We start from the raw sequence: 115,343 nt of genomic DNA, 5'->3' as shown, positions 1-115,343 counted from the left end.
AATTTACCTGACTGAAGATCGTGTTGAGCTGAGTTTTGATATGCCTTTGGCAGAAATTGTTTTCGATTTTTATGATCGTTTAAAAACAGTTTCAAAAGGTTATGCTTCTTTTGATTATTCGCCAATCGGGATGCGAACTTCTAAACTTGTCAAGGTTGATGTTCTGCTTAATGGAAACAAAGTTGATGCTTTATCAGCTTTACTTCACGCCGATAATGCTTATGATATCGGTAAGAAAATGTGTATTAAATTGAAAGAATTAATTCCGCGTCAACAATTTGATATCCCGATTCAGGCTGCAATTGGTGCTAAAATTATTTCGAGAGAAACTGTGAAAGCTTTACGTAAAGATGTAACTGCAAAATGTTATGGTGGTGATATTTCTCGTAAAAGAAAACTTTTAGAAAAACAGAAAAAAGGTAAGAAGAAAATGCGTGCTGTTGGTAATGTTGAAATTCCACAAGAAGCATTTATGGCTGTCCTGAAATTAAATGATTAATAAGAAAAATGTCATTTTGAGTTCATTTCAGAGTCTCAAGAAACTTTTAGAGAAAATATAAATTTAAAAAACGCTTTTATCAGGTGCGATAAAAGCGTTTTTTTATGAAGACATCAATCCTAAATCTTTTTGAATCTGTTGGTTGATGCTTTTCCAAAAATGATAAAGTGACTCTAATTCTTCTTCAGGGAAGTCAGCTTCAACATCATATAATTTTATTCTGATCAACTCCATGTCAACTTCTTCTTTGACTTCAACTTGTCCAAATCTAGAAGTTAATCGATGAATAGCGTCACGGCAAATTTCAGAATCCTTTTCAGTAATTCCTTTTTTGAGTTTGTTGAGGTCAGTTTCGTTTTCATCAATCAACGATTCTGTGAGTTCTATAAGTGCTGACATTTCATCACCAGCATAGGCTTTTAAAGTTTCTAAACTGTATTCTCTCTCAGAAATTTCAACGGAATTCTTCTCGGTTTGCGTTTGATGAGTTTGCTTAATATTCAGTAAATCACAAACGGTGTCAATAAGTTTTTTGGTTTTAAGAGGTTTAAAAATCTTATCATCAAAAGCTGAAATATGAGATTTTTCATCATCGCTCAGCATTGTGTTTGCTGTCGAAATAATGGCAGGAGGTAAATCAGGGTATTTTGCCTTTAACTTCTGTAAAAGTTCGTAGCCTGTCATTTCTGGCATTTTATAATCAAAAATAAATAAGTCGATATGATCAATATTTTCTAATGCGTTCAATGCTTCTTGCGGATTTGAGAACGAAGTGATTTTGGCCCCGTAAGAATTCAGCACTTTTGTCAATAATTTTAGAATCAACTCATCATCTTCAACAAGACAAATATGTTTGTTTTGAAGTAAACTCTTGTTAGGTTGTAACGCATTCGTTTGTTCTTCTTTAATATTTTCTAAACGTTTTAAATGAAACTCTAATCTGAAATATGTGCCTTTATCAATGTCACTTTTAATGTACATTTTGCCTTCCAGATTTTGGACAATTTTTTTGACAATGCCTAAACCTAAACCAGTTCCTTTCAATTTGTTTTTATGAGTTCCTGCTTGTTGGTAATCTTTAAAAATGCTGTCAATCTCAACATCAGTCATGCCAACACCAGTATCTTTAATTTCAAGAATAAAATAATCAGGATTATCAACATCTGCAAAAGCATGAAAACTGATTTTTCCTTTTTCAGTAAACTTCATTGCGTTATGCAATAAATTATAAAGAATATGTTGTAATAATTGAAGATCAGTTTCAACATAAATATTCTCTTCTGGTATTTTATATTCAAAAGCTAAACCTTTTGTTTTTATAGGTCTCGAGAAGCTTTGCACAATCGCATCAAGCCCTTTTGTGAAGTTGACGGGTTTTTTATTGACATCGATAATTCCGGCTTTGATTTTAGCGATATCCAGTATTTCGTTTGTCATTTCATAAAGATAATCTGAAGCAGATTTTAAAGCCAAAACATTTTCATTATCGTGATCCAAAAGATCGATATAACCAATAATTGAAGTCAGCGGCGTTCTTAATTCGTGACTCATTGTTGAGAGAAATTTCTGTTCTTCTTCAGCTTCTCTTCTTGCTTTAGCTTCGTTTTCTTTTAGTTTCTTTTGGTAAAAAATATTCTTGTTAATATCCTTAAATATAATCAGCATGCTGATGAGAATAATCAGAATAAGCAAGCCAACAATAAAAGCGATAATGTAAAGTTTCTTCTGAGCATTTTCCTGAAGCTTAACAATTGAGTTTTGTTGATTTTGGTATTCAGTAAAAATGATATCGTTCAATATTTTCTCAACATCATTATAAATCTCCATATTACTTTTGAATATATCACGCTCTCTTTGATTAAGCTGTCGCAAAAGTCTCATGCGTCTCGTTTGGAACATCTGCATGGATGGTTCGATATCAAAAAGTAGACTATCCGAGCTTTTTGAGGCTAAGGTGTCAATTTTTTGGTTGATCAATGTATCCATCACTTTGATGTCTTTTTTCTTGGGTTTTGGTTTCTCACCGCCAAATAATCTTTGAAAAAAGTTACGAGAATCCTCTTCGCTTACTTCTGTTGAGTCAATGCCTTCTAGTGAGCGCTCATAAATTTCTGAGTTAATATGCTTTACAATCATCACAGAATCTGATGATTGTGTGGCTTGCGTGAGCAATTCATCTTCTAAAAAAACTTTAAATTCTTTATAGAGCTTTTCTTGTTGAAGATCACTGTTTTTTTCTAAAGCTGCATAATCATCTCTAATTTGTTCCAGCAGAAAAGGGATGGTGTCAAGCTTGTCAATTTTGTGTTTTTGACTGTTTAAATTAAGCTGAATCGAATCAATTCTTGACGTAATTTTATCAATCAAACTGTCTGACATTTGCTTGTTTGAATTATTTTCTCTGACAAGATACAGACTGTTGAATTTGTTGAGGTCAAGCATAATTTGCTTGATGTGAGCTGAGTTTTTATCTGGTGCCAAAGCACTTTCAACATCTTTATTGATACTTCCCAAACTTTGATAGAAATAAACACTTAATCCCATCAAGCCGATAAGAATCAGTGTGAAAATCCAAAGCATTTTACCTTTTAGCTTAAACATCGCTTTTATTTATAGAGACTTTTAAAGGCACAAGATGTACCAAATTTACTTTTTTTAAAAATAGAGGAATTCTTTTGCCTAAATGCTGCTTTTTCACAAAAAATATGAAGTTAAAAAGTGTTGATTTACGTTTTGTTTTTCTACAAAGTGTAGAATCATTTCTACAGATTTTTAAATCTATTTAAAACTTCATTATTTTAAAATTCTGATTTTCAGCTATTTAATCATTTATTTTATTCTGGTCTCAATATTGAATATTAGCTAAATGAATTTGAAACAATAATCAAATTAAAATGATTGCTATGAAAAAGATGATTTTTACAGTTGCATTTGCAGCAGCTACAATAGGAATGAAAGCGACAGTTAGTCAAAGTCAATTTGAAGTTTTAGAAATTCAAACAGAAGTGAATTATGAAAAAAATATTCAATTTAAAGATTTACCAGCTGCGGTTCGGGATGCTTTTAAAGCTGACGGACATGAAGAGAAAGATGTTTTGAAAATTGTCAAAACTAAAATTGATAAAAGATTTACAGAGTTTAAGTTTTTAGTCAAAGAAGAAGGTCAAGAAACCGAAATCTCTTATAAGGCTAAACTCAAGGAATAAAAAAATGCTAAAGAATTTAGCATCAGAAATACACAACACACATTAAAAAAATTGTTATGAAAAAGTTAGTTTTTACTGCTGTTTTAGCAGCCGCTTCGATCGGCTTGTCTCAAGCGAATACTATTGTAGATCACGCTGAAACGACTCAAGAAGCAACACTTCAAAACGAGAAAGAAATTAAGTTTAGCGAAGTTCCAGAAGCCGTCCAAAATGCTTTTATGCAAGATGGGTACAAAGAAGAAGACGTTCTCAAGGTTTGGGAAATTGATTCTGGCGAAGGCTTAACGGAGTACAAATTTTTATTAGAAGTTGACGGACAGAAATCAGAGATTTCTTACAAAGCTCAAACAAAGTAATGTTAATGAGCTGTTAGTATAGCTCATTTTCAACAACTTACTCACAACACACATTAAAAATTATTAATTATGAAAAAGATCATTTTAACTGCAGTTTTTGCAGCCGCAACAATAGGAGTCGCCAATGCAAATACATTAACTCAACCAGTTGATGTTACAATTGAATCGACTTTTCAAAATGAGAAAAAAGTAGAATTTAAAGATGTTCCTCAAAATGTCAAAGATGCTTTTAAAGCTGATGGCTTGAAGGAGGATCAAATCAAAGAAATCACTGCCGTAAAAACAGGTAGAGGTTTAACAGAGTACAAGTTCCTTTTAGAAATTGAAGGAAAAGAAGTTGAGAAGTCTTATGATGCCTTGACGAAAGATTAAAAAAGCTGATTGATTTCAGCGCACAACAAAAGAAACCACAACAACCTATTTAACCTATAAATCCTATTATTATGAAAAAATTAGTCCTTACTGCATTTTTTGCAGCCATTACTATCGGAATTAGCCATGCAAACACTGCAACAGAAGTGCCGACCAACTCTTATGAAAACTTTATCCAAAATCAAAGAGTTATTGAGTTAAACGAAGTTCCGCAAATTGTACAAGATGCCTTCAAGGCTGACGGTTATACTGAGGAAAGCATTGTTGAAATCCATGAAATTACAACAGGCGAAGCTCAGATAGAGTATAAGTTTATTCTTGAAGTTGAAGATCAACAAGCAGAAGTAACTTATAACGCTAAAGGCGAAAAACAATAAGCTTAATTTAGTTTTGGTTCCCTAGGGGCTGTCACTTGTGACAGTCCCTTTTTTTGTTAACGAAGTTTTGTGTGTCTTAATTCATCACTTTGTTTAAATTTGTCTAAAATCCTGTTTGTGAAACATATTCTCCTCATTGATGATGATGCTTTTTTTATCAAAACATTAAGCAACTACTTAAAGCGTTTTAATTATGAAGTTTCAACAGAAACCAATGCTGAATCGGCATTGAAATTAATTGATCAAACAACTTTTGATCTCGTGATCACTGATTATAAATTACCAAACTCTGATGGGTTAACCGTTATTGAAAATCTTAAAAAAAACCATCCTGAAGTTCCTGTTATTCTTATCACAAACTACTCAGACATTCGTACGGCTGTAAAGTCTATTAAACTTGGCGCTTTTGAGTTTATTTCGAAACCGATTATCCCTGACGAATTTAAAATTGTGATTCAAAAAGCTTTGGAGAATAAAGAAAAAGAGTCGCAATCAAATTTTAAAAAAGAAAACACACAGAAAGAAAAAGAGCAGACGCAGCAATCAGCTGATGAAACTTCTTTGATTAAAGGTGTCAATGCGAAAGCGATTCAATTATGGCAATTTGCAAAACAAGTCGCGCCAACAACAATGTCTGTTCTTATTACGGGTGAAAGCGGAACTGGTAAAGAATATGTTGCACAATATATTCACGATCATTCTGAGCGCGCCAATAAAAAGTTTGTTGCCGTCGATTGTGGTGCTTTACCAGAAAATATCGCTTCAAGTGAATTGTTTGGTCATGTGAAGGGTGCTTTTACAGGCGCAACGCATGATAAAGTTGGTCAGTTTGAATATGCAAATGGAGGAACTTTGTTTCTAGATGAAATCGGAAACTTAGCCTACGAAACACAAGTGAAACTTTTAAGAGTTTTACAAGAACAAAGCATCAGACGAGTTGGTGATACTAAAGACATCAAGATTGATGTGCGTGTTATTGCAGCAACCAACGAAATGCTTCAATCCGCGATAGATGATAATATTTTTCGATTAGATTTATATCACCGCCTTAATGAATTTGAACTCACAACACCATCTTTGAGAAATCGACCTGAAGATTTCGAAGAATTTGTTAAGTTCTTTATCAAAATTGCAAGTCAAGAATTAAACAAAGCTATTCCTCGAATTTCTATTAAACTCATAGAAAGATTGTCTTATTACGATTGGCCAGGAAATTTACGTGAACTCAAAAACTTAATGAAGCGTGCAGTTCTTTTAGCACAAGATGGTGAAATTCTTGAAGCGCATCTACCACAAGCTATTTTGGAAAAAGAACAGCCAAAAGTCAACCTCAAAGATGCAAAGGAGCATCAAGAGAAACAGCTGATTTTAGAAGAGCTAGAAAAACAACGCTACAACAAATCTAAAGTTGCCAAAGCACTGGATATCGATAGATCAACGCTTTACAATAAATTAAAACAATACGATATTAAGTTGTGATTAATAACGCCATTTGTTGGCTAACCATACTAGCGATAGCATCACCGGAACTTCAATTAAGATGCCGACAACCGTGGCTAAAGAAGCGCCCGAATTAAGCCCAAATAATGAAATAGCCACAGCTACAGCAAGTTCAAAAAAGTTGCTCGCACCAATTAAAGCAGAGGGTGCACAAATCTGATGTTTTAACTTCATAAAGCGACCTGCAAACCAAGCCAAGAAAAAGATAAAATAAGTCTGAAGCGTCAGCGGAACTGCAATCAGTAAAATATGGAATGGTTTTGCGATAATTCTTTCTCCTTGAAAAGCAAAAAGTAAAATTAATGTTGTGAGAAGTGCCAGAATTGAAACTGGTTTTAGCTTTGGTAAAAACCTTTTCTCAAACCATTCTTTTCCATATTTCTGAATCAATAATTTATTTGATAAATAACCAGATAAAAGCGGAATAACTACAAAAATAAAGACCGAGTACAACAAAGTATCATAAGGAATTTCTACATCAGTAACACCAAGCAAAAACTTAACAATTGGTATAAAAGCCACCACTAAAATTAAGTCGTTGAGCGAAACTTGAACTAAAGTATAATTGGCGTCACCTTTGGTTAAATACGACCACACAAAAACCATTGCGGTACATGGCGCAGCTCCAAGTATAATGGCTCCTGCAATGTATTCAGAAGCTTCAGTTGGCGAGAGAAAAGCTTGAAAGATTTGATCTAAAAATAACCATGCAAAGAAAGCCATGCTAAAAGGCTTAATCAGCCAATTCACAACCAAGGTTAAGCCTATACCTTTTGCATTTTTGGTCACATTTTTAAGTGAGGAAAAATCAATTTGAACCATCATTGGGTAAATCATCATCCAAACCAAAATCGCAACAGGCAAATTAACCTTTGCAACTTCTAGATCACTCAAAAAGGCAATAGAATCACCTGCTAAATAGCCTAAAAAAATCCCAATCGCAATGCAAGCTAAAACCCAAAGGCTTAAATATTTTTCAAACTTTCCCATAAAATAAATTTAGCAGCAACCAGAATTTGGATCACATGCATTTTCAGGTTGAAGTTCAGGAATGCCGCATTTGTCTTTTGCTAAACAGTCAGTTAAAGTTGATTTTAAATGAAAAAATTCTCCATCAAACTCAAGACTGTAGATTCCAATCGTGTCACCTTGGTACTCAACCTTGACTTCTAAAGTATCATCGATGCTCAATTGGCGTTTGGCAAGCTTGATAATGTTTCTCAGTTTTTTGGGTTGCAAGCGATGCTCAACATCCTCAGCGCTCCATAATTGGAAATTCACATGTTTTTCATCTCTTAAAGTGCCACCACAATCGATAAATTTTCTATTGATTTCTCCTATTTCAGTGACATGAAAATGTTCAGGAACAATTTTCCCGTCAGGACGTTTAAAAATAAGTTGATCTATTTTTTCTAAATTCTGTTTAACTTCTGATAATGTCATCTTTCTATATTTTTGTTTTTAACAGCAATTTTTCTCTGCAGTTGAAGGATATTTATCAAATAAGGCGATAAATAAATTCTTGGTTTCTTCCCATTTTTTTGGTTCGATGCAATAGCAAACCGATGTGCCTTCAATTGTGCCTTGTATAATGCCAGTTTTTTTTAACTCGCGTAAATGTTGACTGATTGTTGCTTGTGCTAGGCCAAGTTCTTCAACCAAATCGCCACAAATACAAGTTTTGGTTTCTAATAAATATTCAATAATTGCCAAACGCGCTGGATGTCCAAAAACTTTGGCAATTTGCGCAAACTCATTTTGATGTTTTGTAAATAAATCTTTCTTGGTAATTCCCATCATTAAATTATATATTGCAATATTACGATGAATAAATAAAATGACAATTTGATTCTTTTAATTTTTATAAAAAATTTCTTTATCTCATTTGAACTGAAGTCATAAAAGTGCTGTATTCGGTTAAATTAAAGTATTTTCGTGCAAAAATAAATCGAGCTGTGGAAACAAGTGCTGCTTTACTTTCAGTAGAAAATATTGATAAATCATACGGAACATTGGTTTTGTTTGAGAATTTATCTTTTGGAATTAATCAAGGTCAGAAAATGGCTTTAATTGCTAAAAATGGAACTGGTAAAACCTCCCTTTTAGAAATTATAGCAGGAGCTGATCAACCCGATGCTGGTCAGGTTGTTAAAAGAAATGATGTTAAAGTAGGTTACTTACCTCAAGAACCAAATTTAGATCCTCAGCTAACAGTTGAAGAAAGTATTTTTGCTGCTGATAACGAGACTTTACAAGTGATTAACCGTTATGAAAAAGCATTAAATAACCCTGAAGATACTGAAGTTTATCAAAAAGCTTTTGACCAAATGGAGGCTTTGCAAGCTTGGGATTTTGAAACGACTTACAAGCAAATTTTAAGCAAATTAAAACTTGATGATCTTTCTCAAAAAGTCAGTGATTTATCTGGAGGCCAACGTAAAAGATTGGCTTTAACAAATTTGATTCTGGATAGGCCAGATTTGTTAATTCTTGATGAGCCAACTAACCACCTGGATTTGGAGATGATTGAGTGGTTAGAAGATTATTTAAAATCAGAAAACCTGACGCTTTTTATGGTGACTCACGACCGTTATTTCCTTGATCGTGTTTGTAATCATATTATTGAATTGGACGATCAAAAACTCTACTCTTATAAAGGAAATTACGCTTATTACGTGGAGCATCGCGCTAATCGTATGGAAACTGAAGCGACGAACTTAGCAAAAGCAAAGCAACTTTATAAATCTGAACTTGACTGGATGCGTCGTCAGCCAAAAGCGAGAACGACCAAATCAAAATCACGAATAGAAAATTTTGATGATATCAAGGAACGTGCAACTAACCGTCGCAAAGAACACAAAGTCAGTCTCGAAATTAATATGGAACGTCTTGGCTCAAAAGTGATTGAACTTCACAAAATTTCAAAAGCTTATGGCGAAAAAGAGCTCTTTTCAAATTTTGAATATGTTTTTAAGCGCCAAGAACGCATCGGTATTATTGGTAAAAATGGAACTGGAAAATCAACTTTTCTAAACATCTTGACGGGTCAGGAAGAGCCAGATTCAGGGAAAGTTATCATTGGCGAAACCATCAAAATTGGTTATTACACACAAGGCGGCATCAAGATCAAGCCAGAGCAAAAAGTAATTGATGTTATCCGTGAATTCGGTGATTATATTCCGCTCAAGAAAGGACAAAAAATTTCTGCTCAACAACTTTTAGAACGTTTTCTTTTTGATCGTAAAAAGCAATATGATTTTGTTGAGAAGTTAAGTGGAGGTGAACGTAAACGTCTTTATTTATGTACGGTTTTAATTCAGAATCCGAATTTTTTAATTCTCGATGAGCCAACCAATGATTTAGATATTATTACACTTAATGTTCTTGAACAATTCTTGCTCGATTTCCCAGGTTGTTTGATCGTTGTGTCTCACGACCGTTACTTTATGGACAAGATTGTGGATCACCTTTTTGTTTTTGAAAATGAAGATATTTCTGATTTTCCAGGGAATTATTCTGATTATCGTGCTTATAAAAAACTTGAACAAGAAGAAGCTTATGCAAAGCCAAAAGCTGAAAAGAAAGTTCAAGAAAAACCAAAAACCACTGAAGTCACTTTAACTTATCAGGAACAAAAACAATACAAGCGATTAGAAAGTGATATCAAAAAACTGGAAAGTCAAAAAGCTAAGCTTGAAGCTAAATTCCTAGAAGATCTCAATCCAGAAAAAATCAAAGAATTATCAATCGATTTACAGAAAATTGAATCAGACATTGAAGAAAAAACCGAAAAATGGTTTGAGCTGTCAATGAAGTCTGAGAGTTAAAACAAAAAGCACCAACTCTCTACTAAAAGTTGGTGCTAAAAAAAATCCTATTATCATGAAATATAATGCGAACTACACATTATGCGTTAAGCGAATTGCTTTCTTCTTTTTCTTGTAATTCTTTTTCGCGTTGTTCTTTTTTAATGCTATTATTAATAAAAATTAAAACAGCTGCAACAAGTCCGATGATGACAAGTCCAAAAACGACTGTCATTATAAAAGCACCATTGCTCCAATTCACGAATAAAGTTAATAAGTTAGGTATCATAGCTTTTGAATTACAAGACAAAAATAAGACCCAAGTTCGCATTATAAAATGACCAATGTCAGTTTTCGAGTTTTATTTTAATTTATCTTTGATGAATGATAAAAATAACAAATTTTAATAGTTTTCCTAATTCAAACTCTTGATTAATGATTCATCAGGCCAAAGCTTATTTAAAATTCATTCGATGTTCCAAGAATCAACATGGCATACATTCGCCATTTGTATATCAGTTGATCACGAAATGTTTTTATCATAAAAAAAAACGCAAAGCTTATCAACTCTGGAAGCAAGCTAAAAAATCACTTTTAAATGATAAATCTTTTATTGAAGTTGAAGATTTTGGTGCTGGCTCAAAGGTTTTTAAGTCAAGCAAACGTCAAGTCAAAAAAGTTGCTGCCAGAGTAGGTGCTTCTTATAAAAGAGCCAGATTATTAAATCGTTTTGTCTATTATTTAAATTCCAAAACAGCGCTTGAATTAGGCACATCTTTAGGTTTAGGAAGTTTAGCAATAAGTTTAGAAAACAATCTTCAATTAACCACACTTGAAGCTTGTCCAAACACACTAAATAGGGCAAAACAACTATTTAAAAAAATGGATTGTCAAGATAAAATAAAATCCGTGAATGCAGATTTTCAATCTTATATCAATGAACTTTCTGGCGAACAAAAATTTGATTTAATTTTCATTGATGGTCATCATAATTATGAAGCAACTATCAGCTATTTCAACCAGCTTTTAAAGCATAAGCACAACGATTCTGTTTTTATTTTTGACGATATCCATTGGTCAAAAGGCATGGAAAAAGCTTGGGATGAAATTTGTCAATCAAAGGAAGTGACAGTTAGCATAGATACTTTTCAGTGGGGTTTTGTTTTTTTTAGAAAAGAACAAGCAAAAGAACATTTTACAATAAGAGTCTGAGCATTTTTTGTATTTTAGAGCAAAAATTATCTTGAAATGTTAGAGGATTTTTCACCGACAATGCAATTCGTTATTGTCATTATTATTTTAGCTGTTTTATTTCTTTTGGTTATTTTGAATAACAAGAGAAATAAAAGCAAACGTGATCGCAGGTCAAAACGAAATTTTAGAGAAAACATTTCTGAAAAACGCAAAGAAAAAGAATCATGAAAATTTATACAAAAACTGGTGATAAAGGAACAACAGCTCTTTTTGGCGGCTCGCGTGTTCCAAAACATCATATCAGAATAGAAAGTTACGGTACCGTAGATGAGCTGAATGCCAACTTAGGCATGTTGCGTGATTGTGAAGTGAATGCGCAGATTAAAAAAGATATTGAGCTAATCCAAGATAAGCTTTTTACCTTAGGCGCAATCTTGGCAACCGATCCTAAAAAAGCAAAATTTAAAAGCGGAAAAGATCGCTTGAATATTCCGCGCATCACTGCAAAGGATATTGAATATCTTGAAAAACGCATTGATGAAATGAATGAAACTTTGCCACCAATGACGCATTTTGTATTGCCAGGCGGTCACAAAGCCGTTTCTCAAAGTCATATTGCGCGATGTGTTTGTCGTCGTGCTGAGCGAAATGCAGCAGCTTTGCATGAGATTGAAGCTTTTGATGAAGAGGTTTTACAGTATCTCAACCGTTTGTCAGATTATATTTTTGTGGTTTCACGAAAAACAGCAGACGATCTTAACGTCGAAGAGACACAATGGATTCCTGAAAAACTGGATTCCTAAAAAAGAGATAACAAGTTAAGCTTTGTTATTTAGTACTTTTTTGAAGTTAAAGCATCAACTCTAATTTACTGATAATCAAAGAAGAAATAAAGAGTAAAATGTTTGCTTGTTACAATAAAAAAATTACATTTGCAAAAATTTAAAACGACTTAAAAGATGTATTGGACATTAGAATTAGCATCGTACTTGAGTGACGCGCCTTGGCCAGCAACCAAAGATGAATTGATTGATTACGCTATCAGAACTGGCGCACCTTTGGAGGTTGTAGAAAATCTTCAATCAATCGAAGATGAAGGTGATACTTACGACTCAATCGAAGAAATATGGCCTGATTATCCCACAGACGAAGATTACCTGTGGAATGAAGATGAATATTAACAGTATTTTTCATATAAAAGCACTAAAAGTCTCCTAAAGGGACTTTTTTTTTTCACTACCTTTGAATTATTAATTTTTTAAACAAGTTATGGGTGTATTAGACTCTGTATTAAAAATATTTGTTGGTGATAAGACGAAAAAAGATCTGAAAAGCATCACGCCTATCGTCAACAAAATTAAATCCCTCGAAAAAGAATATGAAGCGCTGACTTTAGATGAGCTGAGAGGAAAAACAATTGAATTTAAAGGGAAAATAAAAGAAGCTTTAGCTGAAAATACTGCCAGGCAAGATGAGCTGAAAAAGCAGGCTGAAGCTGAAGAAGATATCGATGATAAAGAAAGCTTTTTTAGTCAAATTGATCAACTGAAAGATGAGGCTTATAAAATTTCTGAAGAGATTTTAAATGAAATTCTACCTGAAGCTTTTGCGACTGTCAAAGAAACTGCAAAAAGATTTTGTGATAACGAAACTTTAAAAGTCACTGCTTCTGAATTCGATAGAGCATTATCTGCTCAAAAAGATTATATCACTTTAGATGGAGATGATGCGATGTGGAGCAACTCTTGGGATGCTGCTGGTAAAGCGGTAACCTGGGATATGGTTCATTACGATGTACAGCTCATCGGTGGTATTGCGATGCACCAAGGTAAAATTGCAGAGATGCAAACGGGTGAAGGTAAAACTTTAGTGGCAACATTACCGATGTATCTGAATGCTTTAACCGGAAATGGCGTTCACCTTGTCACAGTCAACGATTATTTGGCGAAACGTGATAGCGCATGGATGGCACCAATTTTCGAATTTCATGGCTTAAGTGTCGCTTGTATTGATTATTACAGACCAAACTCTGAAGAGCGTCGTCAGGCTTATAATGCAGATATCGCTTACGGAACAAATAACGAATTTGGTTTTGATTATTTACGTGACAACATGAGTCACTCGCCAGATGATTTGGTTCAGCGTCCGCACAACTTTGCGATTGTCGATGAGGTCGACTCCGTTTTAGTCGATGAAGCAAGAACACCTTTAATTATTTCTGGACCTGTGCCAAAAGGTGATGTTCACGAATTTGATAATTTAAAACCTCCAGTTGCTAAAATTGTTGAAGCGCAACGCCAACATTTGATTAAAGTCTTAGCTGATGCTAAAAAATTAATCAAAGCTGGTGAAACTAAAGAAGGCGGATTTTTGTTACTCCGTGTATTCAGAGGTTTACCGAAAAATAAAGCACTGATTAAGTTTTTGAGTGAAGAAGGTGTAAAGCAACTTCTTCAGAAAACTGAAAATCATTATATGCAAGATAATAATCGTGAGATGCATAAAGTTGATGCAGATTTATATTTCACGATTGAAGAAAAGTCAAATCAAATTGACTTAACAGATAAAGGAATCGATTACCTATCTGGCGGAGATGATGATAACTTCTTTGTGATGCCAGAAATAGGAATGGAAATCGCAAAAATTGAAAGCGAAGGCCTTTCTAAAGAAGAAGAAGCCGAAAAGAAAGAAGAACTCTACCGCGATTTCAGTATTAAAAGTGAGCGTATTCACACGATGAATCAGCTTTTAAAAGCCTACACTTTATTTGAAAAAGATACAGAATACGTTGTCATGGACAATAAAGTTAAAATTGTCGATGAGCAAACAGGTCGTATCATGGATGGCCGTCGTTACTCTGATGGTTTGCACCAGGCAATTGAGGCAAAAGAAAATGTCAAAATTGAAGATGCAACACAAACTTTTGCAACAGTTACACTTCAGAATTACTTCAGAATGTACAACAAACTTTCTGGTATGACGGGTACTGCTGTGACTGAAGCTGGTGAATTCTGGGAAATTTATGAGTTAGATGTTGTTGAGATTCCAACAAATAGACCTATCGCTCGTGACGACAGACAAGACAAAGTTTATAAAACAATAAGGGAAAAATATAACGCAATCATTGAAGAGGTTGTTAACTTATCAGAGCAAGGGAGACCTGTTTTGATCGGGACAACATCAGTTGAAATTTCTGAATTACTCAGCCGAATGCTGAAAATCAGAAATGTGAAACACAATGTCCTGAATGCGAAATTACATAAAAGAGAAGCTGATGTTGTTGCTGAAGCTGGTAACAGTGGTGTTGTCACAATTGCAACAAACATGGCTGGTCGTGGTACCGATATTAAACTTTCTAAAGAAGTTAAAGATGCAGGCGGTTTAGCAATTATTGGTACTGAACGTCACGATTCTCGTCGTGTTGACAGGCAGTTGAGAGGTCGTGCTGGTCGTCAAGGTGATCCAGGAAGTTCACAGTTTTACGTTTCTCTTGAAGATAGTCTTATGCGTAAATTTGGTAGTGAACGTATTGCCAAATTGATGGATAGAATGGGCTTAGAAGAAGGCGAGGTGATTCAGCATTCAATGATTTCAAAATCTATTGAGCGTGCTCAACGTAAAGTTGAAGAAAATAACTTCGGTATTCGTAAGCGTTTGCTAGAATATGATGATGTTATGAACGCGCAACGTGAAGTGATTTACAAGCGTCGTTACAATGCATTGTTTGGTGATCGTCTAAGAATTGATGTTGCAAACATGATTTACGACACCACTGAAGCGATTGTGAATTCAAACAAAATGCAAAATGACTTTAATAATTTTGAGTTTGAATTAATCAGATTCTTCTCTTTAAGTTCTTCAATTACAGAAAAAGAATTTGAAAAAGAGTCGACTCAAAAGTTAATTGCTAAAATATACAAAGAAGCTTACGCTCATTACCAAGATAAAATGTCGCGTAATGCAGAAGAAGCTTTCCCTGTGATCAAGCAAGTTCATGAAAATGAAGGTCAGAAGTTTGAGCGTATAGCTGTGCCATTTACCGATGGTCAGAAAACACTTCAAGTTGTCACAAACCTTGAAAAATCTTATGAAACAGAAGGAAAAGAACTGATTAAAGATTTTGAGAAAAATATCAGTTTAGCGATTATTGATGAAGCTTGGAAAAACCATTTGCGTAAAATGGATGAGCTGAAACAAAGTGTACAATTGGCTGTTCACGAGCAAAAAGATCCACTTCTCATTTACAAGTTTGAAGCTTTAGAGCTTTTTAAAATGATGATCGAAGATGTCAACAAGGAAGTGATAAGCTTCTTATTTAAAGGAGAAATTCCGCAAGGAAATCCAGAAGAGAACATTCAGGAAGCTAAAGAGCAAAAGCCAAAACAAAAGCTAAAAACACAAAAAGATGATGTTCAGAACCTGAATCAGCAGGCGTCACAAAACAGACAAGCTGGCGAGCAAGCAAGTCAGCGTCAACCTGTGACTGAAACGATTACGCGTGATCAACCTAAGATAGGAAGAAATGAAAGGGTAACGATCAAGAATGTTGTTAATGGCGAAGAAAAAACAGTTAAATACAAACAAGCAGAACCATTGCTTTCGCGTGGTGAGTGGGTTTTAAAAAACCATTAAAATTTATAAAATTGAAAAATTTTAGAATAGAATTCAAATGGGCAATGTTTTATACATTGCTCAATTTTCTTTGGTTATATGCAGAGAAAGCCTTTGGGTGGCACTCAAGTGGTGCTTCTCGTTATGCGGTTTACAGCATGATCATGGTTATTCCTCAAATAGCTGTCACTTATTTTAATATGAGAGAAAAAAGCGAAAAGTTTTTTGATGGCAATATCGAATGGCGTAAAGCTTTTTTCTCAGGTGTTGTTCTTTCTGTTCTTATCGCAGCTTTATCACCTGTGATTGTTTATGCATTAACGGAATTCGTTTCGCCAGATTTTGTAACAACTGCAATTGAACAAGGTGTCGGCAAAGGCATGAAAGAAGATTCCGCAAAAAGTCTATATAATATGAATTCATTATCAAAGCAAGCCATGTTTGGGAATTTAGCAACAGGCGTGTTTTGGTCAGCAATACTTGCATTATTCTTTAAGAAGAAGTAAACTTTACTTCTTCTTATTTTTCTCTTCTATCCATCTAGACATATATTTTGTGCTTTGATGGCTGTGGTGCATCAGCATTTGTCCAACAAAATTCTCTTGCCTGTTTTGACTAAGCTCTTTCTCAAGCTTGTTTAAACGTTTAAAAAAGATACTTTTAAAAGTGCTTGCTTTAAAACGTTTTTCAAGAATCTGGAATCCGTTTTTTTGGGCCAAAGTCCATCTTTTTTTATTTGTATAAAGTTTGACAGCTTGTTCCGCAATCAGTTGAGGTTCATTCGCTATTTCGCCACACCATGGCAAGTCTCCGCAAATACCTTCTGCACCAATAATTGTCGTGATTGCTGGCGTTCCTGCGCGCATCCCATCAATAAATTTTCCTTTTAAACCAGCACCAAAGCGTAATGGAGCAAGTAAAACGCGTGATTCTTTGATCACATCAACAGCATCCGCAGCGCGTCCCATAATGTAAAAATCATCTTTAGGTTGATGGAGTTGTTCAACTTTTTGTGATGTATAAGCGCCGTAAATAAAGAGTCTTGCTTCTGGTAATTTCTCCTTGATTAATGGCCAGATTTCTTCTTTTAAGAATTTTGTTTTGTCAAAATTAGGCGGATGTAAAAAGTTACCGATACTCACAAAATCTTGACGCTCTTCAAAAGCAGGAAGATTTTCTTTTTGTATCAATTTCTGATCAACCAGAAAAGGAAGATAGAGGAGGAGTTTTTTGTCTATTTTGAAATGCTTGATAAGAAGTTGCATTTCAGCTTGAGAAATAATCAAACTTAAATCTGATCTGTACATCGATGCAATTTCTCTTTTGGCTTCATCTGTTAACAATGAAGATTTGACGAAATTTTGTTTTTGCTCATAAGCGCGTTGACGTGCTTTTCTGAAAAAATGTAAATCTTGTGTGTCTAAAATCCGAATAGCATCTGGGCAATTTTCAGCGATTCGCCAACCGAACTGCTCCCCCATCATAAAACGATCAAAGAGAACATGACTAGGATTGAGTTGTTTTATATAATCATCAAACTCAGAGTTGTTAGCTGAAATCTGTTTTGTTTGAATTTTATAATCCGATAAGTCTTCAGCGTGTACAGAATCTTTAGCGGGAGAAGCATAAATAATTTCAAATTTTTTAGACAAAAAAAGACGAATCAACTGCATCATCCGACTTCCTGCAGCTGAAGAGTTTGGTTCAGGCCAAACAAAACCGATAATTAACAACTTTTTCCCTGTCATATACTTTATTTTAAATGTGAAGAAAAGCTGAGATCAACTCAATTTTCAAAAGTACGGTTAAAAGCTTGTAAGCTTCAAATAAAAGGATGGTTTTAATGAAATTTTACATAAAGAAATTCCAGACGATTCCAAAGCGTATCGCAAAATCACGGTATGGATGTCGAGGTGCAGCAAAGTTGTTATTGCCTTCCAATAATGTTGTGAAGTTTTCTAATTTAAAATACAGTCGCGCAGTTCTCACTTTAGCATTAAAAAAGAAATCAAGTGTGTAAAAACTTTTAAAATCTTGATTCGTAACAAAAAATTCAGCTAAAATGGGATCATATCCATCTGATTTAAAATCAGTGAAATAATTAAAAGTAAAACCAGTTTGTAGGTATAAAGCTTTTTGGAACCAATAATCTTTATAATAGATTGATTGTCTCGTCACGAATTCTGGTACATGAAAAGCACTTTCGCCAGATAAAACATTTTGGTAAATCACATCGTTGGCCAATGCAAACTTGCCAAGCTCAAAATCTTTAGAAGCTTGCAACTTAAAGTAACGCACTTCTTTACCGCTTTGCATTGGTTTTACTAATGAATCAACAGAAGAAGAAGTATCTGGATTATCGATTAAACCAAAATATGTGTAGTTATTAATTTGCGTTAAACTTGCTTTATAATCTCCGAATTTCGCGCTATTAATCGATGCTGAAAGGCTCTGTGTTTCAACATTAGAAAAATCAGGATTATGCCAATTGTAATTTTTATAATCGTTTTGAAATAGTAAAGTATTGAAGTTTGGTCTAGCAGAATTTAATTTAATTCCGGCTTGTACGCTGTTTAGAGAATCGATTTTGTAAGCTGCATTAGCTTTTAAATCGTAACCTTCAAAGGTATCGCTAAGGTTGTAAACAGCTTGAGCTTTAAGCTTAATCCCAGCAATTTCATTTTGATATTTTCCACCAATACCAACAACATCTTCTTTAATTCTGTTTGGGATGATTTCATTGTCTTTTAAAACCACAGATTGATAGCCATAATTATAATCAGTATGCTCAATAAAACCTTCTAAAGTCCCTAAATCTGGCTGAAAGTAGCTGGCGCCAACTTGGTTTTTAATATATTGGTATTCAACTTCGTTGTAGAGATCTTTATTTTCATAAGTTTCACCATAAATATCAGTGGCTTGTTTCTGTTGGAAACGGTATTCTTTATCAGAAAAATTAAGGCGATGATTAATTCTTATCTCGTATCGACTTAAAGAATCTCCTGCTTTTAATTTGTAAAAATGATCAAGATAAAAGCGCTTCCCATCTAATTGATTTTCTGCATTTTGATATTGTACAGCAACTGATGAACGCTCATCATATTCTGGAATTTCTTCAATATAGAGACGTTCACCTTCAGCGGTTAAACCGCCGTTTTCTTGGTTCATCAAATCTTGAGCAACAAAATGCGTTTTGGCATAATAGCGCTCATTTTTTGTGTTGTAATTTAAAGTCATACGTAAATTACCTGTGCTCGTGAGGGAATTCTGGTAATTTCCTAAAGAGCGCAAACCTTTGTAAGCTATGGATAAATTAACATTTGGTTTAATGTTAGTTGTGAAAAAAGCATCAACATTTTGACCTTGTTCGAAAACTGTTTTAAAGTAAAGTTCAGTAAAAGGCGTTGGCACACGATAATAATTAATGTCTTTGGCTTCCATAAAATTGAAATGTCTGGCGCTTGCTCCAAATTTTGGTGAGTTTGATAGGTCATCAAAATCGTAAGTAAGACGATTGAAAGTTTGTCCGATATTCTGAAAAGCTAATAGGCCAAAATCATCACGTCTTAAATAATTGTATTTATAGGCTTTTTGAATTGTTAAGCTTGTATCAACATAAGTTGTATCGTTTTCAATAGAAATGATTTTATAGCTTTCCACTTCAGTTTCTACTTCCTTGGTTTTCTTTTTGTTATCTTCTTCGTTATTATTTTTACCACCAAGTCTCGTATCTGGCAAACTAGTACCAGTAAGCTTGCGTTGTGCAGATGCGCTTAATGCAAAAAGGAATAAAAACGTTATAAGGACTAATCTCATCTTTCTATTTACAAGCGCAAAAGTATCATTTTTTCATGAAAGCCGTTTCTAAAAATAACTTAAAGACAATCAATACTTTTTGAAATGTTTACATTTGTGAGATGCTAAAATTACAATTTCAAAATCAGTTAATAGAATGCGGCACAGATGAAGCAGGCAGAGGTTGTTTATCTGGTCCAGTAACGGCGGCAGCTGTGATTTTGCCAGTCAATTTTAAAAATGATTTACTCAATGATTCTAAACAATTAAATGAGAAAAAAAGATTGATTTTGCGAGAAATTATTCAGAGAGAAGCTGTTGCTTACGCTGTCGCACATGTGATGATGGATGAAATAGATAAAATTAACATTCTGAATGCGTCAATTTTGGCAATGCACAAAGCTGTTGAAAAATTAAAACCACAACCTGAGTTTATTGCTGTTGATGGAAATAAATTTAAACCTTATAAAGATTTAAAACATCAATGCGTCGTTAAAGGAGATGCAAAATACATGAATATTGCTGCGGCTTCAGTTTTAGCTAAAACGGCTAGAGATGATTTTATGCAGAAAATTTCAGAAGAGTTTCCAGTTTATGATTGGCATAAAAACAAAGGTTATCCAACACAAGCTCACAGAAAAGCAATTCTTGAATACGGTTCCACAAAGTATCACAGGCAGAGTTTTAAATTATTACCTGAGCAATTAAAAATGGAATTTTAAAAATTCATTTTATTATCTTTATAAATCTTGAGTTTGTTAACTTTGTCCATCGTAAAGGTGTCTATGCTATGAAGAAAATATTTATTCTATTTCTTGTTCTAATTGTTGCTTCTTGTCAAGATTCTTCACAGTCAACTTCATCGGATTCCTATCATTTATTGCCGCTTAAAAGTATTTTGGTTTTTGATATTCAATCGCTAGAAGATTTGAATGAAAACTTAAACCAGAATGAATTTTTGGCTTCAAATATGAAGTCAAAACTTATTGTTGACCTCAAAGATAAATTCGATTTACTTCAATCTGTCGATTCAAAGTTATCTGGTTTGTTAAGTATTTCTGCCATTGGTACAAAAGATTTTGCTTTTACATTTATTGTTAACACGACTTCTGAATTTTTTAAAGCTGGTGTCATTGAACAAAAATCTTCTGAAACTTATGATGGTATAGCTATTCAAAAAGTTCAAATTGATCAGAAGGATTTTTATTTATCAGAATTATCAGGTCACCAAGTGATCAGTACTTCAAAATTAACGCTTGAAAATATTATTCGAAATTCTAAAAACAATTTAGACCTTGGTTCAGCTTTTTTTAAAGCTAAAAAGGCAAGTCGTTCTCGAGATTTAAGTATTTATGTGAGTCTTGATCATGTTGACTTATTGGGTAAATCTCATTTTCAATCGCTGGATTTCGATTATGAAAATTATGGGAAATGGATGGTTTTAGATACAGATCTTGAAACTCAAAAGATTTGGTCTAGCGGCGTTGTTATTTCACAAGAGAATAAACATTCAAAGTTTGAAACCCTTGAAGGGAATACAACTGAAAATTCAAATTTTGCAGAAATTGTCCCTTTAAACGCAAGCTATTTTGTAAACTTTTCAGTTAAAAGCTTTAAAAATTTACAACAAAAGAGAAGACAGCTAGGTTATACAGACGATATTATTAAGCATCGCATAGGTGAATATCCTGCTGAATTTGGTATCATTAAAATTGATAATTATTACCTGATAGATTTTAAACCTGATGATGTGCTTGGCTTTGAAGAAGAGTTTTTGCAAACAGAAACTCAAGTTGAAGAGTTTAGAGGGGAAAATATTTATCAACTTGATAATTTTGATGGATTTCAGCATTTTTCTCCTTTATTGCCTAAGCTTAAAACCAACTATGTTGTTAATCATCAAGGACATTTTGTTTTTGCTGAAAAGTTAGATCAATTAGAATCACTTTTAGTCAACTTGAAGAATAATTCTATATTATCAAAAACCTCATATTATAAAGAAACAGCCGATGATTTACGTTCTTCATACAGTGTTCAAATTGGTTTTTTAAACGAAAATCTCAAATCTCATTTGTCTAGTAAATCAACTGATGCTTATCAAAAATCTTGGAAGACGTTAAAAACTGAATCTTTTAAGTTTGGTTTGGCTCAATTGACCAATGACAAGGGTTTTACACATGTCAATTTCAGTTTTGGTTCTACTGAAAATGGTTCTTCTTCCAATCTGAAAGTCAATAGAATCAAGTTTGAAAAAGACTTGATCACATCGCCGTCGTATTTTATTAATTGGCGAACAAGACAGCGTGATATCGCGGTTCAGGATGAAGATTATCAATTGCATTTGGTGAGTTCAAAAGGTCAAAAAATATGGACTAAACAATTGGATAGCAAAATTGTTGGTGATATTCAATGGCTTGATATTTACAAAAACACCAGAATTCAAATGGCTTTTGTGACACAAAATAAACTTTACATTTTAGATAAAAACGGAAAGGACGTCGGCCATTTTCCTTTGTCTTTTAATGACATCATCACACAAGGTTTGCAGATTTACGATTATGCCAACAATGGAAAATATCGCTTTGTTGTGACGCAAAACAACAATATGATGATGTATGATAAGGAAGGGAAAAACGTCAAAGGATTTAAATATCACGCGAGTGATGACAAAATTATAAATCCACCCAAACATATACGCATTAGCAATAAAGATTACATTCTTGTACAAACAGAAAGTGATGTTTATATTTTGAATCGCGTTGGTGATATTAGGGTTAAAAAAGATAGATTGATTGAATCTTCACAAAACGAATTTTTCAGATATGATGATCAATTTGCAGGGACGAATACTGAAGGACAATTAGTGACTGTTTCAGAAGAAGGAAAAGTGAATTTCAATGATGAAGATTGGTATGATGGTCACCATTTTGCAGCTAATAATCGTAATTACGTTGTTCTTTCTGAAAATACATTACATATTAATGATAAAAAACTGAAGCTAGATTATGGCTTATATTTAACGCCTCAATTACATCAATTTAATGAACAACTTTTCATTTCTGTGGTTGATGAACAAAGCCAGAAAATTTATTTATTTAATGAAGACGCTGAACTGATCAATGCTTTTCCTGTTTTTGGGAGTTCAGAAATTCAGATTTTAGAAATTGAGCCTGGCCGTTATGAAATTCTCACCAAAGGAGATAACAATTCTGTTTTGGTTTATCAATTATCACTTTAATTTTAAAATAAAGAGTTTTTAAATGAATTTAGCTTCAAAGAGCTTCTCAAAGTTAGCTTTGATTTTGGTTTTAAGTTCATTTTCGTTAACCTTATGACCAAGTTCGACCTGTAACGAAGTCACAGCTTTGTCTTTAATGCCGCAAGGAACGATATGATCAAAGTAGCCTAAATCTGTATTGACATTGAGTGCAAAACCATGCATGGTCACCCAGCGAGAAGCTCTGACGCCCATCGCACAAATTTTTCTAGCAAAAGGAGTGCCGACATCAAGCCAAACGCCAGTTTCACCTTCGCTTCTTTCTGGCTTTAAGCCATAGTCTTTGAGTGTCAAAATAATGACTTCTTCTAAAGTTCTAAGATAACGATGGATATCAGTAAAAAAGTTTTCGAGATCTAAAATAGGATAACCAATAATTTGTCCTGGACCGTGATAAGTAATGTCGCCACCGCGATTGATCGGGTAGAAACTAGCATTTTTTTCTTTAAGCTGATCTTCAGAAAGCAACAAATTTTTGATGTCACCATTTTTACCTAAGGTGTAAACGTGCGGATGCTCAACAAATAAAAAGTGATTTTGTGTATTTATTGAAGTTTCTTCACGTCTGTTTTTAATTTTTGTATCAAGGATTTCTTGGAATAAATCTTCTTGTAAGTCCCAAGTTTCTTTATAATCCTTTAGGCCTAATTCTTGTAAATGCAGCTTTTTATTCATCATTTTATTTGTGGAAACAAATGTAAAAAAAGCCTTTTAATTGAATTGACATAAAGCGCAATAGCTGATCATATTTTATGAAAAAATCAAGCTTTTTTGGATTAAGAATTTAAAAACCTAAAATCAATTTGGCAATTGTAAAATAGATTAAAATCCCACAAATGTCATTACTCGTTGTGATAAATGGACCTGTTGCAAGTGCAGGGTCGATGCCGTATTTATGTAAAGTAATGGGTACAAAAGTCCCGATAATTGAAGCGATAATCATAACAGAAATAAGCGATACAGAAACTGTAACACCAATGCTGTAGGGATGTCCGAGTAAAAAGTGAGTTCCAATTAGCAAAATGAGAGCTAATGCAAGTCCATTTAAGATGCTTAATCCCATTTCTTTAAGAACTCTTTTAAATAGAGAACCTTTTAATGTATTATTAGCAATACCTTGCACCATAATCGCTGAAGATTGCACACCAACGTTCCCAGCCATCGCTGCGATGAGAGGCGTAAAGAAAAATAATACACCAAATTTTGTCATGGCACTTTCAAAAGTTCCAGCAACATGTACGGCTACAAAACCACCTAAAAGCGCCAAGATTAACCATGGCAAACGCGCTTTAATCATGTCGAGCATACTTGCATCTGCTTCAACATCATCAGAAATACCAGCTGCCATTTGGTAATCACGATCGGCTTCTTCACGTATAAAATCAACAATATCATCAATCGTAATCCTACCGACTAATCTGTTGAGTTCATCAACTACAGGAATCGCTTCAAGGTCATACTTCTGCATTATTCTAGCCACTTCTTCTCCTTTTGTGTGGACATTCACATAATCAACTTTTGTGATATAGATGTCAACAATCTGAGCATCTTTTGATGCGGTAATCAAGTCTTTAAGTGATAAACGGCCTTTAAGTCTGTCTTTATTATCTACGACATAAATGGAATGCACACGTGTGACATTTTCGCCTTGAGCTCGCATTTCCTCCATGCAGCCTGTAACACTCCAGTTTTCATTAACACGTATGAGTTCTTTTGCCATTAAACCACCTGCGGAATCTTCAGGATAATTTAAAAGCTCGATAATGTCTTCAGCATGTTCGCGATCAGACATTTTGCCAATAACTTCTTTTCTTAAATCGATACTGAGTTCTCCGATAATATCGGCAGCATCATCGGTATCCATTTCTTCAACTTCGTCTGCAATCTCTTGTGCGTCTAGGTTTTGAAGTATTTTCTCTCTATCGTCTTCAGTGATTTCCATCAAAACTTCAGCAGTTTTATCACTGTCTAATAGTTTGATGATATAGGTTGCTTCGTCGAGTTGTAACTCGTCTAAAATTTCGGCAATATCAGCGTGGTGAAGTTCTTCAAGATGTGTTAATAATTCACGATCATTTTTTTCTTCAATTAATCGTTCTATTTTCTCAATGAAATTCTTACTGATTTTAAACCGCATCGGCATCAATTTTTTGAGTTAATACTATAAATTCTGAAACGCTGAGTTGTTCAGGTCTTTTTGAGAAAATCTCATCAGTTGTGAGTTCTTTTGAAAGATTCAGGCTTTTCAAACTGTTTCGAATTGTTTTTCGGCGTTGATTAAAGGCCGTTTTAACAACTTTGAAAAATAGTTTTTCATCACAATCTAGACTGAAATTCTCACGTCGTGTCAATCTTAAAACACCGCTTTCAACTTTTGGAGGCGGATTGAAAACTTCTGGTTTAACGGTAAAAAGATATTCAGCTTTATAAAATGCTTGTGTTAAAACGGAAGTAATGCCATAAACTTTACTACCAGGATCTGCGCAAATTCGTTTGGCAACCTCTTTCTGAAACATACCTGCAAATTCAGGAACATAAGCTCTGTTTTCAAGTGTTTTAAAAACAATTTGCGTTGAGATATTATAAGGGAAATTTCCGATCACAGCAAATTGTTGTTGATCTACAATTTTGAGCACATCTTCTTTTAAAAAGTCGGCTTCAACCACTTTAAAATTTTTGAGGGTTTCGCTTTTAGTGAATTGTGCACGAAAACTTGTGTTGAGGTATTCGATGGATTCTTTATCGATATCCATCGCGATAAGTTTAGCAGGTTTGTCAAGTAAATATTTCGTTAGCACGCCCATTCCTGGACCAATTTCGATAATTGTATCGCAGTGATCAAGACTCAAAGTATCGGCAATTTTTTTGGCGATATTTTCATCTTTTAAAAAATGTTGTCCTAAATGTTTTTTTGCTCTAACCTGCATAATTATTAATGTTCTGAAACAACTTTTAAAACAGAGCTGAAGAAAACAACTTTGCCTTTAAATTGTTGAAATTTTGATTCAACTTTTGGTTTGTGTACTTCCTGAAAAGCTTCTAAATGACTTTCTGTAGGCGCTGTAAATTGAATAGAATAAGTGATTCCACCCATTTCTTCATTCACCATCACTTGAGTGATAAGGGCTTTTGAGAATTTTTTAGTATTGAGCATACTTGGTATATAACTCTCGTCTAACCACTGCTTCCATTTTAAGTGAATGCTTTCATCTACATTCATTGTCATATTATATATCAGCATCTTCTTTTATTTTGTCTCCTCTTAATTCTCTAAAATAGCGTCTTGCGGCTACAAAGAAAATACTATCTGAATAATTAAAGATGATAGATTCGAAATAAGTTTGTGCTTTTTTGGGTTGATTTAATTTGTTCATATAAATCAGTCCAAGCTCAAAGTTGGCATTATCCGCTAAAATACTTTCAGGGTGATCATCTATTAATTTTTGATAATAAGTTGAGGCTTGTTCTAAATCTTGATTTTCGTTGTGTATTTGCGCTAAGCGATAAAGCGTTTTATCGATAATTTCCTCTGTTTTATAATCTTTTAAAACTTGTTCTAAAATCTGAATTGCCTCAGTATTTTTATTTTGAAATTTCAAAAAATCGGCTTTTGCAACTTTCTTTAAATCGGTTTGTGTGCTATCTTGATATGAATTGTCTTTAATGTGTAAAGCCAGTTCCATTGCGTTGTTAGCGATCAACTCAGAAACAGAATTTTTAAGGACATCAAGTTGAGACAAGGCCCATTTAAAATCTCCTTTAAAATAACTGGCTTGTGCAGTTTTGAATTTTGCTTCACGTGATAAATCAGAGTTTGGGACTAAGCGCTCAACTTGTGCATAAAGCAATAAAGCTTGATTAAATTGCTCATCTTTAAGTAAAATATCAGCTTTTAGAGTTTTAAGCTCAGCTTGTTGTGTTTTCCTGATTTTTGAACCTGCCGCATCATCTAAAAGTTCAAGCGCAGCGGTTTTATTATTGTTTTGAAAAGCTTTGAATTTTGCCCAGTTTAATGAAATAGGTAAAGTGTATTCATTAATGCTTTCATTGTCAAAAAAAGTTTGATAAGCTTCTTCAATTTCTAAGTTTTTAATGTCTTCTCTTTTTTCTAAAATCAACAACAAATGTTCTGCTGAGTCATAAAACAGACTTTGGTAATTTGTTTTGTCTTGGACTTCTAAAAATATTTTTTCAGCTAAAGGATAATCTTCTTCTTCAAAAATAATTTTCGCCAAATCATAAAGGCGTTTTGCATTTTTTTCTTCACTTCTTGCGTAAATGGCTTTCTCTTGAATAAAAGCCATCTTGTAATCTTTTTGTTGCGTAAATAACCAACTTAAAGTTTCGTTATAAATCAACTTAGGCTCTTGTTGATTGCGTTTGAGAAGTGTTTTTTTAAGAGATAAATTGGCTTCATTTTGAGGATCTTCAGTGATAAATTCATTAAAAATCTGGTGAAGCATTTTGAAATAACGCTCATTTTTTTCAATAAGATCAACATACATTTCAAACATTTGATCAAATTTAGATTGCTCACCGTAAATCTGCGCTAGCTGGATCAAGAAGTTAGTACTCGGCCTGAGTTCTTGCGCTTTCTCATAAGTTTGCTGCGCGTAACTAAGTAAACCATACTTCTGAAAAGCTTTACCGATTGCATAAGCGTAAACAGGTCTGATTTCAACTTTGCTGATAGCTGAATTATAAAGGCTTTCAGCTTTCTTTAATTGTTGGTCTTGCTGGTATAAGTAACCTAATTCAACTTCGATGTTAGGATAATCGCCAGGTCTTTTTAAGAAGTTAATAAGCATTTCTTCAGCTTTGTTGATGCTATCAAGATTTTTATAAGTATCAACTAAGTCGATGAGAAGTGTCTGAGAATTTGGATTTTGCTGATAAAGATTTTTATAAATGATTAAAGCTTTTGCATACTCACCTTGTTCAGCATAATTTTCAGCTAAAGTTTTATTTTGAGCTTGTGTGAAACCCATTGCTAAAAAACAGATGATGATCAAGAATTTTTGCATCTCGCTAAGGTAGTGATTTTAAAGAAAAAACATCTTGAATTAAGATAAGCCTAAGCATAAAAAAATCGATTGTCTTTATAAAAACAACCGATTTTCAATTAAAAAATATTTTAGATTTTAATCTCTTCCTAAGTAAATACTCAAGAAATAAAGCAGCGTTGCTAATGAACCAATTGCAGCAACAACATAAGTTCTTGCGGCCCATTTGAGCGCATCTTCAGAGCCTTTATATTCTTCAGCAGTCACAATATTCCTATCTTTTAACCAAGCCAAAGCTCTGTTACTCGCATCGTATTCAACTGGTAAAGTGATGAAACTAAAAAGTGTCCCCATCCCGAACATAATAATGCCGGCTAAAAGAACAGCTTGACCAACGCCAACTGAAACCATTCCCATTAAAATTAAGCCTCCAAAGATGACCCACTGTGAAAATTGTGAAGCCACACTTACGATTGGTACAAGTTGACTTCTCATCTCTAACCATTTATAGGCTTTGGCGTGTTGCACAGCATGTCCAACTTCGTGAGCAGCAACCGCGGCCGCAGCAGCATTTCGTTGGTTATAAACGCTTTCGCTGAGGTTAACCGTTTTTTTGGTTGGGTGGTAATGATCTGTTAATCGACCAGGGGTTGAAATTACTTCAACGTCTGTGATATGATGATCTGCAAGCATTTTTCGTGCAATTTCAGCACCGCTCATGCCGTTTTGTAAATGAACTTTAGAGTATTTCTTAAACTTAGATTTTAGCTTATTACTCACAAGCCAACTCACCAAAAGAATCGCTCCAATTAAAATATAATAACTCATTTTTTATTCTTTTAAAATCTTATTTATTGACTTCAAATTTAGCACCAAAGTTTATTGATCTGACAAAGTTGACTTTAATTTATGAAAACACATAAATCAACCGACAATATTGACAATTTTGCCAGGTACAATAATCACTTTTTTAGGCGTTCTGCCATCGAGTTGTTTTTGTGTTCTTTCGTCAGCCATTACAATTTTTTCAATTTCATCTTTGCTGAGATCTAAAGATAAATCGAGTTTAAAACGCATTTTTCCGTTAAAAGAAATCGGATAAGTTTTGGTGTCTTCTACTAAAAATTTTTCTTCAAAAACTGGAAATTTTGCCTGTGAAACACTTTCAGTGTGTCCGAGTTTTTCCCATAATTCTTCAGCGATATGCGGTGCATAAGGTGAAATTAAAATCGCTAAAGGTTCGAGAATTTCTCTTGAATTACATTTTTCAGAAAGTAAAGTATTGACGCAAATCATAAAGCTGGAAACACTTGTGTTAAAGCTGAAATTCTCGATATCTTCAGTGACCTTTTTAATGGTTTGGTGCAATGCTTTTAAAGCTTCTTTTGAAGCTGGTTTTTCACTCACTTCAAAATTATCGCTATTGTGATAAAGCTTCCAGAGTTTTTTCATAAAACTAGAAACACCTGAAAGTCCTGCTGTATTCCAAGGTTTTGATTGATCAATTGGGCCTAAAAACATCTCGAATAAACGCAAGCTGTCTGCGCCGTATTCATTACAAATATCATCAGGATTGACAACATTAAATTTAGATTTAGACATTTTCTCAACTTCGCGAGAAACCAGAACTTTTCCATCATCATTTTTGATGAATTCTGCATTTTCAAATTCAGGTCTCCACTTTCTAAAGGCTTCAACATCTAATTCATTTGAGGTATTCACAAAAGAAACATCAACGTGAATTTTTTGAACATCTTTTTCAGTTTCAATATCTGCAGAAGTATAAGTGTTGGCGTCAATTCTATGGACAAAAGCACTTTCGCCTAAAATCATGCCTTGATTAATGAGCTTTTTGAAAGGTTCATCAACCTTTAAGAAACCTCTATCTTTCAGAAACTTTGTCCAAAATCTTGAGTATAATAAATGACCAGTTGCATGTTCGCTCCCGCCAATATATAAATCAACATTTTCCCAGTAATCCAAGGCTTCTTGAGAGGCAAAGCATGTGTCACGATTTTCGGTTTCCATGTACCTGAATAAATACCACGAGCTGCCAGCCCAACCAGGCATTGTGTTAAGTTCAAGTGGGAAAATTGTTTTGTTATCGATTTCTGAATTATAGACAACCTCATTAGTTGCTGTATTCCAAGCCCATTTGTTAGCGCGACCTAAAGGAGGTGCGCCATCTTCTGTTGGTAAATATTTTTCAACCTCAGGAAGTTCGAGAGGCAAATGTTTTGTGTCAATGATTTTTGGTAAGCCGTTGACGTAATAAACCGGGAAAGGTTCGCCCCAGTATCTTTGTCTTGAAAAAACAGCATCTCGCAAACGATAATTGATTTTTGCGTAACCTGAATTTTCATTCTCTAAAGCTTCAATTGCTTTTCTGATGGCTTTTTGAGGCTCTAAATCATTCAGAAATTCAGAATTTGCAATCACTGTATTGTCTTGTTCAGCATGCGCATTTTCAGAAATATCAATGTCTTTAAAAACATTTGGAATTGGTAAATCGAAATGTCTTGCAAAATCATGATCGCGTTGATCACCAGATGGAACAGCCATCACAGCACCAGTGCCGTAACCCGCTAAAACATAATCACCTATCCAAATCGGAATTGGCTCTTTTGTGAGTGGATGCTCAGCGTAAGATCCTGTGAAAACACCTGTAATTGTTTTGACGTCAGCCATGCGTTCACGCTCGCTGCGTTTTGCAGTTTGTGAAATATAATTTTCAACAGCTTCTTTCTGCTCAGGAGTTGTGATTTTTTGAACCAAATCATGCTCTGGCGCAAGTGTTAAAAATGAAACACCGAAAATAGTATCAGGTCGGGTTGTGAAAACTTCAATTTTCTTGTCGTGATCTTTTAAATTGAAAAAAACTTGTGCACCAATTGATTTTCCAATCCAATTGCGCTGAGATTCTTTCAGGCTATCTGTCCAGTCAAGTTTATTTAAACCTTGAAGCAAACGTTCAGCATAAGCTGAAATACGCATGCTCCATTGTTTCATTTTTTTACGAACAACTGGGTGAGAACCACGCTCAGAAACGCCGTTGATAATTTCGTCATTTGCTAAAACCGTACCAAGCGCAGGACACCAATTCACTTCAGTTTCTGCAAGATAGGTTAAACGATAGTCAAGTAAAATTTCTTCTTTTCTTTCATCTGAAAAAGCATTCCACTCATCAGCAGTGAAGCTTTGAACGCTTTCATCACAAGCAACATTAATATTTGTATTTCCTTCTTTAGAAAAAATCTTGATGAGATCATCAATTGGTTTCGCTTGATCAGCTTCATGACAATAATATGAATTGAATAATTCGCTAAAAATCCATTGTGTCCATTTATAATATTCAGGAGAACTTGTTCTAACTTCACGACCCCAATCAAAAGAAAAACCGATTCTGTCTAGCTGTTCGCGGTAACGTTTAATATTGTCTTCAGTTGTTTTTGCAGGGTGTTGGCCGGTTTGTATGGCATATTGCTCAGCAGGCAAACCAAAAGAATCATAACCTTGCGGATGCAAAACATTAAAGCCTTGATGGCGTTTGTAACGTGCAAAAATATCACTTGCAATATAACCTAGCGGATGACCAACGTGCAAGCCTGCGCCTGATGGGTAAGGGAACATATCGAGAACGTAGTAAGACGGTTTTGTTTTCTCTTTAAAATCTTGAGGTTGCTGAGCAGCGAAAGTTTTGTTGTCTGCCCATTTTTTCTGCCATTTGGCTTCGATTTCTTTAAAATTATATGCCATGATTTTTTGCTAAAATTCAATTTTGGCAAAAATACTATTTATGTGCTAAAAAGGTGTGAAACTTGAGAGTTAAAAGTTTATTGATTGCTTTTGAGCATAATGTAGGCTTGTTCGTCTTGTTGAAGCTTGGTTCTGATTTTGTGAGAATTGTTTTTATCACGTAAAATTAAACTGACGGTGTTTGGCGCTTTTTGACCGACATTGTTGGCAATAACTGTCACGCTAACATCAGAATTACTAAATGGTATTTTGATAATTTTCTTTTGATTTTTGATTTCAAAATTTTCTAAAACTATTTTTTGGTTGATGAAAAGATCAATTTTATCGCCATCTTCAAGCTCTTCATCCCACAATTCCAAAAAAAACTTCGCTTGAATCGTCAATATATAAAGAGATGACATCTTCGTTTTCTAATAGATTTTTAGCAAGCTTCCTTTTGAAAGTTGACGTTTTTAAATTCGCTTTTGTGACGCTGTCTATTTTTTTAACACGACTAATCTTTCTATTAAGTTTCTCCATGCGTTTGTAGAAAAATTCAGAGCCAACAAGAATAAGTTCACCTTCCGCACAATTTTCTCCATCAGGAAATTTACCTTGAAAATTGCCTTTGATTGAGCTTTTTCTTTTTTTGAGATTAAAATCTGCATTTGTTAAGTGAATGTAACAGAAATTCTCTTCATCATAATTAGATTTTGTTGAGAGGTTTTTCACTTCTGCGTAAGATATTCTGTCATTTTCATAATCTATTCGACCTTTTATTTCTGAGGTTGTTCTATGGTCACCAGAAAAATCTGTGATCGATTTACCCTCAATCATGCCTTTGCCAATATCAGTAAATTTTAGTTTATAAGAAATGGTGCTATTGTCCTCTAATTTAAGAGAACCAATAAACTCAAATTCTTTAATGTTTTGACTATTAGAGATGAAAAAAAGTGAAGAAAAAATTATCGTAAAAAGTATTTTTAACATAAAATTTATATATTGTGAACCTAACTTAAAATTTCAAAATTATGAAAAATTTATTATTACTTGTTTTTATCTTCACCTCATCTTTGATGTTTGCTTCTTTTCCAGTGAATAGAGAGAAAATGAGTAATGATCTCGTTGTTCATGAAAATCTTGACACTAAGAATTACAAAGATTTTTCAGTTGTTGAAGCTCCTTTATCTATTGAAAAAGAAGAAGCTTTAACACCAATAGTTGCTTCTGGCTATGATAAATGGGTTGCTGCTGCACTTTGGTTGGTTTTATGGCCTTTTGCAGCGCACCGCTGGTATGCTGGAAAACCTGTTTGGGTGAATATTCTCTTTATTGTAACTTTAGGAGGTTTAGGTATTTGGGCTATTATTGATATCATCAACATATTGACAGATAATTTTTAATAAAAACTTTATCTTAATTATTTTTAAGATTACCATCTTTTAAGCAGCTTCATAAAGTGAAAATCTCTTTTGAAGCTGTTTTATTTTATGCTATAAGGTATTAAAGAAAATATTTAACAGGAAGAGGCGTTAGATGTAGAGAGTTTTATATTTTTACGAAAATTAAATTTGTGGCATCATCATTTGAAAAATATCAAAAAAGACGCTTAATCACCTCATACTTTTCTGTTGTGATCAGTATTGCGTTGGTTCTTTTTTTAGTAGGTTTATTAGGGATTTTGGTTTTAAACACCAAAAAAGTTGCTGATCATTTTAAAGAGCAAATTGCATTGACTATATATTTAGATGATACGGCAAAAGAAGTGGAGATTGATCAATTACAGAAATCTCTTGCCTTAGCGGAATACACCAAATCCGTGAATTTTGTTTCTAAAGAAGATGCTGCCAAAAAATATAGTGAAGAAATCGGTGAAGATTTTATGGAGTTTTTAGGGTATAATCCGCTTCAGAATTCTATTGATATTTATTTTAATGCAGATTATGTGTCTGAAGTTAAGCTAGCTGAAATTACAAGAGATATCAACGAAAATAAATTTGTTGACGAGATTGTTTACGATAAGCCTTTGATTGCTTTATTGAATGATAACATTAAAAAATTAAGTTTGTGGATTATCATTATCAGTGTTGTCTTTACATTTATCGCGGTTTTACTCATCAATAGTTCGATAAGGTTGTCAGTTTATTCAAAGCGATTTATTATTAAAACTATGCAAATGGTTGGTGCGACTAAATCATTTATTCGCCGTCCATTTATATGGAAAAGCATTAAGCTAGGTTTGATAGGTTCATTCTTGTCACTAGCAGGGATGGCTGCTGTTTTATATTATTTAAATGAAAGTTTTCCTGAACTGAATTTCCTTTCAGACAGACTTATTTTATTAGCTTTGTTCGCAGCAATATTATTGCTTGGTATTTTGATCACTTGGTTGAGTACCTTTTTTGCAACACAGCGTTTTCTTAATTTAAAAACTGACGAACTTTACTACTAATTCAATCTAAATTCAAAAATCTCAATATTATGGGAGAGAAAAAACGTAGACAGGAAAGCGAAATTGATAAAAACTTTGTTTTTGAAAAAAAGAACTACAAGTTTATGTTGATTGGCTTGGCTGTGATCGCTTTAGGTTTTATCCTGATGGCTGGCGGTGGAAGTGATGATCCTGAGGTTTTTAATCCTGAAATTTATAACTGGCGACGTATTCGTTTAGCGCCGACTCTTATTTTAATTGGTTTCGCAATTGAGGTTTACGCCATACTTCTTAAGCCATCAAGTGATTAATGGATATTTTAGATGCTAGTATTTTAGGGGTTATTCAGGGATTAACTGAGTTCCTGCCAGTTTCGTCAAGCGGACATTTAGAGCTAGGGAAAGCACTTTTAGGTGACCATAGTTTACCAAAAGAATCTATGCTTTTTACTGTTGTGCTGCATTTTGCAACAGCATTGAGCACCGTTGTTATTTTCAGAAAAGATATTTTAGAAATCATTAAAGGTTTGTTTCAGTTTCAATGGAATGAAGCTTCTCGTTTTTCTTTAAAAATTATCATCTCAATGATTCCTGCAGCTTTAGTTGGATATTTTTTTGAAAGCCAAATGGAAGCCTTGTTTGGTGATAATATCGTGCTTGTTGGTTTTATGTTGATTGTGACTGCGTTATTGCTATGGTTGACCGATAAAGCAAAAAGCACACCTAAAAAAGTGAGTTATAGCAATGCATTTGTGATTGGAGTTGCACAGGCCATTGCAATTTTGCCAGGGATCTCAAGAAGTGGTTCTACAATAGCGACTTCAGTTTTGCTGGGTAATGATAAAACACAAGCAGCACGTTTTTCTTTTTTAATGGTTGTGCCTTTGATTTTCGGAAAAATAGCCAAGGATTTACTTGACGGAAATGTTTTTCAAAGTCAGATAGATTTTATGAGTTTAAGCGTTGGTTTTATTGCCGCTTTTATAACTGGACTATTTGCCTGTACATGGATGATTAGACTTGTCAAAAAAAGTAAGCTCAAATATTTCTCAATTTACTGTTTTGTTGTTGGTGTGATTGCAATCATTTTAACCCAAGTATAATGCGTGATTTAACTTTAGAAGATTTTAAAGAAGGGCAATTAATCTGTTTTGATAAACCATTAGGATGGACTTCATTTCAGGTAGTTAACAAAGTGAGGTGGTTGATTAAGAAGAAATTTGACATCAAAAAAATTAAAGTGGGTCATGCAGGAACTTTAGATCCTTTAGCGACAGGTTTGGTGATTTTATGCACTGGCAAATACACAAAGCGTATTGAAAGTTTAATGGGGCAAACCAAAATTTATACAGGTGAAATAACGCTTGGGGCAACGCGACCTTCATACGATATGGAAACTGAAATTGATCAGACTTTTGAAACCAGTCACATTACTTTAAAGTTATTAGAAGAAGCTCGACAAGAATTTCTAGGAGAAATTATGCAGCAGCCGCCTATTTTTTCTGCCTTAAAGAAAGATGGAAAAAAACTATACGAATATGCGAGAAAAGGCGAGGAAGTTGAGATTCCGAAACGCCAAGTTCTAATAGATGACTTTCAGCTAACAAAATTTGATTTGCCAAAGGTTGAATTTAAAGTCACTTGTAGTAAAGGAACATACATCAGAAGTTTAGCTCATGATTATGGAAAGGCTGTAAAATCAGGCGCCTACTTAAGTGCTTTAAAAAGAACTCAAATAGGCGACTATAAAATTTCAAACACGTTAAGCATTGAAGGTTTTGAAGATATGATGAAAGCTTAATTAAGCTTTATTATTCTCTTCTAAAAGTTTGATAAGGTCTTCAATTATATTTTGTCCTTTGTCCTTATTATACCATTGTTGTAAAACAGTTTTGGAGTCGGCTGTAAATTTGCCGTCATTTTTAGCCTTTTCTTCTTCAACAAGTTTCGTTGCTGCTGCAGAACGAGGTCCCCATGTGTAAAGAATCTTTTCCTCTGAAGAATCAATAGCAATGAGTTTAGGGATAGATTGCCCGCCGTTAGTCAAGAAAGCATTGATTAAATCTTGGTATTCATCCCTTAAAATAACTTTTAATGTGATCAAAGAGTTAAGGGAGCTTATTTTTTCCATTACAGGAAGTGCTGTCGCTGCATCACCACACCAGCCTTCAGCAATAACTAGCCATGTTTGAGGTTTAGAAATGTTAATGATTCTTTCCTTTTGTTCATCATTAATCTTGACTGTTTTCTCCCAGCGTTTCATTCTTTGAACACCGAGTTTCGAAAATTCCAAATAAGTTTCATCTTGAGTATTTCCTGTAGCTTGACCTTTTTCTAACAATTCGTTTACAAGAGCTTTGTAGTCATTGTAGCTCATTGATTGATCAAGGTGTTTTTTGACGATTTTATATGAATCCATAATTAATTTTGAATATAATTTCGACAAAGTTACAACTTAAAAATCACTAAAAGGCTGATTTAAATCATCTTTAGGAATTTGAAAACCTTCATGAAATTTTTGTTATACGCTAACCACTCAAGTATAAGCCAATTGTCTTATACTGAATCTTATCAATATGTATAATTTAAATTTTTAAATCAATACTATTTAAGGCTATAAATGATTTATGATTTAAAAATTTAACGTTTTTAAGTTTTTATTAGTTGTTTTTTGCTTAGTTTTACAATTCATTAACTTAAAAATCATAATAATATGAAAAAAATTACATTTTTAATGATGTCATTTATGATGTTTGCTTTCGGGTATGCACAAGATGCTATCATTACAGGTTATGTTGACTCTCCTTGCCCTGGTGCAGATGGGAGAACAATAGAAATTTACGTCAACGGAACGGTTGATTTTACTGATTGGAATCTTGCAAGACAATCTAATGGAGGTGGTTTTACAACAAATGTTGATTTAACTTCATTAGGAAGCTTAACAGATGAATTTGCTTATGTTACAAACGATGAAGCAACTTTGGATGTTGAATTTACGATTAACTCCACAACACACAACGTAATTGAGAATTCGGTTATTAGCAGTAATGGAGATGATGCTTTCCAAATTACTGATGCTGGTGATGTTGTCGTGGATAGATTTGGAGAAGAAAACGTAGATGGAACGGGAACTGCTTGGGAGCATGTCGATACTTATTATTATCGTAACGATGGAGCAACAGCTAATGCAGGTGCTTTTGATCCTGCTAACTGGACTTTTGGAACGCAAGATGCGCTTGATAATTTAGGCAACTGTAATTTTGAGCCTGCTCTTAGCAATTATGTTCCTTTCGGATCCTATATGTCGACTGTGGTTGCTCCAGGTGAGTCTTGTGCAAATCCTATAGCGATTACTGGTTTGCCTTACACTACATCTGATGATACAGCTAACTATGGTAACAACTACAATAACGGTGATAGTCCATGTGATTCATTTTATTTAAGCGGGGATGAGGCTATTTATGCATTTACTCCTGCTAATAACATGGCAGTAAATATTAGTCTTTATAATGTTTCAGTCGACTATTCTGCGATTCACGTTTTAGACGCTTGTTTAGATGACAGCCCAAATTGTGTGGCTTTTGAAGGAAATTCTAACTCAATTGATAGAAATTTAGAGGGTGTATATTTGACAGGTGGACAAACCTATTATATTGTTATTTCAACTTGGGCTACGCCACAAAGTGTGCAATATGAATTAAGTATAGAAGAAATTACTTGTCCTGCTCCTACGGATGTTGTGCTTAGTAATATCACACAGACTTCTGCTGATGTTTCATGGACATCTTTTGGATCAGAAACCGAATGGGAGATTCTTTATGACGAAACAGGCTTTGATCCATTAGTTGATGGAACTTCAGTTATAGATAATGATGGAACTTTAGGTGAAACTTTATCAGGTTTAACTACAGGTACTACTTATGATGTCTATGTCAGAGCGATGTGTTCTGCAACTGATATGAGTGATTGGACAGCTGTGGCAACTTTTTCAACAGCTTGTGATGTCATAAATACAGCTTATACTGAAGATTTTGAATCTGTATCAAGTTTACCAGCTTGTTGGTCAGTTATTAATCAAGGTGGAGCGAATGAGTGGGTGTTTGAATCAAGTCCAGATGGTGGCGCTCAAAGCGGAGATAATGTGATGAAAATTAGATATAATTCTTCTGCTCATGATGATTACTTAATTATGCCAGCAACTGAAGTTATTGCAGGAACTACAGATATGGTTTCTTTTTCTTTAAGATCAAGAGCTTCTAGTCTTTTAGAACCTTTTGAAGTTGTTTTATCTACAACTGATAATATGTCGGACACATCTTTTGATGAAGTTCTTCAAGCTGAAATGGATGCTCCAGATACTTGGACACAATACGAGTTCGATCTATCAGCTTATGTAGGTCAAACGGTTTATGTAGCGATTAGAGCGACTGGAACGAATGACTTTGAGCTTTTTGCTGATGATTTTGTCTTTGACAGTCCGCCAAGTTGTATTGAGCCTACTGATGTTGTTTTTTCAAATATCACCCTAGATTCTGCAGATGTTTCATGGACGGCAAATGGTTCAGAAACGGAATGGGAAATTCTTTATGGTGAAACAGGCTTTGATCCTGCTGTAGATGGTACATCTGTCATGGATACTGATGGAACTTTAGGTGAAACATTAACAGGTTTAGTTGATGGAACTTTATATGATGTTTACGTTCGTGCTGATTGTGGCTCTGGAGATTTAAGTACTTGGAATGGACCAACAACTTTTGCTACTGAATGTGCTGTGTATTCTGCCGCTTACACGGAAGACTTTGAATCTGTATCAAGTTTACCGGCTTGTTGGTCAGTAATCAATCAAGGTGGAGCGAATGAATGGGTGTTTGAGTCAAGTCCAAATGGTGGCGCTCAAAGCGGAGATAATGTGATGAAAATTAGATATAATTCTTCTGCTCATGATGATTATTTAATTATGCCAGCTACGGAAGTTATAGCAGGTACAACAGATATGGTTTCTTTTTCTTTAAGATCAAGAGCTTCTAGTCTTTTAGAGCCTTTTGAAGTTGTTTTATCTACAACTGATAATATGTCGGACACATCTTTTGATGAAGTGCTTCAAGCTGAAATGGATGCTCCAGATACTTGGACGCAATACGAGTTCGATTTATCGGCTTATGCAGGTCAAACTGTATATGTAGCGATTAGAGCGACTGGTACTGATGAATTTGAATTATATGCTGACGACTTTGCGTTTGGAACAAATACAGTTTGTGCAGCTCCAACCGATGTTATATTTACAAATATAGATAACACCTCTGCTGATGTTGCTTGGTTAGAAAACGGAACAGCAACTGAGTGGGAAATTCTTTATGGTGAAGCAGGGTTTGATCCAGCTGTAGATGGAATATCTGTGATGGATACTGATGGAACTTTAGGTGAGACGCTTACAGGATTATCAGCTGAAACAGATTATGATGTATACGTGCGTGCAATCTGTGCACCAAGTGATGAAAGTGACTGGTTTGGTCCGTCAACTTTTACAACAACAACCTTAGGTATAGAATCTGTTGGTTTTGATAGTTTTTCTTACTATCCGAATCCTGTTCAAGATGAGTTAGTATTGAATGCTGCTCAAAATATCGATCAGGTTCAGATATATAATGTGAGAGGTCAGTTATTGATACTTAAAGAAATCAAGGACTTAGGTGCAAAGCTTAATCTTCAAGATCTTTCAACAGGTATTTACTTTATGAAAGTAGAAATTAACAATGCAACTAAAACGTTTAAGTTGGTTAGAGAGTAAATAAACGAAAGTTTCGTTTTGTTAAAGCAAGCTATGTAAATAGCTTGCTTTTTTTGTATTTAAGAGTTTTTAGTAAAAAATAATTGGCAATTAAACATAATAGGATGATTCATTCTTTTGTAATAACTTTTTTGTAGCAAATTCATTAATAGCAAATTCATTACGCTTTTTAAAATGTTAGCTCAAGGCTTGTCATGTTACCTTTAAGAGCTTTTCATGTTAACATAATAAATGTTAAAAAGTTAAACAATTAACCTAATACGGGTTTTAGGCTTTGTTTTTAACATATAATTTATATATTAGTTCTATAACTTAAAAAACCTTACTCATGAACAAAGTCAAAAACACAGTCTTGTTATTGTTCACGTTGTTAAGTGCAGGAATGTTTGCACAACAAGTGACAGTGACTGGAGCTGTTAAAGATGCGGACGGAATTCCTTTACCAGGTGTCAATATTTTGGTGAAAGGAACGTCAAATGGTACTCAGACTGATTTTGACGGTCAGTTTACCATTCAGGCTGAGACAGGCAAGATGCTTGTTTTTTCTTACCTAGGAATGAAAACTCAAGAAGTTGAAGTTTCAGGTGATGCCGAAATTGAAGTCGTTTTAGAAAGCGACGCAAACAAACTTGACGAAGTGGTTGTCACTGCTCTCGGTATTAAGCGAGAAAAGAAATCACTTGGTTATGCAACACAAGAAGTTGGTGGCGAATCAGTTTCTGATGTTGCAACACAGAACTTTACGAATGCACTTTCAGGTAAAGTGGCAGGACTGAAGGTTAAATCTTCAGGTACAATGGGTGGTTCTACCAACGTTGTAATTAGAGGTAACGCATCATTAACGGGAAGCAACCAAGCTTTGTTTGTTGTTGATGGTACGCCGATTATTAACCAGAACTCAAACACAGGTGATCAAAAAAGTGGTCGAGGTGGTTATGATTATGGTAATGCTGCTTCTGACATTAACCCTGACAATATTGAATCTATTAACATCTTAAGAGGTGCTGCTGCAACTGCACTTTATGGTGAAAGAGCTGCTAACGGTGCAATTGTTATTGAAACAAAAAAAGGAGCAAGAAATAAAGGAATGGGCGTAAGCATTCGTTCGTCTGTCACTTTTGCTGACGTTAATAAAGAAACACTACCTAAGTACCAAAAGAAATATGGTGCTGGTTATTCAGCAGGCTACGATACAGGAGACGGTTTCTTGTTGACAGATATTAATGGTGATGGTATAGATGAAGAAACGACTCCTTTTACAGCTGATGCTTCTTATGGTGCTAAATTTGACCCAAATAGAATGATTTATCAATGGAATTCTATTTATCCTGAATTAGATACATATTTACAAGCGACGCCTTGGACTGCTGCTAAGCATACACCAAATGATATTTGGGAAACAGGGCATACAACGATTAATTCTGTTGCTTTAGATGGTGGTAATGAAGATGGAAATTTCAGAATTTCTTATACAAATTTAAATCAGAAAGGAACTTTACCGAACAGTAGAATCAAGAGAGATAATATCAAATTCTCAGGATCTCATGATTTAACTGATCGATTGACAGCTGCTGCAAATGTAACTTTTATTAAAACTGATGGTAAAGGTCGTTTCGGTACGGGTTATGATGGCCAAAACTTAATGCAGACTTTCAGACAGTGGCATCAAACAAATGTTGATATTTATGATCAAAGAGATGCATATTTCAGCACTCGCAAAAACATCACTTGGAACCCGAATAGTGCTTTTGATAGAACACCTATTTATACAGACAACCCTTACTGGGTAAGGTATGAGAATTACCAGACGGATACGAGAAACAGATACTATGGTAATGTTAATTTAAGCTATGAAATTAGTGATGTCTTTAGTGTTTTAGGGCGTTTTACTTTTGATACTTATAGTGAGTTGCAAGAAGAGCGAATCAATGTAGGTTCTGCGGCGGTATCTAGTTACTCTAGGTTTGATAACCGTGTTGCGGAGTATAATTACGATTTGATTCTTAACTTTAATAAAGACTTGACTTCTGATTTAAATCTTGACGGTAACGTTGGTTTTAATTTAAGAAGAAATGAGCAAACTTTTATTAGAGCTGCAACCAATGGAGGACTGAATGCTCCTGGTTTTTATGCCTTAAGTAACAGTAAAGATCCATTGAATCCACCTTCTGAATATGAAGCGGATCAAATGGTTGATGGTATTTTTGCAAGAGCAAGTCTTGGATATATGAATACTTATTATTTAGAAGGAACAATCCGTCGTGACCGTTCTTCTACTTTACCAAGTTCTGATAATACTTATTACTACCCTTCAGTTTCTACAAGTATTTTGTTATCAAACATCATCGAAGAAGAGTGGTTAGATTTTGCTAAATTAAGAGCTAACTATGCGCAAGTTGGTAGTGCGACAGATCCTTATAATGTTTACAACACTTATGTTGTCAGTGCTCCGTTTAATGGACAAGGTTCTGCTAGTTTAAGTAGTACTTTAAATAATTTAGATTTAAAATCTGAAACGTCAACTTCTTACGAGATTGGTTTAGAGTCAAGCTTTATTAATGATCGTGTGAATTTTGATATTTCATATTATCGTACAAGAACAGAAGATCAAATTACGCCTGTAGATATCTCTAACGCAACAGGTTATGGGAGAAAATTGTTGAATGCTGGTGAGATAGAGAATAAAGGTCTTGAAGTTTTAGTAGGTTTAGTACCAATAAGAACTGAAGATTTTAGTTGGAATATGAATGTGAACTGGTCTAAAAACGAAAATGAAGTAATTAGTTTAGCAGGTGATCTTGAGAATTTACAGTTAGCAAGTTTCCAAGGTGGTGTATCTATTAATGCAGCACCAGGTGAGCCTTACGGTGCAATTAGAGGTACCGATTATGTTTATGACAACCAAGGAAATAAAGTTGTTGATGCTAATGGTTACTATGAAATTTCATCAAGTAACAACGAGGTGTTAGGTAATATTCAACCAGACTGGAATGCAGGTATTACAAACACATTCAATTACAAAAACTTATCATTTAGTTTCTTAATCGATATTCAAGAAGGTGGAGATATCTTCTCATTAGATACTTGGTATGGTATGGGAACTGGTTTATATGATGTAACTGCTGGAATTAACGATTTAGGTAATGAAATGCGTGCGCCAATTGCTGATGGTGGTGGTGTTATTCTACCAGGTGTTGATGCAAGTGGAAACCAAAATACAGTGAGAATTCCTGTAGGTACAGCATCAGATAGTCCTTACGGATATTCAAATGATGCAAACAAAGGTCACGTTTACGACGCTTCTTTTATCAAGTTAAGAGAGATGAGTTTAACTTATAGATTAGATGATAAGTTAGTAGAAAAGTTACCATTTACTGGAGCTTCATTGTCTTTAATTGGTCGTAATTTATGGATTATTGACAAAAACATGCCTTACTCTGACCCAGAAGCAGGTTTAAGTTCTGGTAACATTCAAGGTTACCAATCAGGTGCTTACCCTTCTGCTAGAGAATATGGAATTAATGTTAAACTTAAATTTTAAAAAATAATAGGATGAAAAAATATATAATAACATTCATAGTTGTCTCGCTATTCATTGGCTGTGCTGATGACGACAAGTATGATAGATTAAACGAAGATCCTAAAAACCCTACATCAGTGAGTGAAGATTTTCTTTTCACGAGTGCTGTAGTGAGTCTAGGAGATCTTTTAGCAAGTCCAAATGTTAATACGAATGTTTACAGATTTATTTCTCAGTACTTAACATCTACGGAATATTTAGATGAGCCAAATTATAAATTGGTTTCTAGAAATGTTCCTCAATCACAATGGTCTGAAACTTACCGTGATGTGTTGTTAGATTTGGATGATGCGAAATCATATATCGAAGAGAAAGAAAGCTTAACACAAGCAGAAAAAGATGCTAGACTTGGGCAAATCGAAGTGATTCAAGTTTATGCATGGCAAATGCTTGTTGATACTTTTGGAGATGTCCCTTACACTGAAGCTTTACAAGCTCAGGAAATTACAAACCCAGCTTATGATGATGCTTCAGGTATTTATGAAGATTTGTTAACTAGAATTCAAGATGCTAGAACTATGCTTCAGGCAGGTCAAGGTTTTTCAGGTCCAGACGTGATTTACATGGGAGACATGGCAAAGTGGGAAAAATTTGCTAATTCTTTACAGTTGAGATTAGCTTTAAGAGTTGCTGACGTTTCTAGCATGCAATCTATGGCTCAAACAGCTGCTGAAGATGCAATTAGTTCTAGTGCAGGCGTAATGGCAAGTAATGCTGATAATGCTGTGATTCAATATCAGAGTTCACCTCCGAACACAAACCCATTGTGGGAAGATTTAGTTCAGTCAGGTCGTTCTGATTATTTATCTGCAAATACAATTGTGGATATCATGAATGATTTAGATGATCCACGTCGTTCTTATTATTTTGATGATAACTTAGGTGCTGGTGTTTATGATGGTGGTATTTATGGTGGAGCAAATACATATGCAAATTACACGCATATTGGAGACGCATTCATAGATCCAACACATCCAGGTATCTATATGGATTATGCTGAGGTTTCATTTTTATTAGCTGAAGCTTCTGCAAGATCATTCTCAACGCCTTCAACTGCTGATGTTCACTATGAAGATGGTATTACTGCTTCTATGAATTATGCAGGAATTACTAATGCTGCTGATATTTCAGCTTATATAGCTCAACCAGATGTTGCTTATGATGCAGCAAACTGGAGAGAAAGCATTGGAGAGCAATTCTGGATTGCAATGTTTGATAATCCTTTCCAAGGATGGGCTGTATGGAGAAAGTTTGATGCGCCAACATTAAACTTGCCAGAAGATACTGGTTCTCCTGTGCCATTGAGATATACATATCCTGTGAATGAGCAAAACTTGAATGAAAGTAATTATGATGCTGCTTCAAGTGCGATCGGGGGAGATGAGCAGCAAACTGCTTTATTCTGGGATACGATGTAAATATTTGAATTAGTTTTAAACTAAATTTTATAAGCGGCTGGACTTAGTGTTCAGCCGCTTTTTTTATAAATTTATACCATGAAAAACAAAAAATGTGATTGGTGTTTAGAAAGTCAACTTTATGAAGATTACCACGATAATGAGTGGGGGAAACCATTGCACGATGATCAGAAATTATTTGAATTTCTTGTGCTAGAAAGCTTTCAAGCAGGTTTAAGTTGGTTGACTATTCTGAAAAAAAGAGAAAATTTCCGACAAGCATTTAACAACTTTGAAATAGATAAAGTCGCTGATTATACCGATGATGAAATTGAAGAACTATCCAAAAATGCTGGTATTATCAGGAATAAATTAAAAATTAATGCTGCGATTAACAACGCAAAGTGCGTCAAAAAAGTTCAAAAGGAACACGGTAGCTTCAATGATTTTTTATGGTCTTATGTTGATCATAAACCTTTACAAACCAATTTTATGACCATTAATGATGTCCCTTCTGAAACAGAATTGAGTCAGAAAATCTGTAAAGATCTCAAGAAAAAGGGTTTCAAGTTTGTCGGTCCAACCATTATTTACGCCTTTATGCAAGCGACTGGCATGACAAACGATCACCTTTTAGAGTGTCCTTCACGTTAAAATACACAAGGTTTTCTCAATGGGAATTTATAGGAAACTAAGAAATAAGCCATAAATAATTTTTTCTGAAGAGTCTATGTTTACGACCTATAACTTCTTACTTTTGCAAATCGATTTACAATAGAAAACAAAATGTACAGAACGCACAATAACAACACGTTAAACTTAAAGAATTTAGGCGAAAAAGTAAAGCTCTCAGGTTGGGCGCAAACAATTAGAGATAAGGGTTTTATCATCTGGATTGATATCCGTGATCGTTACGGGATGACGCAACTTGTCTTTGATGCTGAGCGAACGCCAGAAGCTGTTGTTAAAAAAGCGAGAGAAATCGGTCGTGAGTTTGTTATTCAAATAGAAGGAGAGGTTATTGAAAGAGAATCGAAAAATAAAAATATTCCGACGGGTGAAATAGAAATCTTAGTTGAAGATTTACAGATTTTAAATTCTTCTAAAACACCGCCATTTACGATTGAAGATGAAACGGATGGAGGCGAAGATTTACGAATGAAATACAGGTATCTCGATTTAAGGCGTTCTCCTGTTAAAAATAAATTGCTTTTCAGAAGTAAAGTCTCAATGGCAATCAGAAACTATTTGAGCCAAAAAGATTTTGTTGATGTAGAAACACCTTATTTGATTAAATCGACTCCAGAAGGTGCGCGCGATTTTGTTGTGCCAAGCCGCATGAACGAAGGTCAGTTTTACGCATTGCCACAGTCGCCTCAAACATTTAAGCAGTTGTTGATGGTTGGCGGTCTTGATAAGTATTTTCAAATTGTCAAATGTTTTAGAGATGAAGATTTAAGAGCAGATAGACAACCAGAATTTACACAAATTGACTGCGAAATGTCTTTTGTTGATCAGGAAGAAATCTTAGATACTTTTGAAGGTTTAACCAAGCATCTATTGAAAGAAATTAACGGAGTTGAAATAGAAAAATTCCCAAGAATGACTTATGCTGATGCAATGTGTAAGTATGGAAATGACAAACCAGATATCCGTTTTGGGATGGAGTTTGGCGAACTCAATGAAGTGACTCAACATAAAGAATTTAAAGTCTTTAATGAAGCTGAACTTGTCGTTGGTATTGCAATCCCTGGAGGAGCAAGCTATTCAAGAAAAGAGATCGATAAACTTATCGATTGGATCAGAAGACCTCAAGTGGGAGCTAAAGGTATGGTTTACGTTAAATGTAATGATGATGGTAGCTTTAAATCTTCTGTTGATAAGTTTTACGATCAAGATGATTTAAAAGCTTGGGCAGAAAAAACTGGCGCTAAACCTGGTGATTTAATCGCTGTTTTATCTGGAAATAAAAATGAAACAAGAGCACAATTGAGTGCTTTAAGAATGGAAATGGCAACACGATTAGGTCTAAGAAAAGCTGATGAATTTGCACCATTATGGATCGTCGATTTTCCATTGTTAGAATGGGATGAAGATTCAAAACGTTTTCATGCGATGCATCATCCGTTCACGTCACCAAAAACAGAAGATATTGATAAACTTAAATCAAACCCAGGTGAGGTAAGAGCAAACGCTTATGATTTGGTTTTAAACGGAAACGAAATCGGTGGCGGTTCTATACGAATTCATGACAAAGAAACACAATCAAAAATGTTTGATTATCTTGGTTTTTCTGAAGAAGAGGCAAGAGCTCAATTTGGCTTTTTGATGGATGCTTTCGAATATGGAGCACCTCCACACGGCGGAATCGCTTTTGGTCTAGATAGATTAGTAGCTATTTTAGGTGGCCAAGAGAGCATTCGTGATTTTATTGCTTTTCCAAAAAATAACTCTGGACGTGATATCATGATAGATGCGCCAGCTCAATTAAGCACTGATCAACTCAAAGAACTCAATATCGAGGTGAAGCTCTCTCTTGATTAAGTTTTTGCTGAGTTTAAAAGGAATTTAAAACAAAGCTTTTAAAATGAAATCTTTTAAACAAGTATCGGTTTTGCAGAAGTTTTTGCTTTGGAAGACTAAACATCTCTCCGAACAGCAATTCACGCTTATACTCAGCGCGATTATAGGTTTTACTGCTGGTCTTGGAGCAGTCGCGATTAAGAACTTGACGCACTTTATGCAAGAGTTGCTTGAAGGTGAGTTTATTGTTAATTATCACCATGCGTTTTATTTTATTTTCCCAGTGATAGGTTTAGCGATTGTCTATTTTATTATAAAATATTTAATCAGAAAACCTTTGGGTCACGGAATTCCTTCAACTTTATATGCTATTTCAAAGAAGAAAGGCATTATGGAGCGCTTTCAGATGTACGCTTCCTTAATTACTGCACCTATTACTGTTGGTTTTGGTGGTTCTGTTGGTTTAGAGGGACCGACAGTAGCGACAGGTGCATCATTGGGTTCTAATATTTCGAGAATGTTCCGCATGAACCAAAGTATGCGTACACTTTTGATTGGTTGTGCAGCTGCAGGAGCAATGTCTTCAATTTTTAAAGCGCCCATCGCAGCGATTATTTTTGCTATAGAAGTCTTCAGTCTCGACTTAACCTTGGTGAGTATGCTGCCGCTCTTGACGGCATCGGTTTCAGCTATTTTAACTTCTTATTTCTTTTTTGGCTCAGATACAATTATTCCTTTTGTTTTAGAGGATGATTTCACCATTTCACAAGTGCCATTTTATGTTGTTTTAGGATGCATTTCAGCCTTGGGTTCTATTTATTTTACAAGTGTTTATTTCAAGGTACAGAAGCTTTTTCTGTCTATTAAGAATTCTTTTTTAAGATTAATTTTGGCGGGTTTAGGCTTGGGAATTATCCTGTATTTTATACCTCCACTTTATGGTGAGGGCTATGGAGTCATCAATAGTTTGCTCGCTGAAAATTATCAAGAAGCCTTACAGACAAATTTTTTCGATGCTTTTCTTGATAATATTTGGGTCGTTATTATTTTGCTAGCAGGCTTGGTTGTCTTTAAAATTTTTGCAACCTCCTTAACTTTTGCCGCAGGTGGAGTTGGAGGTATTTTCGCTCCTGTTCTTTTTATGGGCAGTGCTTTAGGGCACTGTTTTGCTTTGTTAGTAAATCATTTGGGCTTTCTTAATAAACCGATATCAGTTGGGAGTTTTACAATGGTTGGTATGGCAGGTTTAATGGCTGGCGTGCTTCATGCGCCTTTAACAGCAATCTTCTTAATTGCTGAATTAACTGGAGGCTATGCTCTTTTTGTACCTCTGATGATTACAGCCTTAATTTCATATTTGATCACACATGCATTTCAGCCACATTCGGTTTATACAATGGAATTGGCGCAAAGAGGAGAATTGTTGACGCATGATAAAGATAAAACAATATTAACTTTACTTGAGATTAAAAAAGTCATTGAAAAAAACTTTCAAGTGCTTACAGAGAATATGACTTTAGGTGATATTGTAAAAGAAGGTGTTGTTAAATCATCCAGAAATATTTTTCCAGTTGTTGATGAAGATTATAACTTTAAGGGAATAATTTTATTAGATAATATCAGGACGATCATGTTTGATCAGAAGATGTATGAGAAAGTCAAAGTCTATGATTTAATGCAAAATGCACCTGATGTTATTGATTTGAAGGATTCTAGAATGCAGACAATTATGAATAAATTTCAAAAAACAGATGCTTGGAATTTACCAGTTGTCAAGGACGGAAAATATATCGGATTTATTTCTAAATCGAAATTATTAACAGCTTATCGACAAAAGTTGATTGAAGTGACAGTATAAATTAAATTATGAGAACACTTATTATAATCGTATTTATCATTATTGCTCTTAGTTTTGGTGTGGGTTTCTACTTCAAGCTATATGATGATGCAAAAATGGGCGAAGTTATTATCGGTTTGTCTGTGCTGGCAAGCTCGTTCATTTTAATGCCATTATTTCTATATCATAGATGGAAAGGTAAGAGGTTAGAAGATTACACGCTAACTAAAGAGAAAATGGATAAGATGAAAGACAAGAATTGATAAGCTATTCTATTTGAATTCTTTATAAAAAAAAATTTAATAAATTGTGTTTTATTTAATTCTCTATCATTTTTATTACGTAGTTTTGTGCAATTATTAATTATTATTATATTATGCAAGGTAAAGTAAAATTTTTCAATGAGTCAAAAGGTTACGGATTCATTACAAACGACGAAACAGGAGAAGACATCTTTGTACACGTCACAAGTTTAGACGGCGAATCTTTAAATGAAGGTGACGCTGTAGAGTACACAGAAGAAGAAGGCAGAAAAGGAATGAACGCAGCAAATGTGCGTTTGATCTAATCAAATAAAACATTTTTTTTCAATTTCCTAAAAGGCTACTTTCGAGTAGCCTTTTTTATGCTTTATACTTTTTTGATTTTGACAAAAAAGCCAGACTAATAATCTGACTTCAATTATTGTCTTGCTGTTGTATCTTTAATAAGAACCAACAAAAAAACTCTTTCATAAAGATGAAAGAGTGTATTTTATAAGGAGAGAGTTGAAACTATTCTACAGCTTCTACTTCTTCAGTATTGTCAATAAGAACTTTACCTCTGTAATAAAGTTTTCCTTCATGCCAGTGTGCTCTGTGATATAAGTGAGCTTCGCCAGTTGTTGAATCTGTTGCGATTTGAGGCGTAGCAGCTTTTAAATGTGTACGTCTTTTATCTCTTCTTGTTTTTGAGGTCTTTCTCTTTGGATGTGCCATTACTCAACTATTTATTCGTTTAATAATTTTTTTAAATCTTCCCATCTTGGGTCAATCTCTTCTTCGTCTTTATTATCGTTCTCAGCTTCGGGCTGATAATCTTCTAATCTATCTAAAATCTCTGAGTTTAATGTTCCGTCTTCTACACCAGGATGAATCCTTTTCTGAGGGATTGCTAACACAATTGCCTCGTAGATGTATTGCTTGACATCGATTTCATACTCAGACCACGGTAAGATTAAAACATCTTCATGATCGTCGTTGTATTCTTCGCCAAACTTGACAACAAGCTCTAGTCTGTTTTGAATTTTTTGATCATAAGCTTCTGTTGAAACATCACAATCTAAATTCATAACGCCAGTCAAATCAAAAGTGAACTCAAGCATATTTGCTTTTTTATTGAGCTCAATATTAGCTTTAACATCAGTTGTATTGAAATCGTCATACTCAAAAAACTCAAAGAACTCGTCTTTAATCTGGTAATCAAACTGGTGCTTTCCTTCCTTTAGGCCTACAAATTTTATGGTGTAAGCATTTTTCTCTTCCATCATAACATCAGTTTTGAGCGTGCAAATATATAAAAATTTTCTAAGAAACTATTTTATTTTCTATTATTATGAGATGTTTTTTGAGGCTCTAAAGCATTCTTTTTGAGATTGATATATTCCATCCTATTTTTATAGATTTTGATAGAAGTAAATATCGCTTCATTAAAAGAGTTTGCATTGGCCTTTCCTTTCCCTGCAATGTCAAATGCTGTTCCGTGGTCAGGAGACGTACGAACTCTATTTAAACCAGCGGTATAATTAACGCCTTCGCCAAATGATAATGTTTTAAAAGGAATTAAACCCTGGTCGTGATAGGCTGCGAGTATCGCGTCAAATTTTTCATGCTGTTTTGTGCCAAAAAAACTATCTGCTGCATAAGGCCCGAAGACAAATTTACCAGCATCAACGAATTTTTTGAGAGCAGGCTTGATGATTTCTTCATCTTCCAGACCAATAACGGCATTGTCTCCGCTGTGTGGATTGACACCTAAAACTGCAATTTTTGGCGTTTCAACACCGAAGTCCATCTTTAATGAATTATGTATCGCATTTACTTTGTCTTGAAGACTTTTAGTCGTGATGTGATTAGAGATGTCTTTAATAGGAACGTGATCTGTTAATAAACCAACCTTAATAGATTCAGAAACCATGAACATGAGGCTTTCACCTTTCAGTTCTTGCGCTAAATAATCTGTATGTCCAGGAAAGTTGAATTGCTCAGATTGTATTGAGTTTTTGTTGATGGGTGCTGTGACTAAAGTCTGAATGTCGTTTTTAATCAAAGCTTGAGTTGCAGCTTCTAAAGATTTAACTGCGTATTCACCTATTAATTTATCTTCTTCACCAAAGTTAATTTTCACGCCTTCTTTCCACACATTAACAACATTTATTTTGCCATCTATAGCTTTATCAGCAGAAGAAATGCCATTAAACTGAGCTTTTGTTTTAAAGTGTTTTGAAAAGAAAGACATCATTTTTGAATTTGCAAAAATGACAGGTGTAAACAACTCTAGCATGCGTTTATCTTCCAAAGATTTTAAGATAATTTCTGGCCCAATACCATTCATATCTCCAATACTTATTCCGACCTTTATAATTGATTGATTTCTCATGAAATTCGACTATTTTTGTACACACAAAGGTAAATAAATAATCTACAACTATGTTTACAGGCATCATTGAAACCTTAGGAAAGGTTAAGAATATCCAGAAAAATAATTCAAATATTGATTTTACTTTTAAATCTGATTTTACACAGGAATTAAAAATTGATCAAAGTGTAGCACATAACGGTGTTTGTTTAACTGTGGTTTCTATTAAAGATGATTGTTATACGGTAACAGCAATTCAAGAAACTTTGGATAAAACGAATCTGGGCAATCTTAAAACTGGTGATTTTGTTAATCTTGAACGCGGAATGCGTATGAATGCACATTTGGATGGACATATTGTGCAAGGCCATGTTGACCAAACTGCTGTTTGCGAAAAAGTAGAAGACCAGGATGGCAGCTGGAAATTTACTTTCAAATACAGCCCTGAGCAAAAAAATGTCACTATTGAAAAAGGATCGATTACGATTAATGGTGTGAGCTTAACAGTAGTTGATTCAGAATTAGATGCATTCAGCGTTGCGATTATCCCATTTACTTATGAGCATACAACTTTTAAGAATATTAAAGTAGGTGATACCGTCAATTTAGAATTTGATGTGATTGGCAAATATGTTAAGCGATTAATGCAGCTGTCTTAATCTTTTTTGAAATAATCAGACTTAAAATCAACAATAATGCTGTAACCTTAATGTTAAGAGGAATTCCTAAAGCGTACTCGTTTAAAACAATAACGCCATGAGAAAAGCTTATACTGCTTATATTTTCATTTAATAATACTTTTGAAGAGTGATTTATAGCTCCTAAGAAAAAGTTCAACTGAAGCTGAAAAGAGATTAAAGCAGAAAAAGAAATTAAGAGTTGAAGGATGTTTGTCATAGTCTAGATTATTTAAATACATGTGCAATCCCATTCCCAGGTAAACTGGTTTGTGTCACCAACCTCTACTTTTATTTTAACGCAGCACATGTGTAAAAATATAGGTATAATACCATTAGTAACTTTATCATCAGGTAGTTTAGAAGAATCAGGTCCGTTAATTTCGACTCCAGCTTGAATAAATCGATGATTTAAGTCAAATTCGTTACTGATCTGTAATGAAATTCCATTATTTGTTTTAGTTACTAAAAATTTTTGATCTAAATATGATAACTCAATAACTTTTCTGTTTGACAGTTTAGAAAAATCGAATTCATAGGACGTGCCTTTATTTAAAATTATATTTGAGTCAGTGTCATTAACAGTTGTTATTTTTGACGAAGTTAATCTGTTCTCAAAATCATCGTTATGGCAAGAAGTTGTTGAGATTAATATAATTGAACAGATAAATAAAAAGGATAGTGGAAAGAAATTAAATTTAAACATAATATTTGTTTTAAAAAGTTAGATAACAAATAACAAACATATTTTGTTAAATTTACATAATTTAATTAATATTATGAAGTTATTTATCCTTCTTTCCTTTTATTCCTTTATAAAAACTTCTGATGCCTAACATGTCTTTTTCAATATCGCCAGTGGTGTAAAATGGAGGTGCGATTTTGACAGTTCTGTTTTTATAATCTAATGCCATTCTGACGATAGGCACTTTTGCCTGATGTGCAATGTGGTAAAATCCTGTTTTCCAAGTATCCACTTTTTGTCGTGTGCCTTCAGGAGCAATAGCTAATCTGAATATTTTCTTTTCTTCAAAAAGACGAACTGTTTGTTCAACTGTTTTTCCTTTTTTTGAACGATCAATAGGTGCGCCTCCCATCCAACGAAAGTAGGCACCAAAAGGCCATTTAAAAAGTTCTTTTTTAGCAACATAGTTAATTTCAACGCCAATAGCGCTTCTAATGTATGCACCCAAAAAGAAGTCATGCCAACTTGTATGTGGCGCGGCTGTAATAATGCATTTTTTGATTTCGGGAGGAATGTTGCCTTCAATATTCCATCCCAAAATGCTTTGAAATATGAATTTATACAAAATTTATTTGCGTCAAAATGAAATTCAAAAATAAGGCTTATTGATGATATTACTGCGATTTCATCTCAGCTAAACTATAAATAATTCTGTTTTGTGCATTTGGTTGTGAACCAAAAATACTCTGCGTGATGTTTAAATCCTTATCAATAAGTAGCCAATGCGGTGTGCCTTCACATTGAAATTGATCGTAAGCATAGTGGTTTTCATCAATAAAAACGTCTAAAGGAAGTTCCGGTGTGGAGAAGATGCTTTCGATATCTTTTCGAGTGACGCTAAAACTAAAGTTAGAATGTATCAAAATTACCTGAATGCCGTATTCTTCTTTAAGCTCATAAGCAAAAGGAATTGCACGACCTGTACAGCCTAAGCAATCGTTATTGTAAAATAATACCAATGTTGTTTTTTCTTTAAAGAATTCAGCTTTTAAAGGACGATTTTTTAAGTCAACATCTTTAATTTTCTCGAAGTTATTTAACCAATCTGCCATAGTCCAAAAATATAAAAAAAACCCTGAATAAATCAGGGCTTTCTTGTCGTTAATTCTTCTTAACTTATTTTAGAAATTTAATTCCACACCAACTAAAAAGTTGATGCCAGCTTGCGGATAATATCCAGCACCTCCCATGGTTTCTGTGTTGCCATTTGAAGTAACATCATAAGTGTAGAAGTATCCGTTTGATTTATATTCAACATCAAGAATATTGTTGACTAAACCTGTGAAAACAACACTTTCAAAAATTGGTGAATTTGACCAATTATAAACTAAATTGATATCATTGACGAAGTAATCACCTAAAATTGATTTTTTTGCATCGATATTTCCCATGTATTGCTCACCAACATATTTACTGAGTAAAGAAACTTGGAATTTATCATTTGGATGATAAATAAATTGGTTTCCTGCAATAATTTCCGGTGAAAAAGAAATATTTGTGTCTCCTAAATTTTGCAATGAACCATCAAGCTTTGCATAAAAATCTAGGTTTTTATTTCTGCTGATTGCCACATTAGGTCTGATGCTGAAATTAGAGTTAAGCAGAATTGAAGCATCAACCTCTAAACCTAAACGATAACTTTTTCCGCTTGTTTCTCTAATTGGCGAGCCAACATCATCAAGTGCACCAGAGAGAACCATCTGATTGTTGTAGTGCATATAATAGAGGTTTGTATTAATTTGAAGTTTGTTATTGTTTAACCTCCAACCTAATTCAAAATCATCGAGTTTTTCTGCTTTTGTAATACCGTTTTCAAAATCTGACCTTCTAGGCTCGCGATGTGCTTTTCCGTAAGATGCGTAAAATTGATTCATGTGGTTTAACTGATAACTCAAACCTGCTTTTGGGTTAAAAAACTCATAGTTTTGATTGACATCTAAAGGTATTTTATCTGATGATAAACCATCTGTTTTGTAAGTGATAAATCGACCTTGCAAATCAAGAAATGCTTGCCATTGATCGCTAAATTTGTAAGTTGCTTTGCTGAAAATAGTGTATTCGTTTTTAGTGCCGTTACTATCATAATAATGGTCATAAATTTCAGAATCACCAGCATACTCACTCCAAATGATTTCGCCAAAATGATCGTTTGTGTAATAGCTGTAAAAAAGACCAGAAGTGATATTTAAGCTTTTTGATTTATATGTCATGTCTGCGCTGACAACAAAATAATCATTGTCTAGCCAACGCCTTCTAATCAAATCAGCTTCATTAACGGGTGCATTTTCAATATCATGAAAGTCTAAATCAGCGTCTTCTTTATATTGTTCAAAGAAACCTCTTCCGTTGGTATAATTCAAACTGAGTTTACTTGACCAATTTGAGTTATAATCCTGATGCCAATGCAGTTGATAATGATCTTGTTTGTAAGAATCTATTTCGTTTTCATAGAATTTGATATTTCCATTTTTATCGGTGTATTCTCCAGCTGAATTGTATGTTCTGTCATCTTTTAATTGATCGCCTTCAATTCCATTCCAAGCTTGGTAAGTTTCTTGTTCGCCGCCAAATGTCAAAGCTTTAATGTAAGTGTTTTCATAAGAATAAACACCTTGTACGAAATAAGATTTAAGGTCGGAAGTTGCTCTGTCGATATAACCATCAGACTTGATTTGTGACAAACGCCCTGAGATTTCAATATTAGAATCTAACATGCCTGTACTGTATTTCAAAGTATGCTTTCTTGTATTGAAAGAACCATAAGAATTTGCAAGTGAGCCGCTTGCTTCAGATGAAGCAGCTTCAGTTAAAATGTTAAGACTGGCACCAAAAGCACCAGAACCATTTGTTGAAGTTCCAACACCACGTTGTAATTGCAGATTTTGTGTTGTAGAAGCGAAATCTGGTAAATTTACCCAAAAACTTCCTTGACTTTCTTGATCGTTATAAGGAATTCCATTAATTGTGACGTTCACACGTGAAGCATCACTACCGCGAACACGAATCCCAGAATATCCAACGCCATTTCCTGCATCAGTTGTTGTGACGACCGAAGGAATATAGTTCATCAAACTCGGTATATCTTGACCTAAATTACGTTGTTTGATTTCCTTTTTATTTAAGTTGGAATGTGTGATTGGAGAGTCAGCTTTCACTCTTATTGAACTTACCAAAACCTCGTTTAGTTCTTCAATTGTTGACTCCCATTGAAGGTTGATGGTTTTGTTTTCAGTAAGTTTTAAATCGATTTCTTTTTTGTTGCCATAAGCAAATACTAATGTGTATTCGCCCTTAGGTATTTTGAGTTCATAGTTTCCATTCGGCCCAGTAAAAGTGTGATGATTTTCATTTTTTGTGTAAACATCAACAGCTTCTATACCTTGATTGTTCAATGTTACTTGACCTTTGATTGTGAATTCTTGAGCGTAGCTCATGAGGCTTGCAAGAAGGCAGACCTTCATAAATAATAATGTTTTCATCCGTAAAAAATTCTACGAATAAAAGGGGCTATTATTCAATTGTTTTAAATGTTAAAATAAAAAATCCTGAGAACCACTTTGGTCGTCAGGAGTGTTGCGCGCAATGTTAAACCTTTCGGTTTGTTCAATTTTCCCTTGGCAGCATTATCCGCCCAGGTTCATTGGGTATAATCTCAGTCTTGCTTTCACAAAACACCCCTTTGAGATGTGCCGCAAAGATATGATAAATTTAATGTGTAAAAAATACTTTGAGAGGGTTTTCTTACACATTAAATTTTCTAAAAAGCTGTATTAAATGAGAGTGATAAACCAGAACTTTCTGGGACATATCGGCAAACGCCACCGACACAAACTAATCCACCTCTTTGTCTTCCATAATTTAGCGCAATTCGAGAAGCACCACGCCTGTATGAACCGCCAAAGTTGTAATAATGAACTTGCTTGTCAGGATCATCATTGCCGTAGTTCCACATATCAGAAACATAGAAAGAGAGATTTTCATTCACGTTAAATTCTGCTGTTCCTGCAGCCCAATCCTTTCTGTCTTCCGTCGCCCACATGTGTTCTAACTCTAATCTTATAGAACGAGAATTTGTAAAGTTGTAGGTTGCTTCGCCAACCACAACATTTGCTTTAACTAAATCGCCACCGCCCATAAAGCGCTGATCGTAATATTGATTGATGTAGTCAAAACCTAAATGCCAAGTTTCGTTTAGCTTTTTCTTGATAGAAAGATTGTAATCTGAAAAATATTTCTTCCCTCTTCCTAAGAAATCTGTGTCATAATCAGGCGGATTGAAAGTGTAGGTTCCTGGTAAGTTGCTCCACATAGATCCGTTAATGGCGATGTTAGTTCCGTATTTTCCACCTAAAGAAGTTCCTTTTTTAAATGTGTAATAAAGATCGATTTGCCCTCCTGTTTCGCCAGCTTTCATGATTGCAGCATCTTCATAGAGAACACCATTTTGAGCCTGATAAACATAGATGTTTGCTAATTGTGAATGATGTTGTTTTGTGAGAGCAGGCGTAAAATTGACAACTTTATCTAAATAATCAATGCTCGTCGTGATTTCGCCATTAGATGCTGTGTAGATTGAAGGTTGACGCTCTGAATAAAGACTCATATTTTCTAGACGACGTAATGAAATATCTATACCTAAGCCTGATTTAGAGTAACCAAAATTCAGCCTTGCAGCATGGCCAGGTTTAGCAAAGTCAGGACTTAATTTATTTTGAACATCTAACAAACCATCTTTAGTGATGTAATTTAATTCTGTGTTGATGTAAAAAGAATTAATCATATAATCAGCTCTTACTGAAAAAGCATTAGTCAATTCTTCATAGTCAGCATTGTCAAACGGTAATTCTTCATAACGGCCGACATAACTCAGTCCAATAGATAAGTCTTGATTTTTCTCATAAAGATTCAAGGTTTCCCCGAGAAGAAATTCAGCATTGAAACCAAAAATATCTCCTTTAGAAACGTCAAAGCCTGAGCGTTGTCTTCCATATAAAAGCGTTAATTCTGTATTGTAAGTTGGTGAGTATTTTACTCGAGCGCCACGTAAAGCTGTGTTAATTCCCAAAGCGCGGTCTTCCCAAGCTCTCAAAATCATTCCGCTACCAAATTGCTCATAAAAATGACCGACAGTAAAATCGAATTTTTCTGTTTTATAGTTGACGAAATAAGTCCCGAGATCAACGCCTTTGAATTGTGGATTGTAATTTAAAAGCGCATTTTTTTCGTAAGCTTCTAATTGTCCGCCAACAGTTAGATTGTCGATAGCATAATTAAGAGAAAGATAAGAATTCGATCTTAATGGATCATCAGGTTCGGTCACACCAAGTCCTTCATCTTTAAAATATCTTTGAATATTGGTTTCAAGACCTCCATAAATTCTGCCCCAATCTTTTTTATTTTCTTGCAATGTATCTTCTTGAGCAAAAGTAGAAATTGAGCTCAGAAGCATGAGTAAAGTGAGTATTCTCATTCTTAAAGTGTCTTGATTGTTTCGAATAATTCAGCTTCTGCTCCTTGGCTGTAACCGTTAATAATCTTTACAATTTTATGATTTTTTACAATAATTGTATAGGGAATATTAACAATTGAGAGTGCACGCTTTAATTCTTGATTATCGTCAATTAAGACTTTATAAGGCCAACCTCTTCCGTTAAGAAGCGGTCTGATTCTACGTTGAGTTCTAGCATCGTCAATTGAAATCGCAATAAGTTCCATATTGACTTCATCCGTCCATTCATCGTAGTTTTCACTGATAGCCTCTAATTCTCTGATGCAAGGTGCACACCAAGTTGCCCAAAATGAAAAGACGTAAACTTTGTCTTTGTCACCATAATTTTTTGAAATGTTGACAGGTTTATTTTTTAAATCTTTGATTGTAATATTTGGCATTTTTTCTTGTGCTGATAGGCCAATACTAACAAAAAATAATAGGTAAAAGAATGATCTCATTAATAAGTTATTTATTCGTTTAATTTTTCGCTAAAAATAAAATAAAAATTCTAATATTAACTAAATTTTAATAAAACATCTTTTTATATATTTGAAGCAAATTAAAAACATAACTTCATGAAACATTATTTACTTATCACATTATTTGCTTTCAGTGTTTTTTCTGCATCAGCACAAATAGCTGATGGATCAGTTGCTCCGGATTTTACTGCAACTGATATTGATGGAAACACACATTCTCTTTCGGATTATTTGGCTGAAGGAAAAACGGTTATTCTTAATGTCTCTGCAACTTGGTGCGGACCATGCTGGAATTATAAATCTCAAGGTCATTTGACGAATATTTATGAAACTTACGGGCCAAATGGTTCCGATGAAGTTGTCGTTCTGTACATTGAGGGAGATCCTTCAACAGGAATGAATGAATTAAATGGTATAGGAAACACTGTTGGTAACTGGGTTGAGAATACGCCTTTTCCTATCATTGATAATGCAGCAATTGCAAACAGTTATCAAATTAGTTATTACCCAACTGTTTTTAGAGTATGTCCTGACGGTTTAGTATACGAGGCTGGTCAATTAACAGGACCTCAATTTGAGAATGTTATACAATCTTCTAGCGGATGTAATACATCTTTAACTGGTATTTCTGAAAAATATGAAATGCTTGCAGACAATGTGCATATCTGTGATGATAATGTATCTGCTGATTTGAATGTAAAAGTTAAGAATTACGGAGTGGATGCAATTTCATCATTAACTTTTGAAGTCAATGATGGATCTCAAACGACTCAAATTACACAAAACGCTTCAATCCCTAAATGGAACGAAGGTATGGTGTCGGTAAATAGCTCGTTTTCAACAGCGAATGATTATTCGGTTTCTATAGTTGAAATTAACGGTAATACTGTTGACGCAAACCAAGTTTCTTTACAAGATTTTGATGTCAATGTTGCTGGTCGAGCACTTGAGGATATCGAAATTCATATTCATACTGATAATTATCCTTCTGAAGCTTCATGGAAATTATATGATAGTAATGATGTTGAAATCGCAACAGGTGGCCCATATCAACCAGGTACAGCAGACCAGTATGGCGGTGGCGGTCCAGATGCCAATACAACAATTGTACACAATGTTCAACTCCCATCAATTGATGAATGTTATAGATTAGAATTGTTAGATTCTTTTGGTGATGGATGGAAGTATGCGACTGGAGATGCTGGTGCATCAGTTTTTTATGATGGAACAGAAATCTTTAACATTGTTGTTGATGAGTTTGGCAGCAGCTTATCTGTTGATAATGTTGTAAAAAGAGTTCAATCTCTTGGAACCGAAAAAACGGCTTTTGATCAATTCGAAATGTATCCTAATCCGTCAGAAGGCTTAGTTAATTTCAAATCTGATGAAGGCTTCTCATTAAAAATTTACTCTTTAAGCGGTCAATTGGTTTACGAAAGTTCAGAAATGCAAACGCAATCTCAAATCGATTTATCTCAACTTGCAACAGGTGTTTATTTAACTAAAATCACAATTGACAACAATACAAAAACAGAAAAATTAATTTTAAAATAAAAACATGTTTAAAAAATCAATTTACGTCATATTAGCATTATTCTTCGGGATGCATTCCTATGCACAACTCGACTTAACAACTGTCGCTGGTGATCCAATTCAAGATGGTGATGTCTTTAATTTTGATCAATTAGGTGATTCTGATCCGCTATCGAGCGAAGGTAAATTAAAATTTGTGATAGGTAATTCATCAGACACAGAAACAATTAATGCTTTTGTTGAGGTTGTTTCACTCTCTAATACTGATGGTGAAAATGCTCAACTTTGTGTACAACCTTTATGTTATTATACAGTGAGTATAGGAACGAAAGCTCCTAATAATGCACTTGTTTTAGCTCCAGGAACTGATAATGGGCCAAATGATTACTTCTTAAATTCTGATCCAGGAAATGGAGAGAATTATCCAATCTCTTACGGACTTAGATTTTTTACAGTTGATGATCAAGGTGCTGAAACAGGAGAAAGCATAAGTGTGACCTATAATTATACTCCTGAAACATTTTCAAATGCTAAATTTGATATGTCTGACCTAGGTATTTCAGTCATGAATACAATGGTAAAGGATGTGATGAAGTTTACAACTGAGGAAACTGTAAGCTTTAGAGTTTATTCGCTTAATGGACAAGAGATGAATGCATCAACTTTTAAAGCTGGTCGTCATTATATCGACTTTTCAGGCTTTGCGTCAGGAATTTATATTCTTAATGCTAAAAATGAAGCAGGACATATCGCACACCTTAAATTGATTAAAGAATAAAATTAATGATGAAAAATAAGCGTTTTGTCACTTTTGCGAGTCTTCTATTTATCTGTGTAGCCTTCTTTTCAGCATGTGAAGAAAAGTATGATATACAAGAAGGAATTACAGGTATTTATTTAGTGACTAATGAAAACTCAAGAATTGTAGGACAAACACTTGAACTCAATGTGAATACTGATGCTGGTGAAAATGTCACTGAACAATCAACTATCTTTGTTAATGGTGAGCCTATTGACGGCAATACCTATAATACTGATGAGGTTGGCATTGTCAGCGTTCGTGCTGAATATTTGAACTTAAGCTCAGAGGTTTTAGAAGTTGAATATAGCGATGGTTCAGAAATTAATTTTAGAAAACGTGCGCTAGTTGAAGATTATACAGGGACATGGTGTGGCTGGTGCCCACGAGTGGCAAGAGCTATCGAGTTAGTCGATGAGCAATCAGACGATGTTGTTTTTGTTGCCATACATCGTTCACCCTCAGGTACACAAGATCCTTATGTTTTTGAAGATGCAGATGCCCTAGAAAGTTTGATTAATACGCCTGGATATCCTAAAGGATTTATCAACAGAATGACGCAATGGGATTTCCCAGAGCCTGATAATGTTGGTCAGGTGTTGAGCTTTACTCAAGGTGCAAATCCTAAATTGGGCCTAGCTATTTCATCTGAAATAAGTGGTAATCAGGTTGATTTAGATGTTGATATTCAGTTTAGCCAAGATTTTCAAGGTTTAAAGCTTGTTGTTTATTTATTAGAAAACGACTTAGTTTATCCGCAGGTGAATTACACAGCTTATTATAATGGTGTAAATCCAGTTGAAGACTATGTGCACGATCATACATTAAGGGCGACGATGACAGATGTTTTGGGTGATCCAATTTCTGGTGAAGAAACCTTAACAGGAAGCATCACCACAGAATCTTTTAATTTTGATTTACCATCAGAGATTGAAAATGCGCAAAATTTAGAATTTGTGGCCTTTATTATTGACGAAAATGATGAGGTTGTTAATGTGAGAAAATCTGAAATTAATACTTCTCAAACTTTTGAAATATTAGAATAAACAGTTTTCATAATTATTGTTTTGATTGAAAAAGGTCTGGTGAAAATCAGACCTTTTTTATGTTTCAAAATAAAGAATGTTTAGGTTTGCTTTTCAGAATTAAATTATGGCACAAGAAATTGAACGTAAGTTTTTAGTGAAAAACAAATCTTTCATTGAATTATCATCACATCATGAAAGTTTTAAACAGGCTTATCTTAACTCGAATCCAGAAAGATGTGTTCGAATAAGAATCACCGATTCTAAATCTTTCATAACTATAAAAGGGAAATCAACAGATCAAGGTTTGTCGCGCTTTGAATGGGAAAAAGAAATCCCAACAGATGAAGCGGAGCAACTCATGTTATTATGTGAAGATTTTTCAATTGAGAAAAAAAGATACTACGTTAAAAATGGGAAACACACAATTGAAGTTGATGTCTTTGAAGGCTCTAATGAAGGCTTAATTGTAGCCGAAATTGAACTTTCTTCAGCTGATGAAACTTATGAGAAACCTGATTGGTTAGGAGAGGAGGTGACAGGAAAAAAACCATATTACAATGCTGCCTTGAGTAATTTGCCTTTTAGCCAATGGTCATAAAAAAATCGTCTTAAAACTTAAGTCTCAAGACGATTTCATGATTTTGAATTGGTATTATTTCTGCTGATTTTTAGCTTCAATACTTAAAGTTGCGTGAGGAACTAATTTTAATCTTTCTTTCTGGATTAATTTTCCTGTCACACGGCAAATACCAAAAGTTTTGTTTTCAATACGTACCAAAGCGTTTTTAAGATCTCTGATAAATTTCTCCTGTCGAATAGCCAATTGAGAGTTTGCTTCTTTGCTTAAAGTACTACTACCTTCATCAAAAGACTTGAAGGTTGGTGATGTGTCTTCAGTGTCGTTAGAACTTCCGTTTTTATAAGCATCCTCATAAAGCTCAAGCTGATGCTGTGCATTTTCGATTTTATTAAGGATAAGGCTTTTGAATTCTGCTAAATCATCATCAGAATATCTCTCTTTTGTTGTTGTTCCGCTCATAATTAATTGATTTTAGAAATGTTTAAAACGGTTTTGACGTCATCAAATTCAATTTCAATTCCGTTTTCAACACTCTCGTTAATATATAAATTTTCTGCCAAAGTTTCTAATTTTATGTAATCAAAATTAGCTTCAACAGCTTTTTCTATTTTTTTAGTTTTTTGTATCTCAATTGTAATTTTATCAGTCACCTCAAAGCCTGAATCTTTTCGCATATTTTGGATGCGGTTGACAAGTTCTCTTGCGATTCCTTCATTGATAAGTTCATCAGTTAAACTCACATCAAGTGCAACTGTCACGCCATTTGATGAAGCAACTAACCAACCTTCAATATCTTGAGAAATGATTTCGACTTCATCAATTGAGATGTTTGTTTTCTCGCCGTTAATATCGATTTCTAAACTTTTCTCTTGCTCTACTTTAGAAATATCTGCAGCTTCTAGTTTTTGAATGGCTTGAACAGCATGCTTCATTTCTTTACCAAATCTTGGACCAAGAACTTTAAAGTTAGGTTTGATTTCTTTGATTAAAATTCCTGATGTATCATCTAAAAACTCAACAGATTTGACGTTAATTTCAGATTTAATCAAGTCTGAAACTTCTGAAATTTCATCTTTGATGTTTTCATCTAAAACAGGAATCATAATACGTTTGAGAGGTTGTCTCACTTTAATCATTTCCTTTTTACGTAACGATAAAGCTAATGAAGAAATTGTTTGTGCCATTTGCATTTTATGCTCAAGCTTTTCATCAATCATGCTTTCGTCAGCTTTTGGGAATTCTGATAAATGCACACTTTCAGAGAAATCTCCTTTAATGTGTGTTGTCAAGTCTTTATAAAGTCTGTCGCTAAAGAATGGTGCTACAGGCGCTGAAAGCTCTGCAATCACTCTTAAGCATTGATGTAATGTTTGGTAAGCCGAAATTTTATCGGTTTTATAATCGCCCTTCCAGAAACGTCTTCTGCTGAGACGAACATACCAATTACTTAGATTTTCCTGAACAAATTCTGAGATTGCTCTTGTCGCCTTCGTCGGTTCGTATTCAGCGTAAAAAGTGTCAACGGTTTTGATTAAACTATTGAGCTCAGAAAGAATCCATCTGTCAATTTCTGGTCTGTCTTCTCTTGCAATGTCTTTTTCTGAGTAATCAAACTCATCGAGATTTGCATAAAGTGAGAAGAACGAATATGTGTTGTAAAGCGTTCCGAATAATTTACGTTGCACTTCGCCAATGCCTTCTAAATCGAACTTAAGGTTATCCCAAGGATTTGCATTCGAAATCATATACCAACGTGTGGCATCAGGTCCATATTTCTTAAGTGTTTCAAAAGGATCAACAGCATTGCCAAGTCGTTTCGACATTTTTTGTCCGTTTTTATCTAAAACAAGTCCGTTTGAAACAACATTTTTATAGGCAACGTCATCAAAAATCATTGTAGCGATAGCATGCAATGTGTAAAACCAACCACGCGTTTGATCAACACCTTCAGCGATAAAATCAGCTTGTCGCCATGTATTTTCAACTTCTTCTTTTTTCTCAAAAGGATAATGCCATTGTGCGTAAGGCATTGAACCTGAATCAAACCAAACATCAATCAAATCAGCTTCACGCTTCATTGGTTTTCCTGTTTTTGAAACTAAAATAATGTCATCAACAATATCTTTATGCAAGTCAACTTTATTATAGTTTTCATCAGATAAATCTTCTGTATCAAAATCAGCATAAGGATTGTCAGACATGTAGCCTGCAACCATTGATTTATCGATTTCTTCTTTTAATGTTTTGACAGAATCCATGACTTTCACCTCTTGTCCATCTTCTGTTCTCCAGATCGGAAGCGGGATTCCCCAGTAACGTGAACGTGATAAATTCCAATCATTTGCATTGGCTAACCAATTTCCAAAACGACCTTCTCCAGTTGATTTTGGCTTCCAGTTGATGTTTTTATTCAGCTCATGCATTCTGTCCTTAAATTCGGTCACTTTAATGAACCAAGAATCTAAAGGGTAGTAGAGAATAGGTTTATCTGTTCGCCAGCAATTTGGGTAACTGTGAACATATTTTTCAACAATAAAAGCTTTGTTTTCTTCTTTGAGTTTGATGGCAATTTCAACATCAACAGATTTCCCTGGAGCTTCACCATCAGCGTAATATTCGTTTTTGACATACTTGCCTGCGAGTTCGCCCATTTCTGGTCTGAACTTTCCTTTGAGGTTCACAAGCGGCACTAAATTTCCGTTTTCATCTTTTACCAACATGCCTGGCACTTCAGGGTTGGCTTGTTTTGCCACTAAGGCATCATCAGCACCAAAAGTTGGCGCTGTGTGTACGATTCCTGTTCCATCTTCAGTTGTCACAAAGTCTCCAGCGATGATGCGGAAAGCGTTTTCTGGTGTATGGTATGGTTTCGTATAATCTAAAAGTTGCTCGTATTTTGCGTCAACCAATTCATTTCCTTTAAATTCTGAAGAAACGAAATAAGGTATTTTTTTATCGCCAGCATTGTAATTGTCAAGCTCAGCAACATCTTCAACTTTCTTAAATTTCTTTTTAAATAAGTTTGAAACCAAAGCTTTGGCAGCAATGATATTGATGGGTTTGTGTGTGTACTGATTGAAAGATTTGACAAGCACATAATCAATCTTTTTTCCTACAGTTAAAGCTGTGTTACTCGGAAGCGTCCAAGGCGTTGTTGTCCATGCAAGAAAATGAATATCACCATCAACATCTTGCAGATGCTGAGGTAAAGTTTCTTTTATGGCTTTAAACTGTGCTGTCACCGTTGTGTCAGAAACATCTTGATAGGTCCCTGGCTGATTAAGCTCATGCGAGCTCAGGCCGGTTCCTGCTTTTGGTGAATATGGCTGAATTGTGTAGCCTTTATAAATCAGGTCTTTATCATAAATCTGAGAAAGCAACCACCATACACTTTCCATATATTTTGACGTATAGGTGATGTATGGGTCGTTCATATCAACCCAATACCCGATTTTTTTGGTCAAATCATTCCAAACATCTGTATAACGCATTACAGCATTTTTACAGGCTTTGTTATAATCTTCGACCGAAATTTTAGTTCCGATATCTTCTTTGGTAATACCAAGTTCTTTTTCAACACCTAATTCAACAGGAAGACCATGTGTGTCCCAACCTGCTTTACGCTTTACTTGGTAACCTTTTTGTGTTTTATAACGACAAAAAATATCCTTGATTGAGCGCGCCATCACGTGGTGAATGCCAGGTAAGCCATTTGCAGATGGTGGTCCTTCAAAGAAAACAAAAGGCTCTTGACCTTCTCTTGAAGTCACGCTTTTATCAAAAATTTGGTTTTCTTCCCAGAACGCTAGAATTTCTTCTGCGACTTTTGGCAAGTTTAAACCTTTGTATTGCGGAAATTTTTTGCTCATTTTAACTATTGATTTCAAATGATTCGCGAAAATAATGATTTTTACTTAACTCAATATGAGAATGTAAAGTGATATTTGAAATATGTATAAAATTAATTTCAGTTTAGAATTAAAAGCTTGATATTCATTTGTTTTTTATCTTTTATAAATGCCTAGAAATAGTCGTTTCAAAGCTTTTGTAGTCTTGTTTTAAAAAAGTTGATTTTCTTCTTTTTTGCTAAATTAAATTTATCATAAATGAAATTGATTTCTTTGTTTAAGAAGATTTTGTGTATGGGAAAAACTCTTTATTCAAAAACCAGAATCGTGTTTGTTTTTTTCGGCGTGATAACCAGTAAGATAGACAGCTCTGATTTTGTAGGTTGTATATGTTCATGTTTTGGTATGCATAAGTAATAATTTAAGTACTTTTGAACATCAAATTTAAGTAATTCAAGCAAATATTTATGCCGATTTACAAGAGACTATCGATTGATGAACAAACGACTGTATTGATATGGAAGATTGAAGAATCACTCGAAGAGCTAAAGGAAAACATCACATTATCACCTTATTGCGCTTCTCGTTATGACGCAATGAAATCCGAAATTCATAAAAAAGGTTTTATGAGTATTCGGCATTTACTAGCTGAATTTAGATATACAGATTCAGATTTGATTTATGATGAAAAAGGAAAACCACATTTAAAAGACGATAAAGAAATCTCGATTACACATTCTTTTGAATTTACGGCGGTTATTGTTTCTGATAAACCTGTTGGCATTGATATAGAAAAACAACGAGATAAAATAAAAATCATCGCCCCGAGATTTACGCCTGTTGATGAATATAATGCTTTAGGGCCAAAAGATTTAATTAAAAAATTAACCATTGTTTGGGGAGCAAAAGAATCGCTTTATAAGCTTTATGGTAAAAAAGGTCTGCGATTTTATGAAGATATTTTTGTGCATGATTTCAATTTCGCTGCAGGAACGACGAATGCAGAAGTGAATTATCATGGATTAGAAACACATTACACATTGAATTTTCTTGATTTTGAAGGGTTTATTTGTGTTTACGCAATCGCTTTATCATGAGTCGAATTAACCAAAATATTTTCAGCAATATCAAAAAGCAGAAATCGCTCGCTATTTTGATTGATCCAGACAAGTTTGACTCATCTTCTGTCAGTCAAATTGTAAAAATGCTTCCTAAAGAAACTAATTTTATATTGGTTGGCGGAAGCACGGTTGATGATGGTGATGCCGAAAATTGTGTCAGAGCTTTAAAAAAGGCAGCTGATTTGCCAATTGTTTTATTCCCAGGGTCATATCGCCAAATCACTAATCATGCAGATGCTTTGTTTTTTATGAGCTTATTATCAGGTGATAATTCAGAATACTTGATACATCAGCAACGCAAATCTATTGATCGTATCTTGGCATCTAAACTTGAAATTATACCGACGGCTTATATTTTAATCGATGGCGGTAAACTAACTTCCGTAGAAAGAATAAGCCAAACAAATGCGATTCCGCAAGATGATTTAAAGTACATTTTAGATACAGTGATGGCTGGTGAGTTTATGGGGAAATCATGTGTATATTTGGAGGCTGGTAGTGGTGCTGAATTTCCAGTTTCTACAGAAATTGTAAAGGCTGTCAAAGCTTTAAGTTCAATGGTTGTCATTGTAGGAGGTGGCATCAGAACTCAAAAACAACAACAAGAATTATATGAAGCAGGTGCCGATGTTATTGTTATCGGAACTGCTTTTGAACAAAAAATAAATAAATAATGAGAATTTCAGTCGAATTAACCCTGACACCAATTCAGGACGATTATGAACCTGCGATTATTCAGTTGATCAAAAACTTGAGAAAATCAGGTTTACGAGTGCTTGAAAATCCTTTAAGTACGCAAGTTTACGGTGATTATGATAAAGTGATGGAAGTCCTGAATGAAGAAATCAAAACAGCCATGGAAGGCATGGAACGCGGATTGATTTATATGAAGATTGTAAAAAGTGATCGCCAGAATTATGAGCCACATTTTTGATTGGTTGCTGTCACAATACGACGGTGCAGAAACCTACCTTATTGTTTTAGAAAGTATTGCTGTTGTCTTTGGATTTCTAAGTGTTTGGTATTCAAAACAAGATAATCTTCTTGTCTTTCCGACAGGAATTATCAGTACAGGAATCTTCGTTTATATCCTAAATATCTTCGGACTTTTAGGGGATATGCTCATCAATGCTTACTATTTCAGTATGAGTATTTATGGTTGGTATATGTGGACGAGAAAGGTTGATGACACTCATTTTATCCCAATTAAAAGAATCAATGCTAAAGAGAAAAAGCAATCTGTTTTTCTTTTTATTGGCGCCATCGTTTTTGTCGGTTTAGTTTACACTTATTTTGAAAAATGGAACGACTGGACAGCTTATGTTGATACATTTACCACAGCTTTATTTTTTATAGGGATGTGGCTAATGGCTAAGAAAAAATTGGAGAATTGGATTTACTGGATCATCGCTGATATAATTTCAATTCCACTTTATTTTTATAAAGGTTTAGGAATAACAGCTTTACAATATATTTTATTTACTATTGTCGCGATTTACGGTTATAAAGCATGGAAAAAAGAACTGAACAAACCCAAAAAGACCTTATTAGAATAGTATTGTTTGGGCCTGAATCTACAGGTAAAACAAGTCTCGCTAAAGCTTTAGCTAAACATTATAAAACAAAGTGGGTTCCAGAGTTTGCGCGTGATTATTTGCAAAATAAATACGACGAATCAGGACTCATTTGTGAAACTAAGGATATCACACCTATTGCTGAAGGTCAGTTAAAAATTGAGAATAAGACTGCAAAAGACGCAAATAATTTGTTATTTTGTGATACAAATGCATTACAAACTTTAGTTTACACTGAAGCTTATTATGATAACTATGAAAATGAAAGGCTAAACGAACTTGTTTGTCGTCTCCATTATGACTATTATTTTTTAACCTATTATGATACGCCATGGGAGAAAGACGACTTAAGAGATAAGCCAAATGAACGTGAAGCTATGTTTAACAGATTTCATCAAAAACTCATCCTACACAATCAACCTTTTAGTATTCTAAAAGGAGATGAATCTGAGCGATTAAGCAAAGCGACACAGATAATTGACCAATTATTTTAAAAAAACGATTAGCATGTCTGAATTTTATCCTGAAGATTTACGTCATATTCATTCGCATGATTTGACACCAGAAAAAGTAAAAACTGATCTCGATTGCTTTCATAACGGGTTTGAAACCTTACAAATTATCAAGCCAGCCACTTTGAATGACGGTATCTTGAAATTAAATCAAGCTGACATTAAAAAATATTGTCAAGCTTATGATCGCGCTGAAATTGATGTGACGAAATTTGTCCCTTCAAGTGGTGCCGCTTCACGGATGTTTAAAGATTTACATCACTTTGCAAATACTTACGATAAACAACAACCACTCAAAAATAATTTGATAGTTCATAAGCTCGAACATTTATCAGATTTTTTTGAGCATATGCACGAGCTACCATTTTACTCGCGTTTAATTGAGAAATTAGATTTTAAAAACGACAAATTAACTTCTGATGAAGAGAAGTTTGAATTTATAAAAGAAGCATTATCATACTGTGATTTGCCAAAGGCTTTGATTCCTTTTCATAATTATGGAAAACATCTCTTGACAGCATTTGAAGAGCACTTTTTTGAAGCTGCTGAATATGCTTCTCAAAACGGAATTTCAAAATTGCATTTTACAATATCAGAATTGCATCGTGAGAAATTTGATCAGTTTTTAGTAGAAAAAACTGACTTTATTTCAGAATATACAGGTGTTAAATTTAAAGTCGATTTCTCTTACCAATCTCGATCTACAGATACTGTCGCTGTTAATCCAGACTTGTCTTTATATAGAGATGAAGATGGAAAATTATTATTCAGACCTGCTGGTCATGGTGCTTTAATCAATAATTTAAAAAGCATTAATAGTGATTTGATTTTTATCAAAAACATTGACAATGTACATTATAAGCCAGGAACGGAAGATGAGGATGTCAATGTTATTTATAAAAAAGCTTTAGCGGGATTGTGTTTAGATTTTGAAAATCAGTTAAAATCTCATATCAGAAATTTGAAAAATCATGCTTCTGTAAGTCAAATCAAAGCAGCGCAAGGTTTTGTTCAAACACATTTCCAAAATTCAGTTGAAGAAAACGTACAATGTTTGCTAGAATTTTTGGAAAAACCAATCCGCGTATGTGGAATGGTTAAAAATGAAGGTGAGCCAGGTGGAGGACCTTTTTGGGTAAAAACAAAAGATGGAGAAATGAGCCTTCAAATTGTTGAAAAATCTCAAATCGATCTTCAAAATGGAAATCAAGTTCAGTTGATGGAAGGCTCTACGCATTTTAACCCTGTTGACATTGTTTGCAGCATTAAAGATGTCGATGGAAATAATTACGACTTAGAAAAGTTTGTTGATTATAATCAAGGCTTCATCGCTGATAAATCTGTGAATGGGAAGCCAATTAAAGCTTTAGAGTTGCCAGGTTTGTGGAATGGCGGAATGGCAGATTGGCACACCATTTTTGTTGAGGTTCCTGTAGAAACCTTTAATCCGGTAAAAACAGTGGTGGATTTGTTGAAGCCAAGACACCAAACTTATGTTGAAATTTGATAAAAATCTTTTAGAAAGAGAAATTGATTTTCAAACCAGCTTAAGCGGTGGCCCAGGAGGACAGCATGTCAATAAAACTGAAACCAAAGTTATTTTAAAATGGAATTTTGAATCTTCTGAAGTGTTATCAGAAGTTCATAAGGGTCGTGTTCGTCAACATTTACAACGCTTTATTGTGCAAGATGATTATTTGCAAATGTCATCAGCAGAAACACGAAGTCAGCATAAAAACAAAAAATTGGTTTTTGAGTTGTTGATGTCTCACTTGGAAAAAGCTTTTCAGCCAAAAAAGAAAAGAAAGAAAACAAAGCCAAGTAAAATGCAAAAATTAAAGCGATTGCAATCCAAAAAGAAACAATCCGAAAAGAAAAGCCTCCGTAAGAAACCAGATTATTAAAGAGGGTTACTCATAAGAAAAAACATATCTTGCTTAATTCATCGTCTGATTGTGAAAAGTCAGATTTAGATATATCAAAATGACAAAGTATCTTCTCGGAATCTGTTAGATTTTATTTTCCAACTTTAGTTTTTCACAATCTATTTCAAAAGCGCAAGCTTTAGAGGATATTGACGAATTTATTGCTTTATTAGAAACAGAGTCTTCTTATTATCAGCTCTCCGATTTTGATTTTGAAGCGTGTTACACTCAAATTAGAGATAACATTCAAAAGAAAGATTCTGTCAGAATTGATTTTTTAGCTTATGAGTTTGAAAAAATCATTGCAAAAACCATCGATAGACATGCAAATATTAGATTTAAAAAGTCTAAAAATAAGTCTTCAAATACACCTGATTTGTACTTCCCCTTTGTAGTTTCTTCTCTAAACGGGAAAGTCGTTGTTTTAAGAGAGAAAAAATCTAAAAATGAATATCGGTTTGTCAAGAAAAAATATCCATACCTTAAAAGTGTCTATGGAATTTTAATCGATGATTTTTTAGAGAAATATGCATACAGAAGAAAATTATCACCAAAGCAAGCGCAGCTAACCGATGCTTTGTTAGACTTGAAAAGAATAGGAAAGCTTTATCAAAAACAAGACGAAGAAATTCCTGAGAAAATCGACTTGGTTTTGACAAATGGTCAAAAAGATTTCGAAATGAAACTTCCTTTGAGTCGTGAAAAACATGATTGGTTTCATCTAGGATCTTTGAGATATCAAAAGGAGATGAAAACTTTTTTTAGAGATAAAAATTTTGATTTATCTCAATTAGATCAATGGCTGACAGATTCTATTGCCTATCTCGCTATCCCAGCGATGCAGAGTTATCGCAGAAATACAAAGCTTGAAGCTTACCTTAAAAATACAATTGAAAAATCTAGAAATGCAAAAGCTTTAATTGTCGATTTGCGAGGTAATGGTGGCGGAACAAGAGAAATATTGAATACTTTATCTGCTTATTTTGTACAACCAGAACAATCACCTTGGGTTGCAAATGTAGCACATGTACGAATCGATCAACGTCTGGATGAAGACATGTCCTCTATGCGAGGCAGGTTCCTTTTTAATTATGATTCTGAGTTTTTATCTGATGATGATAGAGCAGCAATTGATGCTTTCAATAAGAATTTTAAGGCTAAATATAATTTTGATAAGCAAAAATTTAGCAATCCATTTTATATGGTTTTGAACAGTGGAGAAAAACCATTAAAAACCCCTGTTTATCTTTTGGTCAATGAAGAGAGTTTTAGTGCAGCTTCAGTTTTTACATCAGCTTTTAAAGGTTTGCCAAATGTGAAAATTGTGGGTGTCACAACCAATGGCTCAAGCGGAAGATCGGTGAGGTTTTATTTAAAAAACTCGAACATCCGCGTCAAGTTGTCAACAATGCTTTCCTTTCAAAGAAACGGAAAAACCCTTGATGGAAATGGAACTCGACCTGATGTGTTAATTGAAAGAAGAGAAGCGCAAGTTTTAGGTCAGAAAGATACGCAGCTCGAAGATTTGATTGAAATCATTAATGATAATTAATCACAACCGCAATCAGACATACCACATGATTTGGCAGTCTTCTTACTTTTCCAAAAGAACTTTTTAATGATAAATCCGACTGCAATTGCAAAAGCGATAAAAACTAAAATTTCTTGTATCATAATTCTTTATTTTAATAATTGAAAGGCGATTAAAGCAACAATATAAGCAAAAGCTGACATCCCGAAAAACTGAATGAGCGGCCATTTCCATGTGCCTGTTTCTCTTTTGACAATAGCCAAAGTACTCATACATTGCATCGCAAAGGCGTAAAATAAAAGCAAACTAATGCCACTCGCAAAAGTGAATAGTTTTCCGCCTAATATTGGATTAACCTCTTGGGCCATCCTGTTTTTAATTGTTTCTTCTTCTTCACTACCAACACTGTAAATGGTGGCAAGTGTGCCAACAAAAACTTCACGTGCTACAAACGAACTGATAATGGCAATCCCGATTTTCCAATCGTAACCTAAAGGCACAACAACAGGTTCAATCGCGTGTCCCATTTTACCGATATAGGAATGCTTGAGTTTATAAGATGCGATTTTTGTCTCAATTTCATCAGGTGATAATGTCTCACCAGAATCTACGACTTCTGTTTTAACGATTTCTTCTGCATTATTGAAATCATCTCCAGGACCATAACTTGCTAAAACCCAAAGAATCACTGATATTGCCAGAATAATTTTACCTGCACCAAAAACAAAAGCCTTTGTTTTGTCAATGACATTATAAGCCACATTTTTAAACATTGGCATTTTATAATCAGGCATTTCTACAACAAAATAGCTTGAACTTTGCATTTTTAAAAACTTATCAGCTATCCAAGCTGAGCCAATTGCAGCAGCAAAGCCAATGACGTAAAGCAACATTAAAGTAATGCCCTGGTAGTTAAAAATACCAAACAAGCGTTCATCAGGAATTACTAAAGCAATAATAATAAGGTAAACGGGTAGGCGTGCAGAGCATGTGGTAAAAGGTACAACAAGGATGGTGATCAAACGCTCCTTCCAGCTTTCAATATTTCTGGCTGCCATCACGGCAGGAATGGCGCAAGCTGTCCCTGAGATTAACGGAATCACACTTTTTCCACTTAAACCAAAACGTCGCATAATTCTATCCATTAAAAAAACAACACGACTCATATAGCCAGATTCTTCAAGAATACTGATAAACAAGAACAAGAAAGCGATTTGTGGTATAAAAATAACGACACCTCCAATGCCAGGAATGATACCTTCAGCAATTAAACTTGTGAAGGCACCTTCTGGAAGGTTGGAGTTTGCCATTTCACTGAAGCTCGCGAATAATGTATCGATCATATCCATCGGATATTCTGACCAATCATAAATGGCTTGAAAAATCAAAAATAAAATGGCTGCAAAGATGACATAACCCCAGACTTTATGAATGAGTAATCTGTCAAGTTTTGCACGTAAACCAGTCGCCTGATTGAGGTCTTTGACCAAAAATTTGTTGAGCGTATCATTGATAAATTGATAGCGCTTGATGGTTTCTTTATGTTGAAGTCTTTTTATTTCAGACTTCGATTTTGTTTCTAAATTTGACTCAGCCTGAACCCTATTTCTATTCAGATTACCAAAATTGGCATCTTGAGAAATCACAAGCCAAAGTTTGTATAAATCTTCTTTAGGGTAAGTCTTTTTGAGAACTTCAAAGTAATCTGGGTCGATTTCTGAAGCATTTAAGCAAGGCTCTGTTGATAGATTTTTATAGTTTTCAATAAGGTTTTTAAGGTTATCGAAACCAGTATTTTTTCGAGCGCTGAGCAAAGCGATTTTTGTTCCTAATCTTTCCTCCATGCCTTTGACATCAATGCTGATCCCTTTTCTTTCCATGCGGTCAGCCATGTTGATGGCTAAAATCGTAGGAATGCCTAGATCCTTAATTTGAGTAAAAAGCAAAAGGTTGCGTTTTAAATTTTCAGCATCGCTTATGACAACTATGACATCTGGGTAATCTTTATCGTTTTTGTTAAGGAGGAGTTCAATCACAACGCTTTCATCAAGCGAAGAAGCGTTAAGACTATAAGTGCCTGGTAAATCAATTATATGTGCTTTAAGAACCCTTGAAATTTTAGAAATACCTTCTTTCTTTTCAACAGTGATTCCTGGATAATTACCTACCTTTTGCTTTAATCCTGTTAATTGGTTAAAAACGGATGTTTTACCAGTATTAGGATTTCCGACTAATGCGACATTGATTTGTTTTGCCATAAAAACTTATGAGATAATTTCGACTTCGATTTGGATTGCAGTTTCTTTTCTTATTGCAACATAAGAATCATTAATATTCAAATATAGTGGGTCGCGAAAAGGGGTGTTTTGTACCAGTTGGATATCATTACCTGGAAGGCACCCCATCTCAAGCAACTTCAATGGGATAAAGTCAGATGATATATCTAAAACTTTTGCTTTTTGCCCTTTTTTAAGATCTGCAATCGTCGGCATTTTTATTTAGATTTATTTTAAACAAAAGTAATAAAGAATTGTTGTCTTGAGTCTTAGCGATTAATTTTTTTTTTAAATTAACAGAAGATGCTAAAGCTTTATGGATAAAAATGGGCCAACTTAAAAATGCGTAGTAATTAATCTTCAGGTTGATATTCAAGCTTTAAGATGCCGATGTCCTCAATTAATTGCGTGATTTCCTCTTGATTTGTTCCATCATAAAAACCACGAATTCTTTTTTCTTTATCAACTAAAACAAAGTTTTCAGTGTGTACTAAATCATAAGGACCAGCATCACCTTCTGATTTTGAAGCTAAATATTGCTTCCTTGCCAAATCATAAATCTGTTTTTTATCGCCAGTTGCTAATTGCCATTTGCTTGCAATCACGCCTTTTTCTTTAGCGTATTTCTGTAATTGTGGGACATCATCAATTTCAGGTGTTACGCTGTGTGATAATAAACGGATATCAGCGTCATCGATGTATTCTTCTTGCAGACGTTGCATGCTTGAAGCCATATCGATGCAAATACTTTGGCAGGTTGTAAAAAAGAAATCTGCCACATAAATTTTGTCTTTAAAATCTTGTTCAGAAATCGAATCACCGTTTTGATTGACTAAGTTGAACTCGCCTATTTTATGAAATTTTCTTACGTATTGAACAGTGGTGTCAACCAAGTCAGCGGTGACCATATCTGGTTGATAAACGGGAAGTTTAGGCGTTGGTTTATAGAGATTGTAAATAGCCGTCACAATGAAAACAGACAAAATAAACAAGACGATAGCTAAAAACTTATATTTTGCAAAAAACTTCAACATGATTCTTTTTTCTGCAAAATTAAACTTTATACGATGTATTGTCAGATAAATATGCGACAATTATTTGTTAACTCTTAATGATAGTTCAATTAAAATATTGTCTTTGCATTTTTAAAAGTTTACTTTTGCGCATTGAAATTTAAAATCAGTTCATGGATCCATTTTATATCAAGACAATTCAGTTTTTCCTGAGTTTATCCTTACTTATTGTTTTGCACGAGTTGGGGCACTTTATCCCAGCAAGATTATTTAAAACTCGCGTTGAAAAATTTTACCTTTTCTTCGATTTAAAATTCTCTTTATTTAAAAAGAAAATAGGCGATACAGTTTATGGTATCGGTTGGATTCCTTTAGGCGGTTATGTGAAAATTTCCGGAATGATCGATGAAAGCATGGATAAGGAGCAAATGTCTAAACCACCGCAGCCGTGGGAGTTTAGAAGCAAGCCAGCTTGGCAAAGATTAATCATTATGTTGGGTGGTGTAACCGTTAACGTGTTGCTAGGTTTTTTTATTTATATGATGATTTTACTGGTTTGGGGAAAAGATTATGTGGCTCCTGAAAGCTTAGAAAACGGCTTTGCACCAGTTTCAGTTTTACAAGATTACGGTTTCCAAAACGGGGATTTAATTGTTAGCGTTGATGGTGAAAAGCTGGAAAGTCAGCTTGACATTAACAGATATATGATGTTGAAAGAACCACAAAAAATCACGGTCAAGCGTCAAGATGGTTCTACAAAGATGATCGAAATGCCCGAAGATGTTGGGCTTGAGCTTTTCGAGCAAGGTTATATGCAGCCAATGATCCCGATTTATAACAGTGTTATTGATAGTGTTTTGCCAGAAAAAACAGCACAAATTGCAGGTTTAAAGAAAGGAGACAGTATTGTAAAAATAAATGATCAATCTGCTCAATACTGGCATGAGTTCACTGAATTAGTTCAATCTCATAAAAATGAAAAAATCAATATTTCATTTTATAGGAATGGAAATTTAGAAGAAATAGAATTAGAAGTTCCTGAGGAAGCTAAAATTGGTGTTATTTCATCACCTGATTTTGAAATCAAACACAGAGATTTTACTTTTGGTGAAAGCTTTGTTGGCGGTTTTGATATGGCAGCGGAACAGCTTTCTAATTACGCAGCACAATTCAAGTATGTATTTACGAAAAAAGGAGCAACGCAAGTTGGTGGATTTGGAGCTATTGGCGGATTATTCCCAGACTCTTGGAACTGGATTGGCTTTTGGGAAACGACAGCCTTTATTTCACTTATTCTCGCATTTATGAACATATTGCCTATTCCTGCATTAGATGGTGGTCACGTGATGTTTTTGTTATACGAAATGATTTCAGGCCGTAAGCCAAATGAAAAAGTGATGGAATATGCTCAGATGATCGGGTTTTTCTTATTGATTGCTTTGGTTCTTTACGCCAATGGGAATGACGTTTATCGCTGGCTATTTGAATAAATAAAAAAAATATAAAAAAAGTTTTGCAGATATGAAAAATGAGCTTATATTTGCAACCGCAAAACGAGCAAGTTTTGTAAAATAAATTCCTCCTTAGCTCAGTTGGTTAGAGCATCTGACTGTTAATCAGAGGGTCCAAAGTTCGAGTCTTTGAGGAGGAGCGAATAAAGTCTAGCATGAAAGTGTTAGACTTTTTTGTTTTCACTAAATTCTTCTAGAACACTACTGTTTATAGGCGATTCAAACTGTTTTAAGCTCAAGTCAACTTTTTTGCTTTATAAATCACAATACCCAATTTTACAGAAAAAAGGTGTGGAAAAAGGTTGCATGTGTTTTATAAAAAGGTTGCATTCAAAGTTTTGTATATCAATTAATTACAATTGATATGAAATTAAATGCATTAAAAGTAAGATTTGTAATTCACAAATCAAGGACAAAACTTGGACAAAAGTCTCCAATTTATTGTAGAGTCACTTATTTAGGTAATCGTAAAAATTTTTCTACAGGCTTAGAAATATATTCTGAAAATTGGGACTCAAAATTACAAGAATCAAAAGGAGAGGAAATGCTTAACCAAAATCTCCATCTAATAAAACATAAGCTCGAAGAAATCGAACTCTATCTTAAGATCAAGGGTGAAGCTTTTAGTGTTGATGATATTGTTGCATTGTACTTTAACAAACCTAAGCCAAAGAACGAGACTCTAATTTCCTTTTATAAAAAATTCCTAGAGAAACAGGAACGATTAATAGGTAAGGAGATAAAACAAATTACATGGAATAAATACTACTACATCTTTAAACACCTAAGAGAATATTTAAAAACAACTTCTGAATTAAAACTTAAGCTCGATCAATTGAATTTGAAATTTCTTCATGGCTTTGAGTATTTCTTAAAAACAGAAAAATCAAATAAACAGATTACAGTCAATAAAACTATACAGCGTTTAAGAAAAGTAATAAAAGAAGCTGTAATTGAGGGATTAATTGATAGAGATCCATTCTATGGATATAAAGTTAAAAAGGTTAAGCATAAAGTGGTCTACCTTTCTAAGAATGAACTAGAGAGTCTTGAAGCCTATGATTTTGCAAGTCAAAGACTAGCTAAGGTTAGAGACTGCTTTATTCTCTGTTGTTACACAGGGTTAGCTTATAATGAAATGGCTAGACTAAACCTCAATCATATTAACCAAAAAAATGGTATTAATTGGATTAATATCAAACGATCAAAAACAGATAAAATGCTTGAAATACCTTTGTTGGTAAAAGCTGAAAAAATGCTTGATAGCTACACTAAGGCTGAGGAATTAAAGCTTCCAGTGGTTTCAAATCAACGATTTAACTCCTATTTAAAAGAAATTGCAGATATAGTTGGCATTAACAAGAACTTGACTCATCATGTGGCAAGAAAAACTTTTGCTACGACAGTTTTATTAGAAAATAAAATTCCTGTAGAGATTGTTAGTCATGTTTTAGGACATAGTAATGTAAAGGTAACTCAAGATCATTATGGCAAAATTTTATCAAGTAGTGTTGCTTCAGCTTTTAAAGATTTAAACAGTTCACTTTGAAAATTTTTTTTGGTAAAATTTTGAGATTTCTTTTCTGAAGTTACTCGCTTGATAATTAATAATCAGCCCCCACTCTTTTTAAAATTTGGGTAGAGTGCCCAGTATGTTTAATTTTTAAAATTTTTATTATGGTAACGATTATTGATTACAAAGCAAGTGCAAACAAAGAAACTGGTGAAGAGTTTTTCTCTTTAATTGTTCAAGGTGGTGTTGAGACCGTTAAGAGTAAAGAAACTGGAAGAAGTTACTTAACTGCTCGAAAAGCTTATGTTTCTTCAACTTTTAATGAAGTGACCTGTAAGGGATTAATTGGAAGTCAAATCCCAGGACAAGTTGTTAAGGTCGAAGCAGATCCTTATGAGTATGAAATTCCTGATTCGGGAGAAGTAGTAACCTTAAGGCATCAATATGTTTTTGTTGAGGAAGAAGAAGCTAAGGTTAAGGAAAATATGATTGAAAGCCAACTGGTAAATTAGTTGTGTACTCACATGATCAAACTAAACTAGAGCCTCCAATGATAGAGGCTCATTTTTATTTATGGCCTACTATACTTTAAAATGGTAGGCTTTCTAATTTTTAAAATTATAGAACAATGGAATTAAAAACAGCAAAGAAATCAAATATAAAATTAAGGATAGGTTTAAGTGGTGCTAGCGGATTTGGTAAAACTTACAGCGCATTACTGATGGCTTATGGAATTACTCAAAATTGGTCTAAGGTAGCAGTTATAGATACAGAAAATAACAGTGCAAATTTATATGCAGGCTTAGGAGAGTTTAAAACACTTAGTCTTAACGCACCATATTCACCAGAACGCTTTATTGAAGCAATCAAATTTTGTGAAAGTGAAAATGTTGAGCTTATCATTATAGATAGTATATCTCATGAATGGAACGGAAAGGGAGGTTGCTTAGAAATTCATGAAAAATTAGGAGGTAGGTTTCAAGATTGGGCAAAAATTACACCTCGTCATCAGGCTTTTATGGATGCCATACTGAACTCAAACTGTCACATCATAACCACTACAAGACGTAAAACAGATTATTCTTTAGATGTTGTGGGTAATGGTAAAAGCAAAGTGTTTAAGCATGGAACCAAGGAAATTACACGTGATGGGTTTGAGTATGAGCTAACAGTCAATTTTGAAATAATTAATGACAATCACTTAGCAAAGGCTTCTAAAGACAGGACATCTTTATTTAGTAATAGACCAGAGTTTGTCATTAACTCAAATACAGGTAAAAAATTAAAGGACTGGTGCGAAGAAATTGATGAGACTTCATTGGATGATGTTTATCGTGAAATTCAAAATTGTAAGAGTTTAGATGAGTTGCGTCAACTTTATAAAAGGAACAAGCATTTAGAAAATGAAATTTTGCCTCAACTTCAAATAAGAAAACAAGAAATAAAAGAATTTGAAAATCAGCTTGTAGAGGCTGAGAATATCGATTAATTATGGAAAAAATAATAAAAAGTCCTCAAGTAATTAGTGAAAGTGATCTTGTTGATCCAGATTTGAAAGGAAATACTTTTATAGGAGGAAACTCAATTGAAGTAAGCTTAGATCATTTAAAGAATGATTGCATTATACCAGTATTTTCGAAAGATAATGAAACAACTATATCTCATTACCAATTTGTTAATGAAATGCAGAAAGTTATTGAAACAGCATTTCCATCTATAAAATTAACCAGACCGTTAATTAAGGTGTCTCATACAATTAAAGGCCGTATACCCTCAGCTATTGGAAAACCAGCTAAAGATTTAGAGGAACACGAGAAAACAATTTATTATGAGCGTTGTGCATTTATTTTTCAAGTATTAGGTAGTAGTATAAATGTTAATGGAAACCAGCTAAACCTAACAATAGGTGGTGTTAGAGCTTATAATCAAGAAAATTTATACAGCACAAAATCATTAGAGAAATTTAAAATATTTATTGGATATCAAAATATGGTGTGCTTGAATTTATGTGTTTCATCAGATGGGTTTACTAATGAGATTAAAATAGGTTCGATAGTAGATTTAAACGATCAGTTTATGAGATTGCTTGAAAACTACAATAGAGAAAAACATTTAGGAATGTTGGAACGCATGAGTAAATTTAAAATAAATGAGAAACAGTTTGCTCATCTTTTAGGTAAACTAAGGATCTACAACTATTTAGATAAAGCTAAAAAAGCAAAACTTCCAGAAGTTTTATTAACAGACAGCCAAATAAATAATGTGGCTAAAGCTTATCTTGATGATCCAGCTTTTAGTTGTGATGCTGATGGGAATATCAATTTCTGGGAAATATATAATTTATTAACGCAAGCTAATAAAACCTCCTACATCGATAATAATATTGAGCGCAATGTAAATGCATATGAGTTTATGAATACGCTAGGAGATTCCTTGTTAAACGAAGAACCGAGTTGGTTCATCCCACATTTTATATAGCTATTTTAGATGGAAAATAAAATTCTGAATAGCATTTTAAAATATTGTTCTCCTAAAGTTCTGTATATCATAAATAAGCATAAAAGATTGGATAAACGTATTTGTCCTTTTAAAATAAAGGCGATTACTAATGTAGGAGAAATAAAGAAAGATGACACATTGTTGGTTGAGTCAATAAAGGTTACAAAAGATTTAATGACTGTTTATGTAATTGATGGTAAGGCTTATTATTACTACCATTTTGAGATTTTGTAATCATAGAAAGTGTTATACTGTATTTTGGATGAAAAGCTTTTGAGACGGCTTCACTTTAAAAAAGCCACTGAAAATGAATTGATCAATAACAGCCTACTCTTTGTAGGCTGTTTATTATTGATAATATCATATTGACCTGTAAAATATTAATAATGTAAAAATAATTAACAAAATATTTGCATTACTCATATTTTTTTCTTATATTTGTAGGTGTTGCTTGATTTTATGCAGAAAGATGATGTTGAACGAAAAAAAATCAAGACAAAAAATTCCTTATTTACGAGTAAAGTACTCGGTCTTTCCTGCATATCATATATCACACAACTAAAACAATAATTTAAAGTGATCGCAAAAAAAAAGATGAAAAAAAAAGATGAAAGAAAATAAAGGAAATAAACAAACTAAAGCTAATCAACCAATAACTAATCGAATTACTAACAATAATAATCTAACTATCAATAATAATCTAACTATCAATTATGTTACTGATTTACCAGAGCATGATAACATCTTGGAAAACCCAGTGTTTGTAAGTGATTCGACAGAAAATTCACAATTTGATGATGGTAGTAAAGATGTCACTTTACCGATATTTTTTGGGGATTATAAAACAGTGCAAATTCCAAAAGGTGTAATAAGGAGAATTAAGAGACTCCCTAAGGGTATTCTAAAATTAATTGATTCTGATATAAATATTGCTGTTGAGAAATGTATTATAATGACTTCAAATCTCACATATTCTGTTTTTAAAGGTGATAATTATTGGAAAAGCCTATCTTCAAAAATTTTACATCAGCAATTCAAAAAAGGGGCTGATAACACTATCATTTATAAAAATATAATAGAAGCTCTGAAATATCAAACCAATAGTACTGAACCTATAATTTCATGTAAAGAAAGTGCTTACAGCAACGAAACTTACCGAGAAGGTCATTATACAAAACAATACAAACTCGATAGTAGCTCAATAAATACTAGTTTGAAGTCATATCAAATTCAATATGAAGATAATATAAATAAGAGAAAGTCCTATTACTTCAAACAATTCAATGAGGCAAATACTAATATTATAGGACGTAACTTAATTAAAGTCTATGAATACATAAAATTACCAACTAACAATGAAATTATTAATGAAGCTAAAAAACTCGTTAAAGCAAATCATCAAAATAAGAAAGGAAAAAAGCTAACATTTTTAAAAAAGAAACCTAAATCTTATTACTCAAATCCTAAGGATAGAACCTTTGTGGAAGATAATATAAAGCTTTACGACTTTTTAGTAGGCGTTAATTTTATTATTCCAAAGATTGGAGACTTTAAGTCAGGAGGAAGAGTTGTGGATAGCTTTAACCTTATGCCTTCATGGATTAGATCCTTAATTAAAATTGAAGATGAACCAATTGTAGAGTTAGATTTCAAAGCTCTACACCCTAATATAGCATCATCTATTTACGGGGATGTAAACTACCAAATCACTCATGAAAGTTTAGAGAAAGCGCTTGAATTACCTTTGAAAGAGGTTAAAATTGAGCATTTATCATTTTTTAATAAGAGAATAGATGATATGAAGAAGAGTCCACTTTTTGATTACTACTACAAAAGTGAAAAAGAAATGCTCAAGAATCTGATGAATGAAAAAATAAAATATAAAAGTCACAAAATAACCTCACAGAAATTATTCAAAAAAGAGGTTTCTATCATGAGTTCAATTATCAAAAAATTAAACGATTTAGAAATTTATGTTATATACGTTTATGACGCCTTATATTGTAAAAGGTCTGATAGAAAAATAGTGAAAAAAATAATGAATAGAGTAATCCAAAATCATGGTGTGAATACATGTGTAGGATAAATTTAATAATGTAATATGGAGAAAGAATTAAGAGTGAAGAACGAGAATTACAAAATTTACAAATCAACAAACCAGTCAACAAGTCAAGTTTACATAGGTTCAACAACAAATAGCTTATACCAGCGCAGACTGGATCACACTGAAAGGGCTAGCCGAAATGAAAAAGGAAAATTTTATGAAGCAATCTCAACCTATGGTGCTGAAGATTTTGAATGGGAAGTGGTTGACACAGCTAATAATATTGATGAGTTAGCACAAAAAGAAAAACACTACATAATTGAATACGAAGCCAATAAAAACGGCTATAATTCAGATAGTGGTGGAGGATTTAAAAAATCTGTTTATCAATATGATGCAACAACAGGAGAACAAATAGCAAGATTTGAATGTTTAGGTGATGCTGCTAAGGCAGTAAACTCATCAAAATCAAATATAGGTTCAGCATGTCTAGGAAGCGCTAAGACAGCCGCTGGGTTCTGTTGGTCATATAATGATATGGCTTCCTTTAAAGTTGCTGATAAACGATTTAAAAGCGTTTCACAGAGATCACTTGATGGTCAACTTTTAAAAGAATATAAATCAATAGCAGAGGCCTCAAGAAAAACTGGTATTAATAAATCAAGTATAGCTAAAGCTGTACGTGGTGAACGTAAAACAGCTGGAGGTTTTTATTGGAGTAGTTAAATTTTAATTACTTATAAATAAATATAAGCCAGTTCATTAATTTGGACTGGTTTTTTTGTTTTATAAGGTAATCTTATTCAGGATTTAATTTTGTAAAGATGAATTGATTAAGATCTGATTCTAAAATCTCACCTTTGAATATATTTTTTAATGTCAAAATCCTTATTTTTTAATTGAATTAAACTATTTTTAAGGATTCAATCAACTACAGAATTATTTAGAATGACAATCCAACAATATATTGATAGTATCAATCAACGCTATCAACTTGGCAATTCAACGGAACATACATTTAGAGGAGATTTACAACATCTCATTGAGAGCTTAGTGCCTGAGGTGAGAGCAACTAACGAACCTAAACGACAAAGTTGTGGCGCACCTGATTATATTTTAACCAAAAAAGATATTCCTGTTGGTTTTATTGAAGCTAAAGATATTGGTGATCATGACTTGATAGGAAAAAAGAAATCTGGCAACAAAGAACAGTTTGACCGTTACAAAGCTTCTTTAGATAATCTCATCTTTACAGATTATATCAATTTTTATCTTTACCATGAAGGCGAATTGGTCACAAATATTGAAATTGCTGAACTTGATGGCAACAAAATTAAAGCTTTACCTGAAAATTTTGAAGCTTTTGAAAACATCATCAAAAACTTTAGTGTCCGCATCAGTCAAAGCATCAAAAGTCCGAAAAGACTTGCTGAAATGATGGCTGGTAAAGCACGTTTACTTTCTGATATAATCGGCAAAGCGCTTACCAGTGATGAAATAAATGAAGAAAATTCGACGCTTAAAGATCAGAAACAAGCTTTTAAAGAAATACTGATTCATGATATTACGCCTAAAGGTTTTGCAGATGTTTATGCACAAACCATTGCTTACGGAATGTTTGCAGCTCGTTTGCACGACCCATCTTTAGAGACTTTTAGCAGACAAGAAGCGGCTGAACTCATCCCTAAATCAAATCCATTTTTGCGTAAGCTTTTTGGCTACATTGCAGGTCCTGATATTGATGACCGCATCAAGTGGGTAGTTGATAGCTTAACAGATATTTTCTTGGCTTGTAATGTTGAGAAGATTCTTGAAAATTATGGAAAGAAAACAAAAATGGAAAACCCAATTATCCATTTTTATGAAACATTTTTGGCTGAATATGATCCGAAATTAAGAAAAGCAAAAGGCGTTTGGTACACTCCTGCCCCTGTTGTAAACTTTATTGTTCGTGCAGTCGATGATATTCTAAAAACAGAATTTGATTTACCACAAGGTCTAGCGGACACTTCCAAGACAAAAATAAATATAGATTCGCAAACCCCTGACAAACGATCTGCAACTGGTTATAAGCAAGTAGAAAAGGAGGTTCACAAAGTTCAAATTCTGGATCCTGCTACAGGAACAGGAACATTCTTAGCGGAAGTAATTAAACACGTGAATAAGAAGTTCAAAGGCCAAGAAGGGATTTGGAGTAGTTATGTTGAAAATGATTTACTCCCTCGTTTGAATGGTTTTGAATTACTAATGGCAAGTTACGCTATGGCACATTTGCAATTGGATTTATTGCTGAAAGAAACAGGCTTTAAACCGACAAAAGACCAACGCACCAAAGTGTATTTGACCAACAGTTTAGAGGAATATCATCCAGATACAGGAACTTTATTTGCAAATTGGCTGAGTACAGAAGCCAATGAAGCTAATCACATTAAACGTGATACGCCGGTGATGTGTGTGATTGGTAATCCGCCTTATAATGCAATGAGTAAAAATCAAGGCGACTGGATTATGAAGTTGATGAAAGACTATAAAATGGAGCCTGGAGGAAAAGAAAAATTAAAAGAACGAAATCCAAAAATGATTAATGATGATTATGTAAAATTTATCAGGCAATCACAGCATTTTATTGAAAAAAATGAAAGTGGTATAATAGCTTTTATTAATCCACATGGCTTTTTAGATAGTGATACTTTTAGAGGAATGAGATGGCATCTACTAAAAACCTTCGACAAAATATACTCCATCGATTTACATGGGAATATTAAGAAGAAATTAGTTGATAAAAATAACAAACCTGATGAAAATGTATTTGATATAACTCAAGGCGTATCAATTAATTTCTTCATTAAGAATTCAAAAAGTGAAAAACTAGGAAAGGTTTTTTACAAGAGTATAATAGGTAAAAGAAATGATAAATATGATTTTTTAACCTCAGAATCTTTAACCTCAATTCAATTTGAAGATGTAGAGCTTAAAAAAAACGATTACATTTTTGTACCAAGAAATTTAGAAGAAATCAAACAATATGAAAAACATATATCTTTAAAGGAGTTGTTTAATTTTTCATCAACTGGTTTGCAAACTGATAAAGATAATTTCTGCATTCAATTAGATAAAAAAGAAATAATGAATATTCATTTTGATATAAATACATTATCAGATTCAGAAATTAGAGAAAAATACTCCTTAGGTAAAGATTCATCAAGTTGGAACCTTAAAAATGCTATAGAAGATATCACGAAAAACAAACCATTACAATCTGACATTAGTGAGGTTTCCTATAGGCCTTTCGATATTAGATATACTTACAATACAGGTAATAGCAATGGTTTTATCGGCAGACCTAGAGAAAATTTAATAAAACATATCGATAAGAAAAAAAATCTTTGCCTTATAACTATAAAGAACTCACGCAGTAGCGATATGTGGAATCTTATTTTTGTTAGCAAAAAAATATGTACAAAACCTACTTCAATTACATCTTTAGATGCGAACTATGTTTTTCCTCTATATTTGTATTCTGAAACTAATGGACAACAATCTATTGATGAATCCTCAGATAGAAGACCAAATCTTTCAATAGAAATAGTTAATGAGATTTCAGAAAAGATAGATCTGAAATATATCAATGAAAAAGAAACAACTGCCAACACTTTCGCTCCAATAGATATTTTAGACTACATATATGCAGTTTTGCACTCACCAACTTATAGAGAGAAGTACAATGAATTCTTAAAAATAGATTTCCCGAGAGTTCCTTATCCAAAAGACCACGACACGTTTTGGCAATTGGTAAAATTGGGCGGAGAAATACGCCAAATCCATTTATTAGAAAGTCCAAAAGTGGAGCAATACATTACTCAATATCCAATGGATGGAGATAATTTAGTTAGTAGAAAAATTACCAAATCAAGTCCAGGTTATGTTGCAGATAACGAAACTCACGGCAAAGTTTACATCAATGATGAGCAATATTTTGACAACGTGCCATTAACAGCATGGGAGTTTTACATCGGCGGCTATCAACCCGCACAAAAATGGTTAAAAGACCGTAAAAACAGAACTTTAAGTTTTGATGATATTTTGCATTATCAAAAAATAATTGTGGCTTTAACGGAGACAGATAGGTTGATGAAGGAAATTGATGAGATTGAAATTGAGTAGAGATGAGTGAAGATTATAAAAGAAATGCTACAGCAAGTTGGAGTGGTTTCTCTCATCAAGGACAAGTAGGGATTCTAATTGCTTTGCGGGAATTACAGAAAGACAATGTAGATGAAGACAACACATTTGTTCAATTTGAAAAACATGAAGATGTAGCTATATTTAGTAAAACTGATAGAGAAATCAGATATTTAGGAGTTCATCAAGTGAAAGCTTACTATTCAAATGGCGCTAATAATAAAAGTAAATATAAATCGGTTCTAAATGGTGATTTTGAAGATGGTGAAGAAAGATACCTACACACAGTAGTTGAGATTAATGACTGGGACACGTCTGCAACAGAAAACCTTAATAATATAAAGCGTTTTGAATACGAGAATGACATTTATCATTGTGGTACAACTGAAATTGAGAATTATATAAAGAAGGAACTAGTAAAACTAATTGGTGATAACAAAGGAAAGGTAGAAAGTGCTATTAAAAGATTAACGTATAAATTAGATCTGAAGATAAGAAATGAGCATCAAAAGGAAACCAAAAACCTTTTTGATATTAAATTTTCACTTTCAGAGTTAAGAACTTTTATTTTTGAGGAAAGTGAGTTCCTTCTTAATGAGATTTTTGAATGTCGAAAATTATTTTACAACCTTTATATCGAATCTAAAAAGATGAGTTCTCTCTCTAAACCCGAAATAGTTAATGTTGATAAGTTAATAGATAAGGTTTATCACCACCTTTCTGATGAAAAGTTTTTAATCTTTATTAAACGCCTAAATTTAAGTAGAAGTCCTGAGAACCTTAGTTCAACACAATCGGTTTTTAATGAGGATGGTTTGAAGCAAGTATTTTTCAAATTATTAATGAATTTAAATGTTTGTCCAGATTTAGACTCTAATGATCTGACACTTGTTTATTTTGAGCTCAATTATCGCTTGACAACAATTATTGATGATGAAGATGATGCCAAAGAAGTTGTTAGAAATATCTTGAATAATTTGGAGTCTCAAATGGTGCTATGGGAGAATACCAACCTAATTAATAGAAATATTAATGGTGCTTTTCACAAATTTAATCCTGATTTTTTTGATACTAGAAATAAAGAGGAAAAAGCTGAAGATTTTAATAAGTTCATGAATTATAATGGTTCGACTTCTTTTATATGCAGAGAAACAGCAAAAACAAATTTAGAAAATGAATGAATTAATAAAAACTATACTCACTAACAACGACTATACCTTTGATGAAAGAATTAATGCATATCAGTATGATAATAAGTCATATATGTTTCTCGAATCAATCAATGCTCATCAGCTAGAAGAAGTGAAAACAAAAAACTCTTTAAATAATTGTGATTGGTACAATGAGTTTTTATCCAAATTCAATGAGAGAATTAAAATAAATGGATATCCAGCATTAGAAAAGAATAGTTCATTGTTGATATTAGTTGAATCCTCTAGCATTGATGATTTAGATAAGCTTAAATCACAGATTCTTTTAATTGAAGAAGATCAATTCTTCTTAAAAAAGCATGTTTTAATTTACACACCTAGTTCTTTCTCTGCTATTTCAAGAGATACATCTAATGAAGGCTTACAGTCTAAAGTAAATGATAAAAATCTGTTCAAAGATTTTATGGATAAAGGATTAACTGATGATATGGAAGTCTATATTCTCGTATTGCAACTATTTATAAAACTACCCTTCCTTAAGTTAAATTTCGATGAAGCTGAGTTTAAAGAATTGAACGAAAAGTTAAACGATGCCTTATCTGAAAATAATGAGAAAGAAAAATACTATAAATTACTAGATGAAGTAGCTGGCTTTAAATCTATTGATTTTTTAGATGAAGAATCAGAAAACAAAATTGATAACTTAATAAATCTACTATCAAATGATTAAAATTAAGAAGTTATTAATCAATAATTTTAAAGGTATAGAGAACCAAATAATTATTGATTTCTCAAAAAGTGAATCTAAAAACCTTATCCTGTCGGGGCCTAACGGCTATGGTAAAACAACTATTTTTGAAGCACTAGAGTTGTGTATTACTGGTAATTTTGATAGAGTTCGAGTTTATAAAAACATCCAATTCAGAAACAAAGACCGTAGCAAGCCCTTTTTTCAAAACAATGAGGATGAAAATGTTGTAGTTCAGCTGGTAATCGATAAAGACGGTGAAGAGTACTTAATAAGCAAGTTGTATGATATTGAAAACTCTCCTGAAAAGAATAAATCAGCTAAAAAGCATTTGCCTGAGATCTCTCAAGCGAGTTTTTTTACCTACTTATCAAAGAGAACCGAAGCTTTCGGTACAACAAAGTTTAACCAAGATGATGAAGTTGAACAACCTGAAATAGATTCTTTATTCCTAGGAGAAAAATCGAATATCACATTAAATTCTGTCTATTACTTATTCAATTACATTCAGCAAGAACAAAATATACGTTTTCTTAAGACTAAAGAAGATGCTAAAGGAGAGTCTTTATCATTTTTATTCGATATTGATAAAGAAGAATGGGGTCAAAAACAGCTTAATGAATTAATTCAAAACTTTGATACCCAAAAGGGGAGAATTGGTGATGAGATTGATGAGATCAAGAAATCTGATAATGATTCCGAAGACGTAGCTTATATACGATTATTTAAAAGGAAGGAATTTGAAATTGATAAAGAAACTCCTTTTAAAAACTTAAAGGAAGTAAACAATCACCTTAATAGCTATTTAGAGGAAGTAGATCAGTTAATTAAATTTAAAAACAACTTTGATGTTAAAGAATATGAGAAATCAAGAACATTTTCGTACATAAACGACAATTTGTTACCAGATGATAAACTATTGAATCTGATATTGCTATCAAACTTAATAAGTACTGAACTTTTAGATAAAATAGAATTAAAAAATAAAACAATTTCCAAATACAAAAGATTTATAAGCAACATTGAAGAAATTTCATTAAACGATGAGAATGCAGAACGGGATGAGATAGTTGAACATTTTCTTGAAGTCGATTCTTTAGAAAAGTATAAAGATTTAAAGGATAGTATAAAGGATATTGATAAGGATTTAGGAAGAATTGGAAAAGTAATCACTGAGTTAATCGATTCTAATAAAAAAGTCTGGGAAAATTTTAATAAAGCTAATTCTTTTGACAATATAGACGAAAAAAGCTGTCCAGTTTGCTCTTCTACCTTTGACAGTTACGAAGTCTTAAATGAATCATATAAGCAACAAATTGAAAGTTTAAGAAAATTCAATAATGAGAAAATTTCTGTTAAAGAAAAACTATTAGCGGAAATCAAAAAGTTACACCACCTAATTAAAGAAGATATTCAAAAGTATCTTAATAAAAATAAATTAACTGAAAGCTATGTTTTATCATTAATAAGGGAATACTCAAACTATGAAAAAGATATTTTAAAAATTAAAGAAGTTCTTCTTAATCCAGAGAATGAGCATATTGGTCACCTATACTTTACAAGTCCTCCATTTTCTTCAGTTGATTTTAATGAAAATAGACATCAACTAAAAACAATCATTGAGGCACAGGTTTTAAAGAAGTACAAGTATAATTCAGAGAAAACTCAAGATTCAAGTCTTTACTCTACGTATTTTGATTCAAATAAAGAAATACTAAATAACGTTTCTATTTTAATGTTAGAAGAAAAGAAGAAGTTTCTTTTAAAAGAAGCTCAAAAAACGTCAAATAAACGACACAACTTTCTAACTAAAAGACTTAAAAAGTTAAATTCTATACTCGAAAATCTAATCCTCATTAATAATAAAGTATTTAAAACCATTAAAGATCACCAGGTCGATATGATTGAAAAAATTAAAATACCCTTCTTCATATACTCAGGGAAGATTTTGCAAAACTATCAGCAAGGCTTTGGTATTTTTATTGACATAAAACCAACAGGTAAAAAAAACAATGTTGTCTTTAGAACTGGATGTGACTCTGACCATGATATCGTTTTCCATTTGAGTGCAGGTCAAATGGCAGTGGTATCTTTAGCTTTCACTTTATCATTAAATAAAGTATACAACACAAATGAAAACTTTAAGTTATTGGCTATTGATGATCCAGTTCAAACTATGGATAGTCTCAATATACACTCTTTTGTTGATTTACTTCGTAATGAATTTACTGACTATCAAATCATAACTTCAACACATGATGATTTCACTTCTCGTTATATGAAATATAAGTTTGAGAAATATGACATAAAAACTTCAATACAGAATGTACAGAATCTAGTTTTGGAACAAACTTATAATTAATTATGGCCTACGATTTTTCAACACTAAACGATAAAGATCCTAATAAATATGGTTACGATTTTTATGATATAGGTTTTGATGTGGGATATAGGTGGAATAAAGAAAATTTTGAATTAACTTTTAATAAAGGAAGTCGTCCAAGTATAGGTTATAATAAAAAATTAGAAGGACAATACAAAAATACACACATAACTTACACAGTTAAAGAGTATGATAAGGTTATGAAGAAAATAGCAGACTCAGTTAGATTAACACTTGAGCCAAATGACTTAGTGAACTTTAAAACGCCCTACAAACCAGTTTTAGAAAAACTAAGATATGATAGACATGACTATAAAATTTCTTTTAAAACAAGGAGTATTTATAGAACAGGTAGAGAGGAACTAAGAGGAGTTAAAAAAATATTAACAGATTTTGTAGTGATTGATGAGTTTGAAAATGAATCGCTTAGGCTTAGCGATTATAGTTTTGACTTAAGTGACTCTCCTATAGAAATAAGCGGGTGGACAAAAGATCGCGGATATGAAGTTACTGCAAAATTCAATATAACTAACACTGCCGAAGGGAGAAAACAAAAAAAAATTATTAGAATGTATAATGAAGATAGAAGTAGATTTAAAATAAAAGCTGATATAAAAGCGGTTGTTTTTGAAGATGATGAAGTACTAAAAAAATAAAATTAATCCAAAAAGGTATACAATTCGGTAACATGAAAAAGTTAACTTCCTTAAAATGCTTGAATATAGGTGATTACAGCCCTTGGTTCGAGTCTTTGAGGAGGAGCAAATAAAGCCTGATACAAAAGTATCGGGCTTTTTTGTTTTAAAGAAAAAGGTATGTATTATTTCTATATTATATATTCAGTTTCGCATGATAAATTTTACAGTGGCTCATCTCAAGATTCATGACTAAGATTGAAGAAGCATAACACGTCATCATTTAACACATTTACATTAAAATACCGACCTTGGATTTTAAAAGCAGTTTTTGAAGCAGGTGATACACGATCAGAAGCAGAAGTGATAGAAAGATATGTCAAGAAACAAAAGAGTCGTTGTTTGCTAGAAAAACTTATTGATAAAGATTTTGAAGTGACTGGAAAATTAGTAAACTCAATTAGAGTATCTCTTCTGAGCGATCACGTAAAGCTTTTTCGTATATAGGTATAAATATAAAAACCATCCTCAATTTGTTTTGAAGATGGTTTTTTTGAAATATTTTATGGTGTTTTTTAGAACATAAATCCTAATGAAACTTGGATAACACCATTTTTAATTGATGTTTCTGGATCACCAGCTTCGGTTGGTGAGTCGTCAATATTCATCAAACCTAAATTGTAACGAGCTTCAAAGTTTAAGCCGTTATCTAATTTGTAGCCAAGACCTAGATTTAGTCCAAAATCAATTGATTTTAAAGCGTCTTTGATATCTAAGTCAGAAATTGATTCTGTTTCTACAGTTGTTGATCCTCCAGTAGTAATTGTATAAACTTCATCAAAATCAGCTTTGGCCGATGTTAAAAAACTTATTTGAGGTCCAGCAATGACGCTAAAATTATCTGTAAAAAAATATTTAGCCATAACAGGTAAGTTGATATAGTTTAATTTATAAGTTGCTTCTTCTGAATAAATTTCAGAATAATCGTTAAAAGAATTAGTTTCAGTGTATTCATTTTTTGCACCTTGCATTGAATAAAGCAATTCAGCTTGAAGACTAAGCTTTTCGTTGATCATGTACTCAGCAACACCACCGACATGTAAGCCTACTTTCGTAGAGGCATCATCAACATCACCAGTAAGAGTTGCAAAATTTACCCCAGCTTTTGCTCCAAAATTGATCTGTTGAGCAACAGCAGTTGTAAAGCTCAAAACAGTAAATACAGTAAAAAGTAATAGTTTTTTCATTTGTTGTTTTTTAAGTTGTTAAAATAAAGTCAAAAATAGATTATTTTTTCTATTTGGTTCTGAGGTTTTAAAATAATATGTCCTCAGAAGTATAAATTTTATTTAAATATGAATATGCGATTGGATAAGCATGAAAAAACCATCTCAAATTAATGAGACAGTTTTTAACTTCTCCAAAAGCACCAATCACAGCGCCTTCAAATTCTGGAGCAGTCATTGTTCTTGTTGAATATGAGTTTTTCATAAGTAGCGCGCTGTCAGATCCGCCAAATAAGCCACGAGCTCTAACTATTTGTGCCAATTATACTAATCCTGCTAATTCTTCAGCTGTTGTAATCTAGAAGTTGTCAGAGCTTGCATCGTGCCATGTCACGTCAGAGGAATCTATTTATTCTGTTGTTAGGTAAGTTTAAGCGTAAATTGTAGATGTTGCTGTCACACAAATAAATAATAAAAATTGTAATGTTTTAATCATGATTTAATGTTTTGAAAAGTTTGCGTCAATTTAATCAATCCTTTGGTTTTTATTAAGGTTATATTGTAGCCCTTAGAAAGGCTTATGAAATGTCGGTATTGTTTAAATCGGTTATTTTAAGACCTTAAAAGTGAAGGTTAAGTAAAGTGGTTAAAAACTTGTTTTTTTAGTTTTCTTAGCTTATATTATCGAGGGCTTCTAAATTAACTTTGAAGCTGAGAAAGTCTGTCTTAACCGCATGATTTTTAGTCGTTTCAATATTTTAAAAAATATATTATAAGAATTAATATCTAACATCCTTTTGTAGGATACATAAATTTATAGCATAATATGAACAACAAAAGAGTAGGAATTATAGGAGCAGGACCAAGTGGTTTAGCTCAATTAAGAGCTTTTGAAGCTTTAAAAGATAAAGGAGTTGAAATCCCAGAAATTGTATGTTTTGAAAAGCAAGACAATTGGGGAGGTATGTGGAATTACTCTTGGCGAACTGGTGTTGGAAAATATGGTGAACCTGTACATGGAAGTATGTATAAATATTTATGGTCTAACGGACCTAAAGAATGTCTAGAATTTTCAGATTATTCTTTTGATGAACATTTTAAGAAACCAATTTCATCATATCCACCGCGTCCTGTTTTATTCGATTATATTCAAGGACGTATCGATAAAAGTAATGCACGTGATTACATTCGTTTTAACACAACTGTAAGATGGGTGTCGTTTGATGAGAGGACAAAAAAGTTTAAAGTTGTTTTAGATGATCTTAAAAGTAATGAAACTTATGAAGAAGAGTTTGATTATTTGGTAACTGCTTCTGGACACTTCTCAACACCTAATATGCCGCATTTTGATGGTATTGAAGATTTTCCAGGTCACGTGATGCATGCTCATGACTTTAGAGGTGCAGATCAATTTAAAAATCAAAAATTACTACTGATAGGAAGTAGTTATTCTGCTGAAGATATTGGAGTGCAGTGCTACAAACATGGAGCCGAATCTGTAACATTGAGTTATAGAAGTAACCCTATCGGTGTTGAATGGCCTGATGGAATTAAGGAATTACCATTAGTAACTCATTTTGATGGGCCGACTGTACATTTCAGCAATGGAGAATCTGAAGATTTTGATGCCGTTGTGATGTGTACTGGTTATCAGCACAAATTTCCATTCCTGCCAAGTGAGTTGAGGTTAAAAACTAAGAATAACTTATATCCTGATAATATTTATAAAGGAATTTTCTTTAATGATAATCCACAGTTAATTTATTTAGGAATGCAAGATCAGTATTATACATTTAATATGTTTGATGCACAAGCTTGGGTTGCTCGTGATTACATGATGGGAACTTTAGAGTTACCTTCAAAAGTAGAGCGTCGTAAAGATATTGATCATTGGTTGGCAAAGCATGACGCGATGGAAGATGCTCTAGATTCTGTTGATTTCCAATCTGCTTACATAAAGGATTTACTTGAATTATCAGATTATCCAGATTTCAATGTCGATAAAGTTGCAGTCATGTTTAAAGAATGGCTACAAGATAAAGAAGAAAATATCTTAACCTATAGAGATAAAACATACAAAAGCGTTGTTACTGGCACACAAGCTGTAGAACATCACACAGAATGGATGGATGAACTTGATGATAGTAAAGAACGCTACCTGAAATTTAATAAAAAAGTAGAAGAGCTAACTTCTTAAAATAGTAAAATTCAAAATTTATAAAACCATTTCGTTTATTTAATGAAATGGTTTTTTTATATAAAACAACTAAGATTTTTCAGGCGTAATTATAACTCGGAGTCATAAAGCCATAAGAAATAGAAAAATATCTTTTAAATCTTGACGAAGTCTGATATAAGCAATACGCATTTGTGACTCTACTGTTTTAATTGAAATATCCAATTCACTGGCAATTTCTTTATAAGTGGCGCCGCTCATTTTTAATTTTAAGACTTGCTGACAAGCCTGAGGCAGCTTTGCTATACTTTTATTGAGTTCTTTACACTTTTGCTCAAATTCTTCATGTGTTAAATCTGTAACATCTTGCAGTGCTTCATAAGTTAAGTGGTCAATAAGTGAAGCTTCTTTATCTTTTTTACGAAGACGCATTAAATATTCATTGTAAGCCATCCTGTATAAGTAGGCTTTAGAAGAAGCAGTGATGAAAATTTCTTTTCTTTTATTCCAAAATTTCACAAACACAGATTGTGCAATTTCTTGTGCAGTATCGTGATCGATTTTAAAAGATTTTAAATAGATATAAATGCTTTGATAATACTTGTCAAAAAAGCGCTTAAAGGCCGACTTGTCGTCCTTTTTAATGCTCATTAGTAAATCTTTATCGTCCACTTTATTAGTCAAATTAATCTTAGTTTTTACCTAATTGTGAAAAAAATCAAAATTTCTTTAAGGGTAAATCTAAATTTTGGCATCACATTAGTAAATACCATCTATTATTTTGGAAAATATTATCATAAAATATCTTAACAACTCAATCTCTGAGTCAGAATTAGCACAATTAACCGACTGGTTAAAAACGCCTGAAAATCAGATTGAATTTAAGAAATATATCCAATTACATCACAAGTTGGAATGCACATTTGAACCAAACGCAAATCAAACGGCTTTTGATAAAGTGAAATCCACAATACAAAGAAAAGAGAAAAAAAACAATTACCGAACTTTTTATCGTTATGCTGCGGTATTAATTATAATGTTAAGCCTTGCAGGAGTTACTTTTTTCTTAATCAATACGAAAGATCAAATTGCTGCTGAGGAAAATTGGGTAGAACTCGAGCTTAATGACGGTAGCATAAAATATATTAAACCTGACGAAACCAATTTCGTTGATGAGTTAAACAGTTTATCAGGCTCAGATACCCAACTTGTTTATGACGAAGAAATTGCTGAAGATCAAAAACAGATTTTCTATAACACTTTAAGTGTACCTTACGGTAAAACATTCAGCATTGTTTTGTCAGACGGAACCCGTGTTAATCTTAACTCTGGTTCTTCTTTACGTTACCCAACAATATTTAGCAAAGATTCATTGCATCGCCAAGTCTTTTTAGATGGGGAAGCTTATTTTAATGTCACTTCTGAAAAAGAGCGTCCGTTTATTGTGAATTCCGAAGGGATGAATATTGAGGTTTTAGGAACAAAATTCAACCTGACTTCTTATCAAGAAGATGAAAAAGCTTATGCAGTTTTGGTCGAGGGCAGCATTAATGCTCAAAACCCAAAATCAGAACAACGCATTACTGTCAAGCCAGGTCAAAAGGTTTTTTACGAAAATTCTGATCTGTTAACGCAAAAAACAGACATACGTAAATACATCGCATGGGTTGATGGCGAACTTGTTTTTATCAAAGATTCTTTTCATGTGATTAAAAATAAAATTGAGAGACAATATGATGTTGAAATTAACAACAGCTATAATGCTTTAAACGATATCAAAATCACTGCAAGATTCAGCGAAGAAACGATTGAAGAAGTTTTAAAGACTTTTCAGACTTACAAAGACTTTAATTACATAATTGATGGAAAAACAATTGAAATTACAGAACCAAAAAACAAAAAACAATCAGAATAATTTTTATAAATCTAAAATTAATGAACCTCTAACAAGTAAAATCAACTAAATTTATGAACAATCAATTTTTTAAAAATTAAACCTTTAAAGGTTTCTCTAAAGAGATATCGATGAGGTTTGCTTTCGTTTTTTAATACTGTGTTCTTTTCAGATGAACGCAGAAAATTCAAAGCTTTTACAATCACAAGAAGTGAGTGTTTATGCCGAGAATTCTACATTGAGTCAAGTTTTTGAGCAAATTGAAAGTCAAACGACTCTCCGATTTTTTTATAGTGCTGAAGAGGTTGATGTAAATCAGCCAATCAATGCAACTTATAAAAATGTCAAATTATCTGAAGTTTTAGATGCTGTTTTAAGCCCTCAAAACTTAACCTATAGCATTCTTAAAAATCAAATTATTTTAAAAAAGAAGTCTCCGAAGCAAGTGATGCAAACTTCTTCAAAAACAAGTTTTCAAAAAAGAGTGATTGAAGGAACTGTCACAACAGAATCTGGCTCGCCTTTACCAGGTGTGAACGTACTTGTTGAAAACACTGATTCAGGAGCGATGACTGATTTTGATGGTAATTACTCAATTGAAGTTGATGCAGATAGTAAAGTCTTGGTTTTTTCATACGTTGGTTTCAAAACTAAACCAGTTAAAATCGGAGATCAAACGCGTATTGACGTCTCCTTAAAAGAAGACGTTCAGTTACTTGATCAAGTTGTTTTGATCGGTTATGGGCAACAAAAAAGAGAGGACGTTACAGGGTCAGTTTCTAGTGTTGAAACTGATGATATTGTACAGGCAGCAGCAGGTCAGGTCGGTTTTGATCGTGCACTTGGTGGCTTGGTTAAAGGTGTTCAAGTCTCACAAAACTCAGGACGTCCAGGAGCTCCAATTCGTTTAAATATTCGTGGGGTCACTTCTCCTTTATCTTCAGGACTTGGTGGAGGCGGATTAAATCAGCCACTTTATGTCATTGATGGTGTGCCTTTTAATACTGAAGGTATTTCAGGATCTAATCCTCTCTTAACGATTAATCCAAATGACATCAAAAGTTTTGATGTTTTAAAGGATGCAGCAGCAACTTCTATTTATGGATCAAGAGGTGCGAATGGTGTGATTATCATTGAGACTAAAAAAGGAAAAAGAAACCAGAAAACACAAACAAATCTTTCTTATACCACAACATTTGCAAGACCGATCAATACGGTTGATGTTTTAGATGCACAAGGTTATAAAGATTATTATGATTTATTGCTCAGCAATAGTGTTGGCGCAATTAACTCAGGAAAATTAGATCCATTTTTTGCTTTTGATTTACAAAACTTAGGTAATGTAGATCTTGATTTTTCAACATTAACAGCAACTTATAACGGTTTAAACGAAAACTATTTTGGTGATGCAAATACAGATTGGAATGATGAGGTTTTTAGAAGTGTAGCTATTTCAAATCAAGTTAACTTCGGGATCAATGGCGGGACTGAAAACACGAACTACTCTTTAAATTTATCTCACGTTAATCAAGAAGGTGTTGCGGTAAACGATCGCTTTGAGCAATATAATATCGGAATGTCTTTAAACACTGATTTGTCTGATAAATTCAACTTTGGTGCAACAGTCAATCTAGGTCACACAAAAGCTAAATCTGGCGAAGAAACAATCTTAGGTCAATACAACATTAATACAATGGTTGTACGTGCACGACCTGATTTACCAATCAGAGACGATAATGGCAACTTATTACCTCAAGAAGACTTTTCTAACGGATTTCCAACATTTGAACCTAACCCATTGATGCGTTTAGGTAATGATGATGTAGATAAATCATACAATTTTATAGGGAATGGCTTTCTTGAGTATGAACCTATCGATAGATTAAAGCTAAAAGCGGAAGTTAATTCAGCTGTTTTCTATAATGACCAGTCGACATTTGTACCGAAATCTGCTCAAGCAGATATGGTTTTTGTTCCGACAACTTCATTTTTATCAGAAGCAAATTCATTGGTATCAAACGTAACAACAAACTTGACGGCTAATTATAGTTTCAGATTTGACAAGCACCGTTTTACAACATTGATTGGTGCTGCTTGGGATTATACTAAAACAGATACAAAAAGTCAATTTTATTCAGGTTTCCCAGATGATGATTATTTAACAAACCCAACATCAGCAGAAAATCTATTATCATATATTGGTAACAAGGCTGAAACAGGTTTAAACTCATTGTTTTCAAGGGTAACATATAGTTATGATAGCAAGTATAACGCAACATTTAACTTCAGAACAGATAAGTCATCTAAATTCGGAAGCCTAAATAGCCGTGCATACTTTCCATCAGTATCTACAAGTTGGAATATTGCGAGAGAAGACTTTTTAGAAAGTAATGATAATATTAACGATTTGAAATTAAGAGCAAGTTTAGGTCGTGTTGGCTCAACTAACGTGGCTAATTTTGCCTACATTCAGTTTTTAAATACAAGCGCAAGTGATATTTATAATGGAGAAACTGCGGTTGTACCAAGCGACATTTTTCCGAATGAAGATATTGGTTGGGAAACAACAGATGAGATTAACCTTGGTTTAGACTTTGGTTTCTTAAACTCACGTTTAAGAGGTACAATTGATGTTTACAACAGAAAAACAGAAGGCGCTTTAGTGACAACACCAATTCCTCAGGAATTAGGTCCAAGTATATATTACTCTAACTTTATCGATGTTTCTAACAAAGGTGTTGAACTGAGCTTAGGTGGAGATATCATCCAAACAGATGATTTTAATTGGAGTGTCAATGCAAACTGGGCTGTTAACCGCAACAAATTAGATAAATTTAATGGTGCTGCAGTCAACCAATTTCAATTAGATTATTTTGTAGAAGGCGAACCTGTCGGAACAATTAAAGGTTACAAAGTTAAGCGCATCATTCAGTCGCAAGACGAAATAAATGATCTTAATGCAGCTTCACCAACAGGAACTTATGATCAACCAACAACAGGTGTTGGTGACTACCTTTTTGAAGATACAAATGGTGATGGTCGAATTACATCAGACGATAGAACTGTTATTGGAGATGTAGAGCCTGACTTCTTCGGTGGTTTTAGTACAAACCTTAATTACAAAAACTGGAATTTATCAGCAATTTTTCAATATTCAGTTGGAGCAGAAGCTTTGTGGGATGGTATTCCAAAAGGTGTATTTAATACTTTAGGAGAAAACAAATATGCTGAGTATGCAAATAATACATGGACACCAGATAACCCTGATGCACGCTTTGCACAAGCGGTTTATTTTGATCCTTCATCAAACAGTAGAGTTTCTGATCGTTATATGTACGAAACATCTTTCTTGCGTTTCAGAAGTTTACAATTAGGTTATACTTTTGCACCGAATGTTCTTAAAGATCTAGGCGTTACTCAGGCAACTTTAACATTATCAGGTAATAACTTAGCGACATGGACAAAATGGCCAGGCGTTGACCCTGAAACTTTTTCTGAAAGAAGTAGCATTACAAGTCAAACCAATAATGAAGATGCTTACCCATTATCGAAATCATTCTCGGTTGGTGTTCAGCTTAATTTCTAAAAAATATAAAAATGAAAAAATTTATCAATAAATTAATAATTCTATCACTCATCGCATTATCTGCATCTTGCTCGGTTGATGATGTTGAACCATATTATCAATTGACCCCTGAAGATGCAATTAGAGACGAAGCGAGTGCACAACGTATATTAAATGGTGTTTACGATTTAAGCCGAGAGTTTGATGTCAGCTTCTTCCCGTTGCATTTGGCGGCTTATGGAAATGAAGGAAGAATCTCTGGTTTTTTAAGCGGGATGAACGGTATGAATAACAACACTGTTAAGGTTCAGAATCCATTTTTGTCTAATCTCTATAACGGACATTATAAAATTATCAACTCTGCAAACTTTTTAATTGGAAAATTAGAAGAAGGAGCAGCTGTTGGCATCAGTGACGAAAGAAAAGCGTCTATGATTGCAGAAGCAAAGACAATGCGCGCTTTGGTTTCATTTAAGTTGTTGCGTTACTTTGGTGAGCATTATGATTTATCTTCACCTTACGGTATTGTTTTAAAAACTAATTTTTCTACTGAAATAGTTTCTATTCCAAGAAGTACAGTCCAAGAATCTTATGATTTTATTCTTGAAGATTTAGATGATGCAATTGCAAATGGTCCGAGTAATATTCCTCATTTTTTAGTCGGAAAAGTGACTGCGCAAGCCTTAAAAGCAAAAGTTCTTTTATATATGAATGATTACCAAGGTGCAGCTAGCTTAGCTGATGAAGTGATCAATAACGCTGAAGGTTACGCTTTGGAAACTGATTATGCTTCAATTTTCACAAACACCTACAACTCCCCAGAAGTTTTGTTTGCGCCAGTACATGGCTCCGGATCTGAAGGAGGAACGCAAATGTCTCAAGTGAAACAAACAACATACAGCGAAACTTTACGTGCACTTTCTGATGCGCAAGTACCAGGCGCTGGAGTTGTCTCTTCAGGTGCTGATTACGATCCGAGATTTGCCTATGCATATTCTGATATGACAAAAGGAAATAATGCTAATGGTAAATATCCATTTATTTCTAATGCTGAAAATGAAAATAACACGATGTATCATTTAAGATTAGCTGAGATTTATTTAATCAGAGCAGAAGCTTTATTAAGAGACCCAAGTGGAGATGATACTGAAGCATTAAGTCTTTTAAATGAAATCCGTACACGTGCAGGTGTTGCACCTTCAACAACAACCGATAATGCGGAATTATTAGAAGAAGTAAGACAAGAAAAATTATTAGAATTGTTCTTTGAAAATGGCGAACCACTTTTCGATTTAGTGAGATTTAGTATCTTAGGCGATATCAATGCTGCTGATGTTAAGCAGTCGCTAGATCAAGAGTATAAATACATTTTTCCAATGCCAGATCAAGCAGTGATTGGAAACACAAACCTTGAACAAAATCCAGGTTATTAATTTTAAATATGAAAATGATAAATATGCGAACTAAATCAACATTATTCCTTGCAGGCGCTATGAGTTTATTCTTTGCGTGCGATAAAGCACCAGAGCCAACTCCTGATTATGCCATTATTAAAGGAGAAGTTGCCAACCCTAAAGAAGGCGTTAATTTTAGGCTTTACAATCCTAAAACTTCAAAAACACAAATGATTGAAGTTGATGAAAACGGGAAATTTCATGATACTTTAAAGCTTGAAAACCCTGTTTATTTTAATGCGTCTTATAAAGATGTTTTCGGGCTTTATGTTCAAAATGGCTTTGATATGACACTGAATTTCGATTCAGAAAGCGCTTCTAAATCTTTAAAAATAAAAGGTGAAGGTGCTGAAGAAAATGCTAGTCTAAGAAAGAGGTCTAAAGAAACAAATGCGCTTTTTGGTGAAGATTATCGCGACTTCCTCTCTTTAGAAGAAGAAAAGTACAACAAAGCAATGACCGATTTTTCTGATAAACTCAACAAGCGTTTAGAAGAAAATAAAGATCAGTTAGATGAAAAGTTTATCACATCAGAAAAGAAGAAGATTGATGAACTTGTAACATCATTGGCAGCACAACGTGAAGACCAACTTAAGATGAATGAAAAAGTTGGTGTGGGTAAAGAATCACCACTTTTTGAGGATTACATGAACTATGACGGCGGTACTTCTTCTTTAAAAGATTTTAGAGGAAGCTATGTTTATATCGATATGTGGGCGACTTGGTGTGTGCCTTGCTTGTATGAAATTCCTTTTATGAAAAAAATTGAGGAACAATACAAGGATGATAATATTAAATTCCTTGCTGTTTCTCTTGATAAAAAAGAAGACGAGCAAAAATGGCGTGACTTAATCGAGAAGAGAAACTTGCATGGCACCCAGCTTTTAGCTGATAATGCAATGGAATCTCAGTTTGTAAAAGATTACTTTATTTACGGAATTCCACGTTTTATTTTGCTTGATCCTGAAGGGAGAATTGTGAGTGCAGATGCACCACGTCCATCAGAAGATAAGCTTAAAGAATTATTTGATAGCTTAGATATGTAATCAAGCGGTTAAAAGATTCATGATCAGAGACTGGCTCAGGTTTTCATTTATTTTTGAAGATTTTGAGCCAGTTTTGTTTTTCATAAACTTTTATGACTTGTGATAAATGATGGGAATTCAATTCCCTTAGTTTTGCAAATAAAAAATAAAATGAAAACAATCTTATTTAGTCTCGTTTTTAGCTTTATCAGTTTAACGAGTTTAGCTCAGCAAAAAGAAGGCCAACTTTCAACTCATATTCTTGACATTTCATCAGGTCAACCTGTACCAAATGTTGAGGTTCAGCTTGAAAAATATAATGCTCAAAATGACACTTGGCATTTGGTTGCCACAAAGAAAACTTTGACTTCAGGACGAATTAATGATTTCTTATCTCAACAACAAGATAACTTAGGTATTTATAAATTGAGATTTAAAACAAAAGCTTATTTTAAATCCAATGATATCAATAGCTTTTATCCATACATTGAAGTTGTTTTTGAAATCGAAAACCAAAAGCACTATCATGTCCCAATTACCTTGTCAGCTTATGGTTACTCAACTTATAGAGGAAGCTGATTTTGTCGGATTCATTTGGTTTAAGTATCTTTAAGATTCTCAACATTAATTTATAATATAAAACATGTCACAGCAAAAAGATCAATTGAGCAAACAGGATAAGTATTTTTTAGAAATGTGCGTAAACCTTGCCGAAGAAGCACTGAAAGCAGGTGATAAACCATTTGGATCTGTACTTGTTGGAGAGAACGAAAATATTTTAGCAACTTCAAGAAATCGCATCAACGAGAAAACAGTTTTAGCACAATGGGCTTGTGATAATCTAGATTTAGAAGAACGCCAAAAAGCAACACTTTACACCAGTGGCGAACATTGCCCGATGTGTGCTGGTGCGCATGCTTGGGCTGAAATAGGTGAGCTTGTTTTCTTGAGTTCTGCGAAACAACTGACAGGCTGGCTAAAGCAAAAAGGTGTAACTAAATCACCGATTAATTTTGTGCCATCACGTGATATCATCAATTATGGAAAAGTGAAAGGTCCTTTTGAAGGTGAGCTTTTCGAGAGAATAAAAGCTTTACAACTTAAGGCTTAAAGTAAATTTCAAATTTCATATTTTGTTAAGAGCTTACTAATTAAATGAGTGCATTAGTTTTTATTAATCATTTTTGTGAAAAATATTATCATGAAAAAACTAAGTTTTATTTTATGCTCACTCATTTTAATGACGGCATGCCAAGAGAATACTGATAAATCGGACAAAAAATCTGAAGACAAAAAGAATGTTGAAGCTGAAAAACAAAAGTCTGATATGCTGATGGGCTCAATTTGGGCTTTATCTAAACTCAACGGTGAAAAAATAGAAGCTTCAAACGAAGGTGAGCCAGTTCATTTTATGTTAAACAAAGATGGATCTAAAGTAAGCGGTTACGCAGGTTGTAACCAGATAATGGGATCTTATGAAACATCAGGTGACACCGAATTGAAATTCAGAGATATTGCTTCAACGCGCAGAAGTTGTCCTGATCAAAACAATAATGAAAAAGATTTCCTTGAAGCGCTAAGAAATACAACATCTTATAAATTAGACGGTAAAAAGTTAAGTTTGCTTAATGCAGACGATAAAACAATTGCTGTTTTTGATCATAAAAAGCCAGAAACACGTGAGATGGAATTAGGGAAATGGGAATTGAAAAGCTTAAAAGGTGAGTCAGTTGAATTTGAATCTAAAGAAGGTAATAAACTTCATTTCGAATTTATGAAAGACAACAAAATCGCTGGCTTTTCTGGCTGTAATACATTTTCGGGAACTTACAGCTTAAATAAAGATAAAGGCATTGAGTTTTCTCAAATGATTTCAACCCTAAAGGCTTGTCCTGATGTTGAATTTAAAGAAGCGATTTTCTTAAAAGTATTTGAGCACAGCACGTCTTATACAATCGAAAACGATCAATTAAAACTTTATAATGATAATGGCAAAGAATTAGCCAGTTTCACAGCACTATAAAATACGTAACGCAAGACTGCATGTCTTGCAAGATCATATGACATTTTTAAACTTTTAAAAATACACCCATGGACATCAAAATCTTCAAAAATAAATGGTTTTTACTCACCATCATGGCAATCACTTGGGGAAGCTCCTTTATTTTGATTAAGAAATCACTTTTAGCCTTTACACCTTTTCAAATCGGTGCATTTAGGGTAGGTTTAGCGGGTTTGATTTTATCTTACTTAGGTATTCCAGCATTAAGAAAAATGACGAGACGAGATGCTTTGTGGGTTGGCGCAGCAGGTTTTTTTGGTAACTTTTTACCGATGTTTTTATTCCCGATTGCACAAACGCAAGTCGGAAGTTCATTGGCGGGAATCATCAATAGTCTGGAGCCGATTTTTGTTTTGGTATTAGCTTTTATGCTCTTTGGGATCAAGAGCCGCTTAACACAAGTGTTTGGCGCAATTATCGGTTTTTTAGGTGCGGCCGTTCTGCTTTATTTTTCAGAAAGTAAAACAGAAGATAGCCAAATCGCCTACACACTTCTCATGGTTTTGGCTTCTGCATGTTATGCAATTTCTGCTTTAATTATTAAGTTAAAATTACAGGAAGTCAAGTCTATCCATGTTTCTAGTGGCGTTTTTACGATCTGGATGGTTCCTTCGATGTTTATATTGATTTTTTCAGGATTTTTCACAAAAGATTTTGATGCAGCTGCCATTGAGGCGCTTGGTTTTATGAGTTTGCTCAGTATTTTCGGAACAGCTATTGGTATTGTTTTATTCTATAAATTGATTCAAGATACATCAGCGGTTTTTGCGAGCACAGTTTCATATCTTTTGCCAATCGTCGCCGTTATTTGGGGTGTTTTAGATGGTGAAGAATTTAATATTTGGTATCTGTTAGGAGCTGTTTTAATTTTAATCGGAATTTATTTAATACGCGAAAAGAAAAAGAAACCACAAGTGACGCCACGTTAAAATATTAAGCTTAAATTAGAGCTCTAATACTATTGGGTTTGCATCTTTTTTTACAAATCGCATACGGCTTACTTATTTTCCTTGTCATCTTGCGTATTCTTTATGATACACGAGACGCAACAAAGGCTTTAGCTTATATTTTACTGGTTATTTTTCTGCCATTGCTCGGTATCTTTTTTTATTTTTCCTTTGGGGTTAATTATCGTAAACGAAAAATTTACAGCAAGAAGATCATCAAAGATGTGAAGCTGCGTGAGAAAATAGAAACCAATTTAAAAAAATATCACCAAGATGTTATTGATGAAAAATTGGTTGCAAATCAACATACAAACTTGGTGAATTTTGTGGCTCAAGCTGGTCGAAATCCGCTTGCTGCCAATAATCAAATCGACTTGCTCGAAAACGGAGAAGAGAAATTTCCAGTCTTGTTAGAGGCACTCGAAAAAGCCCAAAAGCACATTCATTTACAATATTACATTTTTGCAGATGACATTACCGGAAATCAAATCGCTGATGTTTTAGTGCGAAAAGCACAGGAAGGTGTTGAGGTCAGATTTATGTATGATGATTTTGGGAGTCATGCCTTAGGTAGAAAGTTTATTCGAAAACTTGAAGCAGGTGGCGTTGAAACTGCACCTTTTTACAAAATTATCTGGTACGCATTTGCCAACAGATTAAATTATAGAAATCACCGTAAAATTGTCATTATTGACGGCGTCACTTCGTTTGTAGGAGGCATTAACGTGAGCGACAGATATAGAAATGATCTATCTTTAAATCAAATTTTTTGGCGAGATACGCATTTAAAAATTCATGGCTCGGCGAGCTTTTTTTTACAATATATTTTTATCAGTGACTGGAATTTTTGCAGCAAAGCGCCGATAACTGAACATCAAAATTACTTATTAAGGCCAGAAGCTGTTCCGCAGCTTAAAGGTGATGTTGTGCAGGTGGTCGCCTCTGGGCCAGATTCGGACTTGCCAGTGATTTACTATACACTTATCGAAGCGATCAATTCGGCCAAAAAAAGCATCTACATTACCTCGCCTTATTTCATTCCTGGCAATAGCCTCATGGATGCTTTGATTATTGCAGCCAATAAAAACATCGATATCAAAATTTTAGTTCCAGGAAAATCTGATTCCGTGATGGTCAATTTAGCCGCGCAATCTTACTACACAGAATTATCACATTATGGTGTAGAAATATATAGATATGAGCGTGGCTTTGTGCACGCCAAAACGCTTTGTATTGATGATGATTTGGTGATGGTGGGTTCTGCCAATATGGATTATCGTAGTTTTGATTTAAACTTTGAAGCCAATGCCATTGTGTATAGTCAAAAAATGAATTCCGATTTGTCAGCATTATTTTTTAAAGATATCAAATCTTCCGAAATGATAGACCCTGAGCTTTACCTCAAACGCTCAAAAGCTCAGCAACTCCTCGAAAAAATCTTCCGTTTGCTTTCTCCATTTTTATAAAACAAAATTTTCCATTTTTTGTTTTTAAGTCGCTAGTCTAAAGCTAAATAAAGCCTATTGAAAGGCTATGTTTATGTATAGAAAGTTCGATGCTCACTCGTAACTTGTTCGATCTTTCTTCGATAAAGCCAGTCATACCGAGGGAACAACGTCTAAACATCGAAGGAATAACGAGGGGGATATGGGGTTAGTATAGAAAAATAAAGTTTCTGAAATTGCTTAATCATAAAAAAGATATTTTTTAAATATCTTACACCGACATTATTTGGCGAACCCCTTATCTAAATTTGAAACTATGGCAGGATATAAACTTTTAAAGCGTTTAGATGTAATTCTTCATTTAGTTGAAACATATCCATACATCTCAAAATCTGAGTTGATTCAGCGTTTAGCTGATGATTATAATATTGTCACGACTAAACGAACGATAGAGAGAGATTTTAGAGCCTTGTCGCTTGACTTTGGAATAGAACTCACCTATTGCACAACTCGAAACGGATACAAGCTTTCCCAAAAAGATGAGCACAGAATACAGTCCTTTCTAAGATATGTAGAGCTTGTACATGTAGGAGAATTATTTAAGCAAGGTTTAAATGATTTTGATGTTTTAAGACAAACAATCGCTCTAGAAGATAGTTCAAAATTTAAAGGTATTCATTTGATAAAACCATTGCTTTTAGCAGTTAAACAATCTCAAAGCGTCAATTTTATCTATGAAAATTATAGTCGTGAAACCCATCACAACTACAAAATAACGCCTTTGCAAATACGTGAATACCAAAACCGTTGGTATGTAATTGGTGTTCCTGAAGGTGAAACACACATCCGCACTTTTGGGTTAGATCGTATATCTGATTTAGAATTAAGCGAATACTCGACCATCAAAATCTCAGAATTTGAAACACAGCTTGATAAGTTTAATAATGTTGTCGGGTTAAATTATAACGCAACAGAAAAAAAAGAATTTATTAGAATTGCTGTTACAGAAAAACAATATAAATATCTGAAAAGTTTGCCTTTACATCAGAGTCAAACTTTAGAAAAGCAACTTGACGATCAGCGTCTTGAAGTCTCATTTTATCTTAAACCCAATTTTGAGTTTAAAATGCACATATTAAAAATGGGAAGTCGAGTGGAAGTATTATCTCCAAATTGGTTAAGCTGTAAATCATGAACTAAAAGTACAATTTTGAAAGCAATTCACAACTCAACTCAGGAAATATTTGAACTGAATAAAGCTGTAAATCATGAACTAAAAGTACAATTTTGAAAGCAATTCACAACGGAAGATTAAAGATAATGTTTTTAACGCCGCTGTAAATCATGAACTAAAAGTACAATTTTGAAAGCAATTCACAACTTACGTCGGTGCAATTAGCCGAATGGACGGGCTGTAAATCATGAACTAAAAGTACAATTTTGAAAGCAATTCACAACCACGGCGCATTAGGTAATATCAATGAAAGCGCTGTAAATCATGAACTAAAAGTACAATTTTGAAAGCAATTCACAACGAATCTCTTGGTTATGTTGCTTAAATTTATGCTGTAAATCATGAACTAAAAGTACAATTTTGAAAGCAATTCACAACTGGCGAAGGAGCAGCCCAGCCCGGCGATATGCTGTAAATCATGAACTAAAAGTACTCCCGAAGCTTCGGGATTTAAATCAATCCAACAAGAAACTTGACGCTGAAGGATAAGTTGTAAAAAATACCGAGGCTTGAAAAGCTCGGTATTTTAATTTTACACACTGAGATAATACCTTATTTTCAGAACTTTCTAAAGTTTTCTTTATTAGAATAATCCTTCAACAGATAAGTAACGCTCACCTGTGTCATAATTAAAGCTAAGTACATTCGCGTTTTCAGGAATACCCCTCAAACGAATATTGATGTTGTTTTAACTTTTGTTGACTTAACAAAATTTTATAAATTTGAAGTCTGTCATTCATCCATCCAATGTTTGATTTCTAACAATGCATTTATTATACATGAGAGTTGTTTTAATCTTTTCGATCTTATTGCTTTTCGGAGTATTACTTTTATTGGGTGTGAGACTCCCGATAGGTTTACTTTTGGGGCCAATGCTTTTTTTTATAGTAGTAGATACTGTTTTTGATTTTAAAAAGACATTGTTACATATAACACCATTTAGTCTGTATTTTTTGTGTAAATTTTATTTAAACTTTAATGATTTATTTGAAGAAAATATAAACTTGTATTATATAGTTTACGATGCTTTATCGGTTATTTCTTTAACCTCTTATCTTTATGCTGTATCTAACTACAGGTTAAAGCATAAGTATACAGATGCTAGAAGGTTTTATATTAATCAAATGTTTTTTAGCTACGCGCTGTATATCGTCGTTTATTTTTCCTTTTTAATTCGCCGTCTATTCAATATAGATTATGAAATTAATATTGATATCATATGGTTAAGCATAGCTTTAATAAACACAATGCTTATTATTTCTATAATTTATATGGGTATGAATTATAGAAGTAACAACGACTCACTAAAGAGAGGCCTAACTAATAATAAAAATATTTATGGTTTATCTAAAGCAGAATTAGAAGATTACTCAGATAAAATTATTGAGTATTGTATTGAAAATGATAAGATTTATAAGTTAAATTTTGATTTAGAAACCTTATCTAAAGACTTGGATATTCCTAAGCATCATTTATCATTTTGTTTTTCTCATTGCTTAGGTCTAACATTTTATAAGTTATTAGCAACTTATCGTATCAATAGAGCAGTAAGACTAATTGAAGAATCACCCTCTTTGTCATTGGACTCAATTGCACATGAATGTGGGTACAGTTCTAGAAGTACTTTTAATAAACATTTTAAAAATATATTAGGTACTCTCCCTTCAGAATACTTAGATAAAACAATAACCTAAATTTGTTATGCTTTTATTATCAACTGCAGTGATAGTGATCAGTTGTATTGTATTATATATCTATCCTCGTTTAGAAAAAATACAGACCTTTGATCGTTATTTGCTCTCGATTACACTCGTTATTTTAATTCATGTTCTGCATGTTAGTATTGTATATGGTTTCTTTAATTGCTGTTTGCATTACATTGCCTTAATGCCTTATGGATTAATTTATCCACCACTGCTTTATTTTACATCATTATTAATTTATAAACAAAAAAATAAAATAAATTACGATCATCACTTGATTCCTTTTTTTTTGTTTTTCTTAATTTATATCATACTCCTTATTAGTGATTCTTTACTAGATACTTATGGCGAATTTCTTTTTAAGACATTGCTATTAGCAGAGTCTGTTTCTTCTTTGACTTACTCAATTTTAAGTATTGTCATCTTTTTGAAATCATCTATAAGAAAAGAAATAGCTGATTACATAAATAGATCTTATGAACTGTGTCTTTTGCTTGTTGTGGTCGAAGGTAACTTCGTTTTAATCCATTTTATAAGTACTTTTTCAAAAGATCAGATAATTATGCAAAGAACAGATATAATTAATCTTTTGTTTTGTTTGATAGTAGTTTCACTGATAATTATGATTCTTATAGAAAGATTTCTTATTAATAAGGAAAATGCTAATGGCATTATAGAAAGAACTAAACTTGTTTTTCAAAAGAATACTAAAAAATATCAAACAAAAAATAAATTAAAGCCGAGTATTAAAACAAATGCACAAGGAGTTTTTAATTCAGAAAAGGAGAGAGTTGATTTTGTAAATCGACTTAAGTATTTTGAAGATTCTAATCAATTTTTAGATGGTGAACTAACTCTGTCCCAAATTTCAAAAAAGCTTCATACGTCTGATCAACTTTTGTCTAAATACTTAAAAAATGAGCTAAATACGAATTTCAATAATTATCTAAATAATTTAAGAATTAAATACATTGTAGCTTTATTGACGCATAAGCTCGAGAACAATGTTCCCATAAAATCATTAGAAGATACTTATTTGCAAGCTGGTTTTAAATCTAAGTCAACCTTTAATAGACATTTCAAGCGCGTCATGTCTCAAACTCCTACAGAATTTATCGATTCTTTTAAAAATATGCTTCCTTAAAAATTAAAATGACACTTTATTTTTTTTAAAAATCTGATTTATAGGGTTTTAACATTTAAATTTAAGGTTTATTGATACCTTGATTATTTTTAAAACAACATTCATAATACGAATATGACACTAAATAGAATGCTTTTTACTGTAATTTTGAATAGATAAACAATTATTATGTAGATGTTAAGTTTTATTCATTTGTATAATGCTGTGCTAACAAATAATTTATTATGAGAAAAATTACAATTTTAATTGCATTATTTTCAGTTTTAGGAGCCTTTGATGCAGAGGCTCAGGTCGGTATAGGTACACCAGATCCAAGTGATGCAACTATTTTAGAAGTTCTTTCAGGGGATAAAGGGGTTTTAATTCCTAGAGTTGCTTTACAGGGGACTACTAACTTTTCGCCTATAATAGGAAGTGAGGTGGAAAGCCTTATAGTGTACAATACATTTACTTCTTCAAATTCAGATGACCCAGAAGCTGTGTATCCTGGATTTTATTATTGGCAGAATAACATGTGGCAACGTATAATCAATCAAGAGGATTTAAAAACAGCTATCGAAGATTTAGGAGGTGATTTGAATACTTCCATTGAGCAAATTCACGACCTTATTAATTATATAGCGCCTTCTAATCCAAGTAACGAGGATGAAAATGGTAATCCAATTGTTACCGAAAATCATTCTACCGTTGTATGGGATGAAACTGCAGGCGAGTTTTATGTAGTGACCTATGATGCGCTAACAGGAGAATATGTAAAAACACTTATTGATATTAATCAACTCATTTCTGGTTCTGAAACAAATACTTTTATTCGTGTAGAAATAACTGCCAGCGAACCAAACGTTTACCATTACTTCTCAGAAAGTGCTATTAAAGATTGGTTGAATGCAGATGCTGCGAATACTGATCCTTTTGTCAATATGCCTATAACTGCAACTGGTGTTGTAACTATTGATGTTGTAGGTGACGTAGTTGAGAATTTCGAATATATCCTTGAGCAAGAAATTACATACGAAGGAGAGCAAGTGACAATCGAAGAAATTATCCAAATGATTTCATCTGAAGTAGATGGGAATGTAATTTATACAGAAGTTGGAGGTGAAATGGTTTTTCAATACTATGACGCATCAACGGGAGATTATGTAACAATAAACCTCGATGAGTTAGTAAGTGAACTTGAAACCAATACGTTTATCCGTAAAGTAGATGCTTATATTGATACTAATGGAGATGATATTCCTACTACTTACTATTATTTCTCTGAAGAGGCTATTAAAGATTGGATGGCATTAGATCCAACTGCGAATACCGATGCAGAAGCAAACATGGAGGTTACTGAGCCTGGAGTTATTGCGATAAATGTWGTWGGCGATGTAGTTGAGAATTTCGAATATATCCTTGAGCAAGAAATTACATACGAAGGAGAGCAAGTGACAATCGAAGAAATTATCCAAATGATTTCATCTGAAGTAGATGGGAATGTGATTTATACAGAAGTTGGAGGTGAAATGGTTTTTCAATACTATGACGCATCAACGGGAGATTATGTAACAATAAACCTCGATGAGTTAGTAAGTGAACTTGAAACCAATACGTTTATCCGTAAAGTAGATGCTTATATTGATACTAATGGAGATGATATTCCTACTACTTACTATTATTTCTCTGAAGAGGCTATTAAAGATTGGATGGCATTAGATCCAACTGCGAATACCGATGCAGAAGCAAACATGGAGGTTACTGAGCCTGGAGTTATTGCGATAAATGT

At 33.6% G+C, this 115,343-nt stretch carries 102 protein-coding genes, 1 tRNA gene, 2 pseudogenes and 1 CRISPR repeat array (1 of these 106 running past the window's edge); of the genes and pseudogenes, 69 read left to right on the top strand and 36 right to left on the bottom strand.

Going from position 1 to position 115,343, the window contains the following annotated elements:
- Positions 1-499, top strand: partial view of a translation elongation factor 4 gene (gene lepA / locus CAP47_RS11805; RefSeq protein ID WP_100776796.1) — the 3' portion only. 1,298 nt of this gene lie to the left of the window's left edge; only the last 499 of its 1,797 coding nucleotides appear in the window; the start codon falls outside the window, past its left edge; it ends in the stop codon at positions 497-499.
- Between the two features lie 102 nt (positions 500-601).
- Here lepA and CAP47_RS11800 read toward each other — a convergent pair whose 3' ends face one another.
- Positions 602-3,100, bottom strand: a complete 2,499-nt coding sequence (locus tag CAP47_RS11800) for a hybrid sensor histidine kinase/response regulator (RefSeq protein ID WP_100776795.1) — start codon at positions 3,098-3,100, stop codon at positions 602-604.
- Positions 3,101-3,402: 302 nt separating this feature from the next.
- On the opposite strand from CAP47_RS11800, the gene CAP47_RS11795 reads away from it, so the two are divergent.
- The 5 genes from CAP47_RS11795 (at position 3,403) to CAP47_RS11775 (ending at position 6,289) form a co-directional block, all read left to right on the top strand.
- Positions 3,403-3,705: a hypothetical protein gene (locus CAP47_RS11795; RefSeq protein WP_143521352.1), complete on the top strand. Its 303-nt coding sequence runs from the start codon at positions 3,403-3,405 to the stop codon at positions 3,703-3,705.
- A gap of 56 nt (positions 3,706-3,761) precedes the next feature.
- Complete coding sequence (locus tag CAP47_RS11790; protein ID WP_093244643.1) at positions 3,762-4,061, top strand: hypothetical protein; 300 nt, start codon at positions 3,762-3,764, stop codon at positions 4,059-4,061.
- A gap of 69 nt (positions 4,062-4,130) precedes the next feature.
- On the top strand, positions 4,131-4,433 hold the full coding sequence (locus tag CAP47_RS11785; RefSeq protein ID WP_093244640.1) for a hypothetical protein: 303 nt from the start codon (positions 4,131-4,133) through the stop codon (positions 4,431-4,433).
- 71 nt (positions 4,434-4,504) lie between these two features.
- Positions 4,505-4,810: a hypothetical protein gene (locus tag CAP47_RS11780; RefSeq protein WP_093244637.1), complete on the top strand. Its 306-nt coding sequence runs from the start codon at positions 4,505-4,507 to the stop codon at positions 4,808-4,810.
- A 117-nt stretch (positions 4,811-4,927) separates the two neighbouring features.
- Complete coding sequence (locus CAP47_RS11775) at positions 4,928-6,289, top strand: sigma-54-dependent transcriptional regulator (RefSeq protein ID WP_093244728.1); 1,362 nt, start codon at positions 4,928-4,930, stop codon at positions 6,287-6,289.
- Here the strand turns inward: CAP47_RS11775 and arsB are convergent, their stop codons facing one another.
- The 3 genes from arsB to CAP47_RS11760 are packed head-to-tail and all read right to left on the bottom strand — an operon-like array spanning position 6,290 to position 8,107.
- Positions 6,290-7,300, bottom strand: a complete 1,011-nt coding sequence (gene arsB / locus CAP47_RS11770; protein WP_093244634.1) for an ACR3 family arsenite efflux transporter — start codon at positions 7,298-7,300, stop codon at positions 6,290-6,292.
- Between the two features lie 9 nt (positions 7,301-7,309).
- Positions 7,310-7,753: a DUF6428 family protein gene (locus CAP47_RS11765; RefSeq protein ID WP_093244632.1), complete on the bottom strand. Its 444-nt coding sequence runs from the start codon at positions 7,751-7,753 to the stop codon at positions 7,310-7,312.
- Between the two features lie 18 nt (positions 7,754-7,771).
- Entirely contained in the window at positions 7,772-8,107 is a 336-nt protein-coding gene (locus CAP47_RS11760; protein WP_093244629.1) for an ArsR/SmtB family transcription factor, read from the bottom strand.
- Between the two features lie 158 nt (positions 8,108-8,265).
- On the opposite strand from CAP47_RS11760, the gene CAP47_RS11755 reads away from it, so the two are divergent.
- On the top strand, positions 8,266-10,137 hold the full coding sequence (locus CAP47_RS11755; protein WP_234953135.1) for an ABC-F family ATP-binding cassette domain-containing protein: 1,872 nt from the start codon (positions 8,266-8,268) through the stop codon (positions 10,135-10,137).
- Between the two features lie 79 nt (positions 10,138-10,216).
- Here the strand turns inward: CAP47_RS11755 and CAP47_RS11750 are convergent, their stop codons facing one another.
- Positions 10,217-10,405: a hypothetical protein gene (locus CAP47_RS11750; protein ID WP_093244626.1), complete on the bottom strand. Its 189-nt coding sequence runs from the start codon at positions 10,403-10,405 to the stop codon at positions 10,217-10,219.
- A 146-nt stretch (positions 10,406-10,551) separates the two neighbouring features.
- Here CAP47_RS11750 and CAP47_RS11745 point away from each other — a divergent pair, with 146 nt between their 5' ends.
- From CAP47_RS11745 to CAP47_RS11725, 5 genes are all read left to right on the top strand, one after another.
- Positions 10,552-11,328, top strand: coding sequence for an O-methyltransferase (locus CAP47_RS11745; RefSeq protein WP_093244623.1), 777 nt, complete (start codon positions 10,552-10,554; stop codon positions 11,326-11,328).
- A 206-nt stretch (positions 11,329-11,534) separates the two neighbouring features.
- Complete coding sequence (locus tag CAP47_RS11740; protein WP_100776794.1) at positions 11,535-12,113, top strand: cob(I)yrinic acid a,c-diamide adenosyltransferase; 579 nt, start codon at positions 11,535-11,537, stop codon at positions 12,111-12,113.
- A 156-nt stretch (positions 12,114-12,269) separates the two neighbouring features.
- Entirely contained in the window at positions 12,270-12,491 is a 222-nt protein-coding gene (locus CAP47_RS11735) for a DUF2795 domain-containing protein (protein WP_073193496.1), read from the top strand.
- 88 nt (positions 12,492-12,579) lie between these two features.
- Positions 12,580-15,942, top strand: coding sequence for a preprotein translocase subunit SecA (gene secA, locus CAP47_RS11730; protein WP_100776793.1), 3,363 nt, complete (start codon positions 12,580-12,582; stop codon positions 15,940-15,942).
- Positions 15,943-15,953: 11 nt separating this feature from the next.
- Complete coding sequence (locus CAP47_RS11725; RefSeq protein ID WP_153043522.1) at positions 15,954-16,427, top strand: DUF4199 domain-containing protein; 474 nt, start codon at positions 15,954-15,956, stop codon at positions 16,425-16,427.
- A 3-nt stretch (positions 16,428-16,430) separates the two neighbouring features.
- Here the strand turns inward: CAP47_RS11725 and CAP47_RS11720 are convergent, their stop codons facing one another.
- Together CAP47_RS11720 and CAP47_RS11715 are read right to left on the bottom strand one after the other, a co-directional pair.
- Positions 16,431-17,669, bottom strand: a complete 1,239-nt coding sequence (locus tag CAP47_RS11720) for a glycosyltransferase (RefSeq protein ID WP_100776791.1) — start codon at positions 17,667-17,669, stop codon at positions 16,431-16,433.
- A 103-nt stretch (positions 17,670-17,772) separates the two neighbouring features.
- Positions 17,773-19,737, bottom strand: a complete 1,965-nt coding sequence (locus tag CAP47_RS11715) for a putative porin (protein WP_100776790.1) — start codon at positions 19,735-19,737, stop codon at positions 17,773-17,775.
- Between the two features lie 101 nt (positions 19,738-19,838).
- Between CAP47_RS11715 and CAP47_RS11710 the strand changes: the two genes are divergently transcribed.
- Both CAP47_RS11710 and CAP47_RS11705 read left to right on the top strand, forming a co-directional pair.
- Positions 19,839-20,438 (top strand): ribonuclease HII, encoded by a 600-nt coding sequence (locus CAP47_RS11710; protein WP_100776789.1) that lies wholly within the window; start codon positions 19,839-19,841, stop codon positions 20,436-20,438.
- Positions 20,439-20,506: 68 nt separating this feature from the next.
- Positions 20,507-22,954 (top strand): hypothetical protein, encoded by a 2,448-nt coding sequence (locus CAP47_RS11705; RefSeq protein WP_100776788.1) that lies wholly within the window; start codon positions 20,507-20,509, stop codon positions 22,952-22,954.
- 18 nt (positions 22,955-22,972) lie between these two features.
- Here CAP47_RS11705 and lipB read toward each other — a convergent pair whose 3' ends face one another.
- From lipB to CAP47_RS11660, 9 genes are all read right to left on the bottom strand, one after another.
- Positions 22,973-23,668: a lipoyl(octanoyl) transferase LipB gene (gene lipB, locus CAP47_RS11700; RefSeq protein ID WP_100776833.1), complete on the bottom strand. Its 696-nt coding sequence runs from the start codon at positions 23,666-23,668 to the stop codon at positions 22,973-22,975.
- Positions 23,669-23,777: 109 nt separating this feature from the next.
- Positions 23,778-25,130: a magnesium transporter gene (gene mgtE, locus CAP47_RS11695; RefSeq protein WP_100776787.1), complete on the bottom strand. Its 1,353-nt coding sequence runs from the start codon at positions 25,128-25,130 to the stop codon at positions 23,778-23,780.
- Positions 25,120-25,920: a 16S rRNA (adenine(1518)-N(6)/adenine(1519)-N(6))-dimethyltransferase RsmA gene (gene rsmA, locus CAP47_RS11690; protein WP_100776786.1), complete on the bottom strand. Its 801-nt coding sequence runs from the start codon at positions 25,918-25,920 to the stop codon at positions 25,120-25,122. Before rsmA ends, mgtE begins: the two co-directional genes overlap by 11 nt.
- Before the next feature lie 5 nt (positions 25,921-25,925).
- A complete protein-coding gene (locus tag CAP47_RS11685; RefSeq protein WP_100776785.1) occupies positions 25,926-26,234 on the bottom strand; it encodes a DUF4286 family protein in 309 nt (102 codons plus the stop codon).
- Positions 26,221-28,017: a tetratricopeptide repeat protein gene (locus tag CAP47_RS11680; protein ID WP_100776784.1), complete on the bottom strand. Its 1,797-nt coding sequence runs from the start codon at positions 28,015-28,017 to the stop codon at positions 26,221-26,223. Before CAP47_RS11680 ends, CAP47_RS11685 begins: the two co-directional genes overlap by 14 nt.
- A gap of 117 nt (positions 28,018-28,134) precedes the next feature.
- Positions 28,135-28,824 carry a zinc metallopeptidase gene (locus CAP47_RS11675; protein WP_100776783.1) on the bottom strand — a complete coding sequence of 230 codons (690 nt, stop codon included), beginning with the start codon at positions 28,822-28,824 and terminating at the stop codon, positions 28,135-28,137.
- A 96-nt stretch (positions 28,825-28,920) separates the two neighbouring features.
- Positions 28,921-31,752, bottom strand: a complete 2,832-nt coding sequence (gene leuS / locus CAP47_RS11670) for a leucine--tRNA ligase (protein WP_100776782.1) — start codon at positions 31,750-31,752, stop codon at positions 28,921-28,923.
- 77 nt (positions 31,753-31,829) lie between these two features.
- Positions 31,830-32,111 carry a hypothetical protein gene (locus CAP47_RS11665; RefSeq protein ID WP_153043521.1) on the bottom strand — a complete coding sequence of 94 codons (282 nt, stop codon included), beginning with the start codon at positions 32,109-32,111 and terminating at the stop codon, positions 31,830-31,832.
- Positions 32,095-32,721: a hypothetical protein gene (locus CAP47_RS11660; RefSeq protein WP_100776780.1), complete on the bottom strand. Its 627-nt coding sequence runs from the start codon at positions 32,719-32,721 to the stop codon at positions 32,095-32,097. Before CAP47_RS11660 ends, CAP47_RS11665 begins: the two co-directional genes overlap by 17 nt.
- Positions 32,722-32,762: 41 nt before the next feature.
- Here CAP47_RS11660 and CAP47_RS11655 point away from each other — a divergent pair, with 41 nt between their 5' ends.
- The 5 genes from CAP47_RS11655 to truB all read left to right on the top strand — a co-directional run bounded on the left by CAP47_RS11655 (position 32,763) and on the right by truB (position 35,962).
- Positions 32,763-33,134 carry a TM2 domain-containing protein gene (locus tag CAP47_RS11655; protein ID WP_238141052.1) on the top strand — a complete coding sequence of 124 codons (372 nt, stop codon included), beginning with the start codon at positions 32,763-32,765 and terminating at the stop codon, positions 33,132-33,134.
- A 170-nt stretch (positions 33,135-33,304) separates the two neighbouring features.
- Positions 33,305-34,183: a cell division protein FtsX gene (locus CAP47_RS11650; RefSeq protein WP_100776779.1), complete on the top strand. Its 879-nt coding sequence runs from the start codon at positions 33,305-33,307 to the stop codon at positions 34,181-34,183.
- A 29-nt stretch (positions 34,184-34,212) separates the two neighbouring features.
- On the top strand, positions 34,213-34,473 hold the full coding sequence (locus CAP47_RS11645; RefSeq protein ID WP_100776778.1) for a DUF3098 domain-containing protein: 261 nt from the start codon (positions 34,213-34,215) through the stop codon (positions 34,471-34,473).
- Positions 34,473-35,264, top strand: a complete 792-nt coding sequence (locus CAP47_RS11640) for an undecaprenyl-diphosphate phosphatase (protein ID WP_100776777.1) — start codon at positions 34,473-34,475, stop codon at positions 35,262-35,264. Before CAP47_RS11645 ends, CAP47_RS11640 begins: the two co-directional genes overlap by 1 nt.
- Complete coding sequence (gene truB / locus CAP47_RS11635; RefSeq protein ID WP_100776776.1) at positions 35,264-35,962, top strand: tRNA pseudouridine(55) synthase TruB; 699 nt, start codon at positions 35,264-35,266, stop codon at positions 35,960-35,962. The genes CAP47_RS11640 and truB overlap by 1 nt, the downstream gene beginning before the upstream one ends.
- Here truB and CAP47_RS11630 read toward each other — a convergent pair whose 3' ends face one another.
- Complete coding sequence (locus tag CAP47_RS11630) at positions 35,963-36,580, bottom strand: thioredoxin family protein (RefSeq protein WP_093244566.1); 618 nt, start codon at positions 36,578-36,580, stop codon at positions 35,963-35,965. It lies immediately after the preceding gene.
- 294 nt (positions 36,581-36,874) lie between these two features.
- Here CAP47_RS11630 and CAP47_RS11625 point away from each other — a divergent pair, with 294 nt between their 5' ends.
- The 8 genes from CAP47_RS11625 (at position 36,875) to CAP47_RS11590 (ending at position 49,854) form a co-directional block, all read left to right on the top strand.
- The gene (locus tag CAP47_RS11625) at positions 36,875-39,949 is read left to right on the top strand and encodes a T9SS-dependent choice-of-anchor J family protein (RefSeq protein WP_100776775.1); all 3,075 of its coding nucleotides are present in this window, start codon (positions 36,875-36,877) and stop codon (positions 39,947-39,949) included.
- Between the two features lie 328 nt (positions 39,950-40,277).
- Entirely contained in the window at positions 40,278-43,490 is a 3,213-nt protein-coding gene (locus CAP47_RS11620) for a SusC/RagA family TonB-linked outer membrane protein (protein WP_100776774.1), read from the top strand.
- 11 nt (positions 43,491-43,501) lie between these two features.
- Positions 43,502-44,947: a SusD/RagB family nutrient-binding outer membrane lipoprotein gene (locus CAP47_RS11615; RefSeq protein ID WP_100776773.1), complete on the top strand. Its 1,446-nt coding sequence runs from the start codon at positions 43,502-43,504 to the stop codon at positions 44,945-44,947.
- A 78-nt stretch (positions 44,948-45,025) separates the two neighbouring features.
- The gene (locus tag CAP47_RS11610; RefSeq protein WP_100776772.1) at positions 45,026-45,580 is read left to right on the top strand and encodes a DNA-3-methyladenine glycosylase I; all 555 of its coding nucleotides are present in this window, start codon (positions 45,026-45,028) and stop codon (positions 45,578-45,580) included.
- A gap of 132 nt (positions 45,581-45,712) precedes the next feature.
- Complete coding sequence (gene aspS, locus CAP47_RS11605; protein ID WP_100776771.1) at positions 45,713-47,470, top strand: aspartate--tRNA ligase; 1,758 nt, start codon at positions 45,713-45,715, stop codon at positions 47,468-47,470.
- A gap of 43 nt (positions 47,471-47,513) precedes the next feature.
- On the top strand, positions 47,514-49,307 hold the full coding sequence (locus CAP47_RS11600) for a chloride channel protein (protein ID WP_100776770.1): 1,794 nt from the start codon (positions 47,514-47,516) through the stop codon (positions 49,305-49,307).
- A gap of 8 nt (positions 49,308-49,315) precedes the next feature.
- Entirely contained in the window at positions 49,316-49,549 is a 234-nt protein-coding gene (locus tag CAP47_RS11595; RefSeq protein ID WP_100776769.1) for a hypothetical protein, read from the top strand.
- 113 nt (positions 49,550-49,662) lie between these two features.
- Positions 49,663-49,854 (top strand): cold-shock protein, encoded by a 192-nt coding sequence (locus tag CAP47_RS11590; protein WP_093244556.1) that lies wholly within the window; start codon positions 49,663-49,665, stop codon positions 49,852-49,854.
- 205 nt (positions 49,855-50,059) lie between these two features.
- On the opposite strand, the gene rpmF is transcribed toward CAP47_RS11590, so the two are convergent.
- Genes rpmF through pdxA form a run of 3 tightly spaced genes read right to left on the bottom strand, consistent with a single transcriptional unit; the run spans position 50,060 to position 51,923 of the window.
- Positions 50,060-50,263 carry a 50S ribosomal protein L32 gene (gene rpmF, locus CAP47_RS11585; protein ID WP_093244555.1) on the bottom strand — a complete coding sequence of 68 codons (204 nt, stop codon included), beginning with the start codon at positions 50,261-50,263 and terminating at the stop codon, positions 50,060-50,062.
- Between the two features lie 11 nt (positions 50,264-50,274).
- Positions 50,275-50,814 (bottom strand): DUF177 domain-containing protein, encoded by a 540-nt coding sequence (locus CAP47_RS11580; RefSeq protein ID WP_317042715.1) that lies wholly within the window; start codon positions 50,812-50,814, stop codon positions 50,275-50,277.
- 50 nt (positions 50,815-50,864) lie between these two features.
- The gene (gene pdxA, locus CAP47_RS11575; protein WP_100776767.1) at positions 50,865-51,923 is read right to left on the bottom strand and encodes a 4-hydroxythreonine-4-phosphate dehydrogenase PdxA; all 1,059 of its coding nucleotides are present in this window, start codon (positions 51,921-51,923) and stop codon (positions 50,865-50,867) included.
- Positions 51,924-51,973: 50 nt separating this feature from the next.
- On the opposite strand from pdxA, the gene CAP47_RS11570 reads away from it, so the two are divergent.
- The gene (locus tag CAP47_RS11570; protein WP_100776766.1) at positions 51,974-52,561 is read left to right on the top strand and encodes a riboflavin synthase; all 588 of its coding nucleotides are present in this window, start codon (positions 51,974-51,976) and stop codon (positions 52,559-52,561) included.
- Here the strand turns inward: CAP47_RS11570 and CAP47_RS11565 are convergent.
- From CAP47_RS11565 to CAP47_RS11535, 7 genes are all read right to left on the bottom strand, one after another.
- Positions 52,536-52,799, bottom strand: coding sequence for a hypothetical protein (locus tag CAP47_RS11565; RefSeq protein WP_100776765.1), 264 nt, complete (start codon positions 52,797-52,799; stop codon positions 52,536-52,538). The genes CAP47_RS11570 and CAP47_RS11565 overlap by 26 nt on opposite strands.
- Before the next feature lie 12 nt (positions 52,800-52,811).
- Positions 52,812-53,285: a hypothetical protein gene (locus CAP47_RS11560; RefSeq protein WP_100776764.1), complete on the bottom strand. Its 474-nt coding sequence runs from the start codon at positions 53,283-53,285 to the stop codon at positions 52,812-52,814.
- Between the two features lie 79 nt (positions 53,286-53,364).
- Positions 53,365-53,862, bottom strand: coding sequence for a 1-acyl-sn-glycerol-3-phosphate acyltransferase (locus CAP47_RS11555; RefSeq protein ID WP_238141050.1), 498 nt, complete (start codon positions 53,860-53,862; stop codon positions 53,365-53,367).
- 76 nt (positions 53,863-53,938) lie between these two features.
- Positions 53,939-54,376: a TlpA family protein disulfide reductase gene (locus CAP47_RS11550; RefSeq protein ID WP_100776762.1), complete on the bottom strand. Its 438-nt coding sequence runs from the start codon at positions 54,374-54,376 to the stop codon at positions 53,939-53,941.
- A gap of 69 nt (positions 54,377-54,445) precedes the next feature.
- Complete coding sequence (locus CAP47_RS11545) at positions 54,446-56,803, bottom strand: TonB-dependent receptor (RefSeq protein ID WP_100776761.1); 2,358 nt, start codon at positions 56,801-56,803, stop codon at positions 54,446-54,448.
- 278 nt (positions 56,804-57,081) lie between these two features.
- Complete coding sequence (locus CAP47_RS11540) at positions 57,082-58,794, bottom strand: DUF6029 family protein (RefSeq protein WP_100776760.1); 1,713 nt, start codon at positions 58,792-58,794, stop codon at positions 57,082-57,084.
- A 2-nt stretch (positions 58,795-58,796) separates the two neighbouring features.
- A complete protein-coding gene (locus CAP47_RS11535; RefSeq protein ID WP_100776759.1) occupies positions 58,797-59,273 on the bottom strand; it encodes a TlpA family protein disulfide reductase in 477 nt (158 codons plus the stop codon).
- A 117-nt stretch (positions 59,274-59,390) separates the two neighbouring features.
- On the opposite strand from CAP47_RS11535, the gene CAP47_RS12655 reads away from it, so the two are divergent.
- The 4 genes from CAP47_RS12655 (at position 59,391) to CAP47_RS11515 (ending at position 63,252) form a co-directional block, all read left to right on the top strand.
- Complete coding sequence (locus CAP47_RS12655; RefSeq protein WP_100776758.1) at positions 59,391-60,848, top strand: T9SS type A sorting domain-containing protein; 1,458 nt, start codon at positions 59,391-59,393, stop codon at positions 60,846-60,848.
- 4 nt (positions 60,849-60,852) lie between these two features.
- Complete coding sequence (locus CAP47_RS11525) at positions 60,853-61,605, top strand: T9SS type A sorting domain-containing protein (RefSeq protein ID WP_100776757.1); 753 nt, start codon at positions 60,853-60,855, stop codon at positions 61,603-61,605.
- 5 nt (positions 61,606-61,610) lie between these two features.
- Positions 61,611-62,672, top strand: a complete 1,062-nt coding sequence (locus CAP47_RS11520; RefSeq protein WP_100776756.1) for an Omp28-related outer membrane protein — start codon at positions 61,611-61,613, stop codon at positions 62,670-62,672.
- Positions 62,673-62,778: 106 nt separating this feature from the next.
- The gene (locus CAP47_RS11515; RefSeq protein ID WP_100776755.1) at positions 62,779-63,252 is read left to right on the top strand and encodes a CYTH domain-containing protein; all 474 of its coding nucleotides are present in this window, start codon (positions 62,779-62,781) and stop codon (positions 63,250-63,252) included.
- Between the two features lie 54 nt (positions 63,253-63,306).
- On the opposite strand, the gene CAP47_RS11510 is transcribed toward CAP47_RS11515, so the two are convergent.
- Both CAP47_RS11510 and ileS read right to left on the bottom strand, forming a co-directional pair.
- Positions 63,307-63,693 (bottom strand): TraR/DksA family transcriptional regulator, encoded by a 387-nt coding sequence (locus CAP47_RS11510; RefSeq protein ID WP_100776754.1) that lies wholly within the window; start codon positions 63,691-63,693, stop codon positions 63,307-63,309.
- A 2-nt stretch (positions 63,694-63,695) separates the two neighbouring features.
- Positions 63,696-67,103, bottom strand: a complete 3,408-nt coding sequence (ileS, locus tag CAP47_RS11505) for an isoleucine--tRNA ligase (RefSeq protein ID WP_100776753.1) — start codon at positions 67,101-67,103, stop codon at positions 63,696-63,698.
- A 446-nt stretch (positions 67,104-67,549) separates the two neighbouring features.
- On the opposite strand from ileS, the gene CAP47_RS11500 reads away from it, so the two are divergent.
- The 8 genes from CAP47_RS11500 (at position 67,550) to CAP47_RS11465 (ending at position 73,766) form a co-directional block, all read left to right on the top strand.
- Complete coding sequence (locus CAP47_RS11500; protein WP_100776752.1) at positions 67,550-68,179, top strand: 4'-phosphopantetheinyl transferase family protein; 630 nt, start codon at positions 67,550-67,552, stop codon at positions 68,177-68,179.
- Positions 68,176-68,877: a geranylgeranylglyceryl/heptaprenylglyceryl phosphate synthase gene (locus CAP47_RS11495; RefSeq protein ID WP_100776751.1), complete on the top strand. Its 702-nt coding sequence runs from the start codon at positions 68,176-68,178 to the stop codon at positions 68,875-68,877. Before CAP47_RS11500 ends, CAP47_RS11495 begins: the two co-directional genes overlap by 4 nt.
- A complete protein-coding gene (locus CAP47_RS11490; protein ID WP_093244538.1) occupies positions 68,877-69,137 on the top strand; it encodes a thiamine-binding protein in 261 nt (86 codons plus the stop codon). Before CAP47_RS11495 ends, CAP47_RS11490 begins: the two co-directional genes overlap by 1 nt.
- On the top strand, positions 69,121-69,759 hold the full coding sequence (pnuC, locus tag CAP47_RS11485) for a nicotinamide riboside transporter PnuC (RefSeq protein WP_100776750.1): 639 nt from the start codon (positions 69,121-69,123) through the stop codon (positions 69,757-69,759). Before CAP47_RS11490 ends, pnuC begins: the two co-directional genes overlap by 17 nt.
- Positions 69,714-70,271: an AAA family ATPase gene (locus CAP47_RS11480; RefSeq protein ID WP_100776749.1), complete on the top strand. Its 558-nt coding sequence runs from the start codon at positions 69,714-69,716 to the stop codon at positions 70,269-70,271. The genes pnuC and CAP47_RS11480 overlap by 46 nt, the downstream gene beginning before the upstream one ends.
- 13 nt (positions 70,272-70,284) lie before the next feature.
- Complete coding sequence (locus CAP47_RS11475; RefSeq protein WP_100776748.1) at positions 70,285-71,796, top strand: DUF4301 family protein; 1,512 nt, start codon at positions 70,285-70,287, stop codon at positions 71,794-71,796.
- Positions 71,783-72,193, top strand: coding sequence for an alternative ribosome rescue aminoacyl-tRNA hydrolase ArfB (gene arfB / locus CAP47_RS11470; RefSeq protein ID WP_093244534.1), 411 nt, complete (start codon positions 71,783-71,785; stop codon positions 72,191-72,193). Before CAP47_RS11475 ends, arfB begins: the two co-directional genes overlap by 14 nt.
- A 397-nt stretch (positions 72,194-72,590) precedes the next feature.
- A complete protein-coding gene (locus CAP47_RS11465) occupies positions 72,591-73,766 on the top strand; it encodes a S41 family peptidase (protein ID WP_153043520.1) in 1,176 nt (391 codons plus the stop codon).
- Here the strand turns inward: CAP47_RS11465 and CAP47_RS11460 are convergent.
- The 4 genes from CAP47_RS11460 to CAP47_RS11445 all read right to left on the bottom strand — a co-directional run bounded on the left by CAP47_RS11460 (position 73,763) and on the right by CAP47_RS11445 (position 77,055).
- The gene (locus CAP47_RS11460; protein WP_100776747.1) at positions 73,763-73,888 is read right to left on the bottom strand and encodes a FeoB-associated Cys-rich membrane protein; all 126 of its coding nucleotides are present in this window, start codon (positions 73,886-73,888) and stop codon (positions 73,763-73,765) included. The two genes, CAP47_RS11465 and CAP47_RS11460, sit on opposite strands and share 4 nt — an antisense overlap.
- Before the next feature lie 6 nt (positions 73,889-73,894).
- Positions 73,895-76,003, bottom strand: a complete 2,109-nt coding sequence (gene feoB, locus CAP47_RS11455; protein ID WP_100776746.1) for a ferrous iron transport protein B — start codon at positions 76,001-76,003, stop codon at positions 73,895-73,897.
- Between the two features lie 6 nt (positions 76,004-76,009).
- Positions 76,010-76,237, bottom strand: coding sequence for a ferrous iron transport protein A (locus tag CAP47_RS11450; RefSeq protein WP_192869998.1), 228 nt, complete (start codon positions 76,235-76,237; stop codon positions 76,010-76,012).
- A 137-nt stretch (positions 76,238-76,374) separates the two neighbouring features.
- A complete protein-coding gene (locus CAP47_RS11445) occupies positions 76,375-77,055 on the bottom strand; it encodes an SCO family protein (protein ID WP_100776745.1) in 681 nt (226 codons plus the stop codon).
- Between the two features lie 152 nt (positions 77,056-77,207).
- Here CAP47_RS11445 and rseP point away from each other — a divergent pair, with 152 nt between their 5' ends.
- From rseP to CAP47_RS11370, 15 genes are all read left to right on the top strand, one after another.
- On the top strand, positions 77,208-78,524 hold the full coding sequence (rseP, locus tag CAP47_RS11440) for an RIP metalloprotease RseP (RefSeq protein ID WP_100776744.1): 1,317 nt from the start codon (positions 77,208-77,210) through the stop codon (positions 78,522-78,524).
- A gap of 87 nt (positions 78,525-78,611) precedes the next feature.
- Positions 78,612-78,685 (top strand) — tRNA-Asn (locus CAP47_RS11435).
- A 224-nt stretch (positions 78,686-78,909) separates the two neighbouring features.
- On the top strand, positions 78,910-80,094 hold the full coding sequence (locus tag CAP47_RS11430) for a site-specific integrase (RefSeq protein WP_100776743.1): 1,185 nt from the start codon (positions 78,910-78,912) through the stop codon (positions 80,092-80,094).
- Positions 80,095-80,222: 128 nt separating this feature from the next.
- Positions 80,223-80,570 (top strand): hypothetical protein, encoded by a 348-nt coding sequence (locus tag CAP47_RS11425; protein WP_100776742.1) that lies wholly within the window; start codon positions 80,223-80,225, stop codon positions 80,568-80,570.
- Positions 80,571-80,686: 116 nt separating this feature from the next.
- Positions 80,687-81,547 carry an AAA family ATPase gene (locus CAP47_RS11420; RefSeq protein WP_100776741.1) on the top strand — a complete coding sequence of 287 codons (861 nt, stop codon included), beginning with the start codon at positions 80,687-80,689 and terminating at the stop codon, positions 81,545-81,547.
- 2 nt (positions 81,548-81,549) lie between these two features.
- The gene (locus CAP47_RS11415) at positions 81,550-82,536 is read left to right on the top strand and encodes a DUF3871 family protein (RefSeq protein ID WP_100776740.1); all 987 of its coding nucleotides are present in this window, start codon (positions 81,550-81,552) and stop codon (positions 82,534-82,536) included.
- Positions 82,537-82,545: 9 nt separating this feature from the next.
- Entirely contained in the window at positions 82,546-82,791 is a 246-nt protein-coding gene (locus CAP47_RS11410) for a hypothetical protein (RefSeq protein WP_100776739.1), read from the top strand.
- Positions 82,792-83,164: 373 nt separating this feature from the next.
- Positions 83,165-84,643 (top strand): hypothetical protein, encoded by a 1,479-nt coding sequence (locus CAP47_RS11405; protein WP_100776738.1) that lies wholly within the window; start codon positions 83,165-83,167, stop codon positions 84,641-84,643.
- A gap of 15 nt (positions 84,644-84,658) precedes the next feature.
- Positions 84,659-85,327, top strand: coding sequence for an NUMOD1 domain-containing DNA-binding protein (locus CAP47_RS11400; protein WP_100776737.1), 669 nt, complete (start codon positions 84,659-84,661; stop codon positions 85,325-85,327).
- Positions 85,328-85,549: 222 nt separating this feature from the next.
- Entirely contained in the window at positions 85,550-88,765 is a 3,216-nt protein-coding gene (locus CAP47_RS11395) for a type ISP restriction/modification enzyme (protein ID WP_100776736.1), read from the top strand.
- 2 nt (positions 88,766-88,767) lie between these two features.
- Positions 88,768-89,964, top strand: coding sequence for an ABC-three component system protein (locus CAP47_RS11390; RefSeq protein WP_100776735.1), 1,197 nt, complete (start codon positions 88,768-88,770; stop codon positions 89,962-89,964).
- Positions 89,957-90,664, top strand: a complete 708-nt coding sequence (locus CAP47_RS11385; protein WP_100776734.1) for an ABC-three component system middle component 1 — start codon at positions 89,957-89,959, stop codon at positions 90,662-90,664. The genes CAP47_RS11390 and CAP47_RS11385 overlap by 8 nt, the downstream gene beginning before the upstream one ends.
- Positions 90,657-93,044, top strand: a complete 2,388-nt coding sequence (locus tag CAP47_RS11380) for an AAA family ATPase (protein WP_100776733.1) — start codon at positions 90,657-90,659, stop codon at positions 93,042-93,044. The genes CAP47_RS11385 and CAP47_RS11380 overlap by 8 nt, the downstream gene beginning before the upstream one ends.
- A gap of 2 nt (positions 93,045-93,046) precedes the next feature.
- A complete protein-coding gene (locus CAP47_RS11375) occupies positions 93,047-93,721 on the top strand; it encodes a hypothetical protein (protein WP_100776732.1) in 675 nt (224 codons plus the stop codon).
- A gap of 237 nt (positions 93,722-93,958) precedes the next feature.
- Positions 93,959-94,207, top strand: a complete 249-nt coding sequence (locus CAP47_RS11370; protein ID WP_100776731.1) for a hypothetical protein — start codon at positions 93,959-93,961, stop codon at positions 94,205-94,207.
- Between the two features lie 68 nt (positions 94,208-94,275).
- Here the strand turns inward: CAP47_RS11370 and CAP47_RS11365 are convergent, their stop codons facing one another.
- Positions 94,276-94,947, bottom strand: coding sequence for a porin family protein (locus CAP47_RS11365; protein ID WP_100776730.1), 672 nt, complete (start codon positions 94,945-94,947; stop codon positions 94,276-94,278).
- A gap of 67 nt (positions 94,948-95,014) precedes the next feature.
- Positions 95,015-95,248 (bottom strand): hypothetical protein, encoded by a 234-nt coding sequence (locus CAP47_RS11360; RefSeq protein ID WP_100776729.1) that lies wholly within the window; start codon positions 95,246-95,248, stop codon positions 95,015-95,017.
- 504 nt (positions 95,249-95,752) lie between these two features.
- Here CAP47_RS11360 and CAP47_RS11355 point away from each other — a divergent pair.
- Positions 95,753-97,123 (top strand): flavin-containing monooxygenase, encoded by a 1,371-nt coding sequence (locus CAP47_RS11355; RefSeq protein ID WP_100776728.1) that lies wholly within the window; start codon positions 95,753-95,755, stop codon positions 97,121-97,123.
- A 102-nt stretch (positions 97,124-97,225) separates the two neighbouring features.
- Here CAP47_RS11355 and CAP47_RS11350 read toward each other — a convergent pair whose 3' ends face one another.
- Positions 97,226-97,753, bottom strand: a complete 528-nt coding sequence (locus tag CAP47_RS11350) for an RNA polymerase sigma factor (protein ID WP_100776830.1) — start codon at positions 97,751-97,753, stop codon at positions 97,226-97,228.
- Positions 97,754-97,883: 130 nt separating this feature from the next.
- On the opposite strand from CAP47_RS11350, the gene CAP47_RS11345 reads away from it, so the two are divergent.
- The 13 genes and pseudogenes from CAP47_RS11345 to CAP47_RS11285 form a co-directional block, all read left to right on the top strand.
- Positions 97,884-99,017 (top strand): FecR family protein, encoded by a 1,134-nt coding sequence (locus CAP47_RS11345; RefSeq protein WP_100776727.1) that lies wholly within the window; start codon positions 97,884-97,886, stop codon positions 99,015-99,017.
- A 151-nt stretch (positions 99,018-99,168) separates the two neighbouring features.
- Positions 99,169-102,582 carry a TonB-dependent receptor gene (locus CAP47_RS11340; RefSeq protein WP_100776726.1) on the top strand — a complete coding sequence of 1,138 codons (3,414 nt, stop codon included), beginning with the start codon at positions 99,169-99,171 and terminating at the stop codon, positions 102,580-102,582.
- A gap of 11 nt (positions 102,583-102,593) precedes the next feature.
- A complete protein-coding gene (locus CAP47_RS11335) occupies positions 102,594-103,994 on the top strand; it encodes a RagB/SusD family nutrient uptake outer membrane protein (protein ID WP_093244520.1) in 1,401 nt (466 codons plus the stop codon).
- 8 nt (positions 103,995-104,002) lie between these two features.
- Positions 104,003-105,061 (top strand): TlpA family protein disulfide reductase, encoded by a 1,059-nt coding sequence (locus CAP47_RS11330; RefSeq protein ID WP_238141049.1) that lies wholly within the window; start codon positions 104,003-104,005, stop codon positions 105,059-105,061.
- A gap of 150 nt (positions 105,062-105,211) precedes the next feature.
- Positions 105,212-105,619, top strand: coding sequence for a hydroxyisourate hydrolase (gene uraH / locus CAP47_RS11325; protein WP_100776725.1), 408 nt, complete (start codon positions 105,212-105,214; stop codon positions 105,617-105,619).
- 64 nt (positions 105,620-105,683) lie between these two features.
- Entirely contained in the window at positions 105,684-106,151 is a 468-nt protein-coding gene (locus CAP47_RS11320; protein ID WP_100776724.1) for a nucleoside deaminase, read from the top strand.
- Between the two features lie 90 nt (positions 106,152-106,241).
- A complete protein-coding gene (locus CAP47_RS11315; RefSeq protein WP_100776723.1) occupies positions 106,242-107,063 on the top strand; it encodes an META domain-containing protein in 822 nt (273 codons plus the stop codon).
- Positions 107,064-107,131: 68 nt separating this feature from the next.
- A complete protein-coding gene (locus tag CAP47_RS11310) occupies positions 107,132-108,031 on the top strand; it encodes a DMT family transporter (protein WP_100776722.1) in 900 nt (299 codons plus the stop codon).
- A 38-nt stretch (positions 108,032-108,069) separates the two neighbouring features.
- A complete protein-coding gene (gene cls / locus CAP47_RS11305) occupies positions 108,070-109,515 on the top strand; it encodes a cardiolipin synthase (RefSeq protein ID WP_238141048.1) in 1,446 nt (481 codons plus the stop codon).
- 295 nt (positions 109,516-109,810) lie between these two features.
- A pseudogene (locus CAP47_RS12650) lies at positions 109,811-110,662 on the top strand (helix-turn-helix transcriptional regulator); the annotation flags it as partial.
- Positions 110,663-110,675: 13 nt separating this feature from the next.
- Positions 110,676-111,106: direct repeats of the CRISPR family, unit length 47 nt; unit sequence GCTGTAAATCATGAACTAAAAGTACAATTTTGAAAGCAATTCACAAC.
- Positions 111,107-111,507: 401 nt separating this feature from the next.
- The gene (locus tag CAP47_RS11295; protein WP_192869997.1) at positions 111,508-112,422 is read left to right on the top strand and encodes a helix-turn-helix domain-containing protein; all 915 of its coding nucleotides are present in this window, start codon (positions 111,508-111,510) and stop codon (positions 112,420-112,422) included.
- A gap of 7 nt (positions 112,423-112,429) precedes the next feature.
- Positions 112,430-113,575 (top strand): helix-turn-helix domain-containing protein, encoded by a 1,146-nt coding sequence (locus CAP47_RS11290; RefSeq protein ID WP_100776719.1) that lies wholly within the window; start codon positions 112,430-112,432, stop codon positions 113,573-113,575.
- A 434-nt stretch (positions 113,576-114,009) separates the two neighbouring features.
- Positions 114,010-115,343: pseudogene (locus CAP47_RS11285) on the top strand (hypothetical protein); the annotation flags it as partial.

It is taken from the genome of Psychroflexus sp. S27, from assembly GCF_002810405.1.
Classification (GTDB): Bacteria; Bacteroidota; Bacteroidia; order Flavobacteriales; family Flavobacteriaceae; genus Psychroflexus; species Psychroflexus halocasei_A.
The sequence above is the reverse complement of the archived record's forward strand: the minus strand, read 5'-3'. Positions and strand labels throughout refer to the sequence as shown.

Excerpts from the sequence above, each read along its gene's own strand:
- CAP47_RS11800 (WP_100776795.1), bottom strand. The coding sequence starts at position 3,100 with ATGTTTAAGCTAAAAGGTAAAATGCTTTGGATTTTCACACTGATTCTT.
- CAP47_RS11795 (WP_143521352.1), top strand. The coding sequence starts at position 3,403 with ATGAAAAAGATGATTTTTACAGTTGCATTTGCAGCAGCTACAATAGGA.
- CAP47_RS11790 (WP_093244643.1), top strand. The coding sequence starts at position 3,762 with ATGAAAAAGTTAGTTTTTACTGCTGTTTTAGCAGCCGCTTCGATCGGC.
- CAP47_RS11785 (WP_093244640.1), top strand. The coding sequence starts at position 4,131 with ATGAAAAAGATCATTTTAACTGCAGTTTTTGCAGCCGCAACAATAGGA.
- CAP47_RS11780 (WP_093244637.1), top strand. The coding sequence starts at position 4,505 with ATGAAAAAATTAGTCCTTACTGCATTTTTTGCAGCCATTACTATCGGA.
- arsB (WP_093244634.1), bottom strand. The coding sequence starts at position 7,300 with ATGGGAAAGTTTGAAAAATATTTAAGCCTTTGGGTTTTAGCTTGCATT.
- CAP47_RS11765 (WP_093244632.1), bottom strand. The coding sequence starts at position 7,753 with ATGACATTATCAGAAGTTAAACAGAATTTAGAAAAAATAGATCAACTT.
- CAP47_RS11760 (WP_093244629.1), bottom strand. The coding sequence starts at position 8,107 with ATGGGAATTACCAAGAAAGATTTATTTACAAAACATCAAAATGAGTTT.
- CAP47_RS11750 (WP_093244626.1), bottom strand. The coding sequence starts at position 10,405 with ATGATACCTAACTTATTAACTTTATTCGTGAATTGGAGCAATGGTGCT.
- CAP47_RS11745 (WP_093244623.1), top strand. The coding sequence starts at position 10,552 with ATGATTCATCAGGCCAAAGCTTATTTAAAATTCATTCGATGTTCCAAG.
- CAP47_RS11740 (WP_100776794.1), top strand. The coding sequence starts at position 11,535 with ATGAAAATTTATACAAAAACTGGTGATAAAGGAACAACAGCTCTTTTT.
- CAP47_RS11735 (WP_073193496.1), top strand. The coding sequence starts at position 12,270 with ATGTATTGGACATTAGAATTAGCATCGTACTTGAGTGACGCGCCTTGG.
- secA (WP_100776793.1), top strand. The coding sequence starts at position 12,580 with ATGGGTGTATTAGACTCTGTATTAAAAATATTTGTTGGTGATAAGACG.
- CAP47_RS11720 (WP_100776791.1), bottom strand. The coding sequence starts at position 17,669 with ATGACAGGGAAAAAGTTGTTAATTATCGGTTTTGTTTGGCCTGAACCA.
- CAP47_RS11715 (WP_100776790.1), bottom strand. The coding sequence starts at position 19,737 with ATGAGATTAGTCCTTATAACGTTTTTATTCCTTTTTGCATTAAGCGCA.
- CAP47_RS11710 (WP_100776789.1), top strand. The coding sequence starts at position 19,839 with ATGCTAAAATTACAATTTCAAAATCAGTTAATAGAATGCGGCACAGAT.
- CAP47_RS11705 (WP_100776788.1), top strand. The coding sequence starts at position 20,507 with ATGAAGAAAATATTTATTCTATTTCTTGTTCTAATTGTTGCTTCTTGT.
- lipB (WP_100776833.1), bottom strand. The coding sequence starts at position 23,668 with ATGAATAAAAAGCTGCATTTACAAGAATTAGGCCTAAAGGATTATAAA.
- mgtE (WP_100776787.1), bottom strand. The coding sequence starts at position 25,130 with ATGCGGTTTAAAATCAGTAAGAATTTCATTGAGAAAATAGAACGATTA.
- rsmA (WP_100776786.1), bottom strand. The coding sequence starts at position 25,920 with ATGCAGGTTAGAGCAAAAAAACATTTAGGACAACATTTTTTAAAAGAT.
- CAP47_RS11685 (WP_100776785.1), bottom strand. The coding sequence starts at position 26,234 with ATGCTGATATATAATATGACAATGAATGTAGATGAAAGCATTCACTTA.
- CAP47_RS11680 (WP_100776784.1), bottom strand. The coding sequence starts at position 28,017 with ATGCAAAAATTCTTGATCATCATCTGTTTTTTAGCAATGGGTTTCACA.
- CAP47_RS11675 (WP_100776783.1), bottom strand. The coding sequence starts at position 28,824 with ATGAGTTATTATATTTTAATTGGAGCGATTCTTTTGGTGAGTTGGCTT.
- leuS (WP_100776782.1), bottom strand. The coding sequence starts at position 31,752 with ATGGCATATAATTTTAAAGAAATCGAAGCCAAATGGCAGAAAAAATGG.
- CAP47_RS11660 (WP_100776780.1), bottom strand. The coding sequence starts at position 32,721 with ATGTTAAAAATACTTTTTACGATAATTTTTTCTTCACTTTTTTTCATC.
- CAP47_RS11655 (WP_238141052.1), top strand. The coding sequence starts at position 32,763 with ATGAAAAATTTATTATTACTTGTTTTTATCTTCACCTCATCTTTGATG.
- CAP47_RS11645 (WP_100776778.1), top strand. The coding sequence starts at position 34,213 with ATGGGAGAGAAAAAACGTAGACAGGAAAGCGAAATTGATAAAAACTTT.
- CAP47_RS11640 (WP_100776777.1), top strand. The coding sequence starts at position 34,473 with ATGGATATTTTAGATGCTAGTATTTTAGGGGTTATTCAGGGATTAACT.
- truB (WP_100776776.1), top strand. The coding sequence starts at position 35,264 with ATGCGTGATTTAACTTTAGAAGATTTTAAAGAAGGGCAATTAATCTGT.
- CAP47_RS11630 (WP_093244566.1), bottom strand. The coding sequence starts at position 36,580 with ATGGATTCATATAAAATCGTCAAAAAACACCTTGATCAATCAATGAGC.
- CAP47_RS11625 (WP_100776775.1), top strand. The coding sequence starts at position 36,875 with ATGAAAAAAATTACATTTTTAATGATGTCATTTATGATGTTTGCTTTC.
- CAP47_RS11620 (WP_100776774.1), top strand. The coding sequence starts at position 40,278 with ATGAACAAAGTCAAAAACACAGTCTTGTTATTGTTCACGTTGTTAAGT.
- CAP47_RS11615 (WP_100776773.1), top strand. The coding sequence starts at position 43,502 with ATGAAAAAATATATAATAACATTCATAGTTGTCTCGCTATTCATTGGC.
- CAP47_RS11610 (WP_100776772.1), top strand. The coding sequence starts at position 45,026 with ATGAAAAACAAAAAATGTGATTGGTGTTTAGAAAGTCAACTTTATGAA.
- aspS (WP_100776771.1), top strand. The coding sequence starts at position 45,713 with ATGTACAGAACGCACAATAACAACACGTTAAACTTAAAGAATTTAGGC.
- CAP47_RS11600 (WP_100776770.1), top strand. The coding sequence starts at position 47,514 with ATGAAATCTTTTAAACAAGTATCGGTTTTGCAGAAGTTTTTGCTTTGG.
- CAP47_RS11595 (WP_100776769.1), top strand. The coding sequence starts at position 49,316 with ATGAGAACACTTATTATAATCGTATTTATCATTATTGCTCTTAGTTTT.
- CAP47_RS11590 (WP_093244556.1), top strand. The coding sequence starts at position 49,663 with ATGCAAGGTAAAGTAAAATTTTTCAATGAGTCAAAAGGTTACGGATTC.
- rpmF (WP_093244555.1), bottom strand. The coding sequence starts at position 50,263 with ATGGCACATCCAAAGAGAAAGACCTCAAAAACAAGAAGAGATAAAAGA.
- CAP47_RS11580 (WP_317042715.1), bottom strand. The coding sequence starts at position 50,814 with ATGATGGAAGAGAAAAATGCTTACACCATAAAATTTGTAGGCCTAAAG.
- pdxA (WP_100776767.1), bottom strand. The coding sequence starts at position 51,923 with ATGAGAAATCAATCAATTATAAAGGTCGGAATAAGTATTGGAGATATG.
- CAP47_RS11570 (WP_100776766.1), top strand. The coding sequence starts at position 51,974 with ATGTTTACAGGCATCATTGAAACCTTAGGAAAGGTTAAGAATATCCAG.
- CAP47_RS11565 (WP_100776765.1), bottom strand. The coding sequence starts at position 52,799 with ATGACAAACATCCTTCAACTCTTAATTTCTTTTTCTGCTTTAATCTCT.
- CAP47_RS11560 (WP_100776764.1), bottom strand. The coding sequence starts at position 53,285 with ATGTTTAAATTTAATTTCTTTCCACTATCCTTTTTATTTATCTGTTCA.
- CAP47_RS11550 (WP_100776762.1), bottom strand. The coding sequence starts at position 54,376 with ATGGCAGATTGGTTAAATAACTTCGAGAAAATTAAAGATGTTGACTTA.
- CAP47_RS11545 (WP_100776761.1), bottom strand. The coding sequence starts at position 56,803 with ATGAAAACATTATTATTTATGAAGGTCTGCCTTCTTGCAAGCCTCATG.
- CAP47_RS11540 (WP_100776760.1), bottom strand. The coding sequence starts at position 58,794 with ATGAGAATACTCACTTTACTCATGCTTCTGAGCTCAATTTCTACTTTT.
- CAP47_RS11535 (WP_100776759.1), bottom strand. The coding sequence starts at position 59,273 with ATGAGATCATTCTTTTACCTATTATTTTTTGTTAGTATTGGCCTATCA.
- CAP47_RS12655 (WP_100776758.1), top strand. The coding sequence starts at position 59,391 with ATGAAACATTATTTACTTATCACATTATTTGCTTTCAGTGTTTTTTCT.
- CAP47_RS11525 (WP_100776757.1), top strand. The coding sequence starts at position 60,853 with ATGTTTAAAAAATCAATTTACGTCATATTAGCATTATTCTTCGGGATG.
- CAP47_RS11520 (WP_100776756.1), top strand. The coding sequence starts at position 61,611 with ATGATGAAAAATAAGCGTTTTGTCACTTTTGCGAGTCTTCTATTTATC.
- CAP47_RS11515 (WP_100776755.1), top strand. The coding sequence starts at position 62,779 with ATGGCACAAGAAATTGAACGTAAGTTTTTAGTGAAAAACAAATCTTTC.
- CAP47_RS11510 (WP_100776754.1), bottom strand. The coding sequence starts at position 63,693 with ATGAGCGGAACAACAACAAAAGAGAGATATTCTGATGATGATTTAGCA.
- ileS (WP_100776753.1), bottom strand. The coding sequence starts at position 67,103 with ATGAGCAAAAAATTTCCGCAATACAAAGGTTTAAACTTGCCAAAAGTC.
- CAP47_RS11500 (WP_100776752.1), top strand. The coding sequence starts at position 67,550 with ATGCCGATTTACAAGAGACTATCGATTGATGAACAAACGACTGTATTG.
- CAP47_RS11495 (WP_100776751.1), top strand. The coding sequence starts at position 68,176 with ATGAGTCGAATTAACCAAAATATTTTCAGCAATATCAAAAAGCAGAAA.
- CAP47_RS11490 (WP_093244538.1), top strand. The coding sequence starts at position 68,877 with ATGAGAATTTCAGTCGAATTAACCCTGACACCAATTCAGGACGATTAT.
- pnuC (WP_100776750.1), top strand. The coding sequence starts at position 69,121 with ATGAGCCACATTTTTGATTGGTTGCTGTCACAATACGACGGTGCAGAA.
- CAP47_RS11480 (WP_100776749.1), top strand. The coding sequence starts at position 69,714 with ATGGAAAAAAGAACTGAACAAACCCAAAAAGACCTTATTAGAATAGTA.
- CAP47_RS11475 (WP_100776748.1), top strand. The coding sequence starts at position 70,285 with ATGTCTGAATTTTATCCTGAAGATTTACGTCATATTCATTCGCATGAT.
- arfB (WP_093244534.1), top strand. The coding sequence starts at position 71,783 with ATGTTGAAATTTGATAAAAATCTTTTAGAAAGAGAAATTGATTTTCAA.
- CAP47_RS11460 (WP_100776747.1), bottom strand. The coding sequence starts at position 73,888 with ATGATACAAGAAATTTTAGTTTTTATCGCTTTTGCAATTGCAGTCGGA.
- feoB (WP_100776746.1), bottom strand. The coding sequence starts at position 76,003 with ATGGCAAAACAAATCAATGTCGCATTAGTCGGAAATCCTAATACTGGT.
- CAP47_RS11450 (WP_192869998.1), bottom strand. The coding sequence starts at position 76,237 with ATGCCGACGATTGCAGATCTTAAAAAAGGGCAAAAAGCAAAAGTTTTA.
- CAP47_RS11445 (WP_100776745.1), bottom strand. The coding sequence starts at position 77,055 with ATGTTGAAGTTTTTTGCAAAATATAAGTTTTTAGCTATCGTCTTGTTT.
- rseP (WP_100776744.1), top strand. The coding sequence starts at position 77,208 with ATGGATCCATTTTATATCAAGACAATTCAGTTTTTCCTGAGTTTATCC.
- CAP47_RS11430 (WP_100776743.1), top strand. The coding sequence starts at position 78,910 with ATGAAATTAAATGCATTAAAAGTAAGATTTGTAATTCACAAATCAAGG.
- CAP47_RS11425 (WP_100776742.1), top strand. The coding sequence starts at position 80,223 with ATGGTAACGATTATTGATTACAAAGCAAGTGCAAACAAAGAAACTGGT.
- CAP47_RS11420 (WP_100776741.1), top strand. The coding sequence starts at position 80,687 with ATGGAATTAAAAACAGCAAAGAAATCAAATATAAAATTAAGGATAGGT.
- CAP47_RS11415 (WP_100776740.1), top strand. The coding sequence starts at position 81,550 with ATGGAAAAAATAATAAAAAGTCCTCAAGTAATTAGTGAAAGTGATCTT.
- CAP47_RS11410 (WP_100776739.1), top strand. The coding sequence starts at position 82,546 with ATGGAAAATAAAATTCTGAATAGCATTTTAAAATATTGTTCTCCTAAA.
- CAP47_RS11405 (WP_100776738.1), top strand. The coding sequence starts at position 83,165 with ATGAAAGAAAATAAAGGAAATAAACAAACTAAAGCTAATCAACCAATA.
- CAP47_RS11400 (WP_100776737.1), top strand. The coding sequence starts at position 84,659 with ATGGAGAAAGAATTAAGAGTGAAGAACGAGAATTACAAAATTTACAAA.
- CAP47_RS11395 (WP_100776736.1), top strand. The coding sequence starts at position 85,550 with ATGACAATCCAACAATATATTGATAGTATCAATCAACGCTATCAACTT.
- CAP47_RS11390 (WP_100776735.1), top strand. The coding sequence starts at position 88,768 with ATGAGTGAAGATTATAAAAGAAATGCTACAGCAAGTTGGAGTGGTTTC.
- CAP47_RS11385 (WP_100776734.1), top strand. The coding sequence starts at position 89,957 with ATGAATGAATTAATAAAAACTATACTCACTAACAACGACTATACCTTT.
- CAP47_RS11380 (WP_100776733.1), top strand. The coding sequence starts at position 90,657 with ATGATTAAAATTAAGAAGTTATTAATCAATAATTTTAAAGGTATAGAG.
- CAP47_RS11375 (WP_100776732.1), top strand. The coding sequence starts at position 93,047 with ATGGCCTACGATTTTTCAACACTAAACGATAAAGATCCTAATAAATAT.
- CAP47_RS11365 (WP_100776730.1), bottom strand. The coding sequence starts at position 94,947 with ATGAAAAAACTATTACTTTTTACTGTATTTACTGTTTTGAGCTTTACA.
- CAP47_RS11355 (WP_100776728.1), top strand. The coding sequence starts at position 95,753 with ATGAACAACAAAAGAGTAGGAATTATAGGAGCAGGACCAAGTGGTTTA.
- CAP47_RS11350 (WP_100776830.1), bottom strand. The coding sequence starts at position 97,753 with ATGAGCATTAAAAAGGACGACAAGTCGGCCTTTAAGCGCTTTTTTGAC.
- CAP47_RS11340 (WP_100776726.1), top strand. The coding sequence starts at position 99,169 with ATGAACGCAGAAAATTCAAAGCTTTTACAATCACAAGAAGTGAGTGTT.
- CAP47_RS11335 (WP_093244520.1), top strand. The coding sequence starts at position 102,594 with ATGAAAAAATTTATCAATAAATTAATAATTCTATCACTCATCGCATTA.
- CAP47_RS11330 (WP_238141049.1), top strand. The coding sequence starts at position 104,003 with ATGAAAATGATAAATATGCGAACTAAATCAACATTATTCCTTGCAGGC.
- uraH (WP_100776725.1), top strand. The coding sequence starts at position 105,212 with ATGAAAACAATCTTATTTAGTCTCGTTTTTAGCTTTATCAGTTTAACG.
- CAP47_RS11320 (WP_100776724.1), top strand. The coding sequence starts at position 105,684 with ATGTCACAGCAAAAAGATCAATTGAGCAAACAGGATAAGTATTTTTTA.
- CAP47_RS11315 (WP_100776723.1), top strand. The coding sequence starts at position 106,242 with ATGAAAAAACTAAGTTTTATTTTATGCTCACTCATTTTAATGACGGCA.
- CAP47_RS11310 (WP_100776722.1), top strand. The coding sequence starts at position 107,132 with ATGGACATCAAAATCTTCAAAAATAAATGGTTTTTACTCACCATCATG.
- CAP47_RS11295 (WP_192869997.1), top strand. The coding sequence starts at position 111,508 with ATGAGAGTTGTTTTAATCTTTTCGATCTTATTGCTTTTCGGAGTATTA.
- CAP47_RS11290 (WP_100776719.1), top strand. The coding sequence starts at position 112,430 with ATGCTTTTATTATCAACTGCAGTGATAGTGATCAGTTGTATTGTATTA.